The organism is Paenibacillus sp. SSG-1 (assembly GCF_002224835.1).
In the GTDB taxonomy this organism is placed as follows: domain Bacteria; phylum Bacillota; class Bacilli; order Paenibacillales; family Paenibacillaceae; genus Paenibacillus_AQ; species Paenibacillus_AQ favisporus.
Genome location: NZ_MBRK01000001.1, coordinates 7,234,590 through 7,349,131, shown reverse-complemented (window position 1 = coordinate 7,349,131; position 114,542 = coordinate 7,234,590). Strand labels below are relative to the sequence as shown.

Genomic DNA, 114,542 nt, shown 5'->3' with positions numbered 1-114,542 from the left:
ACGTTCTCTCATCATCGTCGTCATTAAAACATTCATTCGTCATCATGTGATTGGTCACAGACTTGTCCGAGTCGAAAAATCGGGTTGGTCTGGTTTATAAACGCCTGCTGCCGCAAACCGTCGTACCGAAAATTTCATATCAGCAGGGCGGCTTCCTGCGGCGTTATAGGTATCAGTGTCAGCTTGCCTGGCGGCCAGTCCGATTAACGGGCGGACAGCCTCTATGGAAAACTGTGAGATCAAACCAAAACTTTAGGCAAATCTACAAAGTTTTCATATCTTATTATCACAAACTTTTAACCATTTTTCCAGCGGTCATGTTTGGCAGGAGAAAGCTTCCATACCACGGTAGATTTCCCCTGAAAAAGCAAAAAGAACCTTACCCCATAAACAGGGCAAGGTTCATCATACTGCTGCGGCTTCCATCTGTATAGACCTTTACGCAGGCCGGAGGCCGGTTAATTCTGGAAGGGGCCGGGGCTTATACGCGCCGGAAGCGGAAAAACTCGCTGTGGTAATCCCCGCGCTCAGCGCCTACCGCGATGCCCGCATACATCAGGGCGTCGCCAGTGTACACCTCGCTTGTGCCCACCAGCGCATAATCTGCGGCCGGATCGAGCCCCTTCAGCTTGAGGCGGTTCAGCGGCGCGTTGGATTCGGCCAGCACCCGGAAATAGAAGACCGCGGCCTCGCTGCCGTCTTCCGCCACGAACATCCAGGCGGTCTCATTGCCTTCAAACGGGCTGAGGAGCCGGTACATCTCGCCGGTCTGGACGAGCCCGCGGATTTCCTTATACAGCGCTACCTGCCGCTTGACGACTTCCTTCTCTTCTTCGGTGAACTTCGTCAAGTCGAGCTCGTAGCCAAAGTTGCCTGACATGGCGACGTAGCCGCGCATGTCGAGCGGCGTAGACCGTCCCACCTGGTGGTTCGGAACGGCGGAAATATGCGAGCCCATGGCGCTTACCGGGTAAACGATGCTCGTGCCGTACTGGATGCGCAGGCGGGACACCGCATCGGTGTTATCGCTCGTCCACGTCTGCGGCATGTAATAGAGCAGGCCGGGATCGAAGCGACCGCCTCCGCCGGAGCAGCTCTCGAACAGGATGTGCGGGAACGCCGACGTGATCCGTTCCATCACTTCGTAGAGGCCGAGCATGTAGCGGTGCGCCGTCTCCCGCTGACGCTCCGGCGGCAGCAGCGCCGAACCGATTTCCGTCATGTTGCGGTTCATGTCCCACTTCACGTACGTAATCGACGCGCTGCTCAGCACCTCCGTCAGCATCCGTACAATCTCCTCGCGCACATCCTGCCGCGAGAAGTCGAGGATCAGCTGCTGGCGGCCTTCCGTACGGCGCCGGTCCGGTACATGCAGGCACCAGTCCGGGTGCTTGCGGTACAGGTCGCTGTCCGGTGAAATCATCTCCGGCTCGAACCAGAGGCCAAACTGCATTCCCATGCCCGTCACGCGGTTCACCAGGTCTTCCAGTCCTCCCGGCAGCTTGTTCTTATCTACCACCCAGTCGCCAAGCGAGGAATTGTCGCTGTCGCGATGGCCGAACCAACCGTCGTCCAGGACGAACAGCTCGATCCCAAGCTCTTTGCCGGCCTTGGCGATGTCGACGATTTTATCCGCATTGAACTGGAAGTAAGTCGCCTCCCAGTTGTTGACGAGGATCGGGCGCTCCTTGTCCCGGAACTGGCCGCGGGCCAGGCGCTCGCGGTACAGCCGGTGATAGGTCCGCGACATGCCTCCCAGGCCTTCGGAGGAATAGACCATGACGGCCTCCGGCGTCTGGAATGCGGCTCCCGGCTCCAGCAGCCAGGTGAAATCGAACGGATTGATTCCGATCGACAGACGGGTCGTCCGGAACTGGTCCACCTCGGCTTGGGCGATAAAGCTTCCGCTGTATACCAAGCTGAAGCCGTAGACCTCGCCGTGGTCTTCATCCGCCCCCGGAGACAGCAGCGCCGCAAACGGGTTCTGCTGGTGGCTGCTGGCCCCGCGGCGGCTCTCCACCGCCTGCATGCCATAGGCGACCGGACGGCGAACAACGTCGCGTTCCCGGGTCCAGGCGCCGGACAGCTGCAGCCACTCGTAGTCGGCGCGCGGGAAGTCCACGCTTGCGCTGAGGGCTCTCAGCAGTTCCACCGGTTCGGTGCTGTCGTTCACGATTTTTAACGAGCGGGTCAGCGCGTCATAAGCTTCCATCACCGTGTACTGCAGCTCCACATGCAGCCCCGACACGGGATCCTGCATATTCACAAACAGCGTTTCGGCTTCGGACTCGCTCTCCACATATGTCGAAGGAAGTCCCTCCATCCGAGGCTTCCCCTGCTCTACCCGATGCGACACGTACTTGAATTCGGTGACGGTTGAGCCGTCAGGCAGCCGGAACTGTACCAGCGGGTGACGGAAATCGCTCGTTCCGTACACCGGAAGCTCCTGCGGCAGCGTGTCCAGGGAGATCGTACGATCCTCCGGCACCGGATTCGGGCTGAAGGAAGCCCGCTCGGTCGTCACGAGCAGCCAGCTCAGGTCAGCGTCGCGCAGCCTTTTCCCGTAATAGAGATGGGCGGCATAGCCGGACGGAAGAATCTGAAATACGTAGCTTGAACTGCGGGTCTGAAGATGAAATAATTGCTGCTTGGTATCGATATGAATCGCCATAATTCCCTCCCTGATATCACAAGCGGATAGACGCAGATGCAGTACTCACCTGCCCGCTCATACGTTGGATACAATTCATTATAGCGGATGCGTAACCCCTTACAATGGACTTATGTGACTTAAAAACAAGTTCAAAAACAAGAAAAAGGCGCCCCTTCCGGGTACGCCTTATCCTTCACAACCATATCATCAACCTTATGGTTCAACGCTTAAAAATCGATCAGGCTGAGACTGATTTGCAGCGAATCATCCACCTTTTTCATCGTTTCTTCATCCAGGTGGGTAATTTTGTCCGTCAGCCTCTGCTTATCAATGGTTCGGATTTGCTCCAGCAAAATGACCGAATCCCTGTCAAAACCATGCGAAACCGCATCGATTTCCACATGGGTCGGCAGCTTTGCCTTTTGAATCTGGGCGGTAATGGCCGCCACGATGACCGTAGGACTAAAACGGTTGCCGATATCGTTCTGAATAATCAGAACGGGCCTGACTCCACCTTGCTCAGAACCGACTACGGGTGAAAGATCCGCAAAAAAAACGTCGCCGCGTTTTACGATCAATGTCTACACCCCGCTCACTAAGCGGCCTAGAGTGCTGTCTGCATCTTCTTCCGCGTGAAAGGCCTCCGATGCCATCGTCAAATTGATCTTGGCCATTTCCATATAGCCGCGCTGCATTGACTCCCGTATATAACGTTTCTTCCGCTCCGTTAAATACAGTTTCATGGCTTGCCTGATGAGTTCACTGCGGTTCGAATTCTCCATCGCAACGATGCCATCCACTTCCTGCAAAAGATGATCCGGCAAGCTGATCATAATTCGTTTGGTATTCTGCATATTAGCCACCTTCTGTTCCACCCCCACAATACCTTCTCACCCTTGTGCCCAGTATAACTTGAATCAAGGAAATTTATACAAAGGAATATATATGCCGAAGATATACCAGGTATGCTGCATACATTATAAACTAGACTCGGCATTTACGTACAGTCATTCCGTCATTACCTTTATTCGGGATGCTTGTGCCGTATTCCTTCATTTCCAGCAAAAAGGCTGAAATTCCGCCTTTCTTCGCATTAGGTGAGCAGTGGGTTGACCCGGTTGTACAGCGCCCCGTGCTTCGTGTAAACACGAGGTACCCGGTGGGAAATCATACAGATGACCTCATAGTGGATGGTACCCAGCTGAGAAGCCAGCTCATCTGCCGTAATACACTGGCCAGACTGCTGACCGATGAGCACAACCTCCTCGCCCGCATGAATTTCTTCTGCCTCTTCGACAAAAGATTGAAGTGTTACCATACACTGGTCCATACAGATCGTTCCGACAACGGGAACGCGGCGGCCGCGGATCAGGACTTCCGCTTTACCGCTCAGCATCCGCGAGTACCCGTCGGCATAGCCGATCGGCAGCGTTCCAATGACTTCATCTTGATCCGTCACATATTTGGCGCCGTAGCTGACGCCCCAATGCGGCGGAAGGGTTTTGACATATACAAGCTCTGTCTTCAGCGTCAATACCGGGGAAAGTGCGACAGTCTGATGATTCACCTCATCCGATGGATACAATCCGTACAGGCTGATGCCGACGCGGACCATATTGTAGGATAGCTGAGGGGTATCAATCGCTGTGGCGCTGTTGCCCGTATGTATAAGAGGAGGGCTGAATCCTTTCTCCCCGAGCGAGGCCACCACGCTCTCGAAACGCCGGTACTGCTCCAGTGTATAGCTTTTATCTTCTTCGTCCGCTTTGGAAAAATGGGTAAACAAGCCTTCAACCTCAGCCTGCGAAAGGGCATAGAGCGACTCGATAAACGAAATGGCGTCCGGGCCGGGAAGAAGTCCCAGTCTGCCCATTCCGCTGTCGATCTTAATGTGCACCTTCAGCGGTCTGGACTCGGCGTCCGCCGGGAGCTGCCGGATCGCTTCCCGTACCTCCGGGCTGAACACCGTCACTGTTATGTTATTCTCCCACGCCGTTCTTATGCCTTCCGGAGGCGTGTAGCCAAGCACCAGGATGGGCAGCGTCAAGCCGGCATGCCGCAGTTCGATCGCTTCATCCAGGAAAGCGACGCTTAAATAGTCCACCCCGATGCTCGCAAGCTCCCGCGCCACCTGCACGGCACCATGACCGTACGCATCCGCCTTGACGCAGGCCAGAAATTTCATGCCTTCGGGCAGAGCCCGGCGAAATGCCGTAACGTTCGCTTGAAGATGGTCCAGATTGATTTCCGCTCTAGTTGCTCTATATTGTTGCTGCATTCATTCGTCACCTTCTCTAAGAATTAACACACTCATTACATACAGTCATTGAAAGGAGAGTTGTCATTTTCGTTCGATCAGTCTATGGACATAGATAGATCGGATCGAAAATCAGTTGTTATTTACCTTTCGTTTATCCTATGTAATCGTAATGTTCAGGAAGGTGACTGTCAATGAACCACGCCCCGGCTGAATCCGGCTGGTTTACCGTACCACAGCGGTTTTCGAAGATGGATAGGCGAAAGCCCCTTCGTTGCGCCGGTGGAATCATGCCCCGCCGGCCCGAAGGGTCCGCCTGTCTGCGTATTATTTACCCGATTGTTCCTGTAAAGACGCTGCAATCTGTATCATTTCGTCCACCGGCAGGTTTGCGCTTGTAATCCGGAATTCCACGCCGTCCCCATTCATCCAGGTCAGCGTCTGCTGCTCATCGCCAGCCAGGAGGCCCGCCGTAAATCCAAGGTCCACCACTTCACCCGACATCAGGGACACGGCACGGTCCTGCGGACGGGATTCCATGATCGTGAACTGGTATGTACCGTCATACCGAAGCAGCAGCGCATGGTTGTCACTGTTGTCCAACTTGTTGCTGTCCTTGAGCGTAACGCCTTCAGGCAGGTAATCCGGAATAATCATGCCAAAGTCGCCAAGTTCCTTGGTGACTTCCTGCGCCGCTTCCCCGTTATCGCCCTGCGGCTGGTCCTGGGATGCGACCGGATTGCCGTTCTCGTCGACTTCGGCCACCGTTCCGACAGACGGATCGCTTTGCACGGTCATGTTGCGCTTCATGTCAAAAGAGTCCTTGTCGAATTTCGCATCGAACTGGAACTGATCGAACTTGACCTCAACGACGACATGGGCGTCAGAGTCGGAGACTTGTACTTGTTTTGGCGCGTAATTGTCCTTGCTGAGCCAAATTTTCTGGCGGACGAGAGACTGGCTGTGATAGTTGGCCGCAACATCGAAGACATAGCTGTCCTTGTCTGCGGCAAACTGCCGGGTGTTATCGCTTAAGATGCCCCGGACGAGCGTTTGGTATAAATAGACTTGCCCCTGGTTGTCCGGCCAGTCGCTTTTAAACCGGAAGCTTTTGTTCAGGCTTGGCGTCAGCACGAATACCCCGTCGTCGTTGCGGAGAACGATTTGCGTAACGTCCTTCTGGGCGTTCGTCAGGCTGATGCGGTAGTAGTTTGGATTCTGGTACCACACCTCCACCTGGTATTCCTGCGGCTTTTCCCCGGTATACAGCGTCATTTTTCCCGTTCCTTTGTAAGAGCCATCCTTGCTTTGCAGTGTATCGACCACGTTGTTCAAGTCTTTGACAACGGAAGCGGCATCCTTTTTGCCACCACAGCCTGCCAACACAACCGTAACGCACAAGATCATGGCGAGCATCCATGAAATCCGGCGCATGACATCATCCCCCTTAGCACTTGGTTTGAACTGATTGATACATGTCTATGAGGGACTTGGTCACATTATGCAGACTAGCATGACAAGCCTGATACCGAATCCGTGTTGCTGAATTTAATGTTAATAGTTCGTTGTTATACGACGTTATATAAAGGTGACTCGCGGCGGTACCGCTCCATGAACGCTTGCCTTGTCATGAGCAGCATCTGCGGAACCAGCTTGGGAGCGCTGTGCTTCACGCGTTTTTGCCCGGCGGGATGAAGCATTCGCAGCAGAAACCTTAAATAGATCGTCGTCAGCAGCCGGAACCACCCGGCCTTCAGCTGGTGCTGTTCGAAGCCCAGCCCGTGGGTCAGCCCCCGGTGAAGCAGCGTAATTCCGGTCAGCGCTTTGACCTCGGCCAGTTCGGGAACCTGGTCCATCGCTTCACGGATCTGTCTGAGCGATTGCTTCAGGAGCCTGGCGGTTTTCAGCGCCGCCCTGTCCGGCCCAAGGCTCCGCGACAGCTCCAGCACCTGCCCGTTATCCAAATGAAGCTCCCCGATCCAGTCGCCGGCATGAAGCCACTGCCCGCTGTCACTGCGGATGCTTTGCCCGTGAAAAGGCCGAACCACCAGCTTGCAAATTCCGTAACTCAGCACCCGCTTGCTCCGCAGCCGCGTGATCCGGTCGATCAAGCCCTCCCATTTCATCCATGCCGTCTGGACTCCCGTCTTCAAAGCCGTCGTTTTGATCAATATCATCACATCTCTTCTCTATTAAGTTCGTTCTATTCAGTTTGACGGTTCAAATGAGGGAATCCATGCAAATCATCCAAAAAAAGATATTTGCATGATTGGCACTGACCACGAAACGTTCCTCGTGGAACAAGACGTTTCCGCGGTGCCGCCTGGCAACATGCCCGGATTCCGTTATCGGGGGAAGGCCGCTTATGTTCCAGTCATTCGGCAAAAAGAAACAGCAGGCCGGAGGCTGGGCCGGGATACCGCCCCTGCGGTACCGCTTCCGACCCATCCCTCCTGACCTGCCTGTCTTAAAAAATGCTGCTGCTCTATTGATCCGCCAAAATGCGGTCGATCGATACCAGCTGCACGCATACGCACAAAATATCGATGGCCTGCGCAAGCTCTTCGAGCGATGGATAGGTTGGCGCAATACGGATATTGCGGTCCCGCGGATCGCGCCCGTACGGATAAGTGGCTCCGGCAGGCGTTAGTGTCACCCCGGCCTCGGCTGCACGCTGCACGACTTCCCGTGCGCAGCCGTCCATCGTATCCAGGCTGATAAAATAACCGCCGCTGGGCTTACTCCATGAAGCGATATCTTTAGAGCCGAGCCCGGATTCCAGCTTGCTCAGTACCAAGTCGAATTTCGGCTTGATGATCGCGGCATGCTTTTCCATGTGGCGGCCCAGGTGCTCCATATCCTTCAGAAAGCGGATGTGCCGCAGCTGGTTCACTTTATCCGGGCCGATCGTCTGCACGGACAGCTGTTTTTTCAAATGGCTGAGGTTGTCCCTGCTCGCCGCCAAGGCCGCTACGCCGGAACCCGGAAAAGTCACCTTGGAAGTGGATGCAAAGATGAATACACGGTCAGGATGGCCGGCGTTCGAGCAGGCTTCCAGCATATTTTTCAGCTCGTCATGCCTTGAAGTCAGATGATGAACCGTATAAGCGTCATCCCAGAAAATGCGGAAATCGCCCGCCTTCGTCTTCATCCGGGCCAGCCGTTCCACCGTTTCGTCGGAATAGGTGATACCGCCGGGGTTGCTGTACTTCGGCACACACCAAATCCCCTTGATGGAGTCATCTTCGGCGACAAGCCTCTCAACTGCGTCCATATCCGGCCCTTCCGGCGTCATATCTACGGTGATCATTTCGATATTCAGCTGCTCACAGATCGCAAAATGGCGGTCATACCCAGGGCTTGGACACAGGAATTGGACGGACGGGAGCCTGCTCCACGGCTGCTCACTGCCAAGCACCCCGAACAGCATCGCCCGTGCCAGCGCATCATACATCAAGTTTAGGCTGGAGTTGCCTTGAACAATCACTTCGGAAGACTGAACCCCAAGCATCTCGGCAAAAAAACGCTTCGCCTCCGGGAGCCCGTCAAGGCCGCCGTAATTGCGGCAGTCCGTCCCATCCTCCGCCCGAAGTTCTTCCCCGGACGGCAGAATGTCCAGCATTTCGTTCGAAAGCTGCAGCTGCTCCGGGCACGGCTTGCCCCGGGACATATCCAGCTTCAAATTAAGACTCCGGTATGCCTCGTATTCAGCTTGCAGCCGGGCTTGCTCCTGCCTTAACTCATCTTCCTGCCATCCGGCATAACCCGTAACCATCTTCATCTCTCCTCGCTCAGCTCTTCGTCTAACTTTTACTAAATTACACCATATGACCGAAAGCAGGCAGATGTCAACTACAAAAATCACCACACCTGGCGTCATGAAAATCCAAAAAAACCGGACTGCTGTAACGCAGCCCGGTTCCGGTGCTTTTTATGTTTAGCTGTGTGGGGTTGGAGGCTCCTTCGGGACCAGCTTGAAGATCTCTCCGCTCTCAAACGTATCGATGAGCCGGTCCAGCCAGCCGTAATAGGCAACCGCCTCATGCAGCTTGGCGATATCCTTGCGCAGCAGCTCGGTGAACTCGGGATCATGCTCGTACGCCGCCAGCAGCCTGCCCATCTCGTCGATGGACTTGCTCAGAATCTGGATATTGCTCTCTACCGATTTTCTCCACTTGATATCGAAAAAGTCGGTAAATGTCTGATACCAGTCGTATTCCACTTCATATAAGTCCTTGCGGGAGCCCTTCTCCCATACTTTATTGACCATCTTCAAGTCCAGCAGGGTCCGGACGCCCGTGCTCATGCTGGTCTTGCTCATTTTCATTTCCCGTCCCATTTCATCCAGGGTCATCGGCTTGTCTGCAAAAAAAAGCAGCCCGTATAAATGTCCGGTGGACTGGGAGATTCCATATAAGTCCATGTTTCTTCCGATCGTTTCAATGACGCGCTTGCGTACCTTGTGGATTGCTGCGTCGCGTTCATCTTCGAATTGGTCCAAGCTCATGCTTGCAACCTCCTTATTTGTTCAACCATTCTCCGCAGAATCCCCGGCCCATAAGCCTGAACAAGGTCCGGAATCCGCTTGTGTTGCCCGTGTTTGTAAGTGAAAAAGTATGGAGAAGACCAAACCTTCATCGTCTATTGTATGTAAACGTATTTTAATTGTAAAGAAACCGATCCGTCAGGAAAACGGCGGATATGGGAGCATTCGGCAGTAAATTTCGTACAGTTTTTTCTGTACGTTCTTTACGTACGGTTAAAACGTTTGATACTATATATATTAATTGTTACACTGTTACCCGTTGGTTATTTACGCAGCATCGTGTTCGCACTTATCAACGATAGAGAAGCAATAAGGGGGTATCACAGTTGTCTATTTTGCAGCTTAAACAAGTCAGCAAATTGTTCGGAGCCCAGGCGGAGCAGAGCGTCGGGCTGCTCGAACAAGGCTGGAACAAGGAGAAGCTGGCGAAGGAAAAATCCGTGACCGTCGGGGTGAACCGGGTCAACCTCAGTATTGAAGCTGGCGAAATTTTCGTCATTATGGGGCTGTCCGGCAGCGGCAAATCCACCCTCGTCCGGATGCTGAACCGGCTGATTGAGCCTACGGCGGGGGGAATCCTCGTTCACGGGCAGGATTTAAGAAAAATGAATAAGGAGCAGCTCCGTAAGGTACGGCGCCAGACGATCAGTATGGTCTTTCAGAAGTTCGCGCTGTTTCCGCACCGGACCGTACTGGAAAACGTGGAATACGGGCTTGAGATTCAAAAGGTCAAAAAGCCGGAGCGCACGGAGAAAGCGATGAAGTCGCTCGAGCTGGTCGGCCTCAAGGGCTGGGAAAACAAATCTCCCGACGAGCTGAGCGGCGGCATGCAGCAGCGCGTCGGTCTGGCGCGGGCGCTGGCGAATGACCCGGAAATTCTGCTGATGGACGAAGCCTTCAGCGCGCTTGATCCGCTGATCCGCCGTGACATGCAGGATGAGCTGCTCGAACTGCAAGAGACGATGAAGAAAACAATTATCTTCATCACGCACGATCTGGACGAAGCGCTGCGGATCGGCGACCGGATTGCGCTCATGAAGGATGGCGCCGTCGTGCAGGTGGGCACGCCGGAAGAAATTCTGACGCAGCCGGCCAACGCCTATGTGGAGCGGTTCGTCGAGGACGTCGACCTGTCCAAGGTGCTGACCGCCGCCCATGTCATGCGCCGTCCGGAGACGATTATGCCGGACCGGGGGCCGCGTGTGGCGCTCGAGCTGATGCGCGAGCGCGGCATCTCCAACCTGTTCGTCATCGACCGCGGCAAGCGGCTGCTCGGCGTCATCACGGCGGAGGATGCCTCGGAAGCGATGCGCAGCGGTAAAACGCTCGCGGACATTCTGATCACGGATGGTCCAAGAGTGCATCCGGACGTCCTGATCAACGAGCTGTTTGAAATCACCAGCATGTCCAAGGTGCCGCTGGCCGTTGTCGACGACAACGACCGTCTTGCTGGCGTGATCGTACGGGGTGCCCTGCTTGGGGCGCTCGCCGGGGAGAACAGTTCGAAGGAGGTGAGACCAAATGCCGAAAATACCGCTGGATGAGTGGATTGAAGCGTTGGTCGGCTGGATGGGAGACCATCTGACGGTCCTGTTTGACTTCATTTCGAGCGTCATCGAAGGCATCGTTAACGGATTTACCTGGCTGTTCATGCTGCCGCATCCGTTCCTGTTTATCGTCATACTCGGTATTCTTGCCTTCCTGGTCGGGCGGATATCCCTGACGCTGTTCTCGGTGATCGGATTTCTGCTGATCTATAACCTGGGGTACTGGCCGCAGACGATGGACACTCTCAGTCTCGTCATTACCTCCGCCCTGATCTCGGTCGTCTTAGGCGTTCCGATCGGCATCTGGTGTGCTTACAGCAGAGGAGCTTCCCGTATCATTACGCCGATACTCGATTTCATGCAGACGATGCCGGCCTTCGTCTATCTGCTGCCGGCCGTTACCTTCTTCAGCCTGGGCGTCGTGCCGGGGGTCATCGCTTCGGTTATCTTCGCGATTCCGCCGACGATCCGCCTGACCCTGCTCGGCATTCAGCAGGTATCGGGCGAGCTCACGGAAGCAGCCGATGCCTTCGGGTCCACCGGACCGCAGAAGCTCTTCAAGGTGCAGCTGCCGTTGGCCATGCCGACGCTGATGGCCGGCATCAACCAGACCATCATGCTGTCGCTGTCCATGGTCGTCATCGCTTCGATGATCGGCGCCCAGGGCATCGGAGCCGAGGTATACCGCGCGGTAACCCAGCTCCAAATCGGGAAAGGCTTCGAAGCCGGTCTTGCGGTGGTTATTCTCGCCATCGTGCTCGACCGCTTTACGCAAAACCTATTTAAATCCAAAAAAAGGGGTGCATAACATGAAAAAACAGAAAAAATGGACGATCCTGGCCAGCCTCGGTCTGGCCGGCGCACTGATGCTGTCCGCCTGCGGCCAAAACGGCTCTGGCGGGTCGGCAAGCGGAGAAGGCAGCGCTGATTCCTTCGGTAAACAGGTCAACTACGAAATTATCGGTATCGACCCCGGTGCCGGAATCATGAAGGCGACCAACAAAGCCATCGAAGAATACGGCCTGTCCGACTGGAAACTGATTGAAGGCTCCGGCGCGGCGATGACGGCGACGCTGGCCAAAGACATTAAGGCCAAAAAGCCGATCGTCATTACCGGATGGACACCACACTGGATGTTCTCCAAATATGACCTGAAGTATCTGGATGATCCGAAGAAAGTATACGGCGAAGCCGAGGAAATCCATACGATTGCCCGCAAAGGTCTGGAGCAGGATGAGCCGACCGCTTACGCATTCCTGGACCGGTTTGAATGGTCCTCCGATGAAATGGGCGAGATCATGACGGCGATCCAGGATGGCAAGAAGCCGGAAGAGGCCGCCAAGGCATGGGCTGACAGCCACGCCGACCGGGTCAATGAATGGATCAAGGACCTGAAGCCTGTTAACGGCAACCCGCTGAAGCTGAGCTATGTTGCCTGGGATTCGGAAATCGCCAGCACCAACCTGCTGCAGTACATCCTTCAGGAGAAACTGGGCTACAAGGTAACCGCCCTGCAGGTTGAGGCAGGACCGATGTGGACCGGCGTCGCCAACGGGGACGTGGACGCATCGGCCGCAGCCTGGCTGCCGCTGACCCACGCCGATTACCTCGCCAAATTCAAGGATCAGATCGATGATCTGGGCGCTAATATGACCGGCGTCAAAACCGGCCTGGTCGTGCCGTCCTACGTTGACGTTAAGTCCATCGAAGACCTGAAGAAATAATTCAATTCATTCTCTATAGGTTCATATGAAAAGGAAAAAGGGCTGGGCCCCGGTAGATTGTTCTACCTGGGGACCCAGCCCTTTTTTTGCTGGAAGAGGAATCGGGTCCGTCATCCAGACACCGAACCGGTGCAGCCATTCTATAGAATGGCTCTGTTGCGCGCCTCTTCACTTTGACGTTTACTCTTCTTCAACAGCCCGCTTATTCTCCGAACGATCGTCGATCGTCACGGTCACCGGCGAATACTCGGCCGTCACAACCTGCCCATGAACGGACACGCTGCCTTCCGGCGAGATGTCCTTCTCAGTCATGATGCCGAGCGCGATCGTAAACTCGTTGAACTTGATCGGGATGTTCTTCTCCCGGCGGATTTCCGTGCCGTTCAAATAGAACACTGCTTCGTCATTTCCGCGGTCATACGTAATTTTGTAGGTGTTGAATTCACGTGGCTTAAAGTTGGTGTCTTCTTTAAAGATGCAGAAGTACCGGGTCTTGTCCGATGGCGGAACCTCTACCCCCGGGAAAGGAAGAACAGCGTACACGCTGGCATATTTGTCGTTGCCGGCAAAGAAATCCAGCGCCGCTCCGGTCGTGAAATCCAGCAGGTTAAGCGATACGTAACCGTCGTACAGATCGTTCGGCACGGTATTGGCCGAGCGGGCGCGGATCTGCAGTTCGAAGTCGACCACTCCGTGCTCCGGTACTTTGACTGTTTCCACTGAATAATACATATGCTTCGCGTTGTCCAAAATTTGAATTTGGTCGTTTTGCCGGCTCAATGGAGCACGGACGTACAGAATGCCGTTGCGGACAATGACTACTGCATCAGGCTCCCGGTATTCCCAGAACGTACCGTCCGGCAGCGGAAAGCCGCCGATTTTCCAAACCTCGCCCTCCGACAGAATCGTATGAAAATCCCCAAAAACGCGTTGTTGTACCATATAGCATCGAACTTCCTTTCTCGCTTAACTCAATATGGCCGTAAGGTCAGATCAAACCTTGTATCAGCAAACATATAATCATAATGATCCCGCTCCGCTGGGTCGATTTCACCGAAGCTCCCATCAGCGGAATATAGGCATGGCTGTTATTATGAGACTTCAGCTTGCCGTACACCTGGTACAGCGGAATCATGCCCGGCAGGGCCAGCAGTCCGTACACCGGAAGCGCCCCGGCAATGACGCTGACCACGAGCATCAGCGCGGACAGAAACAGCAGGAACCGGGAGAAGCCAAGCGCTCTTTGCTCGCCCCACACGACGACCAGCGTGCGTTTGCCGGCCTGGCGGTCCGCCTGCCAGTGTAAAAAGTGATGGTTGAACAGAATCAGCGTAGTTAACAGGCCGATCGGCAGGGACAGGAGCAGCGCCCGCAGATCCAAATGCGAGGTTTGCACATAATAGGCCCCCATGACCGGGAGAACGCCGAACGAGAGCAGGATTGCGACTTCCGAGTAGCCTTTGCCCCGGTATCCGAACTTCAGTGGCGGCGCCACATAGAAGTATGCGATCAAGCCGCCGAGTGCGCCGAAAATGAAAGCCCACAGCCCTGAGAATACGGCCAATATAATTCCGCAAGCCGCGGCAACGCCAAACAGCGCCCAAGTGACCGCCGCAAACTTGCGAAAGCTCCATACGCCGCCCGTCAAAAAGCCCGAGTTCGTGGAGACCGCATCCACGGCCTCTTTGGCAGCCGTATCGGTCCCGCTCTTGTAATCCCACAGGTCGTTCACCATGTTGGAGAACAGGTGGGCCGACGCCGCACCGACGAGCGTAATCAGAAACAGCCAGACGTTAAAAACGCCGTTCCATACAAAAGCCCCCAACGCTCCCAGCGCGACCGGAATCAGCATGACCGGTACAACTCCGAAGCGTGAGGCTTTCATGAACTGTTTGAGCATGCACCATGCTCCCTTCCTTATAATGTGCCCATGAAAAATGGGTTCGTATAATTTTCGGGCGAAAACGCCGTATTGCCAAACAAATGATATTTTTCACAAACTTTCCCATGATGGATATCGTTAACGACATACAGGAAAGCAGGTTTGTATCATCCTTCACAAGGATATCACACTTTCGCGGATGTTGTCATCGGAATGTATAAATCAGGAAGATTCCACGCGATGTCAGGTTTCAGACCAAGCCAAAAAAGCCACGGCTCGCCCTCTTTCCCGCTGCCCTTCGAATGAAGAAGGGAGCGTTCCGGTTGTGCCGTGGCTTGTTTCTGATTGACGAGAATCAACTGGTAGATTGTCTTAGTAGCGCCAGCCTGGATCCGCAGTCCGTACCGACCTGCCTGACCTAATTCCTATTGCTCTGTGCTGACTTGCCACGTAATGCCGAACTTGTCCCGGACCATGCCGAAGGCCGGGCTCCAGAACGTCTTCTGCAGTTCCATCAGCACCTGTCCCCCATCCGACAATCCGGCGAAGACCGATTGGAGACGCTCGCTGTCATTTGATGTAATGGCGATGCTCAACTGATCCCCAAGCTGATAAGGATTTCCCGGAAACGTATCGGAGAAGAGCAGCGTGTTGCCGTCAAATTCAAGTGCGGCGTGCAGTACGCGATCTTTGGCTTCATCCGGCAGCGGATGATCCGGATCCGGCATATCGCTGAAGCGGGACAATCCCAGGTTTTTGGCCTGCAGCACTTTTTCATAAAACGCAACGGCCTCGGCACAATTGCCATTCATTACAATGTAAGGCGATATCTTTACACTCATTTGGGTAGTCCTCCTTTATCATATGGGACATGCACAATCCATTATATCCCACGCCTCTGCGATTGATAAGGACATGCCGAAAAATGATGCTCTAACACCGCCTACGAGCAGCCATCCTCTTCAATCACCCGGCGGCCCTTAATATACAGCCGATTCCAATACGGATCCGAAAGCTCCGTGACCACGACGCCGCCCGCTTTGCAGGAATGAAGGAACCGGCCGCCGCCAAGATAAATGCCGACATGGCCGATTCGTTCCAGCCCTTTTTTATGCGTCCGGGAGTGGACGGAAAAGAACAGCAGATCGCCCCGCTGCAGGTTCTTTCTGGCCACGTCATATCCCAGAAGGCTTTGTTGTCTGGACGTACGCGGCAGCAGCAGACCGTTTCTGGCAAAAATAAATTGCATGAACGAGCTGCAATCGAACGCGTCGATGGACCAGGGCACCGCTCCGAACCGGTATGGAGTCCGGTAGAATGCCATGCCGTCTTGGATGATCTGTTCGATGAGCTCCGCTCTGGAGCATCCGGACGTATCCCGCGACCATGGAGGTGCCGCCGGAATAACCGCAGCTTGCGTATGAGCCAGATAAGCTGCGTATTGGAACGGCACCCGGATGCTTTTCAAATAGAGTTCGAGGTCACGCCCCGTTCGCATGAACGGCTTGCCCGGCTTATGGTTCACTTCCAGAATATAGAGGGACCGATCTTCGCCTATGGCCAAGTCGACGCCCAATTCGGCAAAGCTCCGGTTGTAGTATAGCTCCAGCTGCTCCGCTACCCGCCGTGACAGGTCCCTTATCTGTTCGTACAGCCTCTTCGCTTCCTCCTCCCCAAATCTTTTGGCTAAAAAGGGATGCCCCTCCAACGTTTGCCCGCCGTGCTCCGGATGCGTCGTCAGACGGCTTGTCTGTCCTACATGGACGACGAGCCCGGTAAAGCTCCAGCTGCCCAGCCCATCTTTCTGAATCAGCGCACGACAGTCCCAGGGGCTTCGGCTGTTCACGCGCAAATCGAGCGCCGGCTGCATCATATAACCTTTGGCGGCCAGCTGATCTAAATATCTCCCTGCCGATTCCACCTTGATGCCGCGGCATACGCCCCCGTCTTCCTCAATAATCAGCATGTCCTTGCGAAGACTGATCCGTTTGATCCCGGTACCCGATTCTCCGCTGACCGGTTTCAGCATGAGTGCTTTGTGCTGCTCCAGCATGGAAATCCCGTCGGCCGCCCGAATCAGCAGCTCCGTCTCCACCAAATGCTCCGCGATTTCCGGAGACGCCTTCAGTCCCTGATAGACAACCCACTTATTGCCAAGCCAGTCCCCAAGAAAGGGCAGCCGGCTGAAGGATTTGATTTCTTCCGCTTGCTGGTAACCGCGGATCGTCCTGTAATGGCCTATATCATAAATGAGATCCGGAAATCCCTGTACCGTACGCACCCATTTATGCTTTTGATAAGTGTAACCGGTAATTTTTCGCCGGGCCAGGTTCACATCTTCAGGCGCAAAAAGAATCAACCGTTTGAAACCTGCCTCATTCGCTGCCTCAACGTAAGGAAGAAAATGGGACCTTCCGGCCGTCTTGGCAGACATTAGGCCGAGCGTGGTGTTCATACCCATCCCCTGCCTGAGTTTCCGATGCCAAAAGTACGGGTCATCACTTCTGTATCATCCTCCTGGGGGTTTTCAATTCAACTCGTTCGTAACCAGCGTATGCCTTGGAGGGGATGGAAGTGCTTATCCCCTCCTTAACGGCAAGAAGGGACGTCCGCTCCATAAGCGTCGTCCCTTTCTTTCAGGTGATAGCATTATTGTATGAATTGCCGTTCTCTCAGCCAGGTCGCGCACAGGTCCGGCCATGCCTTGACGGCCTCTTCTTCCTCCGCGAGCCCAAGTCCGTGGCGTCCGGCCTCGAACACGTGCAGCGCATAAGGAATCTTCTCGCGGCTTAAAGCAAGGGCGAAGAGCAGGCTGTTCTCCGCAGGAACGGCCCCGTCATCAGCCGTATGCCAAATAAAGGCCGGCGGCGTATCCGGCGTGACCCGCGTCTCATTGGACAAATACTGGACCAGTTCCGCGTCCGGCTCTTCCCCGAGCAGCGAATACTTGCTGCCTTCGTGGGTATATGGCCCGAAGCTGATGACCGGATAACACAGCACCTGCAGGTCGGGACGGCTGCTCTCGCGCTCGACCGGATCTTCCGCATCCGCCTGGCCTGCATCAAAATGGGTACCAGCGGTGGACGCCAAGTGCCCACCGGCGGAAAAGCCCAAAATGCCTACCCGCGCCGGATGGATGTTCCAATCCCCCGCGAGGCTTCGCACGGTGCGGATCGCCCGCTGGGCGTCTCCCAGCGGAACCGGGTGGCGGTTCGGCGACACGCGGTAGTTCAGGACCACCGCCGACACCCCAATGCTGTTCAGCCACAAGGCGATCGGTTCGCCTTCATGGTCTGCGCGCATGACATATCCGCCTCCCGGGCATACCACCATCATCGGGAAAGGGCCCTCTCCTTCAAGCAGGTAAGGCGTAATGCTGGGGCAGCCCTCGTTCTCCGGCCCGCTTTGTCCCAGCGGAACATCCTCCCATAGTGGTATGCGCTGCTTGCTGTCAGGCAGTCTGCTTGCTGCTGTGCTCATACGATCGTCCCCTTGTCATATGGTTTTGTCCACCATTTTACAATGGGAGCACACATAATTAAAGGGCTTACACTCAATTTGGCCGAAAAGTTAGCGCGAACCCCCCTGATCCTTCAGCTGCTTGATATACAATCTGCCAACGACGCTCCGTGCTGAAAACTCATCTGCCGGTCGGTTCGGTATCGTGCCAGTCGGTCATCGGAACGCGGTCCGGCAACTCGTGATATGCAATCTATAGCGGAGCTGCAAGCTTCGGCTGCGTACATGAAACCGAAGGGAATTGCTCATAATGTAACGGTACTGCCCTACCTAAAACTAAGGAGAGAATGAAATCGATGGGTATTCTCGACGGAAATCCGAAACACCAGCCGATGCATTATGGCGAAGTCTTCAATTTATGGGAAGTTTCCATGATGGCCAAAGGACTCGTTTCCTGCTATCAGGTATATCTGAACCATGCCGGAGACAAAGACCTCAAACAAATTCTTGAGGACCTGATCGACCAAGCCAAGACCGAAATCAAGGAATGCGACAAGCTGCTGACCGACAACGGCGTCGTCCCGGCGCCGATTATGGCCGACAGACCGGCCGTCAATCTGGAAGACATACCGCCAGGGGCCCGCTTTATGGACCAGGAAATCGGCGCCAAGCTGGCAGCCGACACCGCTGCGGGACTGGCTGCCTGCAGCGCGATTATGGGCATGTCCATCCGCGAGGATATCGGCGCATTATTCGCCAAATACCATACGACTAAGACCGCCCTCGGCGTGCGGATTTTGCGCATGAACAAGGAAAAGGGCTGGCTCGTTCCTCCACCGCTTCACGTTGAGCGTCCGGTTGAGGAAAAAGCATAACCCAGCCCCTCTGCCGCTTACGGCGACTCCCGTTCACGTAGTTCGGAATGTACGGCAAAAAGGCTTTCCCTTCGTCCCCATGGACGGCAGGAAAGCCTTTTTTGTGATAGATCCCGTTTGACGTTCTAATACAGTTCTGACTCCGACAAAAGCGTCCGGAGACTAGGACAGCTTCACGAGATGGTATTTTTTCTTGCCTTTGCGGATGATGATGAACCGGCCTTCGATGGCATGGTCGGCGCTTACTTCAAGTTCTGTGTCGGTGACGCGCTCACCGTTCATGGAGATGGCTCCCGAATTCAGATCCTCGCGCGCTTGGCGCTTGGACGGCTCGATGCCGATCTCGACGAGCCAGTCGATGATGTTCTTGGACTCCTTCGAAGCTTCAAACGTTGGCATTTCCTTGAAGCCCTGCTCGATTTCGTCCGCGGTGAGCGACTTGATGTCGCCGCTGAAGAGCGCAGCGGTGATCTTTTTAGCTTGGGCCAGCATTTCTTCGCCATGGACGAACCGGGTCATTTCCTCGGCCAGCGTAATCTGTGCTTCGCGTTTGTGCGGCTCGGTCTGCACCTTTTCCGCCAAAGCGTCGATCGCTTCTTTGTCCAGGAAGGTGAAGTACTTCAGGTACTTGACGACGTCGCGGTCGTCGGTGTTCGCCCAGAACTGGTAGAACTCGTACGGCGTCGTTTTCTTCGGATCGAGCCAAATCGCGCCGCCGGCGGTTTTACCGAATTTCGTACCGTCCGCTTTCAGCATGAGCGGAATGGTCAGGCCGAATGCTTTCGCTTCCGGGCCTTCCTTTTTCCGGATCAGATCCAGGCCGCTCGTAATGTTGCCCCATTGGTCGGAGCCGCCGATCTGCAGCTGGACGTCCTCTTCCCGGTACAGGTGCAGGAAGTCCATCGACTGCAGAATTTGGTAGGAAAATTCCGTGTACGAAATACCGGTTTCGAGCCGGTTGGCGACGATATCCTTGGCCAGCATCGTGTTAATGCTGAAATTTTTCCCGTAATCGCGGAGAAAATCAATGACGTTCAGCTGATGCGTCCAGTCGTAGTTATTCACCATGCGCAGCTGGTTGTCGCCTTCGGTCAGGAACAGCTTCTTCATTTGGGCGGTCAGGGCGTCCACGTTCGCCTGCACCTGTTCCATCGTCTGCAGCGTGCGTTCGGACTGGCGTCCGCTCGGATCACCGATGGTTCCGGTGGCGCCGCCGATCAGAATGACCGGCCGGTGTCCGGCCAGCTGGAACCGTTTCAGCATCATGAACGGGATCAGGTGCCCGATGTGCATGCTGTCCCCGGTCGGGTCGACGCCGCAGTACAGGGAGATCGATTTCTCCTCCGTCAATTGGCGGAGTCCCTTCGCGTCCGTCTGTTGGTTAATGGCCTCGCGCCATTCCAGTTCGTCAATAATGTTCATTTCCTTGTCCAGCTCCTTTGCTTGTTCATGATATATGGGGCTAAAAATCGGTTATACATGGATCGAGGCGGGCTTGTTTCTCCCGGATGCAAGAATTCCTCATGAAGCCGGAAAACGCAAAAAATCGCCCCCCGGCCTGAAACAGACCTAAGGGACGATTGTAATAACCGTGTTACCACCCACATTGCGCAGGGCCGCCTCATTCAAGGCATGCTGCACCACTCGACGGCGCAAATAACGTTGGCCATTCCGCTTGGCATTACCCAAGATACTCCAGAGTGTAATTCGTCAGGACCGTGTGCTGCCGGGTCGCATCGACCCCCGGCTTTCTGAGAACAGGGACTTCCCGCTACTTCGCTCTTTCCGCGTATATTCCGAATATTCAAATGGATAAGCAAAGTATATTGATTTCCTCCGGGGTTGTCAAATGCCAGGGTTTACCGGCTTTTCACCAGCAGCTCCACGGCTTCCTTCACCATTTTTCCGGTGTCCATATTCCCGGCCGCCTGCTCCGCCAAAATGCACTGCTGCAGATTCTCTGCAACGATCTGGGCGATCGCTTTATCCGAGGCGTTGCGCACAGCGGACAATTGGGAGACGACCTCCTTGCATGATTTTCCTTCATCCATGAGGCGCAGAACGCCCCGGATCTGCCCTTCGATGCGGCGCAGACGTGTTTTCATTTCATCCGTGTAATTGTAATCCATGTCAGGATCCCACCTTTTCTAACGATATACCGGTATGGGTATATTATAGAGCAAAAAAAACAAAACTACACGGGTACGGATCCCGCTGCCGCACTGAAATTTATTCCACCCGATCTTTCTCACAGCAGGGACGCCCATATTTTCACAGCTGTGAAGGCGATTAACACTACCAGCGCATACCGTAAAAATGTCACGTTCATCCTGGAGCTGATTCTCGATCCGAGCGGAGCCCCGATCAGGCTGCCAAGGACGGTAAAGACGGTCGGTCCGAGCGGAATGCCCCCGCCAGCGATTTTGCCGATGACCCCGCCGACCGCCGAAATCAGCACGATGGCCAGCGAGGAAGCGATCGTCGTCCGGGTTGGAATGCGCAGCACCGTCAGCATGATCGGAATCAGAATAAACGATCCGCCCGCACCCACGATGCCGGAAACAGCACCGACCAGAAAAGCCGCAATGACGGCTACGGTTTTGTTAAACGTCAGCGGTTCAGACCGGCTCTCCGTTCCCCGGTTCGGAATGAGCATGAGGACGACGGCAAGTACCGCCAAAATGCCGTAAATCACGTTGATAACCGTCCCATCCATCGTTCCGGAGGCCAATCCGCCGATCAGGCTGCCGGCCAGAATGCCTCCCCCCATATACATGACGAGGCCTTTGTGCACCGCCCCTCCTTTCGGATCAGGCTTCGACCGGTATGCCAGCACGCCGGCCAGTGAAGAGAAGAAAACCTGGAACATGCTGATCGCGGAAACCTCGTGCGCGGAGAACGACGGCAATCCCAGCATAGGCGGAACATACAGCAGCAAGGGAAAATTGATGATCGCCCCGCCGATGCCGAGCAGTCCGGAGAAGAACGATCCGACGAGACCCAGCAGCAGCATGACAGCGTAGAGCATCATATCCGCCATGGCGTCCTCCCTCCTTTCTCCTCCCTAAGCATCCTTAGTGAAAACAGGCTGTAGCGCATTTCATACGCTGGTTACTTGTCATGAACCGCACAGCGGTTCGGCCCGATCTCCATCTCACGCTGCTCCTCCTCGGTCGGATGGATTTTGCCCATGTTTGCCTGCCGGATCTCCTGGTATGCATGAGGCTGCGGCGGGAGATTTTCCGTAACGGTGCGCCGGAACGATTCCTCGTCCTGTATGTTCAGCCCCGGATTGTGACGGAACAGGTCCGCCAGCCGGGCCATGACCTTCCCGTCTTCTCCAAGCTCGGAGATTTTGCCGAAATGCGCCGGCAGGACGATCAAGTCCTCGGACAGCCCTTTGTACCGGCTATACAGCGTGCTCCGCAGGTCGTCCACCCAATCCTCCGCCTGGCCCGCTAGGTCTGGTCGGCCGATGGATTCGACGAATAAAATATCGCCGGTCAGCAGATACTTCCCATCGATAATCAGCGACGTGCTTCCAATCGTGTGCCCCGGGGAATACACCGGCTCGATTGCGATAGTGGTGCTTCCTACGTTAATTTCCCGGCCTTCCTCCAGACGCTCATAGGAGAAGGTAACTTCCTCCGCATCTTTCGGCGGGAGCCAGTAGGCCGCTCCGGTGCGTTCCGCTAACGCTTTTCCGCCGGAAATGTGGTCGGCATGCAGATGCGTATCCAGCGTATGCTTGATCACCGCACCCTGTTCGCCTGCAAAGCTTTCCAGAATGCCCGTCATGCGCGGCGTATCGATAACGGCAGCTTCGCCGCCGGAGACCACCATATAAGACAGGCAGCCTTTTCCGGTCCGCACGAACTGATACAGCGCACCCCCGCCGTTCAATTCGGCGATCTGGACTGGTTCCAAATGCTCGCTCCAGGATTTCATGCCGCCTTCCAGGTAGGACACGCCGGTTCTGCCCGCTTCAGCCAGCTGTTCAGCGACGAATTGGGAGGATCCCTCCTTGGCGCACACGACGAGAACCTCTTTGCCTTCAGGCAGCCGGGCAAGGGCTTCATCAACACCGTCCAGCAGATCGAAGTACGGGATGTTGACGATTTCTACCCGCTCCCCTTCGATCTTCCAGTCGTTAAAGTCACTCTCATTGCGCACGTCCAAAATCAACAGTTCTTCCTTGGCCAAAATCCGCCGTGTCAGCTCCTTGGCCGTCATGACGCCCGGATTCGTATTCACTGAAGCTGTCATATCAAAGATTCCTCCTTGTCAGAAAGATAAGGTGACGTTGGCATCCTTGGCAAAGTCGAGAAAGGTCACCGCTCCCCCGACTTCAATCCCGTCGATAAAATCATCCTTCGTCAAATTCATGACGTCCATCGTCATTTGGCAGCCGATCATCCGGACGCCAAGCTCCTGCGCCATCGCGACCAGTTCCGGAATGCCCGGAACGTTAGCCTTCTGGAATCCTTCGGCGAAATGCTCGCGCCCGGCCGGCAGCGGCAGCTGTTGGTGGGCCTGCTTGTGAATCAGATTCAAGCCTTCGAAAGTAAAGAAGATGGCTACCTCCGCCTCGGTGGCTGCAGCCGCCGTGGCAATGTTAAACACTTTATAGGCATCGAACAGTCCGCCGTTGCTGGCGATAATCGCTACTTTTGTACTCATGGATCATACCTCCGTAAAATATTGAATTTGGTTTTTGGTTTTGGTTCTATTGATTTTCAATCGGTCCCGTCCATGCGGACATGCCGGGCACGACGTTGCTTACATGCTGAAATCCATGTTCGGCGAGAAGATGACATGCCAGATCGCTGCGCGATCCTGTGCGGCATACCACATGAATGCTGTCTTCAGGATCCAACTCCGAAAGGCGCGCCTCCAGGTCTCCCAGCGGAATGGATACCGCCCCGGGTATGTGGCCGAACGCGTATTCAGCCGGCTCCCGCACGTCGAGAATGACTAAGTCCTCACTCGCTGCGAGCTTGCTTTGAAGCTCTTCATTGGTAGCGGTGTGCGGGTAATTCGCCGCTTCCTTCAACTCTTCCGGCCGGGATTTGCGCAGGTAATGCTTCAGCACATCCCCGTCTTCGAGCGTCCCCAGGTACTGGTGGCCCGTATTTTTGGCCCAGCCATGCATGTCCGCCAAAGACCCCCGGTCCGTGGCCAACACCTCGATGACCTGCCCCGCTTCAAGCTGGTCCATTGCTTTTTTGGTTCGGACGATAGGCATCGGGCAGGACAAACCTTTGCAGTCCAAAGTGACATTTACCGATATATCCGCCATGCTTGTAAACCTCCCTTATAAAGTAAGATCCGGATGTGTGGTGCTCATTGATCGAGGTATTATACGTATACCCCTATGGGTATAATTCTAGGATGGAAGCAGCGAATTGTCAAACCGCCAAATCATGGAATATTAAAACAAGCCTCCTGCAGGACGCGCCTGCTGGAAGCTTGTTTATCTTTTCATTGTTGTCCTTAGACAGCAGCTTATGAATCGCCAAAGGAACTGGAGATTCGGGTATCCGTGTTAAACAGGGGACTTCGGTTCCTCTGGTTATTCCGGTTTTGGTTCTTTTGGTTCTTTTGGTTCTTTCGGTTCTTCTGGTTCTTCTCGATTTTCCGCCGATCGCCCGGCTGAGCCCTCCTCCCGGTACCGTTTTGGCGTCACGCCGGTCATTTTTTTAAACACCCTGTTGAAGTAACTCTGATCGTTAAAGTTCAACCATGAGCAGATGTCCGAAACCTTGTATTTCGTCAGCATCAGCAGCTTTTTCGCCTCGTCAATTCTTTCGCGCTGGATATATTCGCTGATGGAGACACCTACTTTTTTCTTGAACAGGCTGGATAAGTAGTTGGGACTCAAATAGGTCAGCTTCGCCAGCTGCTCGAGTGTAATGTCGTCGTAGAGGTGGTCGGAAATATAGTGCTGGCAGGCCGTAATCGTCGACGAATACTGCTGCTCCTTAACCTTGGACACCCGTTCCGTAAACGCGAAAACCGCCTCGGTCATCACCTTGGATATCGCCTGCAGGCTTTCCTGCTCCTCCAGCTGCTGAATATAGTAATCGCTCAGCGTAAAGGCCGTCTCCTCGTTCAGCCCGCCTTCAATCGCCGCCCGGCAAATCAGGGCCACGCCAGTGATCATCAGGTTTTTCTCGCTGCGGATCCGGCTGCGCCTGGACAGCTTGCCCAGCTCGTCTTCGCCGATCAGCGAATAACGGACGACGTCCTGGACCTTCTCGATGCGTCCCTTGCGGACATAATCCAGCAGCACCCGCTCATGCGAAAGGTTGGTATGGGAAATCAGGTTCATCCGTTCCCGCGAAATTTCCAGATCCGGCGTATGCGGCTGCTGATTCTTCGGTAGCTGCTCACCGCTGGTCTCAACGATCTGTGCCGGGTCCAACCGTTCCTGGTAGAGCAGGCTGTAAACCAACAGGCTCATGGAACGAAAACGCTCCGGACTAATAACGGGCAGGGATTGGTAAAACTCAATCAGCACCCGGACATTGGAAAATTCGTGCATCAGCTCCGTGATGTAATCGATTTGCGTTTCGTCCAGCCCGGCGTCGAGACAGGGCCCAATCACCATTTGCCCCAAGGCTGCTTCTTCATGCTGCAGGCCGATTCGAAAAAAATGCAGCCTGTTGATGGAAAAAAAGGTCGGCATCTTCTTCTGCCCGCCGTTTACCGCATGTTCCCTGATCTGCTCCTGAAGCGGAACATAATACGGGCTCTGGCGGATGCTCGCAGCGGGACTTTCATATGCAAATTGCCCGCGGGTATTGACGTAAAAAACAGACACGCCATGGGCCTCATGCAGATGGTGGCACACGTATTTCATTTCTTCCAATGCGAACCGCATGACGCTCCCCCCCTTTTGCCGGCATAAATGATAACGGTTTCTTTACATTAAAATAATACAATTAAGCGTAGAAAAGTACAATAATTGCCGATCAAACCCTCGTACAATGGTCAATAAACAGATCAAGATCAACGATTAGGGGGAATGTACGATGGAATTGGAAAATAAATTCGTGCTGGTCACCGGCGCCGGAAGCGGCATCGGCAGAGCCAGCAGTTTAAAAATGGCCGCCAATGGGGCCAAAGTTGTGCTGGTCGATTTTAACCGCGAAACCGGCGAAGAAACGCTGCGGATGGTCCAGGACCAGGGCGGCGAAGGCATTTTCGTTCAGGCGGACGTATCCAAGAGCGAAGATGTGCAGCGTTACGTCAATGCCGCCGTGGACACCTACGGCCGGATCGACGCCTTTTTCAACAATGCCGGCATCATCCAGAAATTTTCACTGCTGGCCGACGTGGAAGAAGCGGAGTTCGACCGCCTCGTTGCCGTTAACATGAAGGGTGCCTTCCTGGGGCTGAAATATGTGCTTAAAGTGATGGAGAAGCAAGGCAGCGGCTCGATTATCAATACGGCGTCGACAGCCGGCATCCGCAGCGAGCACAGCGTGTCCGTGTACTCGGCAACCAAGCATGCCGTGATCGGATTGACAAAGTCGGCAGCCATGGAATACGTGAAAAAGGGCATCCGGGTCAACGCCATCTGCCCTGGCGGCGTGCAGACCTCGCTGACCCAAAGCGTGGAAGAACAGTTCAAAGCGGGCGGCTATATGCCCGAAGAAGTCAGCAACATGCGGATCGGACGCTACGCGCAGCCGGAGGAATTGGCCGAAATGGTCTCCTTCCTCGCCTCCGACCGGTCAAGCTATATGGTTGGCTCCATAGTCCTTGTGGATGGCGGCCTGACACTGTAAGCGGCTTAGCTTACGAGGAAAACCCTCTCTGGAATCAGAGAGGGTTTTTGTCATTCTCAAATACTGAACACACCTGCCAAACACAGCAGTCCACCGAAGATCATAAGAATCATGCCGGCAAAGCTCAGGTACCACCGCCGATCCTCGCTAAGCTCCGCATCCCAATCCTCGCTGAATCTTCAAAAGCCACCACAACTCCGGCTTTTTTCTGGCAAACCAGCCCATCGCAGTAAGCACGATTCCCATGATCAGCACCGGCATATGTATCGACTCCTTTATGGATTGAACGGGATCACGCAGCCGCCGCTACGAGATAAGCAAGTCAGCTGAGCAATTTGATAAGTAACCGAGGGAAATACAGCCGCACATCCAAAAACCAGGCGGATCTATCCGCATAACGTTCGATTGGATTGTACCTCAAATTTTTCATAGGGCCACTCCCTTTAAATCAATGGCTGCCTGCTTACGGAGCAAACGACACATGCCGGATGATGTAACGCACCACAAAGAAACTGATGATAAACAGCGCCGCCAACCCGAGCAGGAAAAAAATGAGGATCTTATCCCCTAAGGAAAAAAGCTTCATGGGTTCCACCTCGCAATTTTCCCTTAATTATACAGGAAAGTGAGCTGTATGTTAATTTTTGTTGCAATCAAAAACGCCTCAGTGAAGATAACATAGTTGAATCCTATATAAAGGAAAAGGCCCCCACCTTTGGGAACCTTTAATTGATATCAGACGCCAGTTCTATATTATATGAATGACCCTCGTTTTACCGATGCTGCTCCCGAATCGCCCGTACGATCCGATCCGCCCGTTGATCTTCTTTGTATGAATGAACCACAAGCATCGCATGAATGACGCCCGGAATGTAGCCGATACATGTAAGGATGATGCTTAAGATGAACTGTCCCAATTTACCGCAGCTCAGAACGGCCAGCGGCGGAAGAAAGCATAATAAATAACGCATTGGCGTTAACCTCGTTTCTGTTTGAATGATCTATAATACGCGAACGCTGTATCTTCGTTTCATTTTGCTCCGTACTCATTTTTGGGTAATAAAAAGAAACGCTTGAGATGATATAAGGAGGACATGACATGTGCGGACGGTATACATTGGCGGTTGAAGAAGAGGATCTCGTCCAGCCATTTGGCATCGATGATGTCCAGTATGAGATGACTCCTCGGTATAATATAGCCCCGACCCAAACGGTTGCTGGCGTTCGAAGCGATCACGGAAAGCGGATCTTGCAGGGGTTTCACTGGGGGCTGCTTCCGTTCTGGGCCAAGACGAAAAAGATGGCCTACCGTACGTTTAATGCCCGTGCGGAGTCGATTGACAGCAAGCCGGCATTTCGGTCAGCTTTTCCTGAGAAACGAATGGTTGTGTTGGCAGACGGATTCTACGAGTGGACTCATGAAGGCGAGCATAAGCAGCCCTACCGGTTCCGGGTGAAATCGAGAGACGTGTTTGCTTTTGCCGGCCTGTACGATGATTGGAAAAGCCCTGAGGGCGAGCTGATCACGAGCTGCACCATCATAACGACAAAACCGATTTCCCTTACGAAGAAGGTGCACGACCGTATGCCCGTTATTCTTGGTGAGGAAGAGCTGAACATCTGGCTGGATCCCAGCGTGTCCGATAAGGACTTGCTGCAGGGGCTGCTGCGGCCTTACGAGGCAGAGGACATGTACTCCTATCCCGTGTCGAGGTCGGTCGGAAATGTACGGAACGAAGGTGAAAAATTGATTGAGAAAATCGCCCTGAATTCCAAATGAAAATGCAAAAGAGGACCTCCGGGTCATCCGTTAGTCCTCGTCTGATCAAGAAACAACAAACTGAACGACAACCGGGGTACCGGGGTCCAACACATCGCCTCCAGGAATGGTAAGCGTCGTTGTTGTCACTGACGAAACGTCGGCCGTCTGCATCAAACCATTCAAATAAAGGTTGTAGTAGTTGAACGTCCCCGGAAATGCCGTAGCAGCCACTCCAGCGTCATTGGTGAAGGCCGTTGCGGCTATAGCGAAGGTCGCTCCGGTTCCTGTACCTGCACCAATGGTCGAAGTGAATCTCACGCTGTTCTGATATGGGGTAACGATGGGCATATTCTCCCCTCCCTTCTTGGTTGAGGATCATATAGGTTTTCACACCAAAATCTTTGAAAACCATCGGATCCTCTACCCTATTAAATGCAAGAAGGATAGGATTGGCTTGGGAGAAAATACGAAAAGGTGCTAGACTGTAATATTCGCCGTTAACTGCACCGTTTCCAAAACAATGGGAGTCCCCGCATATATCGTCGTGCTTTGCGGTGGAAAATATAGTTCCAACGGATTGATGCTGTACGAATTCCCCGGCTGGATGATCCCATTGATATAGAGGTTGCTGAAACTATTGGGACCAAGCGTCGAAAAATCGGCAACCGCATCGCCTTCATCATTCGTGAATTGGCTCGCCGCAACCGCGGCTGACGCGGTTAAATCCAGATCGGTCTCCGGCTCATAAAAATAACGGGCAGCCGTCGGCAGCACAGTTACTCCTGGTATAACGACGGGTCCAGGCGGGCCCTGCGGACCTTCGGGTCCTTCCGGTCCAGCCGGCCCTTGAATGCCCGGTGCGCCTGGTGCCCCTTGCATCCCTGGTACCCCTTGAGGGCCAGGGCCACCCGGTTGTCCGGGGAGACCCTGTACACCTTGCGGCCCCTCCGGCACGCGCAGACCTGACGTCCCGGGAGGGCCCTGCACCCCCTGTAGGCCTTGCGGTACGGGAATCCCGGGCAGTCCTGCCGTACCATCCGTTCCCCGTTCCCCCTGAAGCCCATGATCGCCCTGCATTCCGGTCAACAGCGCCAGCTCTGCTTTGATTTGTGCCTTGGCTTCCTCGATTGCCGCTTGTAAGGCATGCTGATCCATCAAATGTCGGATCTTCCGTTTTCTTTTAGGGTTTACCTTTTTGCAAACGACGGCCCTTTTGGTTCTTTTCGCGCCGATGCATTTTATTTTCTTCTTTACATATGTGCGCTTCGTTTTTCCTCCTTTTCCCATTGGCAGCACCCTTCCCTTAAAAATATTAGGAATATGTGTATATGACATAAGTATATGTCCAATGCACATCATGGGAGTGGACTATTCGCCTTCTTCAGTATTACCTCTCTCTCATTCCCTGCCACCTTTTCCCTTGCGGTAAAGATAGGCCCAGCTGGTCCACCGTCCGGACCACGATATGCATGATCAGGTCCTCAATGGCCGCCGGATGGTTATAAAAGGCTGGCACGGGAGGCATAATCGTCGTGCCCATGCGGGACAGCGCCAGCATATGCTCCAGATGGATATCGTTCAGCGGCGTTTCGCGCGTAAGCAGGATCAATTTTTTTCGTTCCTTCAAAATGACGTCGGCTGCCCGGGTGAGCAAGTTGTCGCTTAATCCCATGCGGATGGAGGCGAGCGTCTTCATGCTGCAGGGCGCTACGATCATGCCGTCCATCTGGAATGATCCGCTTGAAATAGCTGCTCCCAAATCTTTGTAACCGTACACTTGATCTGCAAGTTTCTCGACTTCTTTGACCGTGTAGGGGGTTTCATACCGGATATTTGCAGCTGCCCATGGAGAGACTACGGCATGCGTTTCGACGCCCGCCTCCTTTAACGCTTGAAGCAGCCTGATGCCGAATATCGCGCCCGTCGCTCCGGACATGCCCACGATGATTTTCATAAGCCCTCTCTCCTTCGCATCCGCAAATGCAAGTTTCACTTATTTCTTTTGATGAGTCATGGTGCTGAAGTTCCATCGGCGGCAGCAAACAAACGAATGGCGAGCTTGCGTATTTCCTCCGGATAACCGGCGAAGGAGGCTTGAAGCGGTGCATAGCCATCCGGCCATTCATTCGGAGAAAGGCAATTGTATACGATCTTTGTCGTCGCAGCCTTTCGTTTTTCCTCCTGATCCAGGTAAGCGACAAGCGGCAGGACCGGCTGATCAGCAAAATGCAGGATTCTGTCCGGATGGCAGCGGGTGGCCGCCGCCCAGACGACCTGATCAATCCGGCTGGGATCGATATCATCGTTCACGACGATGATTTTCGGAATGTAGGAGCCGCCGCGGCAGGCGAACACTACCTCTCCGATTCGGCGGGCGAGTTCCTTCGAATCGGCATATGCCCCCGAGGAATCTACCGTCACGACAAGCCAATGGACCGCGGATTCGAACGGGATGAAGCAGCTGCGGACAGGCAAGCGATGGCGCCGCAGTTCATGCTGAATGCTTGCGGCGATTGCGACGCCCCAGTTGGTATGATTCTCTTCGGGCGGCAACCCTGCAGCCACCGCCGGCATGATCGGGTCAAGACGGTGAGTCATCGCCGTAACGCGGAAACACGGCACTTCTTTCTCGTGCCCTACCCACGTATATCCCGCATACTCCCCCATCGGACCTTCAGGTACGGTCTCATTCAAGGATACAAAGCCTTCAATGACGATTTCGCTGCTTGCCGGTACCTTAAGATCATGGCTTTCGCAGCCGACGACTTGAAGCGGTTTGCCGTACCATCCGCCCAGCAAATCGGCTTCGTTCGCGCCGTCAGGCAGAGGATATCCGGCGATCATGGCGATGCCCGGATCCACGCCAAGACAAAGCGCATACGGCATGTCCTGGCCGATCTCCTTCCACTGCTCGTATATTTTGCCGATATGCTGGGTTGGCACGATAACGCCGGCCATCGTCCTTTTGCCATGCAGCATGACCCGCGTAATCGACCAGTTCACCCAGGATCCGTCAGGCGAGCGTACGATCAAAATGCCGTATGTGTTGATGTAGCGGCCGCCGTCGCCGACATGCAGGTACGGAATCGGAAGGCTCGTCAGATCGATGTCCTCCCCGAACAGTTTCTTCTCCTTGCACGGCCCGTCCGGCACTTCCTGCGGCGGCAGCGGTTTGGCTTCGGGGAGATGGGACCAAGCCTCAACCAGCTCCGCAATACCCGTCTCGGCGGGGAGCCCCAGCGAAAGCGCGATCCGCAAAAAAGGATGACGTTCATTCGGACTGAGACCGACTGGTGCACCCAGCACGCGAAATCCAGGGGCGCTGTCCTTGATCTTGCAAAACAGCGGCGCCGGGGCCGGCCGTTCATAGGCGTAACGGATCATCGCTCCCATTTCCAGATTCCAATCCACCTCCTGTTCGATCTTGATCATATCGCCGTATTGCTCCAAGGCCTCGATATATTCCCGAAAATCGATGCCGGCTGCATGAAATGTTTTCATTGCCTAACCTCCCGAGTACTTAAAAATGTCTGCATACAAAGCTTACATCCGAGCTTCTTTATATGTAAAATATATATTAAAGTGGTTTACAATATAAAAAATATATGCCAGTGAAGAGGGACGAGAATATGGATTTAAAAAAATTGGCCTATTTCGTGACGATCGTCGAAGAAGGACAAATTACCCGCGCCGCGCAGCGGCTGCACATCGCCCAGCCTCCATTGAGCCTTCAGCTCAAATCCCTGGAGGAAGATCTGGGTGTGACCCTGATCGAACGTGAAAACAAAAAATTTGAGATTACCCCGGCCGGATGGACGCTGTATAAACGAGCTAAAGAGGTGCTCCACTCGATTGACGGGATGGTGGCGGAAATTCATGATCAGGAACAAGGTATGCGCGGCACGCTATCCATCGGTACGGTCATGTCCTGCGTTCCCTACCTGCCTTCCGTCGTCAAACAGTTCCAGCAAACTTATCCCCGGGTGACCTTCCGATTATGGGAGGATGATTCCTATCGGGTGGAAGAGCTGCTTCAGCAAAAAAGAATCGAACTGGGGCTCGTCAGGCTTCCCCTGCAGTCCGATTTAGGCGCCTATACGCCGGAGGTATCGATTGACCGGCTGCATACCGAACCCTTGGTAGCGATTCCGCCGGTCTCCATAGCGCTGGATGGACCGACCCTCGCGGTCGAGGAGTTATGCTGCCATCCACTGCTGATTTTGCGCGGACAGGGGGACTACGGAGTTTACCACCGGTTTATGGACATTTGCAAAATCAGGGGGCTGAAACCAAACATAGTATGCGAGAGCCCCGACGTATCAACGCTAATGCTCCTCGCCGAATCCGGCATCGGGATTGCCGTCGTTCCCCGCTCGGCTCTGCTGCTCCGCCTGGATCAAATAAGGCATGCCGAAATTGATCCGCCCATTGAATCCGATACCGCCATCGTCACGCTGAAGGGGCAATATCTCTCGGCAGCGGCCCGGAATTTCAAACAGCTGCTGCTCGGATCGATGGGAAATGGCCGAAGCTAAAAAACCTTCCGTTTCCATCATTTGCGAAAGGTCTTATATTTTATGGCACAACGATGGCTGCATCATAGAAAAATGCAAATCGCTTTCCATTCGGGTACAATAAAAACAAACGACCTATGGAGGCTGCAACGATGAATATGGAAGAAGAACCAAAGCAACAGGCGATTCCCGCCGAAGACGACCAAGGTAATTTCAAGCTGCTCGACACCCAGCGTATACTTTCGATCACGTCCGAAATCGAAGGCGACGAGGACAGTGCGGCGATTTTCCATTACGACGACGGCAAAAAGTACAAATACGTGCACAGTGAGAAAGCCATGAAACAGTTCGGGGAGTGGATTCAAAAAGGGGAAGGTTAAACGCTATGTTGAGGATCGAAGGGCTGCCGCTAGGCAGCTTTTTTAATAGGCTTGCTGCTATAAAAGAGAACGTGTCCACTCTTCATGGTTAAATAAAAATGCCTCCTTGCAGTACCATTAGTGGTACAACAAGGAAGCAAACAACACCTAGCTATTATTATTGGGCTTAGAAATTTCTTTACGTATCTCTAAAAACATCAGATATAATCTAAGGAAGAAACCAATGAACAGTCCCACCCCTATGATAAATCCTACTTGCCCCAACCATACTAAAATGCAAGAAATTGCACAACCTAATAATATCAACCCTATGAGTTTCATTTTCAGGTCTCCTATGATGTTAATTTGCTGGTTTAAATACGAGCAGAACGATTCCATCCTTTACATATAATCCAATAAATGCTATTACAGACCATTTTATAAGATGAGCAGGTGTATCGCTAGGTCAAAAAATATTAGAATTGTTCGTAAGTCAATGTAAAAATAAGCCTACAGGTGTTTGTGACTCTGTGGTTTTACTTTTATGATATAGTATGTAAAAAATCCGCTCTTTTACTTTTGTTGCTACACATAAGGAGTGTTTTGATTTGATGAGAAGATTTGCTACGTTCTTACTTAGCGTAATAATTAGCGTAATTGTTTGCTATACCCTGGCAGCAGTAAGCGGTGCAGGTGATACTGGCCTTATTGTTTCATTATTAATTACGATCTCGCTTCAAATCTCATTCTTAACGGTGGTCTGCATTTTTAAAAAATCATAGCAACAAACGCATGAAAAAGGATTCGTTATTCGGATGCTTTTTTCAATTTCAAAATTATTAATAATTAACACAGATAGTTGAACGGCTAAATAACGGAGAATGCAATGAACGCAACTTCTAGAAACAAAAAAGGGTAAATTCAACCTCATTGCGGACGTATTTATTACCACCACGAATCCAGTAAGATTCAAATATCAAATGGGTCATACACGGTTAGGGTTACTCCCTCAGCGCTGTGGATACTGTTTTTAAGAGCAAACTGATCCGCTCATCCATGCCCTTCTCCCTTGGGCTCTTGATTCGAAAAATAAAGCCCCAAACACTCACGAGGGCATTAAAATAGCGTTCCTTACCATTTCGGTAACGTGTACACACGTCACAGAGAAGATGAAAAAGGATGCCAACGAGAAGATAAGGGTCCATTTCGGTGACATCCTGAATTTCAAGTTTGATCGCGACAAGAACCCAACGCCGTGATTTTTGCAAGAAATGTGATTTTTTTCGTGATTTTACGAGAAAAGGCTCCCTCGCGGGAGCCTTTCTCTTTACTAATATATTCAGGCTTTGGGAGCCTTATATTACATCATGCCGCCCATTCCGCCCATGCCGCCCATGTCTGGAGCAGCAGCCTTCTCAGGTTCAGGCTTGTCGGCGATTACGGCTTCTGTTGTCAGGAACATAGCCGCAACGGAAGCTGCGTTTTGCAGCGCGGAACGCGTTACTTTGGCAGGGTCAACGATACCTGCTTCGAACATGTTCACCCACTCGTCCGTAGCTGCGTTGTAGCCGATGCCCACTTTTTCTTTCTTCAAGCGGTCCACGATCACGGAACCTTCTTGACCAGCGTTGGCAGCGATCGTGCGGATTGGCTCTTCGAGAGCGCGCAGAACGATGTTCACGCCTGTCTTCTCGTCGCCAGCCACGTCTACGGCAGCTACTGCATGGTATACGTTCACGAGAGCTGTACCGCCACCGGATACGATACCTTCTTCAACCGCAGCGCGGGTTGCGTTCAGGGCGTCTTCGATGCGCAGTTTGCGCTCTTTCAGTTCGGTTTCGGTTGCAGCACCGACTTTGATAACGGCTACGCCGCCGGCCAGTTTAGCCAGACGCTCTTGCAGTTTCTCTTTGTCGAACTCGGAAGTGGTTTCTTCCAGCTGCGAACGGATTTGGGAGATACGAGCGTTGATGTCGCTCTTCTCGCCGCTTCCGTCAACGATGGTTGTGTTTTCTTTCGTTACGCGCACTTGACGGGCGTTACCCAGTTGCTCGATGGATGTGCTCTTCAGATCCAGGCCGAGCTTCTCGGTGATCACTTGGCCGCCAGTCAGGGCAGCGATATCCTGCAGCATCGCTTCGCGACGATCGCCGAAGCCAGGAGCTTTAACAGCTACCGCGTTGAACGTGCCGCGCAGTTTGTTCACGATCAGCATCGCTTGAGCTTCGCCTTCGATGTCTTCGGCGATGATCACAAGCGGTCTTGCTTGTTGAACGATTTTTTCAAGCAGCGGCAGGATTTCCTGCGTGTTGCTGATTTTCTTGTCAGTGATCAGGATGTATGGATTTTCAAGCACAGCTTCCATTTTATCCGTATCAGTGATCATGTATGGGGAAATGTAGCCGCGGTCGAACTGCATACCTTCCACGACTTCAAGCTCTGTAGCGAATCCGCGGGATTCTTCAACGGTGATTACGCCGTCCTTGCCCACTTTTTCCATCGCTTCGGCGATCAGTTGGCCCACTTCTTCGTCAGCTGCGGAAATGGAAGCAACTTGAGCGATTTCTTGTTTCCCTTTAACTTCGTTTGCGATGTTCTTCAGCTCGGCAACTGCCGCTTTAACCGCTTTGTCGATCCCTTTGCGGACAACCATTGGGTTAGCGCCTGCAGTTACGTTCTTCAGACCCTCGCGGATCATGGCTTGAGCCAGAACCGTAGCGGTCGTCGTACCGTCACCGGCTACATCGTTGGTTTTGGTTGCTACTTCTTTAACGAGCTGAGCGCCCATGTTTTCAAAAGCGTCTTCCAGTTCGATTTCTTTAGCGATCGTCACACCGTCATTGGTAATGAGCGGGCTGCCGAATTTTTTCTCCAGAACGACGTTGCGGCCTTTAGGTCCGAGCGTCACTTTTACAGCGTTAGCCAAAGCGTCTACACCACGCAGCATGGAGCGGCGTGCGTCTTCACTGAAACGGATATCTTTTGCCATGTTGATAAAAACCTCCCATAAATGATATAGATGTTGCTCATATGTTCAGGCTCTTCGCCGAAAATTCAATCCTCGCCGGATCAAAAAGTCGCTTAGCCTACGATTGCATGTATGTCGCTTTCTTTCATAATCAAATATTCTTTACCTTCATATTTGATTTCTGTTCCGGCATATTTGGAGAACAACACACGGTCGCCTTCTTTGACTTCCAAAGGAACGCGTGCCCCATCTTTAACGGCTCCGCTGCCAACAGCGATAATTTTGCCTTCTTGCGGCTTTTCCTTGGCGGAGTCCGGAAGGACAATCCCGAACGAAGTTGTTTCCTCTTGTTGGATTGGTTCTACCAAAACGCGGTCACCCAAAGGTTTGATCATGAAAAATAGCCTCCTTATTTAGTATGTTGTGCTGCGGTTAAAGTCTGGTTGACGATTCTTGTTAGCACTCGACAACGTTCAGTGCTAACAACCACTTTTATGATACTCAACTTGGGAACAGATTTCAAGTCCTCTTTGAAGCATTTTTCTAAGAACTTTACACTTTTCATAGCACGTCCGCCGAACCCGTCCCATCCTGCACCGGACAAGCCTGTCACAGGCCTCCGCAGCGAATAAGACACCCTCCATCATTGTATCCACCGGAATCCGAAATATGCCGTCTTCCGTGATTTCTGAAAAAGAAATGCCGTTTTCGAAGAAAAGAAAAAAGCATCCTTTTTCCGTCCAGAAAAAGAATGCCTGTGTCCTCTTATTGCGGTTCGGCCGGGAACCGGTATCTGGCCTCCACCGCCGCATCCGCGGCCAGCTGCTTGCGGTACACGACGGAGGATAAAAACACGCTGAACTCATACAGCACGAGCAGCGGAATCGTCACGAGAAAATCCGAGATGAAATCCGGCGGCGTAATGACGATCGCGATAAATACGAGGGCGAAATAGGCGACCTTCCGCATTTTCCGCAGCCGCAGCGGGTTCAGGATCCGCAGCTTGGTCAGAAACATGACGATGATCGGCAGCTCGAACAGCAGCGCCACCGGTACGACCAGCGTAAACAAAAAGCTGAAGTATTGGGAGATGCCGTACGTCTCCTTCAGTCCCATCGACTCGGTCACCTGGGTCGTAAAGCCCAGCGCCATCGGGAATACAACGTAATAGCCGAAGGCAAGTCCGGCCAGAAACAGCAGAAATACGTAAGGCACATAGCGCAGCGCGGCCTTGCGTTCCACTTCGCGGAGCCCCGGGCTGACGAAGGCCCACAGCTGGTACGCCGTAAACGGAATCGTCGCCACAAGCGATACGATCATGGCGATCTTCATGTACATGCCGATCCCGTCCCAGAAGGAAAATGCGTGCAGCTCGAAATCCTTGGCCGAGTCGACGCTGATCAGGTACTGGTAGATGGGATTGGCGCAGACCAGGCCGACCACAAGCCCGAGCACGAGCACAACGAGGACGTAAATGATCCGTTTGCGCAGCTCGCCCAAATGCTCGACGATCGACATTTCTTCCTGTTTTTCCACGATGAGGTCACCTTCCTTCGCTTTAAGCCTTCCGGACAAAACAAAATCCCTCCCCGCAAGGAAGGGATGGATATGGACTGCCTGGACTTCTCCCTGAAGTCACTCCGGCAGGCGCTTATCTTGGGCAGCGCTGCTCTGCACAGGTGCAGGCTGCGTTTCGCTTGCGGCCAGCGGCTTAGGCTCGCTCTTGCGCGGCGCCTGATCGTCTTCGCCGATGATATCGCGGGCACCGTCCTTGAACTCGCGGAATGTGCGGCCGACGGCCCGTCCGAGTTCAGGGAGCTTGTTGGGTCCAAACAGCAGCAATGCCAAAATGACCAGCAAAATAATGCCTGGCACACCGATTCCACTCAGCATATGGTATTCTCCTCTCTGTACTTTACTCTTAACCAAAATCCGGATATGTAACACACCGTGTCCGAGTAAAGCAGATCATTGATGGATGTTTGCATGTCGATTGGGCTTGTTCACAGCTATGACATAAAATTGCCACATCGCCATCATACCATATCACGGATCATTACAATATCAAATAAGTGTGACAATTTTGAAAAAAGTCAGGTAAATGCTGGATTATTGGCGGTATTGCCCGGTCACCATCAGCAGCGCTTCCGGCAGCTGGTCCATAATGGCCGCCAAGTGCTCGTGCACGCCCTTGGGCGAGCCCGGCAGGTTGACGATCAGCGTCCGTCCGCGGATGCCGACAATGCCGCGGAACAGCATCGCCGCGCGGTTCTTCTGCATGACGGTTGCCCTCATCGCCTCCGCGATGCCCGGCACCTCCCGCTCGATGACCCGGCGGGTGGCCTCCGGCGTTACGTCCCGGATCGCCAGCTCCGTACCTCCGGTCGTGAGCACCAGGTCCGCCTGGAAATAATCGGTTAACTCAATGAGCGACGCGATAATATCATCCTGCTCGTCGGGAACGATGCGGTATTCCACGATCTCCCCGCCCAATTCCTCCTCCACCAGCTCCCGGATGACCTGTGCGCTCGTATCTTCACGTTCACCTCGGGCTCCCTTATCGCTTGCCGTCAGGATCGCTGTTCTCCACACCATAAGATCACCCCTCCTCCTTTAACCCTAAGTTCTTATCCTTGTGAACCGTCTGATCCGAGCAGGTCCTTCTTCGACTATACTCAAGCTTCGCGGCTGTAGTCGCCGCTCTTGCCCCCGGTCTTGGATTCCAGCCGGGTCGGACCGATGACCATATCCTTCTGCAGCGCCTTGCACATGTCGTAGACCGTCAGAGCGGCAGCCGATACGGCGGTCAGCGCCTCCATTTCGACACCGGTCTTGCCCGTAGTCTTCACAGTTCCTTCTATATAAAGTTCATCATTTCCGTTATCGCTGAAATGAATATCAATGCCTGTCAGCGGCAGTGGGTGGCACATCGGAATGATATCCGACGTTTTCTTCGCCGCCATGACGCCGGCAACGGAAGCGACGGCGAGTACGTCTCCTTTGCCGATCCGCCCTTCCTTGATGCGCGCCAGCGTTTCCGGCGCCATCGTGACCGTCGTGCGGGCCACCGCCGTACGCGAGGTGACGTCCTTCTCCGAGACGTCTACCATTTTGGCCCGGCCTTGTTCGTTAAAATGCGTCAGATCCATCGTCAGCCCCCTTGTTCATCGTGTATATCCCTTGGTCGGTTATGAGGACCTGAAGACGGGCGTCGTTCTCGTCCATGGGGACGCGGTCCACGACCTGCGGCGCAAAACCGATCCCGGCCCACAGAGGCATGGCACCGTCCCCGGCCGCAACGCTCCATCGTTCGTAAAGCCTGTCGTAGTAACCCGCACCGTACCCGAGTCTTCCACCTTCGAGATCGAAAGCGAGACCGGGCACCAGCACCGCATCCGGCAGCATCCCGTCCTGCTCGGCCTGCACCCGCTCGGGGTCCGGCTCCAGGATGCCGTATGCGCCGGCCTGAAGCTCGTCCCACCGCCGCAGCCGGTGAATCGTCATGGAACGATCCCCTGGATGGCAGCGCGGGACATACACATCCACGCCCCGAAGCCAGGCCCGCTCGATCAGCGGCCGCGTGTCCAGCTCGCTGCGGAACGGAACGTACACCATCACGCTCCGGCATCCAGCCGCTTCCATCCACGCCGATGCATGACGGCAGGCCTGATCGGAAGCGCGTCTCCGCTCCTCTTCCGGCAGACCATCCCGCACCTGCCGCATGGCAAAGCGAAGACGCGCCTTCTCTTCTTTCATCCAAGCCGCCCCCTGTGGCATCCAACGACGCTTTCGATTTTCAGTCCTGCATCCGTAGATTTGCTCTTATCTTACCACTGTTGCTTCTCTTTCGCCAAGATTGTCCCGAAGTCCTGCACTGCAAGTCGCGCATTCTCAGTATTTCATGTAAACTGATCTTATTAAGATGATAGATGGAGGTTGCAACGTCACATGCTTCTTCAAGCGAGCGGAATCAAAAAATTATTCGGTATCACTCCCGTGCTGGAAGGCATCAACCTGCAGGTTCATGAGAGGGAACGTATCGGCCTCGTCGGCGTCAACGGCGCGGGCAAGTCGACCCTTCTGCAAATTTTGGCAGGGGAAATGTCCTATGACGGCGGGCAAATTTATAAATCGAAGGAAACGACAATCGGGTATCTCGCCCAGAACAGCGGGCTGCAATCCGACCGTACCATTTGGGAAGAAATGCTGGATGTGTTCACCACTTTAATTGAGACGGAAAAAGAGCTCCGGGTGATGGAGCAGCAGATTGCCGATCCGGCGGTCATGGATAATCCGAAGAAATACCAGGATCTGCTGGACCGTTATGCTTCCCGTTCGGATTGGTTCAAGGACCACGGAGGCTACGAAATGGAAACGCGGATCCGCAGCGTGCTGCACGGCATGGGCTTTGGCAGCTTTGCACCGGAGACACCGATCGCCACGCTCAGCGGCGGGCAGAAGACGCGGCTTGCGCTGGCGCGCATCCTGCTGCAGGCCCCGGATCTGCTCATGCTCGACGAGCCGACCAACCACCTGGACATCGCGACGCTGACCTGGCTCGAGGATTATTTGCGCGCGTATTCCGGATCGCTGCTGGTCGTATCCCATGACCGGTATTTTCTGGACCGCCTCGTGACGACCATCGTCGAGATCGAGCGGCATCAATCCAAGCGATATACGGGCAATTACAGCCGGTATATGGAGCTCAAGGCGGCCGAGTACGAATCCCAGATGAAGCAGTATGAGAAACAGCAGGACGAGATCGCCAAAATGGAAGCTTTTATCCAGCGCAACATCGTCCGCGCATCGACCACCAAACGGGCCCAGAGCCGGCGCAAAGCCCTCGAGAAAATGGACCGGATGGACAAGCCGCTCGGCGATTTGAAGAAAGCCCACTTCTCCTTCGAGGTCGAGTACATGTCCGGCAAGGAAGTGCTGCAGGTGCGGGACTTGTCCGTGTCGTTCCAGCCGCCGAAGGCGCTGTTTAAGGACGTATCCTTCGACCTGCGGCGCGGGGAAACGGTCGCGCTCATCGGGCCAAACGGGATCGGCAAATCGACCCTGCTCAAGTGCCTGATCGGAACCAGCCAGCCGCAGACCGGAGCGATCCACTGGGGGACCAAGGTCAAAATCGGGTATTACGACCAGGAGCAGACCAACCTTAATCCTTCCAATACCGTGCTTGAGGAGCTTTGGAGCGCCTACCCGCACATGGAGGAGGCCCGGATTCGCACCGTACTCGGCAACTTCCTGTTCAGCGGCGAGGACGTGCTCAAGAAAATCGCTGCGCTCAGCGGCGGCGAGAAGGCTAGAGTATCGCTGGCCAAGCTGATGCTGCTGGAAGCCAATATGCTTATACTGGACGAGCCGACCAACCATTTGGATCTCTTCAGCAAGGAAGTGCTGGAGTCGGCTCTGATCGATTACGAAGGCACCCTGCTGTTTATTTCGCACGACCGGTACTTCTTGAACAAAATGGCCGAACGCATTATTGAGCTTCATCCCGAAGGGACCGAGCATTACCTCGGCAACTATGACGACTATGTGGCGAAAAAGCAGGAGCTGGAGGAACTCAGCCAAGAAGCGCTTGAACAGGTAGGTGGAGCCGGAGCGAAGAACAGCCCCTCCAAACCGGAGGCAGCAAACGATAACGGCGATAAATCCGGCGTATCTTCGTTCGAGGCCGACAAGCAGGCCAAACGCGAGGAGCGAAATCGTCAGCGCAGGCTTGCCGCACTGGAGGAGCAGATCCAGAGCCTGGAAGAGGAAATTTCGGAACTTGAGGCGGAAATGGCCAAGCCGGAGGTTTACCAGGACTACGTCGCCCTGCAGGAGCATCAGCAGCAGCAGGAGGAAAAGAAAAACCAGCTGGAAACGATTTATGCCGAATGGGAAACATTGGCCGCGGAGTAAGCCGATTTTCCGCAAATGGAGCCGGCGGAAGCTCCAATGTTCGAACTTTTGTCAAATTTACAAAAAAAGTTTTGACGTTAAGATTCCACTTATTCACAGCCTTATCCCCAAAAAAAGTGCATAACTTCCAACAAAGGATGGCCTTAAGGGCCATTTTTTGTTGAGCAAATGCGCCTCTTTGTAAAATATCCATCTTTATCCACCAAATTATCCACATTATCCACAGTTCCCACAGGAAACCTGTGAAAAACCTATCCCCTATTTTCACCCCCCTATAAACCAGCGATTTCATTAAGAAACAGGTGGTTGTGCACAATTTCGGTGGAATATGTGGATAACCTTGTCCACATCTTGACAAGGACCAGGTCCTAAGATATAGCTCCAAAGTAGGTCCTATCCAAGCCGATTTTCCGTTTCTTCCGACAGAATGACAAGAAACTTCGACGGCATAACGGCTTTTTCGTCCCCTATCGTTGGACAACAACCGTCATAACCGTCAAAGATGCAAAACAGCCTGCCGTCTCATCAACGAGACAACAGGCTGTTCATAATTCACAAGGTTTATGTTACTGATTTCCCTCCGGCTCAGGCCGGAACTCATGATCGGGAAAACGTACGGCCGGCTCGGCTTTCAAGCGCGGACGGACCATTCCTCCAGCGAAAATTGCGGCATCGCCCGCAGGTCCAAACCGGCGAACTGCTGCTCCTTCCATTTCAAATAAGCAGCAGCACCGATCATGGCCGCATTATCCGTGCAGTATTTGAACGGCGGGATAATCAGCTCGATGCCTTCCTGCTCGCACTGGCGGGACAGCTCCGCCCGTAGGCCCTTGTTCGCCGCCACGCCCCCGCACAGCAGCAGCTGCTTCGCATGATAAGACTTCACCGCGCGGATCGACTTCGTGACGAGCACTTCCACGACGGATTCCTGGAAGCCGCGCGCAATCGCACCCTCCGCGGCCGGCTCCCCGCGCATCTTGCGCTGGTTCACCACGTTCAGCACCGCCGACTTCAAGCCGCTGAAGCTGAAATCGTAGCTGTCCGGCTCAAGCCAGACCCGCGGAAGCGGAATGGCTTCTTCGGACTCCAGCGCCAGACGGTCCACGTGTGGGCCGCCCGGATACGGGAAGCCGAGCGCCCGCGCCACTTTGTCGTACGCCTCGCCGACCGCGTCATCCCTCGTGCGCCCGATGACTTCGAAGTGGCCCTCCTTTTCCAGGTAGACCAGCTCCGTATGCCCGCCGGAAGTCACCAGCGCCATACACGGGTACTTCAGGTCGGCCACTAGGTTGTTGGCGTAAATATGGCCGGCAATATGATGCGTGCCGATGAGCGGCTTCGAGAGTGCAAACGCCAGACTGGTCGCCGCGACGACGCCCACAAGCAAAGCCCCGACGAGGCCGGGGCCCTGGGTGACGGCAATGGCCGACAAGTCCTGCGGGGTGATGCCCGCGGCCTGCACCGCTTCCTGAAGCATCAGCGTAATATTCTCGACATGCTTGCGGGAAGCGACCTCCGGCACGACCCCGCCGAACGCCTTGTGGGTTTCGATCTGGCTGGCGATCAGGTTGCTGAGCACCTCTTTGCCGTCTTTGACCACCGCGGCGGACGTTTCGTCACAGCTCGTTTCCACCGCCAGAATATAGCATGGTTGTGATTGTATGTTGGCTTGATTCATTTGTGTACTTTCCTTCCTAGCCGCGGGCGTTCTGACTGCGGTCCGGAAACAGCTCGGCCCACATGATCATCGCGTCCTCCTGGTTGTCCGAATAATACCCTTTTCGGAGTCCGGCCGGCTCGAATCCCATTTTCATATATAAATTTTGCGCCACCCGGTTAGAGACCCGGACTTCGAGTGTCATCCGTTTCATGCCAAGCTGCGAGGCTGTCTTCATCAGTTCAAGCAGCAGGCGCTCTCCCCATTTGCGGCCGCGGTACGGGGACAGAACAGCAATATTCGTCACATGCGCTTCGTCAATGACCGTCCACATCCCCGCATATCCGACAGGTTCCCCGTTCCATTCCATCATCATATAACGCGCAAAATGATTATGCGTCAGCTCGTTCCGGAACGCTTCCTCCGTCCAGGGAAGAGTGAATGCGTCATGCTCGATCACCATCACGGCGGGTATATCCTCTAATGTCATCGGACGGAAAGTTAATCCTTCCGCGTCCTGTTTGATCTCCTGCTCCATGATTGTCAAAAGACTCCCTTCACGGCTTGCGCAGGAGCTTTTCAGCTTCGGCAAGCTGCGTATAGTTTGGCACCAGGGCGTGCAGCTCATCCCGCTCTCCCTGGAGGAGGCGGTCCGCACCAAGCTTTCCTACCGGCTCCCCTTTCATATCGCAGGAAGTCAGATGAAGCCGGTCTCCCAGCATGGAATGCAGCCGCAGCGCCGACTCCTGGTGATTGCCGATCTCGCCGACAAAATGGACGGCAGCCGGCCATTCTTCCTCCGGCATCGACAAGAGGAGCTGCTCCAGCTCCTCCACCCACGGCTGCATCAGCCGGATGGCATCGTCCTTCTTCCGCTGCGGGATGCCCGCCTGCCCGGCCGCAAACAAGGCCGTATACGCCTGGCCTCTTCTGGCGTCCACGAGCGGAATGACCCAGCTCGTTCCGCCTGGGGCCCGTGAGTCCGGGCCGGCCATCAGTCCGCTCCAGGCCAGCGCATGCAGGCTGGAAATGCCGGCGACCGGCACGTTCCAGGCCCAGGCCAGCGTCTTGGCGGCCGTGACGGCAATCCGGGTTCCGGTATAAGAACCCGGGCCAACGCCCACAGCGACGCCGTCGACTTGGGATGCTTCCACGCCGGCTTCCCGGAGGCCTTTCTGGATCAAAGGCAGCAGATGGACCGAATGATTCCGCTCGCCTGAAGCCTCGATCGTATGGAGCACGCGGTCGTTCTCCATGACCGCCAGCGCCAGGCAGGCCGTCGAGGTGTCCAGCGCCAAAAACCGCCGCAGCGGCTGTGAATTCTCGTTATTCATGTTGATACGACTCCATTTCTGTTCAAACTGCCGACCCATTCTTCATAAGGCTGTCCATATCCCCGGACCGTAATGCTTCGCTCCGTGAGGCCGACAGTCTCGATGTAGATATGCAAATGCCGGTCCGGCAGCAGTTCTTCGATGATTTGCGACCATTCGACCAGGCTGACGCCGTTTCCGAAGAAGTACTCGTCCAGTCCCAGATCCTCGGCCTCCTCCAGAGACACCCGGTAGACATCCATATGGTAAAAGGGCAGCCGCCCTTCGTATTCCTTAATAATGGTGAATGTGGGGCTGTTTACAACGTCCTGCACCCCAAAATGCCTGGCGAACGCCTGCGAAAAGGCGGTCTTTCCCGCCCCAAGATCGCCGTCCAGGCCGATCACGGTCCCCGGCTCCGCTACGCCTGCCAGCCATGCGGCCAGCGCCTCCGTATCCTCGGGGCTGCGGGAGGAATAGATGAACGGTTTCCCGTTATGATTGCTTTTCACGATGGGATTCCACCTTCTCCTTCCAAATCCTTGAATGCAACTTGCCCTTAATTATATCGGTCAACCCTGACACCCGCAAGGACTGGGGGCCGTGTGTTCCGGGCAGCCTTATCCCTAATCCTCGAGGATGGTCAGCTGCGGCCACTGCCGCTTCCAGTTTTTCGACCGTACCCGGCTGATATAGTAGGCTTTATCTTCAAACCGGGGACTTCTGCGTACGACGAGGCCGAACAGATCGTCCAGCCCGTAAGGGGCCAAGATCTCCAGCCTGTTCCCGGAATCCAGGCGTGCGCCGACTGCGGTCGCTGTCTCCGGCCACCAGCTGACCGCGTCCTCCGAGGAAACGTAAGGCGGATTGCCGTTGCGGATATGCATGCGCGCCTGATTTTTAACAGACCATTTATCATTCCCGGTTTGTTCGATCAGCCTCTGCTCCAGCAGCCATTCGCGTTCCTCCGACAGATCTCCCGGATCATAGAAAATAACGTCAATATCGGTATGGGCCGCCTGGTTCGTAAATCCGTGCAGCCGGTCCCACACCGTCCCCCTGACGTACCCGGCCGCGATGTAGCACTGCGGAAGCCCCAACTCCCGTACCCGTTCCAGATCTTTCATTAAAAGATCATTTTCCAGGATATACTGCCGTAAACGTTCTTCGTAGGACATACGCATCCTCCAATCCCTTTGGCGGCTCATCCGCCGTGTTCCTTCATTATATCACGGAATCACAGAAGTACTGTTGGGGGAGAAAAGCGACAGCGGACTCCCTGGGCTTCCTGCCAACGAGCAAAGCCCCTGTGCTTGAAGGGACAGGGGTTATATTTCGCGCGTAAGGCGTGAATGATCGTATCGAACACTATTTTCGTTTCTTTTTCCACGGCTTGATGACCGAAATGACGAATATGACCAGCGTCAGAACGATCTGAATGAAGACGAACGTATTTCTGAGACCGTGGTTACGGAGAAATCCAGGGTCTTCAAGCGCCTCCGGCCCCATCGTCTCCAGCAAATAGAGATTGGCAAGCATCAGCTTATCCACGACGAAAATGCCGATGAACGTCTGCAGCAGAAACAAAATCCATTTCACGGCCAGCCAGCGGTGCCTGAAGAAGCCCCATGGCGTAAAAAAGCCGTACACGAAGGCGACCGCCAGCGTCCCCACGGCCCCCGTCCGGATCACACCGTCGCTGATGAGCACGATGACTTTATAAGATTTCAGCGTATCTTCATAGCTGTTTAACCCCAGCGCAAAGTTGACGGTCACCGAGCTCAGAATGCCGCCAAAAAACAAGGACACCAATACGATATGCATGATCTTCAGCCATTTCATGGCGGGTGCGCTCATTTTCTTCACATTTGTCCTCCTCCCTTTCCCCAAGCCCGCAACTTTCGGAGTCAGGCCATAAGTCCTATCCTACCGGCCGGAGATTGCAAACCTGTGACAACGATGTACGCAATCCGTGAAATTTGGCGGCAAGCCCCAGCAGCCGCGGAACATGACGAATCAGGGAAGCCGCAGAATCGACAATCATTTTAGGAAAACGGCCATTCGACAAATCTCCACTGACCGGAGTTGTCAGTGAAGTGGGGGTATGATGGGGTTGAAGGGCAAACAGCCCGCAAATTTGCCAATGCGCTGACAGCATCGTCTGCCGGCTTTACATTAAAAAATGAACATGGAGGAGATTCAAATGGAAAAATCTCTCAAGGATCGCAAACCAATCGGATATGTATTCATTCCCGGGGCGGGACTGGACGCCCAAATATGGGACAGGGTGGCAGGGGAGCTGCCGGCGCCTTGCCTGACGGTGGACTATCCGGGCAGAGGAACGAATAACGGAGGAACAAGCAGGCTGTCCTTAAAGGATTATTGTGCACATGTAAAGGAGCAGATCCGCAGCTGGGATGTGGAAAAATTCATTCTGGTCACTCATTCTCTCGGCGGTGTACTCGGTCTGAGCATCGCCGACGAAATGGCGGACCGGGTCGCCGGTTTTGCCGCCATCGGAGCGGTGATCCCGGCAAGCGGGGGATCGTTCACGTCCGCCTTCCCTTCAGGGCAGCGGCTCCTGCTGCCCCTGATGATGCGCTTGTTCGGGACCAAGCCTCCGGAACAAGCCATCCGCCGCGGGCTCTGCAGCGATCTCACCGAGGAGCAGGCCGACGAAATCGTCCGCCGATTTACCCCCGAATCGATCCGGGTCTACACGGACCGGGTAGAGGCTGCTTCCCGGCTTCAGGTCCCTTCGCTGTACATCAAGCTTGGACAGGATCAGGAGCTGAAGCCAGGTCTGCAGGACAAGATGGCCGGAAATTTGGGCGCCCGCGTCGAACGACTTGAGTCCGGCCATATGCCCATGCTGAGCCACCCGGATGAGCTGCGTCAGCTGATCCAAAAGTTTGGTACCTCGGTGTCCGCGGCAGGGTAACGGGCAGCCTGCCGGGTACCCCTGTATGAATTATTGAAAGAGGAGTGCCCTCTTTCTTTTTTTTTACTTGTTACCCGGAGACCTCCAGCCATTTGCGGATGACGGCCTGAAGCACATCCCGCTTGGACTCGACGTCATTCATACCGGTAAATCGGATCGTTGCCCGGTCAGGCGCAGACCATTCCAGCAGCTCCTGCGCATGTTCGAAAAACGGCCTAAGGTCGACAGGATCTTTTGACTTCGCCCCGCGATGCAGCACCAGCCTGAAAAATCCTTTTCCATGCAGATTAAAGGTCACCCTGTCGTCATTTTGGAAGAGAAAGCTTGGGGCGTTCCACTTGATATGCTCGGAGAGCCCTTTATCCGTATTCAATATGATTTTCCGAACTTCCTCCATTTCAGGCTTAAGCGGATGATCCAGCTGTTTCAGAAAATTCTCCACATGCTCGCTGGACGGCTTTGGCACGGTTATCACTCCTGACTTCCGATGATTTTGGTGCACTACATTCGCTGCGACATACCGTATGTCCTGCCTCCGTCCGATCTTTGTGATGACCAACTGAATATCAAAATAAAAAAAGTGCGTAATCACCTCACGCACTTTTTTCTATCTCTTTTCCCGGGGTCTATGGACTGCCGATCAACCCGCTCAAGATTCGGACAAAACCGCTGTCTCTTCCCCGGCCAGCACCGGTCCGCTCTCCCATACCCGACTCGGAATTTCGCGCCTGAGTACCGGCAGCACTTCCTCCGCGAACCGCTGCAGCTGCTCTTGCTGCTCCGACTCGGTCAACCCATCCACGCCGATGCTCAGCACCGTATGGCCAAACGCCTCATGGTAATTCATTATTTTCTCGATGACCTTTTCAGGGCTGCCGATCAGCGCCGGGCCGTTCTCGATCTGATCCTCCAGGCTGTGAAAAGGCGATTGGTTATGCTTTGCCGATTCCGTTGCGCTGAAGGCCGTATAATACGGCCGGTACCGCCGGATCGCTTCCTCGGTCGTATTTCCCAAGTACAGGCTCCCGGAGCCCGCGCCGACGACCGCTTTGGCGGGATCATGGCCGTAATAGGCAAGACGTTCGCGGTAATGATCGATCAGCGCTTTATACTTGGCCTGCGGATGGAAGGCGTTGGAGGAAAAAATCGGCTCCCCGAACTTGGCCGCCAGCTCGGTCGAGCGCGTACTTGAGGCGCTGCCGTGCCAAACCGGAATGGAGGCCTGATATGGACGGGGGAACGTCGTCACTTCCCGCAGCGGCGGCCGGTACTTTCCTTCCCAAGTGACGTTTTCTTCAGTCCACAATTGTTTCAGCAGCCTGTACCGCTCTTCCATCGAATCCCACTGCTCTTCCTCCGTAATGCCGAACAGCGGATAATGCCGGGGGTCGTTTCCTTTGCCGATGATCATCTCCAGCCGGCCGCCGGACAAATGGTCCAGTGTGGCATAATCCTCAGCCACCCGCACCGGATCCAGCACGCTCAGCACGGTCACCGTCGTCAGCAGGCGGATGCGGGTCGTGCGGGATGCGATGGCGGTCAGCACCACGGGCGGCGCCGAGGACAGGAAGGGAGCTCCGTGCCGTTCTCCCACACCGTAAGCGTCAAAGCCGAGCGTCTCGGCGAGGACCGCCTGCGAGATGACGTTGTGGAACTTTTGCTGCGCGGTCAAGGACTCCCCTGTTACTGCATTGGGAAGATTCATCATAAGGCTAAATACAGCCACTTTCATATGGAATCTGGCCTCCTATCCATTCAAAATCAGTTAAGTTCGGTCGGCTGCTCCAGGCGTGGTCCGGCACCTGCCGCTTCCTTCCGTTTGCGCAGAAGGAGCGCCAGCGGAATGGCCAGCGCCACCAGCGCGCTCGCGAACAAAAACGCATCGTCGATGCTCCGCGTATATGCCTCGCGGCGTATCCACTCCGTGCCCTGCGCCGCATAGTTAGCGTGCAGATGGGACTCGTGCACGCTCATCCGCGCATAAAACACCGACGTAAACATGCCGAGCGCTCCCGCGCTGAATAGCTGCCGCAGCCAGTTGATCAGGGCCGACGCATGGCCCGATTCGGACTGCGGAACCGCCGCCATCGCCGCGCTGGTCGCCGGTGTCAGTGACAGCCCCGTACCGACGTTGCGGATCGCCAGCCAGATCATGACGGAGACGAGCGTCGTTTCCGTGCCGAGCCGGCTGAAACGAAAAGTCGTCACCAGCAGGATCAGGCTGCCCAGGGCAATCAGCGCTGCCGGCCCAAATGTGCGGTATCCTTTACCTGACAGGAACGTGGCCAAGGTCAGACACGCGGCCGCGGGAAGAAAGAGCAGCCCGACTTGAAAAGACGACAGCCCTTGAACTTCTTCCAGGAACAGCGGGACAAAGTATACGCCGGAGTAGAGGGCAAAGGACAGGATCAGCGATACACCGAGGCTCGCGGCGAACGTGAAATTGCCGAACAGCCTGAGGTTCAGCAGCGGCTCCTTCGCGCGCAGCTCGAGCCGGATGAAAAGAGCGGTGCAAGCGCCGCCGATCAGGAGGCAGCCCCACGTCCAGGCCGACGTCATGCCCCAGGCGTGCAGATTGCCGAACAGCAGCAGAATGGCAAGGCTGCCCACAGTGGCCAGCAGGAGTCCGGCGGCATCCAGACGCTTTTGCGGACCCCGAACGTCCTTCGGGAGCAGGATACGGCCCGCCAACCAGGCCAGAATGCCGGCCGGCAGCGTCACGAGAAAAATCAGGTGCCAGTCGTGCTGCTGAAGCCACCCGCTAACCGAGGGGCCCACCGCCGTGCCAAGCACCGTCGAAAACGACCAGACGCTGACCGCTAGAGGCTGTCTTCCTCGCGGCAGCGTCTGATAAATCATGGCCAGGGACACGGGCTGAATCAGTCCGCACCATAAGCCCTGCAAGATGCGGAAGAAAATCAGCGCATGAATATTCCAGGACAGGGAACACATCACGGAACTGACGGTGATTCCGGCCAGCGACAGCAGAAACATCCGCCTGCCGCCGAAACGGCTGGAGAGATAGCCGCTGACGGGAGCAATCATGCCGAAGGCCAGCGTAAAGCCCGTAATGATCCACTGCACCGTCCCGAGGCCGGTGTGAAAGATGCCGATAAAGCCGGGCAGCGAAACGTTTAAGGAAACCATGGGGTACATGCCCACAAAGGAACCGCAGAACAGGGTGAGCAGAACCGGCCAAAACGGCAGACTGCCCTGCCCTTCTTCGGCCTTTGCCGCGGCAGCATTCATCGTGACTGACAATTCATAACCTCCCGTTCAGGTGGCGGCCATCCCGTCACAGCGCATAATGGCAGGCCGCGTGGTGACCGCTGTCCAGTTGGCGCAGCGCCGGCTCCTCCTGCCGGCAGCGGTCTGTCGCAAACGGACACCGGGTATGAAACCGGCAGCCCGAGGGCGGATTGGCCGGTGAGGGAATTTCCCCTTCCAGGCTTCCGGTCGGCTGGCCTTGGCGGGGCGTGGTCTGCGGTATGGCCTCGATCAGAGCCTGGGTATACGGGTGGGCCGGGGCGAGAAACAGCGACTCGCTCGGTGCGATCTCCACGAGCTTCCCGAGGTACATCACGCCGATCCGGTCCGACAGATGCCGGACGACCTGCAGGCCATGGGCGATGAACAGGTAGGTCAGCCCCAGCTTTTGCTGTAGGTCCTGCAGCAAATTGATGATCTGGGCCTGAACCGATACGTCCAGCGCAGATACGGCTTCGTCGGCAAGAATGAACCGCGGGTTCAAGGCGATCGCCCGGGCGATGCCGATCCGCTGCCGCTGCCCGCCGGAGAACTCGTGCGGATACCGCTGCGCCCACGATGGGTCGAGCCCCACCAGCTCCAGCAGCTCGCTGACGCGGCGGCTGATGTCAGCGGGGGAGCGCTGCCCCTGACCGTGCACCTTAAGCGGCTCGGCGATGCTGTCGCCGATCTTCCAGCGCGGATCCAGCGATCCGTACGGATCCTGGAAGATCGTCTGCATATGCTGGCGGGCGGCGCGCAGTTCACGCCCTCCCAGGTTCGTCAGGTCCTTGCCGTCAAAAAGAACCGTCCCTGACGTGGCACGCTCCATCTGAAGCAGCACCCGGCCCAGCGTCGACTTTCCGCTGCCGGACTCGCCGACCAGGCCGAAGGTTTCGCGCTTGCGGATCGTAAAGCTGACGTCGTCCACGGCGCGGATCAGCTTCTTCGCTTTGCCGATGCCTCCGCCATGCACCGGGTAATACTTTTTCAGGTGATCTACGGTAAACAAAGCGTCCGCCGCTTCTTCCGCTGCCCCGGCGGAGCCGGCTTCGCCGCGTCCTTCAATGTTCTCTTTTGCGCCGCCTTCCCGTGTAACGCGTAAAGCAGCCGTCACGCTGGAAGCCGCCGGGTCGCCAGAACCTGCAGCTGCACCCGGAACAGCCATCGCATTGGATGCTGCCACCGCACCGAAACCTTCAGCTGTACCGGAACCCTCAGCTGCACCGGAGCCCGCCGGCTCGGCGGGGGCCATCCAGCCCTCCGACTGAACCAGCTCCTCCGCATGCCAGCAGGCGCTCCGGCGCTCGCCGGATCCGGTTAGGACCGGCGCTTCCTGCATGCAGCGCTCCGTGGCAAAGGGGCAGCGCGGGTGAAAGCGGCAGCCCTGCGGAAGTGCGGCCAGGCTCGGGATCGAACCTTCGATGGAGTGCAGCTTCGTGCCGCGGACCGTGTCCAGCGTCGCGACGGAACGGAGCAGGCCCCGCGTATACGGGTGGCGCGGAAGGCGAAACAGCTCGGAAGCCGGCGCCTCCTCGACGATTTCGCCGGCATACATGACAACCACCCGGTCGGCAATTTCGGCGGCGATCCCGAGATCATGGGTGATCAGCAGGATCGACATGCCGAGCTCGGCCTGCAGCTCTTTCAGCAGGCGCAAAATTTGCGCCTGGATCGTGACGTCCAGCGCGGTGGTCGGCTCATCCGCGATGAGCAGGTCCGGCCCGCAGGACAGCGCCATGGCGATCATGGCCCGCTGCAGCATCCCGCCGGACAGCTCGCCCGGATACTGCTTCAGCCGCAGCTCCGGCTCCGGAATACCGACCCGCTTCAGCAGCCGGACGGCGCGCTCTCCGGCCTCCCGCTTGGAAACTTTCTCATGCTGCAAGATGGTCTCCTGAATTTGCTGCCCGATCGTAAAGACCGGGTCGAAGGCCGCCATCGGCTCCTGGAACACCATCGCCATCCGTTTGCCGCGGATCCGGCGCAGTTCGGCCTCCGGCAGGCCTGCCAGGTCCGTCCCGTCCAGAAGAAGGCTTCCTCCGCTGATGCGCCCGTTCTCATGGTCGATCAGACGCATGATCGCTTTGGAGGCCACCGTCTTGCCGCTTCCCGACTCCCCGACGAGGCAGACGGTTTCCCCGGCTTCGATCGACAGCGTCACGTCCCGGATCGCCTGCAGCGTTCCTTTTCGGGTCGTAAAATCGACGGACAGCTCCCGGATATCAAGCAATGTGCTCATTGATGCTTCCCTCCTTTAGCGCTGGGTGACTTTCTTCGGATCGAAATGGTCTCGGAGCCGGTCGCCGATAATGTTGACGGACAACACGAATGCGGTGATGGCCAATCCCGGGAAGGTGCAGATCCACCAGGCCGCGGTCAAATAGCCTCTGCCTTGGGAGAGCAGCGTCCCCCAGTCCGGAACCTCGCGCAGAACCCCGAGGCCCAGAAAGCTCAGGCCCGATCCCGTCAGAATGGACGTACCGATACCGATAGCCGCCATAACCAGCAGCGGAGACAGGCTGTTTGGCAGCACATGCTTCCAGAACACGCGCAGCGGCGAAGCGCCGATGGATACCGACGCTTTGACGAACGTCCGGCTCTTTATGCTCAGCACCTGCGCCCGCATAACCCGGGCATAACCCGGCACAGAGGATACGGCTACCGCCAGCACGATGTTAAACAGGCTCGGGCCGAGCGCACCGGCGATGGCCAGCGCCAGCAGGATGCCCGGGATCGTCATCAGCACGTCATTGAGACGCATGATCGCCGTGTCGATCCAGCCGCCCGCATAACCGGACAGCGCCCCGATCGTTCCCCCAAGCAGGCCGCCGACGAGAACGGAAGCAAAGCCGATAAAGAGCGAGTCCCGGCTCCCGTACACGACCACGCTGAAAATATCCCGGCCGAAATAGTCGGTGCCGAACAGATGCGCCCCGCTTGGCGCCTGCATGATGCTGTCCGTCCGCATCTCCGTCGGGGCGTAGGGCGCAATCCACTGCGGCACGATGGCACAGGCCGCCACAAACAGAATGATTAATCCGGCCGCCACCAGGAACAGGTCGCTTGCCGTAAACTTACGGATTTTCGGTGCGGCCGCGGCCGCGAGCTTCCGCTCGCGCCAGACCGTCTTGGCGGATACCGCCTCCCTCATAACTGCTCCCTCCCAAGGTTTAAGTTGAACGTCTCACGCGCGGATCGATCAGCGTATAGGACAGATCCACCAGCAGGTTAACCAGCGTATAGATGATGGCTGAGAACAAAATGACGCCCTGGACCACCGGGAGATCCTTGGCCATGATCGCATCCGAAATGATCCGGCCGATGCCCTGGCGGGAAAACACCGTCTCGACGACAACCGTGCCGGCCAGCATGTCACCGATTAGCATGCCCGTCATCGTGACGGCCGGTATCAGCGCATTGCGCAGCGCGTGACGGTACATGACCGCCCGCTCCGCCAAGCCCTTGGAACGAAGCGTCACGATGAACTGTTCGCTGATGACCTCCAGCATGCTGTTGCGGACCATCCGGATAATAAAGCCGCTCCCGACCGTGCCGAGCGCCAGTGCGGGCAGAACCAGCGTCCGCCACCCGTCCGATCCCATCGCCGGAAACCAGCCCAGCGTAATGGAGAAAATCAGGATGAGCAGGATGCCCGACCAGAAGGTTGGCATGGAGATGCCGAACAGCCCGATGACGCGGGCGATGATGTCAATCGCCCCGTTCCGGTGAATGGCAGACAGGACACCCAGCAGCAGACCCACGGTCACGGACACCAGCACGCTGGCTCCGGTCAGGGCCAGGGTGGCGGGGAAGCTTTCGGCGATTTTGGGCAGCACCGGATCGGAATTCAGCAGGGATTTGCCGAAATCCCCCTGCAGGATGCTCCCGAAATAATGGAGCAGCTGGATGTGAAACGGCTGGTCCACACCCAGCTGATGCCTTAAGTTCGCAATGACCTCCGGCGTCGCCATTGAGGGGTCAACCATGTTGTCGGTCGGATCCCCGGGAAGAACGTAGAGGATCGTGAACACCAAAACGAGCGAGCCGATAATGACGAGGAGCGACGTTAAAAGGCGCCGGGTTACCATCCACAGCATGCCGCCTCAAGCCTCCTTTCTATTTTTGCAAAGATACGTCGTTGAACAGCGGATACCCGAGGGAATCGAAGGTAAGTCCCTGTACCGATTTGGAAGCGGCCACCGTATACGGGAAGACGTAAATCGGCAGAATGACCGCATTGTCGATGATATAATGCTGAATTTTTTGGTACAGCTCCTCGCGCTTGGCATCGTCCTTCTCGACCCGTCCCTCTTCCAGCCACTTGTCGACTTCCGGACTGGCGAGTCTCGGCAGTGTCGGCCGGCTCTTTGGATCATAGGAATGGTAGAAAGAGTACAGCGCGTTCGGATCGGAGTTGACCTGGCTGTTGCCGTACAAATCATATTTTCCGTTGGTGTAGACCACGGTGCGGACATCCTTCGTAATCTCGACCTCAACGTCCACGCCGATCTGCTTCAGCTGCTGCTGCACCATGACCGCGATGTCGTTGCGTTTCTCCCGGTTTGGCGTGCCGTCGACGTAGTGCAGAGTCAGTTTCTTCCCGTCCTTGGTCCGGACGCCGTCCGCTCCCTTGACCCATCCCAGCTCGTCAAGCAGCTGATTGGCTTTGGTGATATCCGGTTTGACCGAGTTTTCCAGCGACGGGTCATAACCGAAGGTGCCCGGGGTCAGCGGAGACCAAGCCCGCTCGTACGTGCCCAGGTACAGCGTTTTGACGATGGCGTCCACGTCCACGGCCAGCTGCACCGCCTGCCTTGCCTTCAGCTCGTTCCACGGCGCGCGCTCCTGGTTGAAGAACAGCGTGTACGGCAGGCCGAGCGTATTTGCCTGCAGCAGCTGGAAATTCGGATCCTTTTTCAAGGTCAGGATGTTCTGAGGCGGCACCGTCTCGGCGGCCAGCACCTGCTTGCTCTGCACGCTGCCGATCCGGGTGGCCTCTTCGGGTACGATTTTAAAATCGATACCGTCCAGGTAAGGCGCCCCCGTATTGGTCACGATCTCCGGCGCCCAAGCGTAGTCGGGATTGCGCTCGACCTTGATGTCGGCATTCTCATCCCACTTGACGAATTTGAACGGCCCCGTGCCGACCGGATGCTGCCCCAGCTGATCCCCGTATTGCTTGGCTGCAGTCGGCGACACAATGCCAAGCAGCGCCTGGCTCAGGTTGCCCAGAAAAGCCCGTGAGGGCGTCGACAAATTCAGCTTGATCGTGTACTCGTCGATGACCTCGGAAGACTTGTAGGGCTGAAGCAGGGCGGCCGCATTCGCCGCCTTGGTGGCGGGGTCCAGAATCCGATCGAAGTTGAACTTGACCGCCTCGGCGTTAAACGGCGTTCCGTCCTGGAACTTGACGTCCTTCCGCAGCTTAAACGTGTAGCTAAGCCCATCGTCTGAAATGGTCCATTCCGTCGCCAGCCACGGCTTGATCGTATTGTCCGGCAGCTGAACGACCAGACTGTCGTAGATGGTGCGGATGACGCGGACCGCGACGGCCAGGCCGCTGCGATGCGGGTCCAGCGTATCCGGCGACGTCGCCAGAGCGTATGTGAGCTCCCCGCCCTTGGCGGATGCTCCCTGTACGGCCGGTGCCGCCCCGCTATCCGTCTGCCCTTGGGAGGCCGTCTGCTTGCCTCCGCAAGCGGACAGCAGCATAACGATGACCAGCAGAGCGGCAGCTGCCGATTTACGCCTGTTTTTCGAATAAAACTTCATCTCTCTCAGACTCCCTTCGATCCAAATATCGTTTGCATGCAGGGTGCAGGGACTTCGCTGGCAGAGACCCCGTCCCGTTTAGGACAGCGCTTTTTGCTTTGTATAGCGGTTCTCCGGCACCGGCAGACCCAGATTTCCCCGCAGCGTATCGCCCTCGTATTCCGTGCGGAACAACCCCCGCTCGCGCAGAATCGGCACCACCAGCTCGACAAAATCGTCCAATCCGCCCGGCACGCCCGATCCGATAATGAAGCCGTCGGCAGCCTCTTCCTCAAACCACTTCTGCACCACATCCGCCACCTTCTCCGGCGTCCCGATAAACACCGTCCGCGGCGTCGCTTCCTGCAGCGCTATTTCGCGCAGCGTCAAGTTCTCCTCTTTGGCGCGTCTCTTGATACGGTCGGTCGTGCTGCGGAAGCTGTTCGAGCCAAAGTCACCCAGGTCGGGAAACGGCTCATCCAGCGGGTATTGGGAAAAGTCGTGATGCTCGAAGTAGCGTCCAAGGTATTCCAAAGCCTTCTCAATCGTCACCAGCCCGGCGATTTCCTGGTATTTGCGCTCGGCTTCCTCCTCTGTGCGGCCCACGATCGGCCCGATTCCCGGAAAGATCAGAATTTCCTCCGGAGCGCGCCCGAGTGCGGCTGCCCGCTGCTTCACGTCCCGGTAAAAGGCCTTGGCCTCCTCGATCGTCTCCGGGCCGGTGAACACGGCGTCCGCCGTTTTCGCCGCCAGGCTGCGGCCGCTGTCCGAGGAGCCCGCCTGGAACACGACCGGCTGCCCCTGCCGGGAGCGCGCAATGTTCAGCGGCCCCTGCACAGAGAAGAACTCCCCTTCATGGTTCAGCCGGTGCAATTTGTCCGGATCGAAGAACACCCCGCTCTCCTTATCCCGCACAAAGGCATCGTCTTCCCAAGAGTCCCACAGCCCTTTGACCACCTCAAGATACTCTTCCGCGATCCGGTACCGCTCGGAATGGGCCGGATGCGGCCGGCCGCCGAAATTCAGCGCGGTCCCCTCCAGTGGTGAAGTCACCACGTTCCATCCTGCGCGCCCGCCGCTGATGTGGTCGATGGAGGCGAACTGCCTGGCGACCGTAAACGGTTCACTGTAAGAGGTCGACAGTGTGCCGACAAGCCCGATCCGGGAAGTGGCTGCTCCGAGTGCGGATAAGATCGTAATCGGCTCAAACCGGTTCAAAAAGTGCGGGATCGACTTTTCGTTGATATACAGGCCGTCGGCAATGAAAACAAAATCGAACTTGCCCTCTTCCGCCTTCTGTGCCTGCCGTGTATAGAACGAAATGTTTACGCTCGCATCCGAAGGAATTTGCGGATGTCTCCAGGCGGTGTGGCTGCTGCCCACGCCGTGTATGGTGGCCCCCAGTCGAAGCTGTCTGTTTTTGCCCATAGTTCACTCACTCCATCTTTTTTTAATTTGGGTTGATGCTTGAAATGACTCCAAAGATGACCCTCGACGGTTTCAATATTATTTTTCCAATGAGTATAGTCGGGATTATTGCTGATACTGTACCATCTATGCCTTTCGGGCTACAATACCGTATTAAAATCTTCTATTCAGGCTTTTCCATTCTCTATAAGGCTTTAACTGCGGGCTTTTCCGGGTATGTGAAAAACCCCGATCCGTGCTTGGCGGACCGCGGTTCTCAGGGTTGTTTCGGACAGCTCTGTATTATATGTGGAGTACAGGGGGTATGAAATAGAGGTCAGACTGCCTGCTCTTCAGCCGGCGTTAATACGGCGTAACGGGTAAGCTCGCTGCGAAGCTCGGCTAAAGCGGATTCCAGGCGATCTCTCAGCTCTTCCTTGATCTCGAAACCACCGTTCTCCAGGCGCGTGATCCATCCGTCTACGGCGAATACCCCGCCAAGAATATGCGTGCCTCCCAGTGCGGCTACCACCGGCTTCAGGGCATAATCCACGGCCAGAAGATGGGCGATCGTGCCCCCGATAAACAGCGGCAGCACCAGTTTGCCCTGCAGGCCTTTCTGCGGGATGACGTCCAGAATCGTCTTCAGCGCCCCCGAGTAGGAAGCTTTAAATACCGGGCTTGCGATAATGACTGCGTCCGCTTCTTCCACGGCCGCAATCACCTGCCGGATCACCGGACTGTTGAAATCTGCGCGGAGCAAATCCTCTGCCGGCAAATCCGCCGCCGAGATGAAATCGATCCCGTATCCGGCCAGCGCCAGCCGATCCTCGAAAAACTGGGTTAAAGCGAACAGGCGGGACCCATGCGTCGGGCTCCCCACAATAAATGCTATTTTCGTCATCATCATTCCTCCTCATGAGATGGGGTTGAGACTGCCAACTTCACAAATATCCGGACCCCGTGCACCAGGACATCCTCGTCGAGGTCAAACCGGGGCTGGTGGATCGCATGCACAATTCCCGCTTCCTTGTTCCCGCAGCCGATAAAGGCGAAAGCGCCGGGAACGCGGTCCAGGTACCAGCCGAAATCTTCGCCGGCCAGGCTGGGCGGATCGAGGTAGCTCACCCGCCCCTCGCCGAGCACCTGCCGCGCCGCAGCCATGATCCGCCGGACGGCGGCCTCGTCATTCACGACGGCGATGCCCTCGCGCAGCTCCATGGCGTAACTTCCGCCAGCCGCTTCCGCGATGGTGGCGGCCAGACGCCGAAGCCCTTCCGTGATCGCCGCAACGGTTTCCTTCCGGAAGGCCCGGAAGGTCCCTCTCAGCTCGCTGTCGGCTGCAATGACGTTCACGGCCGACCCGGCATGCAGCGTACCGAAGGCGAGAACGGCCGCTTCCGCGGGATTGACCCGGTTCGCCATCAGGCCGTTCACCTCGGTAACGAACCGCGCCGCCATCTGCAGCGCGTCCACCGCCTGGTGCGGGGCGCTGTGATGCCCGGACGCGCCCTGAAACCGGACGGTAAAATGGCTGGAAGCCGCCATTGCTTCGCGCGGATGCACGCCCAGCGTGCCGACGGGCAGCTCCGGCATGACATGCAGCGCAAAGCATTGGTCGACGCCGTCCAGCACACCGTCCTCGATCATGTCGCGGCCGCCCGACAGCAGCCGCCCGTCCAGCGGGCTTCGCAGCGCTCCTTCCTCCGCCGGCTGAAACACGAACCGGATCGTGCCCCGGATCCGGTGTCGGTGCGCCGCCAGTGTCCGTGCCGCGCCGAGCAGCATCGCCGTGTGGGCGTCATGGCCGCAGGCATGCATGAAGCCTTCATGGATCGAGCGGTACTCGGCGTCATTCTCCTCTTGGATCGGAAGGGCATCCATGTCGGCGCGAAGCAGCAGGGTCGGGCCGCTGCCGCCGGTACCGTGCAGCGTCCCGACGACCCCCATGCCAAAGTGCTTGCCGACGCCGCGCCTGACCTCGATCCCCCAGGATTCCAGCAGGCCGGCCACGATGCCCGAGGTGCGGGCCACATCGTACAGCAGCTCAGGATGGCGGTGCAGGTCCCGGCGAATCCGGACGAGCTCCTCGCGGAGCCCTCCGGCAAATTCCATCAGTTCATCCGCCTGTGTCAGCCCGATCATCGTCCGCTCCTTTAAGAACGTCCGGCTGCGGCCTTGGCTCCGGCATACCGGTTCTCCGGCACCGCCAGCCCGAGATTGCCGCGCAGCGTGTCGCTCTCGTATTCGGTCCGGTAAATACCGCGTTCCTGCAGAATCGGTACCACCTGGTCCACGAATTCCTCCAGCCCTTTCGGCACCGCGGCCGTAATCATGAAGCCGTCGGCCCCGCCTTCCTCGTACCACTCCTGAATTCGGTCCGCAACCTGCTCCGCGGTTCCGATAAAATTGCCGCGCGGTGTGGCCGACTGCAGCGCCACCTGCCGGAGCGTCAGGCCTTTTTCCTTGGCATCCTTTTTGATTTTGTCCGTACCGCTCTGGAAGCTGTTCTTGCCGAGATCACCGAGATCCGGGAACGGCTCGTCAAGCGGATACTGGGAAAAGTCGTGATGCTCGAAAAACCGGCCGAGGTAGTTCAGCGCATTTTCGATCGTCACCAGGCTGGCAACCTCCTGATATTTCCGCTCGGCTTCCTCCGGTGTGCTGCCGATAATCGGGCTGATGCCCGGGAAGATCAGCACGTCGTCCGGATTGCGTCCAAAAGAGGCGGCTCGGGTTTTGACATCCTGATAAAAGGCTTTTGCATCCGCCAGCGTTTCGTGCCCCGTAAAGACGGCGTCCGCTTCCTTCGATGCGTAGTTTTTGCCGACCTCGGACGACCCTGCCTGAAAGATAACCGGCTGCCCCTGCTTGGAGCGGGCGATGTTCAGCGGTCCTTTGACCGAGAAAAACTCGCCTTCATGGTTCAAGGTGTGCATTTTCTCCGGATCGAAAAATACCCCGGTTTCCTTGTTCCGCACAAACGCGTCGTCCTCCCACGAATCCCACAGCCCCCGGGCCACTTCCAGAAATTCGGTCGCGATCCGGTAACGCTTATCGTGTTCGGGATGCTCCTTCTTGCTGTAGTTCAGTGCCGACCCTTCCAGCGGGGACGTCACGATGTTCCAGCCGGCGCGCCCGCCGCTGATCATATCGAGCGAAGCGAACTGGCGGGATACGGTAAAGGGCTCGCTGTAGGAGGTGGATAACGTGCCGACAAGCCCGATGTTCTTGCTGACGGACGCGAGCGCGCTCAGAATCGTGATCGGCTCAAAACGGTTCAGAAAATGCGGGATCGATTTTTCGTTAATATACAAGCCGTCCGCGATAAAGATGAGGTCCATCTTCCCTTCCTCGGCTTTTTGGATCCACCGTTTGTAAATCTCAAAATTGACGCTGGCGTCGGGCTGGGCATCCGGATGGCGCCACATGGAGGTTCCTCCTCCGACACCGTGCAGCAGCGCGCCGAGTTTCAACTGTCTTTTCTTGGCCATCTCTTCCATCCTCCTTATTTAAAAAGCGATTCTATTATGGATAAAAATTCAGTTCTCCCCGCCTGAAAAGGGCTTAGACCAATGCTGCCGCCTGCTTAATGCGCTCGATTTGCCCAAGGTGATTCTCCACGTGCCGGATAAATCCGTTGACCAGATCGGCGACGCTGACGGTTTGACCTCTAGGGTTCACGCCGGTTTTCGCCAGGTCTTCGGGCGTAAGCCGCTGGAGCAGCAGCGTATTGTACGTGAGCAGCGCGTGGAAAGCATCGAGGATGTCCGGCGTGCCGCCTTGATTGGCATGCTGGCCGCTGACCCAGGCGTCCTGTTCGAACGCTGGCAGCTGTGCCGTCGTGCCCGCAAGAATGTCGCGGATGCGAAACGAGGTCACGATGCTGTGATCGGTCAGGTGCGAGAGGACCTCCTGCACGCTCCATACTTCCGGCGCCCGCTTCCAGGTCAGCTGCTCCTCGCTCAGACCTTCAATGGCTGCGAGCAGTTGACGGTGTGTGCCGCTGAATTTGTCAATTTGAACCTCGCTCATATGAACGCTCCTTCCAACTGATTAGGATACGGGTGATGTTGGCGTGTCGGCGGGCGATGGATGAAACCGGGACAGGGAGAACGGCGCGATATTGTGCGGACTGTGGCCGTCCAAGATCAGGTCTGCCAGAAGGCTGCCGACCGCGCTCGAAAATTTAAAGCCATGCCCCGAAAATCCGCCCGCTGCCCACACTTGCGGGTGCTCTGGATGCCGGTCAATGATAAAGCCCTCGTCGGGCGACATTTCGTATTTACATACCACTCCCCGCTTCAACCGGCCCGAAGCTCCCGGCATGTAGGCATCCAAGGCGCGTCTCAAGTCGCCTTCGTCCTCGGGGAGCGAGCCAAAGGGTGCCAGCTCCTCGCCCGGCTGCCAGGCATGCCCGGTGTCGTGCCGGCCGATTTTGAGTCCGGCCCCGCCAATGCTCGGAAAGCCGTAATAAGAGCCCTCCGGCGCATTCAGCGTAAACCCGGGGAACCGTCCGTTATCGAAGGCAGGGGTGTTCGTCTCGAACCAGCCCACCGTTTTGCGGACGGCTCGAACCGGAAGGTTCACGAACGGGGACAGCGTGCCGAACCAGGCGCCGGCGCTCAGAACCGCGAACGAAGCATGGTAAGTGCCTTCCTTTGTCGACACCGTGACCCCGTCCTGATGCGCTTCGATGCCCCGGACCTTCGCGTAAGTCAGCAGCTCCGCCCCTTTGGAGAGAGCCAGCTTGCGGTAAGCTCCGACGCAGCGCTCGCTGTGCAGATATCCGGCGGCCGGCTCATACATCGCCTCGAACGAATCCGGTACGCGCAGCTCGGGCCAGCGTCTGCGGATCTCCGCCGCATCCAGCCACTCGGGATGAATCCCGTGCCGCTTGGCCAGCTCGATCCGCTCCCTGTAAGAATACAGGCCGCTGTCGGCGAGGTTCAGCACGCCGGACTGGACGAGCAGCTTCGTCTCGGTCAGGTCCTCGACTTCGTTCCAGAGTCGGTGCGCGCGGATCGCCATTTCCGTATAAACCGGATCGCCGCTGTAAGCGTGCCGGATCAGGCGCGGTTCTCCGTGGTGGCTCCCCTCCTGATGCGGCGGGTCAAACGCATCGATCAGCAGCGTCTTCACTCCGCGGCGGGCCAGGTAATACCCAGCGCTCATGCCGACCGAGCCCGCCCCTACGACAATGACGTCATACCATTTTCCCATGGCTACTTCGACGCACCCCCGTGGCCGAAATGCGCCAGGGCGTCTTCGGCTAACTGCGTAAAAAAGGCGACGCTGACCGGGAGCGCATTCTCATCCAGGTCAAAGGCGGGGTGATGCCATTCCTGCTTGCCGTTCGTCCCCATGAAGACGAACAACCCGGGAACGGCTTGCTGGTAGACGGCAAAATCTTCCCCGGCGGGCGAAGGAACCGGCACGATCGCCCGATATCCCGCCGCCTCGGCTGCGGCTGTGCCAAGCTCGGCCAGAGCAGGGTCGTTGTCCACCGGCGGCGGCCCTTCGATCCAGCGGACCGCGGCCGTGGTGCCGAAAGCTTCTGCCACGCCCCGGACGACCTGCTCGAACCGCGCCAGCACCTGCTCGCGCACCTGCTGGTCAAACGTGCGGATCGTGCCTTCCAGGAGCGCCTGCTCCGGAATAACGTTCCACGCCGTTCCGCTGTGCAGCTTCGTGACGCTGATCACCGCGCTGCTCAGGGAGCTGATGTTTCGGCTCACCACCGACTGCAGCGCCGTAATGATATGCGAAGCCGTCACGATCGGGTCCAGCCCGGCCTCCGGAACGGCCGCATGCGAGCCCTTCCCGGCGACTTCGACGACGAAGCCGTCGGCCGCCGCCATCAGCGGCCCTTCCTTGATACCGATCGTCCCAACAGGAAGATCGGGCTTGTTGTGCATGCCGAAGATGGCCTGCACTCCTTCCAGCGCGCCGCTCCCGATGACCTGCTTCGCGCCCTTCGCCTTCTCTTCGGCCGGCTGGAAGATCAGCCGGATCGTGCCGCGAAGCCTGTCTTCACGGGCTTTCAGCGCGTACGCCGTCCCGATCAGGGCGGCGGTATGAAAATCATGCCCGCAGGCATGCATTCTGCCTTCAATCTCGGACGCGAACGGCAGTCCCGTCTCTTCCTGAATCGGAAGCGCGTCGATGTCCGCGCGAATCGCGATGACCGGACCGGGCTGCAGGCCGCCGACCTCGGCCACCACGCCGGTGGCCAGCGGAAGGTCCAGGATCTGGATGCCTGCTTCGCTCAGCCAGCCCCGGATCCGGCGCGTCGTTTCATGCTCCTCGCCGGACAGCTCCGGGAAGCGGTGCAGCTCCCGGCGGATTTCGATCAAGCGGTCCACCCCCGCGGCTGAGGGGATCCGTACAGCATCGCTTGGCATGTCGCCATCCTCCTTTTACTTGTGTCTATGGGTACTTAGGCGGATTCAACTCGCACCCTTCCCCGCTCATGGCCTCAAGCCTCCGCCGGCACCTCGGCCAGCGCTTCCGCCAACAGTTCAAACGAACGGAGCCGCTTGTCGAAAGGCTGGATGTTGGTCGTGACGACGAACTCATCGATCCCCGACGCCTGTTGAAGCTCAAGCAGCTTCTCGCGGACGGTTTCCTTCGTGCCCTTCAGCACCGAAGGCTCTTGCTCCTCGACCGTATACGGCTCATTGGCCTGGCGGCCGAATTCCTCGGCCTGCTCCAGCGTACCGACCGTCAGCGTACGGCCGCTGGCGAGGTGAATCTTCACCAGCTTGTGGGATCCGGCCAGCTCGGCAGCTTCTTCCACGCTGTCCGCCACGACGACGGACAACGCTACGATGACCTGCGGCCGGGTTCCGTGCGAATCGTCAAATGCGTCCCGGTAGGCGCGGATGGCCGCCAGCGCGGTCGCTTCATCCCCGTTGATGAACAGGGAGAATACATAAGGCAGCCCCAAGCCGGCTGCGATCTCTGCGCTGCCTACGCTGGCGCCCAGCACGTACAGTTCGGGAGCCGTCTCCGGCAGCGGCGTGGCGCGCAGCCCGTGCAGCGGATGGTCCGCTTCCAGCCGGTTGTGGATGTACTTGCCCAGCTCCACGATTTTATCCGTCAGGGAAGCGGAATCCCCGGCTCCGCGCTGCAGCGCCTGTGTGCTCCGCGGCAGCCCTCCAGGCGCGCGGCCGATGCCGAGATCGACCCGACCCGGCGCCAGGGACGCCAGCACGTTGAAGTTCTCCGCCACCTTATACGGGCTGTAATGCTGCAGCATCACGCCGCCCGATCCGATGCGGATCGTTTCGGTTTTGGCCAGCAGGTAAGAAATCAGCACCTCCGGCGAAGAGCCGGCCACATGATCGGAGTCGTGATGCTCCGACACCCAGAACCGCCGGAACCCGAGCGCCTCGGATTTCTGGGCCAGCCGTATCGTATGCTCGAACGCCTCCGCTGAAGTCTCTCCGGGATAAACCGGGCTTTGATCCAGAACGCTAATCTTAATGCTCATATGGCTCTCCTCCTAAATGCTGTAGTTCAGTTCCGGCGTAATCCGCTTCAGAAACTGCTTGGTCCGTTCCTCGCGGGGATGGTTGAACAGCTCGGCCGGCGGCCCTTCCTCCACGATGACTCCCCCGTCCATGAACACGACGTGGTTCGCCACATCCCGGGCGAAGCCCATTTCATGCGTCACGACGATCATGGTGATGCCTTCCTTGGCAATTTTGCGGATGACCTCCAGCACTTCGCCGACGAGCTCGGGATCCAGCGCCGATGTCGGCTCGTCGAACAGAATGACCTCCGGTTCCAACGCCAGCGCCCGGGCGATGCCGACGCGCTGCTGCTGCCCGCCCGACAGCTGGCTCGGATAGGCGTCCAGCTTGCCCGCCAGCCCGACCTTCTCCAGAAGTGCCGCACTGCGTTTGCGCGCTTCGTCCTTCGGTATTTTTTTGACGATGACGAGTCCCTCCATCACGTTCTCGATCGCCGTCTTATGCTTGAACAGATTGTACTGCTGGAATACCATCGCCGTTTTTTGCCGGAGCGCGTGAATGTCCTTCTTTGCCGCATGCTCCGCGTTCATCCGGAAGTCGCCGATGGCAATCTCTCCGCCGCTCGGCTTCTCCAGGTAGTTCACGCACCGCAGCAGCGTCGTTTTGCCGGAGCCGCTCGGCCCCAGAATGACGACGACTTCCCCTTTGTTCACGGTCAAATCAATCGATTTCAGCACCGGGTTTCGGCCGAAAGACTTCGATATATTCGTCAGCTTGATCATGCCACTCCCCCCCGATTGTACAGATTGATGCGTTTCTCCAGCAGCGCCGTCAGCCTTTCGATCAGAAGCGTCAGCCCCCAGAAAATAGCCGCAGCCGCCAGGTACGCCTCAAAGAACTTCCAGTTGGTCGACGCCACAATTTGCGCTTTGGCGTTAATGTCCACGACGGATACGGTAAAAGCGAGCGTCGAGCCATGCAGCATTCCGATCACCGAGTTCGACAGGTTCGGCAGGCTGACGGCCAGCGCTTGAGGCAGCACGATGCGGCGCAGCGCCTGCGGCGTCGTCATGCCGATGGAATAGGCGGCCTCCAGCTGGCCGCGGTTTACGGCGAGCAGGCCGGAGCGAATCACCTCGGACATATAGGCCCCCGCCGTGATGGAGAATGAGATGAAGGCAAAGCCGATCATCGGAATGGATGAGGACTTGAAACCCAGGCCAAGAGCGGCGGATACCGCGTCAACGATGACCGGCAGCCCGAAATAGATGAGCAGCAGGTGCGTGAGCATCGGCGTACCGCGGATGAAGGTCACATAAGCCGTGGCAATCTGGCTGAGCACCGGGACTTTGTAGATGCGCACCACGGCTCCGATCAGCCCGATGATAAAACCGGCCGTCACAGAGACGGCGGTAATGAGAAGGGTGGTTGGTATGGCGGACAGCAGGTGGACAAAGGCGGTCCAAATAAACGTAACGTCGATTTTCACAGCTCAGCGCCTCCTTTTTCCGTTCCGATCCCTGCGACTACGCGCCGGTAGGACCCTTTCTTTTGGATCCGGAAGCCGGTGCGTGCCGGCGTATCCGGAAGCTCATGCCGCAAGAGGCGGACCTCCGCGGCTTTGAGCACCTTCTCCAGCGTAAAGCTCACAACCAGGTAGATGAGCGCCAAAGCGATGTAGGACTCGATAAAATGCTGGGTGACCGAACCGAGCGTCTGCGCTTTTCCCGTCATCTCCATCACACCGAGCGTGAAGGCCAGCGACGTATCTTTCAGCAGAGCAATCACCAGGTTCGAGAATACCGGGACGGCGATCGCCAGCGCCTGGGGCAGAACGATCCGGGTAAACGCCTGACGGCCTGTCATCCCCACGGCATAAGCCGCCTCAAGCTGCCCCCGGTCCACCGCCATGACCGACGCCCGGATCATCTCCGACATGAAGGCCCCGGTGTGAAGACCGTACGTCAGGATGACAAACACGAGCACAGGCGCTTTTGACATGTCGATTCCGATGAGCTTCAGGATCTCCGGCAGTCCGTAGTAGAACAGGAACAGCTGGATCAGAATCGGCGTACCCCGAAAGAACGAGACGTACACCTGGGAGAACGTGCGCAGCGCCGGTATCCGGTACAGCCGGGGAAGGGCGATCAGAAAACCGACAATCATTCCCACCACCAGCGAGCCTGCGACGATCAGCAAGGTGATGCCCAGCGTCGATGCCAGCTTCGGAAAAAAGCTGAACACAAATGAGAAATCGAACGGTGCACCCATATTACAACCTGCCCCCTTCCTGGTTTAATCCGGACTATTTATCCGCTGTAAAGTCACTGCCGAGCCATTCTTTGCTCAGCTTGCCAAGCGTTCCGTCCTGCTTCAGCTCCTTGATCGCCCCGTCGACCGCATCGGCCAGCTTCTGCTCTTCCGGATCGTCCTTGCGGAAGACGAACAGAATGTCATGCTCGGACAGATCGTCACCAGTGACTTTGAGCTTGCCCTGCGGGTCGATCAGCGGCAGCGAGAAGTCCGCTCCGATCGTCGCGTCCACCCGTCCGGTCGTAATCTGATTCACGGTATCGTTGGCGGCGCCGTTTTGATAGACGATTTGGATTGCATTATCATGTTCCTTATTGTAGTTCTCGAGAATTTGGGCTTCCGCGCTTGTCGCGCCGGTTAACACCTTCTTGCCCTTCAAGTCGTCCAGCGAGTGGATCGAATCGTTGTCCTTGGCGACGATGATCTTGTTTCTCCAGTGGGCGTACGGCTCTTTGTTAAAAAGATATTTTTCCGTCCGCTCCGGGTTTTTCTCCATTTCATGCGCTACAAAATCGATCTTCTTCGTCTCCAGGCTGAGCAGCAGATTGGAAAATTCCTGCGTCTGGATATCGAACTCGTAGTCCGGCAGGCGCTTGTCGATCTCGCGCACCAGCTCTACGTCGAAGCCGGTCAGCTTTCCGTTCTCATCGATAAAGCAAATTTTCGGAAAGGCCGTGCCTGTGCCTACGACGATTTTTTTGACAGCTCCTCCTGCGGCGTTCGCCGCCGTATCCGCGGACGTTTCCCCGCCCTTCGATCCGGATCCGCACCCGGCAATCACCCCTGCCAGCATGATCCCTGCAACGACTGCTAATGTTTTTCTCACGACCTCATCCCCTTTCATATGGCTCCCATTTTTCCTTGATTGATAATTCCTATAGATTTAGTAAGGATTATGTTGTCACTAACTTTACCGCGATTTGCACAACGCGTCTAATAGAGTTTTTCTATCCGATCATGTAATTCATTAATGGGACGGATGACTGCTTCAAATCCAGCAAAAATTCAAGGATATCCGTGTTCTCGCCGGTGAGCGAAATCAGGTTAGTCTGCAGGGAAACGCCTGCCGTTTCGGTGATGTCCACGGGAACGAGGCTGCCCATCTCCTCCTCCTGCCTTGTGCAGAGGCCGGGAAGAAAGCAGATGCCCGCCCGCTCCAGAACGAGCTTCTTCGCCGTCTCGGAGTTGTCGACCTGATAGACGATGTTCGGCGGCTGATCCAGGCTTTCGAACACCCGGTGAATCCGCAGCCAGTCCAGGGAACCGCACTCGAAAAACACCAGCGTTTCGTGACGGATTTCCCGGATCGACGCCCTGCCGGCCGAGGCGAGACGGTGATCGGGGTAGACATACAGGCGAATGGGGTCTTCGTAAAAAGGATAGGACTGGAATGCCGGATTCATCATTTTGCGAACGAAGGCCAGGTCGAGCTCCCCCGCAGACAGCTTGGCGGCCAGCTCGTCGGTCGGCGCCGTGGTCAGCTTGAATTTGATTTCGGGAAAACGACGGGTCAGTCCCATCAGCAGATGGGGCATCAAATAATTGGATACAGAGACGGTGCTGCCGATCCGCAGTTCGTTGGGCATGGCCCGTTTGGATTGGAGGTGATGCTTGCCCTTCTGGTAGGTCTGGAGAATTTGCTGGGCATAGGGGAGAAACTGCTTGCCTTTTTCCGTCAGATGGATCTGTTTGCCCAGACGGTCGAACAGTCGGCAGTCGAGCTCGCGTTCGAGCGATTGAATGCGCGCGGTGACTGTGGGCTGCGACAGGAACAGGACATCCGCCGCCTTGTTGAAGCTGCCGTAATGGTTGATGTACACAAAAGCCTCAATGTTTTCGATGTTCAAGGTAACACCCCCGAAGTTTTATCACTCACTATTCCAATGAATTTAGGTGGTTTTAAAGCTGAAAAAGGGTATAAATTATCCTTATCTTAGGCAGTTGGCAAATTATTGTCAATAAGTTTATTTTCGTAACAGGCTGTTCCTCCAGGTTGAAAAAAGGCCGAAATGACGCCCATTTTCGGGCACGAAGGGAAGTACTCGGGTCTGCTCTAGCGGCCATGGTGACGCCTGAAAGCTTATAGATTTTTTTAATATCCGAATTAATTATTTTATTTTCCGATGCGAATAGTAGGTATTACCTGCTATACTTAGCTCACACCAAATTACCTGAATCCCTTCCAAAAGGAGTGAAAGCGATGAATCCAGAAGAATTGATCCTCCGGGACGCCAAGGATTCCGAACGCGAATTGATTGCCGAAGTGATGCTGGAATCCTATCAGCAGTATGCCTTTGATATGCCCCAGGAACGGTGGGAGCAGTACCGGGACTCCATCCGGAATTCCGTGTATGGAAATGCCCCCTATGCCCGAATCGTTGCCGAAATCGACGGCCGGATCGTCGGAAGCGTCCAGATGTTCCTCTCCTCGGAAGCCGCTTACGGCAATCCGGAGATGGGGATTCACTCGCCGATCATCCGCCTCCTGGCCGTTCATCCTTCCGCGAGAGGACGCGGGGTGGCCACCGCGCTCATCCGGGAAGCGGCACGCCGTGCGCTGGAGCTTGGAGCCACGACGCTGAATCTCCACACTTCCGACATGATGGCCTCGGCCGTGAAGCTGTATGAGAAGCTCGGGTTCCAGCGGCATTACGAGACCGATACGACTAATGGAGAGACGCTGGTCAAAGGATACCGGATCGACGTTCCCGGTTCCCTGCTCCTTCAGAACGTGGTATAGCCCGCATCGCTTCCATACTTCCATAGAAAATACGAAAGGCGGTCCGGCTGAAGCCGGAACCGCCCTTGCTGCTGTATGCCACTTTTGTCCAACTGAATTTATGTCACAGATCCGTCCAATGCCTCGCGCACCAAAGCGAGCAGATTGGCCTTCTCGGCTTCGGGAATCCATTCTGTCAGCCGGGCCGCCGCTACCGGCAGCCGCCAGGCATCCACATCCGTTTGGCTGAGGCTCCCGCCTCCGAAGTACTGCCGGGTATACTCCTTCACGAGCTCCTCCCTCATCCGGGCAAACTTCTTCACAGCCTCATCCGGCGTGCCGTCGGGCATGGTGCCCATTTGGAGCAGCACCAAAGTTCGGGCGACGTCTCCGGCCGGATTGCCGCGCATGCCCGTCATCCAGTCAATGACCCATTCCTTCTCTCCGAGAATGATGTTGTCCGGATGAAAATCCCCATGACACAGCTTCGATCCTTCCGGAAGCTGCATCAGATAGTCAACAATCCGCTCCTTCTCCTCTTCCCCCAAGGAAGGCGCATGCTGAATACGGTTTTTCAGAACCGTCTTCTGCTCCGGCAGACCTTGAATGTCCCGGGCATGCAGCTCCAGATGAAGCCTGGCCATCCGGGCAGCTTCTTCGTGCAGAATGTCCGGATTAACGGAAATGGACTGGAGCATGGTGATGCCGGATGCCAGCTCGTAGACCACCCCGAAGCGGGAGCCGTGCTCCGCAAGCCGAACCGGCTGGGGTGTCGTCACTCCCGTGTTATACACCTTCAAACTGATTTGATATTCCTCTTCCGCCATGCCGCGCGGCATGCCTTCCCGGTACAGCTTCAGTACCTGGCCTGGCTGATAGGACAGAATCTCCGCCGTTCTGCCGGCAGCGACCACCGGACTTCCCCCCATATGTACACAGCTCCTCTCTGCCGCCCTGCTCCCTTTCCCAAAAACTGATGAACATGGGCCGCTTGCAGGTCCATTGTACCTTATCCCCTATAGAGATGGATACGGGGATTTTGCACTTCGCCGTATTCGTGCTCCCATCAGCAGCAGACGTAAGAAAAACGTCTATCGACGTACTTTCAAAGAAGACAGACCGCGTATAGAGGAAGTTTCTCTTGCGAGATCAGGAAGCAGAAGCTCCGAAACTTATACTTTCTGATCTTTTCAAAAAAGCCGCCAGGGCGGCAGTATACTCTCCGCAGCCCGAGCAGCTTGCTTATCTCCTTCATCCCGTGAGGATGAAGGAAATCAGGTCAGGTTTATCCTTCCTGTAGACGTTCCACATTCACCGTCTGGGTGTCGGTAGGCCGGGTGCCGACCTGAACCGTGGCCACCCCGTTGTCCACGTCCACCTTTTCGATCCATACCGGTACCCCTTCCAGGTTTACGGGAATGGTGTCCTTTGCCTGATAAATATCCAGCGCGCGCTGAGCATCCATGTTGGTTTCAGCCTCCTGTGTAATAGAATCATAAGCTATCATTGTGCGCAGAACCTAGCATTCTTCGCTAGAGGCCTGCCGCTCTTCTGCGTTTACTTTGAAAATTTTAATTGCTTGTACATTTCAGCATTCCCGGGCTATCAGCCTTCCTCGGGATCTCCCTCTTGCGCGGGACCGATCATGCCCGGCTCAACGACGATCGTGTCGGTCGTGCTCGCCCCGATGTAGCCGTTGTCTGCCGTAATGTTGCCGCCGCCTAGTCCCTCATTGACCATCCGGTCGATATCGAGCATATGGGTATCCAACGATATATCCTCATCCGGCGAGGTTACGTTATGCCAGTTGACGTTGTCCGCATCGATATAATCCGAAGATTCGATCGTATCTCTGGCCGCCTCGTAATTTTCGAGCGCTTCCAGCGTCAGCTCCTTGTCGTCGTCCGGGTCCTGTCTTCTGTCCTTCAACCTTGCTCCCTCCTCGCTGCAGCATGCATGTAGTCATGGGTTCAATATGCCCTGCAGGCGGCCAAACCATTCATTTTTTCCTGGGCCAAATCGGCGGCGGGCCTTATAGAAACGGGATATTTTCCCCATACTAGTAGGAAAAAAGCGTTAAAGGAGCGATAACTATGCATACCGTCTGGAAGGGAGCGATCAGCTTCGGCCTGGTCCACGTCCCGGTGAAAATGTTCTCCGCTACGGAGGACAAAGATATTTCCATGAGGTACGTCCATAAAGAGTGCGGCAGCCCCCTCTCCTACGTCCGCAAATGCCCGGTCTGTGACGAGGAAGTGGGCTGGGAAGAAATCGCAAAGGGCTATGAATACGAGAAAGGAAAGTTCGTTTTGTTTGAAAAAGAGGAGCTCGAGCAGATTACCGAGCAGGCCAACAAGGCGATTGCCATCCTCGACTTTGTCGATCTGTCCGAAATCGATCCGATCTACTTCCAGAAGACGTATTACCTCGCTCCGGATCAGGCCGGGGGCAACGCTTACCAGCTGCTGAAAGAGGCGATGCAGCAGAGCGGCAAGATCGGGATCGCCAAAATCTCCATCCGCTCCAAGAGCAGCCTCGCGGCGATCCGCGTGCTGGATGAGTGCCTTGCGATCGAAACGATGTTCTACCCGGACGAAATCCGCCCGGTCTCCCAAGTGCCGAACCTTCCGGAAAATATCCAGGTCAACGATAAGGAGCTTGGCATGGCGCAAATGCTGATTGAGCAGCTCTCCACGCCGTTTGAGCCGAAAAAATACGGGGACGACTACCGCGAACGCCTGCTCGATCTGATCGAGCACAAGGTGGCCGGCGAAGAGATCAAGATCGCTCCGGCGAAGCAGGAGACGAATGTCATCGACTTGATGGCCGCCCTGCAGGCCAGCATCGAAGCGGCCAAGCCGGTGGCGACCGACCCGGGTCCGGCCAAGAAGACCGCCAAGGGCAAAGCCAAAGCCAAGCCGGCGGAACCTGCCGCCGCTGCCGGCGAAGGGCCCAAGCCGAAACGCCGCAAGACGGCCAAGAAAAACGAAACCGTCTCGTAACGGTTAGATCGGAGGATCATCGATGCCGCTTACCCCGATCGTCCCTTTCGAACCCATCATGACAGACCTCCTCCCTTCCGGAGAGCAGTGGATCGCCCAGATCAAATGGGACGGTGTCCGGATGATCACCTATTACGACGGCGGGGAGGTCCAGCTTGTGAACCGCAAGGGGAACAACCGGACGCGTCAGTATCCAGAGCTGCTGGATATCGCTTCTTACTGCCGTGCCGATTCGGTCATTCTGGACGGCGAAATCATCGCGCTGGTAGACGGGGTGCCTTCCTTTCATCAGGTCATGAAACGGGACAGCCTCCGCGTAGAGCAGCAAATCAAAGCCCGCGTCCAGCAGGTTCCGATCGTCTATATGATCTTCGACATCCTGTATTATAACGGCGAATGGGTAACGGGACGGCCGCTGCGCGAGCGGCAGCAGCTCCTGACGGAAACTGTGATCCCCAGCGGGCACGTCCAGCTTGTGCCGAGCTATACGGACATCCCGCTGCTGCATGACGTGTCGGTCCAGCACCGGCTTGAAGGCATCGTTGTCAAAGACGTTAACAGCGTCTATGCCCTGGGCGGCAAGGACAAGCGGTGGCAGAAGCGGAAGAACATCCAGGACGTGAACGCTGTAGTCGGCGGGGTGACGTTCCGGGACGGCATCGTGAATGCGCTGCTGCTCGGCCTGTACGCCGAGGACGGGAGGCTGGTCTATATCGGCCATGCCGGAACGGGCAAGCTGAAGGTGGCCGACTGGCGCAGCATCACCGAGCGGGTCGCGGACATGGCGGTGAAGGACCGTCCCTTCGTCAACCAGCCGGAGCGGCACAAAGGGGCGGTATGGATCCGTCCCGAGTGGGTGGTCAAGGTGAATTTCCTGGAATGGACGCCCGGCGGCACCCTGCGCCAGCCCAGTATTCAGGCGTTTGTCGATGTTTCTCCCGCGGACTGCCGGTTGGATCCGTAGCTTCCAAAGGATCACGGCGAGGATCTATGGCCGTGACGTTCCATCATGCAGCTCAGAAATGGCATCCCGCCTAAAATGATTGGAGGTATCCGTATGCCGCGAACCGTGAAAGGCACGATTTCGATCGAGGGACAAGACATTCCCATTACCAATCCCGATAAGCCACTGTGGCCGGAAATGGGCATTACCAAGGCCATTTATTTGCAAAAGCTCGCGGCGCTCGCTCCTTATTTGCTGAAGTACTGCCGGAACCGGCTGCTCACGACGATCCGCTATCCGCATGGGGTGCCTGGCGAATTTTTTTATCAAAAAAATGCGCCGGAGCCGCTCCCTCCCTACGTCCAGACGGCCGAGAAAGACGGGATCAATTACATCCTGCTGAACGGCCTGCCCGAGCTGCTGTGGCTGGGCAACCTGGCCGCGCTGGAGTTTCACCCGTCCCTCCATTACGCAGGGAGCACGCTGCCCTGTGAATGGATGATTGACCTCGACCCGTCGCGGGAGGTCGAACCGCGGATCATGGAGGCCGCGTCCATCGTCGGCAAGGTGCTGCGCTCGCTCGGACTGCAGTCGGTGCCGAAGACGTCCGGGGCGACGGGTATTCAGATCATCGTGCCGATCAATGAAGGGATCACGTTCGACGAGCTGCGCACCGTGGGGCATTTCGTCGGCATGTTTGTGACGGAGAAGCACCCGGAACTGTTCACCCTGGAGCGGCTCAAGAAAAACCGCGGCGATAAAATCTACTTCGATTACCTCCAGCACTATCAAGGGAAAACACTCGCCGCTCCTTACACCCCCCGGGCACGTCCAGGCGCGACGGTGTCAACCCCGCTGCACTGGGAGGAAGTGGACAGCAACGTTGCCCCGACCGATTTTCACCTGCTTAACATCGAGGAGCGGCTTGCCCGCCACGGCGACCTGATCGCCGCGCTCGCCCCGCAGCCAATCGAGCAGGTGATCCGCCATTTAAGCGCAGCAAAGCCCGGAAGGTAACCTTCCGGGCTTTGAAGCATTTCACGGGTCAGTCCAGCTTCGCTGCCCCGCTAATGGATATCTTTTTTCTTGAAACGGCCGCCCTTAACGTCATGGATATTACCAACCGCAAGGAAGGCATCCGGATCCCAATCACCGACGATGGCCTTCAGCTTGGCCTCTTCCAGACGGGTGATGACCACGAAAATCACTTTCTTGCTGTCTCCGGAGTAGGCTCCTTCCCCTTCCAAATACGTGACGCCGCGTCCCAGGCGCTGGGTGAGGGCATCGCCGATGTCCTTGTATTTCTCACTGATGATCCATACCGATTTGGACTGGTCGATCCCTTCGTTGGTGATATCAATCACTTTAAAGGCGATAAAGTAGGCGATCAGCGAATACATCGCGTTATTCCAACCGAATACGAAGCCCGCGCTCGTCAGGATAAAGAAGTTGATGAACATGATGATCTCCCCGACAGAGAACGGTGTCTTTTTGTTGATGAGAATCGCGACGATTTCGCTGCCGTCCGTGGAACCCCCTGCCCGGATGACCAGGCCGACGCCCGCACCGAGAATCACGCCTCCGAAGATGGCTGCCAGCAGCGGATCGAACGTAATGGGTTTAACGGGTTCCAGCAGCGCGGTGCCAATCGACATCACCAGGACGGCTGCCAGTGTGGAGAAGGCAAACGTCTTGCCGATTTGCTTGTAACCCAGAAACAAGAAAGGAATATTGAGAACCGTAAGAAAAATGCCGAGCGGCAGATGAAAAAGGTGGGACAGCATAATGGAAATGCCGGTAATCCCGCCGTCAATGATGTTATTGTTTACGAGGAATACTTCCAGTGCAACAGAGACCAATCCGGCTCCGATCAGCATGACCAGGATGCGCATGAACACTCTGGCTTTCGAGGTCGGCGCCTTGAGCGGCTGCAAATCCTGCGGCAGGTTTGGCCTATCCGTGGATTGCGGGTTTGAAGGTACAGCCATCGAATCCCCCCGATTCTATAGATTGTTGTAGCATAAAGGGACATGAAACGCCCGGGTAGCATCGTGTACAGCCTAAGAAATCTGGACTTCCGTGATTATTCCCTTACTTTATTATATCATAGTTTTTAGCTGTATATTATCAGGATGGGAGTTTTTCTGTCATGAAATCCTTATTATTATTTATAGCGGCCGGGCTGGCCGAGATCGGCGGCGGTTACCTGGTATGGCTGTGGATCAAGGACGCGAAGCCCTGGTGGTTCGGCGCGGCGGGCAGCCTGCTCCTGATCCTGTACGGGATCATTCCCACCCTGCAGAATTATCCTTCCTTCGGCCGGGTTTATGCCGCATACGGGGGCATTTTTATCGTCCTTGCCCTGCTGTGGGGCTGGTGGATCGACAAAAACACGCCCGACGTCTACGACTGGATCGGAGCGGCTCTGTGCATGGCCGGCGTATCCGTCATTCTTTGGGCTCCACGGCACTAGGCTTGGCAGCAGCAGATTCCGGGCCACGCAGTCATAACAGCGGGGACAGCATCCGGCACAGCACTTCCGCCAGCTTATGCAGAAACGGCCGGGCCTGAAACTCCTCGGTTACGATTTGATGACTCTGGCTCATATCTTCCTTGAAATCTTTCACCAGCCGGTCGATCGAGGACTGCTCGAACAGCGCTGCCGTCAGCTCGAAATTGCAGAAAAAGCTCCTCATGTCCATATTAGCGGTACCTACCGAGGCCATCAGATCGTCGACGATCATGACCTTGGCATGAATAAAGCCTTTCTGATATTCATAGAACTTCACTCCGGCCAGCAGGAGGTCTTCAACATAAGAGAGCGAAGCCAGGTGCACCAGTCTGGAATCGGCTTTCAACGGAATGATGATCCGCACGTCCACTCCGCTGACCGCAGCGGTTTTGAGTCCTTCATAGATGCCCTGATCGGGAATAAAGTAGGGCGAGGTGATCCAAATCCTTTTTTTCGCGACCGTAATCGCGCCAAAGCACATCTCCTGGATGGCATTCCAATCCTGATCGGGTCCGCTGCTGACGATTTGAACCTGTTCATCGGCTTCGCATTGATGCTTGGGAAACAGCGCAGGGTCCGACAGCCGCTCGCCTGAAGCGAGCTTCCAGTCGCTCAAAAACACATTTTGCAAAAAATAAACGGCATCTCCCTCGATCTCCAGGTGCGTGTCGCGCCAATACCCCATTTTCTGATATTTCCCCAAATAGTCATCGCCGACATTCAGCCCGCCGACAAAGCCTTTGGTTCCATCGACGACAATAATTTTGCGGTGGTTGCGGTAGTTGATCCTGCGGTCGATCATGGCCAGAAGCGGCGGCAGGAAGAAGTGGAACTCCACGCCCGCTTCCTTCAGTTCCTGGATGAACCCGTGCCTGCGGCCAAGCCTGTAGCTTCCAAATCCGTCGCAGAGCAGCCTCACCTTGACCCCGGCTTTCGCCTTCCGGACCATGATGTCCTTGAACCGGTTCCCGATATCGTCGTCCCGGAAAATATAAAATTGAATATGTAAGTGATCTTCTGCTTTGTCCATGGCGGCGAGCATCGCGCCAAAGGTTTCCTCCCCGTCGGTCAGCACCCTGCTCTTGTTGCAGCCGGTAATCGGGCTCTCGGACAGATGGGACAGCAAATTAAACAAGCGCTCCTGATGCTGAAAATCCTTGCTGTGCATATCCCCGGCACGCTTTACCAAGGACGCCTGACTCCATATCAAGGGACGGATCTCTTGAAACAGGCGCGAACCCTGCGTACGGACCATCTTCCTCGCTTTATAGTCCTGGGCCACAAAATAATAGACCACAAAGCCGATCAACGGGCAGCAAAACAATATAAACAGCCAGGCGACCGTCTTGTAAGGATTGCGGAATTCCAGAAGCAGAATCGTTGCCGTTTGAAAAATAAAAACGAGTAGTGCGATAAGCAGCCACAGCATACGTCAGCCTCCTTGCGGGTCAAAAGCAATCTGTATGTTCAGGATTGACCACTTTCAACCTGCTTTATTCAGTATTTACCCGGATCGGCCTCATGCAGACGCAGCGGCGGCAAAGATCACATTTTTGACATGTTTTAAGAGATCAGAGAATACATAGAAGATAAGACAAGTACAATTAAGCCGAGGAAAGGAGCCGCCATGAAAAATGCCAAAGGCAATGGGCGGGTGACGCTCCTGGTCATGCGGGACGCCCAGCATTCCGTCAAACAGCTGCATCTCTCCAAGCCCTTGATGATGGCCGTCCCCGCCGTGGCCGTTCTGTCGCTGTCCGGACTCGTTCTTGCGCTGCAGGCCCACTCGTCCCAGGTGATCTCCCAGCTGGAGCAAAAGGTCACCGCCGAAAGCCTGAAGAACGTCCAGATGCAGCGGACGGTGAACAGCCGGGAGCAGTCCATCGAGCGCCTGCAGAACGAAATCGTCAACCTGTCGAGCCAAGCCAAAGATATGAAGCAGAGGATGGACCGCGTGGATGAACTGGAGAACCAGCTGCAGCAGTTCATTGACAAGCACGGGACCACCAGTATGGCCGAGCCTGCTTCCGGGGCCAAAGCGTCTTCCCTGTCCTGGGATGCCTCGCAGCATGTCGGTGGCGAATATATCGCTGTGCATGAGAACGATATGCTGGACCTGGCCCAGGAGACGAAAGATGACTTTCAGGAGATGCAGACACTGCTGCGGTCCATGGAGAACCAAATCCCTTCGACCTTGAAAAAAGCCGAGGAAACGCAGGATCGGATCTCCGGGCAGCCCGACCTGTGGCCGACCGAGTCCCGGGTGACGACCTCAAGCTTCGGCTACCGGACGGACCCTTTTACCGGAAGAGCGTCCTTCCATGCGGGGATCGATATTGCCGGGGATAACGGAAGCCCCGTATATGCGGCGGGAGCGGGTACGATCGTGACGGCTGAGAACAGCGGCGGTGCGCGGGGACGGTATATCGTCATTGAGCATCCGAACGGCCTGCAAACCTGGTATATGCACCTCAGCAAAATCCAGGCCCATGTCGGCCAAACCGTCGACAAAGGCGAACAGATCGCCGAGCTCGGCTCGACCGGGCGAAGCACTGGCCCCCATCTTCATTTTCAGGTCGTGAAGAAGGATAAGCCTGTTAACCCGCTGCCTTATATTCAGTAGTAGGGTTTGATCGTAAGAAAAACGTCTATCGACGTACCTTCAAAGAAGACAGACCGCGTTTAGCTGAAGTTTTTCTTGCGATTATAGAATGGTTCAGCTTCGCTGAATTTTATAAATTCTATAATCTTAAAAAGGAGGGATTTCAAACATGAGCAGATCCAAAGCGAGCCGGCACCAGAGCGCAACGGACACTTTGATCGGCAAAGGGACAGAAATCGAAGGGACGCTGGCCTGTGAGGCCAACCTGCGCATCGAAGGCAAATTTAACGGTGTTATTGAGAGCAAAGGCAGCGTCATTGTCGGGGAGCATGCGGTGGCCAGATCACACATTCATGCCAAAGAGGTCATCATTGCCGGAAAAGTGTACGGCGATGTGACAACGCTCGGCCGGCTGACCATCACGGCGACCGGGCAGATGTTCGGGGACGTGCTGGGGGCAACGTCGCTGGTCATTACCGAGGGCGGCATCCTCCACGGATCCAGCAAAATGGAGCTGAAGGACGCCCCGGAGGAAATGGCGCAGGAGACCGCCTCCACCCCGCGGTATTTGGAATCGGAAGCCGGCTGATGCGGCCCGAAGCTTCTGCTTTCTTATCTTTGCAAAAAACGCAGTCGCAAGTGAACGGATCACGTCCACATGCACTGCGTTTTTTGGCTTTTAAAATCGTGACAGGTCAGGCCGCGACGTCCCGTTTGCCGAACACGGTCCAGGCGATGACCAGAAACAAGACGTAGTAGATGGCCAGAATCAGAATCGAGAACCCAAGCGTCACACCCCCAGGTCCCACCGAAGAGGCCAGATACTGCGACAGATCCATGTGCATAAACGGCAAAAACTTCGCCCAGCTGTAGCGCTCAGGATTGAACAGCATATTAAAGATGCCCTTCGCGAACATGATGAACAGGGACAGCCCGATGGCGAGCCCGCTTGCCCGGAACACGGCCGAGAGCATGAAGGCCAGCGCCACGGTCATGAATAGGTCTACATAATCGCAAAGCATAATCAGAAAGTAATGACGCGGCCCGATGCGCTCGCCCATAAGGGACCCGCCCGCTCCTCCCGAGAAGAAGATCGCGGAGACTCCGTATGACACGGCCATCAGCAGAACCGTGCACAGCAGGCTGAACAACACAACGGCAATATATTTGGAGAGCAGAATCTTCGATCGGCTCCATGGGCGGATCAGCAGCAGCTTGATGGTCCCCCAGGAGAATTCACCTGCAACGGAGTCCGACGCGACCACAACCGAAAATATGGTGCACAGAAAAAACGTAAACGCCCCGGTCTGAAGCACGCTTTCCCATAAGCTGATATTGCCCCCGCCATCCGCCAAATGAAACAGGAGCGGCATCAGAATGTTGACGATGGCCAGGATCGACAGCATGATCCACGTCCGGGCTCTCCGGTATATCTTCATATTCTCGTTCTGCACGAGATGGATAAAGCTACCCAATCTGATCACTTCCCGTCATTTCCAAGAATTGGTCCTCCAGCGACCGGGTTACCTTCTGAATCCCGTACACCTTGAATCCGCTCTGGACGAGCCGGGCATTCGTGTCGGCAATGCCATTTCGGTCGAGCCGGACGATCAGCAGTCCATCGCGTACCGTACCTCCCCCAAGCAGCTCCTGCGCCTGCTCCGGACGGTCCAGCGCAAATGCCGTTTCCACGGTCGTCTCCTGCGCTCCCTCAACACCGGCCAGTGTGCGTACATCAATCAACCGTCCGTTCTGGATGATCGCCACGGCGTCGCACATCAGCTCCATCTCGGACAGCAGATGGCTGGAGACGAATACCGTCGTCCCCTCTTCCCTGCACAGCCGGCGCAGGTAGTCCCTCAGTTCGCGGATTCCCTGCGGGTCCAGCCCGTTGGTGGGCTCGTCCAGGATCAGCAGCTTCGGACGGTGCAAAATCGCCTGAGCTACGCCCAGGCGCTGCCGCATGCCCAGTGAATACGTCCGCACCGGATCCTGAATCCGGTTGCTCAGCCCTACGAGCTGAACCACTTCCCGAATGCGCTCCTCGGTAATCCCTGACATCATCCGGGCAAAGTGCCGGAGGTTTTCATACCCCGTCAAAAACTTATACATTTCCGGGTTTTCCACGATCGCCCCCACGTGGACGATGGCCTGCTCAAAATGATCCTTGATGCTGTAACCGCAAATTTTAATATCTCCCTTGGTGATCTTGGTCAGCCCGACCATCATGCGGATAGTCGTCGTTTTTCCGGCCCCGTTCGGACCGAGAAAACCAAAGACCTGCCCGGGAGGGATGTCCAGCGTAACATCCTCAACCAATGTTTTGGATGAGACTTTCTTCGTGACACCTTCCAGCCGAACCACCGGTTCCTGCTGCATTTCTATCACCCCTTCTGCCCAAGTCTGGCCCCATTGTAGCATATTCGCCTTGCAGATGCCCATCATATGGGAAATCTGCCTCTGATTGTGTCTGCGAATAACATAGGGTACAGCAGCCCAGGGGAATCACTGTGCGGTAAAATCCCGTCCGGAACACAAGTGCCGTGTCCGACATAGGGATGACCTGCTCACATCGCAAGCAGAATACGGATAGCTGACTGTTCAAGAGAATCGACTTCCCTTCCATGAAGTGTGTCTTTGCGCTTAAAATTATGACCAACGACTTATTATAGATACATTCTGTAACATGCACACCAAGAAATCTACATGAATCTGCATCCTTTGTCAAGGAAACTGACGGTTTTCGTCGAAAAATAACCCCACAACGTGGGGCTTATGAATCAATCCGGGTTCAGAGATGCTGCAAAAGACGCCGGAAATGAAAAAGCAAGCGTGACATCAAGCCACGCCTGCCTCTTATTGTAAATGCTCTTTAATGACATTATGGATGCGCTGCCGCTCCTCATCGCTGACCATGTAATACCAAATTCCGTTGATCTTCTTGCCCTGGCCCTTGATCTCTACCTGCTCGATGGTCTTCAGGTCGGACCGGTAATCGGTCACGAAGGTCTTCATATTGTCGAAAGTGATGTCCGTCCTGACACTGTCGCCTACCTGGTTCAGTAGGGATTCGATTTTTACGACATTCGATATTTTGAGCGCATTATTGATCACCTGCTCCAAAATTTCCCGCTGCCGTGCATTACGCCCCAAATCTCCACGCGGATCGTCATACCGCATCCGAGAGAAGGCCAGCGCCTCAGAGCCGTCCAGCTTCAAGTCGCCCTGTTTGAAATCGTATCCTTCATATTGAAAGGCAAACGGATTATTCACTTCCACCCCGCCGAGCAAATCAATGATTTTGGCGAAGCCCTCCATATTGACCTTGATGTAATAGTTGACCGGATAACCGAGGAAGTGCTCTACCGTCGCGACCGACATGTTTACGCCGCCAAAGGCGTAAGCATGGTTGATCTTGTCCGTCGTCCCGTGGCCGACGATTTCGGTTCTCGTGTCACGCGGGATGTTGAACATCAGGATACTCTGCTTGGCCGGATTTACCGTCAGCAGGATCATCGAGTCGGAGCGGCCCGGGTCGTCCTCGCGCTGATCCACACCCATGACCAGAACGGTAAACGGCTCCCTTTCATTCAGATGAACCGCCGGCGGGTTTTCGGCACTCTTGGACGTATCCGCCTGGCCGCCTGTCTTGCCATCCGAGCTGACGGTTACCGGTACAACCGACGGTTCCCGCTTTTCATATATTTCGTTAGCCGTCGCTTTGACCGAATTGTAAATATACAATCCGTATCCCGCGACACCGACCACCAGCACCGATACGACGGCGATGGTCGAAACGACCCATTTTTTCATGATGCCTCTGCCACCTTCCTAATGGACACAGCTGCGTCCTGCGCACTTGGACACGCAGCGATTAGTACGCATTATCCGCGCCGAACAGCACTTTGACCGTTTTACAAATGATGATCATATCCATCCATATCGACTGTTCGTTTATGTATTTGAGGTCCAGCTCGACCATTTCCTGAAATCCCACATGGTTCCTTCCGCTGACCTGCCACAAACCTGTGCACCCCGGGACAACGAGCAGCCTCTGCATATCGTAAGAAGTATAGTCGCTTACCTCCCGCGGCAAAGGCGGTCTTGGCCCGACCAGGCTCATATTCCCTTTCAGCACATTCATAAGCTGGGGCAGCTCATCAATGCTCGTTTTGCGGATGAACCGGCCGACCCGGGTGACCCGCGGATCGTTTTTCATTTTGAACATCGCGCCGGTCACATCGCTTTGCTGGATCAAATTGCCGAGCATCAGCTCGGCTCCGCTGACCATCGACCGGAATTTGTACATCTTAAATGGTGCCCCTCCACGTCCGACGCGGACCTGGGAGAAAAACACCGAGCCTTTTGGATCCTCCAGCTTGATAAGCAAGGCAACAGCTAGGAATACCGGACATAAAAAAATCAGCCCTATCAGCGATAAGCTAATATCCAGGGTTCGCTTGGCCCAAAGGTACAACATCCTGTCTTTCCGGGGAGTGATCGGAAGGGGCTTGCCGACGTCCACCGTTTTGTTCAGCGGATTCATGCTGCTCATAATTGAACATCCTCGTCCCTTTGAAGCATCTGCATCAGGAAATCCAAGGTCAACGTACGTCCCATGACTGATCCATCCCCCGCTCTCAATATAAGTCCAACCGGACGATCATATGACAGGCTTATACTTCAGCCTTTTTAAAGCAAAGCACTATGCAGCCCTTTGATAAATAGTGTAAAATGTCTGTATCCCATTACGAAAAAACGTAAGATTTTTATGCTTTGATATCAAAATGGTGTCCTGGGCCGGGGAAAGAATCGTGGTCACAGGGACTTTCATACGGTGTGGAGGCCGCTCGGCCGCCTCGTTGCGGGCGGTTGTGGTGTTTTGTCATGCGCTCCGGCTCCTGCTGCGGGGATTCAATACGAATGCCGTATTGGTGGGCCTTAAAGGAGATGCTGCTTTCTTTCCAAGCCACGGTGCCGTACACCTGACGGGCAGGGGCATTTGGAACGTGGATTATGAACCCCAGCCTGAGCTCGGGCACAACGGGGAGATCCAAGTCGCTGATGATTACCATTCGGCTTGGCTCGTATTCCCATAAGATGACAGGACGGGTCCGATGCAGAAAAACCGTCTGGTTCCCGACCTGATGGATATACATATACGTTTGAAGATGTATGCCATGTGCTGTTAACATATTCATCGGATTATTCCTGCCTCATGGTATGAAAATCGGGATAACGCCTTATACTGGCTAAAGGATACGATTCGTCTCAACAATTGATACAAATGGTATCATTTCCAATTTTCACTTTACGATACATTTTGTAACTAGTCAATACTTATTTCCTATATGAATCTATTTTTGCGACAATTTGTTTCTAATTTTATGTATTTTTTCAGGTATTCGGAGGAGGTTAATTCATGAATCATGGTAATCGCATCGCAGAATTGCGGGACCAACGCGGCTGGACCCAGGAGGAATTGGCCCAATCCATAGGCATTACGCGAGCCGCACTATCCCACTATGAAAAGAACCGCCGTAAACCTGATTTTGAGATTCTGACCAAACTGGCTGACAAATTTGACGTTTCCATCGATTATCTGATCGGCCGTACGAACCAGCCGAAGATTGTCATGGATCCGGAGGTCCGGGATTTTGTCGATCAACTGGAGCTTTCGGACGAGGACTTGCTGGAAAAGTTCAATTTGACGATTGACGGCCGCCGCTTGTCTGAGGAAGAAGCCAAACGTTTTATCGCTTTTGTACGGATGGAACGGTCCATGAAATAATGAAAAACCTCAGCTTTCCTTGAACTTAGGAGGGCTGAGGTTTTTATAGGTTCGGTTACCGTAATTCGACGGGGTCCCCTTTTGGAGTATATGGAAGACAACTGCTGCAGGGTGTCCTCCCTGTCTAAAATCGGAATGATAAAACGTTTTCTGTCCCTCCTTGTCGTTTTATGTGAACCCCCCGGACACGATCTGCGAAATTTCCGCTAATCCGTCCCCTTCTCCATCTTTTGAACAAAGCGCTTCCAGTTATCAGGATGAATCCCGCATTGCTCCAACACTTTCATGATGTCTAATTGGGTTTGCTCCGGAAGTTCTTGGTTGGACCGGGCCTCGGCACCGAACTTTCTCTCATCTCTCATCGAAGATACCCTCGCTCCACTCAACATATTATCCAAAATGATTTCCACGGCTACTCTTTTGTTGACAAATACAACGTCTGTTCCAAGTATGAATGTCAAGAATCAGCCAAGTGACTAGGTCTTTTTTATTATATCCCAAGCCTCTTCTGGATGTTGTCGTCTAATGGGACAATTGCTTTTTGAAGCAGGTTCTATTTTTGTCGAAAAAAATGGGCATACGATTTATGTCTCCAATTGAAAACATTTCGTATGCCCTTTCCAGCAATTATTGCGCAAATATGAAAATTTCAACCTTGTTGATAGGAATTCTTTCTTTATAACATCCGGTTTGGAAGAATTAGTTGTTTCCCGCTCTCGCGAGCTCGCGCATGTTGGCTTCGAAGGCGGCCAGCAGGGCAGCTTCGCCGCTCAGTCCATTCTCCTGAACCTTGCGGATTTGCTGTGTCATCCGTTTGTAATCCTTCGGAATGACGCGGACAAACTGGCCGAGGCTGTTCTCCCAGTCTTCCAGCACACGCTCGCCGACAGCACTCTCCGTGTAGTTGACATGCTTCTCGATCATGCTCTTCAGTTCCTGGGCTTCCTCTGCATCTTCAACGCGCTCCAGAAGAATCATCTCCAGGTTGCAGCGGTCGATAAACGAACCCTGCGGATCATAGACGTAGGCAATGCCGCCCGACATACCGGCGCCAAAGTTACGTCCCGTCTCCCCAAGGATGACGACGCGGCCGCCTGTCATATATTCGCATCCGTGATCGCCAACGCCTTCAACGACGACATTCACGCCGGAGTTGCGGACCGCAAAGCGTTCGCCGGCGATGCCGCGGATGTACGCCTCGCCGCTTGTCGCGCCATAGAAAGCCGTGTTGCCGATAATGATGTTCTCTTCGGCCTTGAACGTCGATTTCGGCGACGGCTTCACGATCAGCTTCCCGCCGGACAACCCTTTGCCGGTGTAGTCATTCGCGTCGCCAACCACGGTCAGTGTGATGCCCTTCGGAACGAAGGCGCCCAAGCTCTGGCCGGCCGTTCCTGTAAAGGTCAGCGAAATCGTATCTTCCGGCAGGCCGGCTGCCCCGTACTTCCGCGTGACTTCGCTGCCGAGAATCGTGCCGACGGCGCGGTCTACGTTCGTGATCGAAAGCTCGCCGGTAACCGGCGTTCCATCTTCCAGCGCCGGTGCTGCCAGCTTCAACAGCTCGCGCATATCCAGCGTCTCTTCGAGACCGTGGTTCTGGGTCTTCGTGCGGTAGCGCGTGCTTCCTTCCGGAAGCTCCGGTGTGTGCAGCAGAACGGACAGATCGATGCCTTGCTTCTTCCAATGTCCGTTCGCCTCTTCGGCATCCAGGCAGTCCGTGCGTCCGATCATCTCTTGGATCGTACGGAAGCCGAGCTCCGCCATAATTTCACGCATATCTTCAGCCACGAATCTCATGAAGTTAACGACATGCGCCGGATCGCCCATGAAGTTCTTGCGCAGTTCCGGATTCTGGGTAGCTACCCCCACCGGACAGGTGTCCATCTGGCAGACGCGCATCATGATACAGCCAAGTGCCACGAGCGGAGCCGTAGAGAAGCCATACTCTTCGGCACCCAGCAGCGCTGCGACGGCCAGATCGCGTCCGTTCAGCATTTTGCCGTCCGTTTCCAGGACGACGCGGTCGCGCAGGTTATTCAGGATGAGCGTCTGGTGCGTTTCCGCAACCCCAAGCTCCCAAGGAAGACCCGCATGGCGGATGGAGCCCTGCGGCGATGCGCCGGTACCACCGTCATATCCGCTGACGAGGATAATGTCGGCACGGCCTTTGGCCACCCCGGCCGCGATCGTTCCGACGCCAACCTCGGACACGAGCTTCACGTTGATGTTCGCGCGCGGATTGGAGTTCTTCAGATCATAAATCAGCTCCGCCAAATCTTCGATCGAGTAAATGTCATGATGCGGCGGCGGAGAAATCAAGCCCACGCCCGGCGTAGAACCGCGCACTTCGGCAACCCAAGGATATACTTTACGGCCCGGAAGCTGTCCGCCTTCACCCGGCTTCGCTCCCTGCGCCATCTTGATTTGAATTTCGTCCGCGTTCACCAGGTAGTTCGACGTCACGCCGAACCGGCCGGACGCCACCTGCTTGATTGCGCTGCGGCGGGAATCGCCGTTTGCATCCGGAATATAGCGCGCCGGATCTTCGCCGCCCTCACCGGTGTTGCTCTTGCCGCCGATGCGGTTCATTGCAATTGCGAGGCTTTCATGCGCTTCCTTACTGATGGAGCCGAAGGACATGGCACCGGTCTTGAAGCGTCTCATAATGGACTCGATCGGCTCGACTTCCTCAATCGGAACCGGAGCTCCTACCGGTTTCAGCTTCAGCAGCGAGCGGATCGTCAGATGCTTCTCGTTTTCACCCTGAACCAGCTTCGCGTACTTTTTGTACACCTGGTAATCGCCGGTGCGTACGGCCTGCTGAAGCAGGTGGATCGTCTGCGGGTTGAACAGATGCTCCTCCCCGTCTTTGCGCCATTGGTAGTCACCGCCGGAATCGAGCACCTTGTCGCTTCCGTCCTTGTCGGTAAAGGCGCGGTTGTGGTGGGCCAGCGCTTCGGCCGCCACTTCTTCCAGGCCGATGCCGCCGATGCGGGACGGCGTACGGGTAAAGTACTTCTCGACAAAATCCTCTTTCAGGCCGACGGCTTCAAAGATTTGCGCGCCGCGGTAGGACTGGATTGTCGAGATGCCCATTTTGGACAAAATTTTCACCACGCTCTTCGTCGCGGCTTTGATATAGTTTTTAACGGCTTTCTCGTGCGTCACGCCGCGCAGCAGCCCCTGCTGGATCATGTCGTCCAGCGTTTCGAACGCCAGGTAAGGGTTGACGGCACTCACGCCGTAACCGAGCAGCAGCGCGTAATGATGCACTTCACGAGGTTCGCCGGATTCGAGCAAAATGCTGACTTTCGTCCGCGTTCCTTGGCGGATCAAATGATGATGCAGGCAGGATACGGCAAGAAGCGCCGGAATCGCCGCATTTTCTTTGTCCACGCCGCGGTCGGACAGGATCAGGATGTTGTGGCCTTTCTTGATTACGCGGTCGGCCGCTTCGCACAATCCGTCAAGCGCCTTACGCAGGCCTTCCGCCCCCTCCTCAGCCGGGAAGAAGATCGGAATCGTCATCGACTTGAAGCCGGGACGGTGCACGTGGCGGATCTTCGCGAAGTCCTCATTCGAGAGAACCGGCGTGTCCAGACGGATCTGGCGGCAGCTCTCAGGCTCCGGATGCAGCAGGTTGCGCTCCGGTCCGATCGTCGTTCCGGTCGCGGTGATAATCTCTTCGCGGATCGCGTCGATCGGCGGGTTGGTCACCTGCGCGAACATTTGCTTAAAGTAGTTGTACAGGCGCTGCGGCTTGTCGGACAGCACCGCCAGCGGCGCGTCGTAGCCCATCGAGGCTACCGCTTCCTGGCCGGTCGAAGCCATCGGTTCCAGCACTTTGCGCAGATCTTCGAACGTATAGCCGAAGGAGAGCTGCAGCTGCTGCACGTTGTCATGCTTCGGATTCGGCAGTTCCGGCGCGTCCGGAAGCTCATCCAGATTGACCAGATGCTCGTCGAGCCACTCGCGGTACGGCTGCTCGGCAGCGATCTGGGCTTTCACTTCCTCGTCGGAGATGATCCGTCCTTCCTTCGTATCTACGAGCAGCATTCTGCCCGGACGGAGACGGTCCTTGTACAGGACATCCTCAGCTGGAATGTCGAGCACGCCGGCTTCCGAAGAAAGAATAATCAGGTCGTCCTTCGTCACGTAATAACGGGACGGACGGAGTCCGTTCCGGTCAAGGATGGCGCCGATCTGCACGCCGTCGGTGAACGCCATAGCCGCTGGTCCGTCCCACGGTTCCATCAGCGTGCTGTGGTATTCGTAGAACGCTTTTTTCGTTTCGTCCATGCTTTCATGGTTGTTCCAAGGCTCTGGCACCATCATCATGGCGACGTGTGGCAGGGAACGTCCACTCAGGTACAGGAACTCAAACGTGTTATCGAACATGGCGGTATCCGAACCGTCCGGATTGATGACCGGCTTGACCTTCTCCAGGTCATCGCCAAAAATATCGCTCTTAAACAGCGACTGGCGCGCATGCATCCAGTTCACGTTGCCGCGGAGCGTGTTGATCTCCCCGTTGTGAATCATGAAGCGGTACGGGTGCGCCCGTTCCCAGCTCGGGAAGGTGTTCGTGCTGAAACGCGAGTGAACGAGGGCGATCGCTGTCTCTACCAGCTCGTTTCTCAGGTCCAGATAGAACTGCCCCACCTGATTGGTGGTCAGCATCCCTTTGTATACGATTTTCCGGCACGAAAGGCTGGAAATATAGAAGGAGTCCGCCTGCGGAGCGTCGCCATAACGGATGGCCAGCTCGGCGCGTCTGCGGATGATGTACAGCTTGCGCTCGAAGTCCATTTCGTCCTTCACATCGATGCTGCGTCCGATGAAAATCTGCCGCACGTACGGCTTGGCTTCCTTCGCGGATTTGCCCAGCATCTCGTCATAGGTCGGAACGTCGCGGAAGCCCAGGAACTGCTGTCCTTCTTCCCGGATGATTTCGACGAGCCGGCTCTCATGAGCCTCCCGAACGGCTTCGTCGTGGGAAAGGAACAGCATGCCTACGCCGTATTGCCCCGGTTCAGGCAGCTCAAAGCCGATCCGGGCCGCTTCTTCCGCAAAGAAGCGGTGAGGAATTTGCAGCATGATCCCGGCGCCGTCACCGGAATTGGGCTCGCTGCCCTGTCCGCCGCGGTGCTCCATATTCTCGAGCATCGTCAGAGCCTGGCCTACGATCTCATGGGAAGCCCGGCCTTTGATATGAGCGACGAAGCCCATGCCGCAGGCGTCTTTTTCAAACTGCGGATCATAAAGTCCCTGCTTAGGGGGAAGTACCGTATGTCTCATGGAAAGCAACCTTTCTATCTTCAGAATAAATAAATGCAAGTAAATCCAGATACATCAAAATAAACCAGTACGAAGACGACATTGGCTACAAGAATAATACTTCATGCTCACTAGGGGAATGGGGTATGCGACAACGGCGGAAATCCTCGTTGCATGGGGGAATGGTTTTCTTTTTGTTATAAAACGTCGATAATTATTCAAAATGAATTGGTTATATTATTTTAACACCCACTAAACCTCTGCGCAATTTAAACTTTTTATGAATGTGATAAGAAATGTTTTGCATTGAAGCATTAAAGCGGCATGTTGTAATTAACCTGAAAAGCGTATGATTATTCATTTCAACCAGGTTTTTTCCAATATACAGAAAAACAGCCTCCCCCAACTTAAGAGGGAAGCTGTTTGTCGGCGATGCCAATGGTGCCCTTGTGCTTCATGTCGCCGTTTTCGTGGAAATAATTGCTGTACAAAAACTGCAGCCGGCTGACCCAGCGCATTTCGCTGTTCATCGCGCGCAGCATCAGCTTCTGGACCTTCGGGTCCGTCGCCGTCAGCATCAGGTCCGAATAATTCCACGCGGCTTCGAGTGCGTCATCGACGGTCGTTTTCAGTCCGGTTACATACGCCCTCGGCGTTTCAACCTTGCTGAAGACCGGGTAGCAGCCGGTATGCTCATAATAGATACGGGTCAGCTCGGCGAGACGGCCCTGCCGCTCCTCTTCGACCACGCGGCTGAAATAGATCCGGTGGTCCGGGGGAGCCAGCTCCTGAAGCCTTCGTCCCTTACGGATCGCTTCGTACTCGCCCTGTATGGCTTTCTGCAGCTCGCCGGCCGGCAAATACCCGTTATGTTCACTAGTTCGGTAAAACAATCAACCCCCGCCTTTCCGATAGGCTAATGTTACGATACTGTATGCCCGGATACGGCGGGGGGTGCCATTTGTCAAAGCCACCGCTTCATCAGCGGTCAGATCTCAATGCTCTCTCCCGGCTTGAGCGCGTGTCCTTCAATGCCTTCCTGATGAAGACGGTCGCAAAAGAGCGTACTGTTCTGGTTAATGGCAGGGAAAGTGTTGTAATGCACCGGAATGACGCGGTCCGCCCGCAGCCATTTGGCCGCCAGCAGCGCATCGTCCGGTCCCATCGTCAGCACGTCGCCAATCGGCAGCGCGGCAGCAACGATCTGATTCATTTCACCGATAAGCCGCATGTCGCCGAACAGCGCCGTATCTCCCGCATGGAAGAACGTTTTGCCGCCCATGGTCAGCAGGATGCCCGCCGGTTCTCCGGCATAGATCAGCGCGTCGCCGTCCTGAACCGCAGAGCTGTGGAAAGCCAGCGTATATTTGACCTTGAATCCGTCAAACTGCTGCTGCCCCCCGATGTTCATGGCAAAGGTTTTCGCACCCTTCTTGCGGCAGAACTCCGCCAGCTCGAACACGGCGACAATCGGACAATCATTCGCTTTGGCAATCTCCAGCGCATCGCCAAAGTGGTCGGAGTGCCCATGGGTGAGCAGCACCGCATCCACACGGATATCCGCAGGCGCAATACCCGATGCCGGATTGCCCGAGAGAAACGGATCGATGATCACGCTCCGGCCGCTTTCCTCCACCACCACACAGGAATGACCATAATACGTAATTTTCATATGAACGCCACCTCCTCATTATCCTTTACCCATAAACATTTTAAACTTACGGGATTTATTTGTAAAAGGAGTGGTTGCCGATCGTCTTGGCCAAGGTCCGCGTATGGTGAACCGTCAGGTCGTCGGCCAGCTTCAGCGACAGAAAATAATACGTATCATCCGAGACTTCCTTGCGTCCGTTAAGCGCCTCATTGACGGCATGAATCGAATCCTCGTTCGGCTTCACACGGTCAAAACGGCCGTTCGCCACAGGACTGAACTGATATCTCTGGTAAATGACTTTTCTAATCGTATCGGGAAAATTGGCTGACCGCAGCCGGTTCAAGACAACATTGGCCACAGCCACTTTGCCTTTGTACGGTTCGCCTTCGGCTTCTGCCATCACGATTCTACGGAGCAGAAGCACGTCCTCAGCGGTTACCTTGTACTGTTTGGTCGCTTCCGACTTCTGGGAAGGACTGAGCAGTTTGGTCCGGCTGAAGAATAACGTGGTGGGGGGATTCAGTTTTGGATCCAGCTTCGGCTTTGCTGCAACAGCTACAGCTTTCTTCGCCTTAGGCTTCGCTTGCACAGCTTGGGCCTTTTTGGCGGGCGCCGGTGTTTGTGCTGAAATCCCTTCGACAAAAAGGGGATGATGCTTAACATTCCATTTTTTCAATAATTTTACATTCAAAAGCTGCACGGAGTTTTCCGCGGTTAACGGGTGTTTTGCCCCCTGTATAGATAAATGCTGCGGGCTTGCGCCTGCTTTATCGTTCTTGCTGTATGTTACGGCCCCCAGTTGATTCGTGCTGTCGTTATACTGCATTTTATGCATCTGCTCGTTTTGCAGCAGCATGCAAATTGCAGAGAAACACACCAGAAGCACACCGATCAGCAGTGCCATCCAGCGGTTTTGACGTAATGTGTACATGTTTCTCCTCCTATATTTCCGGCACATTCCCTCTTTAAGTAACCAAAAATACAGGTTTTGAATAACCTTTGGAAACATTTTCAGTCAATTGCTGTATCCGAGATCGTACAATAACTGACAAACAGGACAGTCTTTACAACACATGTTGCTTAGGAACGGCACAAATTTACTTCACAGGATACGGCAACAAAGGGAACTCGATATTCGATCATGTGCGGAAAAATATATTCGATTTCTATTGCTATTTATTTCCAATCTACGAATCTTTCATTTGAACGGCCTCTAGTATCTCATACATTGGCTTTTCGTGCAAATGCGTGGAAAAAAGTACAAATTCATCGACCTCCCAAATCAGAGGCTGATTTTTTCCTTCAGGACCGGATTTTTCCACTGCCAAAGACGGTAAATTGGAGCCTGCAAAAGGCGATTTTCCCCCGTATTTACGGGCAATCGTGACATGGGGACGGTAAGGTCTCGCCTCTTTTGCGAACCCCAGTTCCCCCATCTCGGAAGTGACCGCTTCATAGAGCTTGTCCAGGCCGCCGGATTGGTCAATTACTCCAGCCCATAACACCCGGGGAGACTCCGCTGACCCGAAGGTGCCGAACGCTCCAAATTCCAGTTGAAATGGGTTGATTTTCAAGGAAGCCCTTTTTAAGGCAGCCGTGATTTCCGGCACTCTTCCAGCCTCAGCGTCTCCCAGAAATTGGACGGTAATATGGTAATCCTCCCGGTGCGTCCATTTTTTAAAAGCGAGCTCCTTCTCGTTCCGGTGCCTCCATTCTTCCAGTAATGATCGGATCGATTCCGGTATCCGGACCGCAACGAATAGCCTTAAAGGCTTATCTTGAACTTGTTTCTCTTTCATTTCCATGCAAGTACTTCTCCTTTCTTCCCCTTTGCGCCGCATAAAATGATCCTGTAAAAATTGGTACCGAAGGTATAATTCGCATGAATTCCTTCATTAATATAGTTTCACCTTTCGGGCCCATTGTCATGCAGCAGAGTTACGCAAAAGCATACTCTTAGGAGGGCGTTTACTTGACCGCTGCTCCCTTTCATTCACTTGGCCTCGGGGGACCCTGTTGTATATCGTTTCAAATCTGTTATCCTGAATATATTCATAATATATAGACTGAACTAATGATTTGCATTAAGCTTCCTGTTATAGCAGCCCCATACGGCCTGTAACATTTCATTAGTTCATTCTATTTAGAGTAGCAGAAACGCCACATCAAGGGTACATACATGAAGGAGGCTGAAACGGTATGAAGCAAATTGTTTGTCTGCATTCCCTGACTCCGGAGCAGACCCGATTGATTGAACAAGCCGCCCCCGGCTATAAGCTGACCGTCGTCAAAAGCACCGATGCGGATCCCGCACTCGTGAACGAAGCGGAAATATTGGTCGGCTGGTCCAGGCAGATTGCCGATCAGGTGCTGAATCAAGACAGCCGGCTGAAATGGCTGCAGACCTGGTCGGCCGGCGTGGACACGCTTCCGCTGGACAAGCTCGAACAGAAAGGCGTGCTGCTGACGAATTCCAGCGGCGTCCATGCGATTCCGATCTCGGAGACGATCCTTGGTATGATGCTCTCCTTCTCACGTCAGCTGCACGTCTCGGTCCGCAATCAGCTCAAGCACAGCTGGGAGACGAAACTGGCCGCGCCGGGACGGGACACCTTGTCCGAGCTGCATGGCCGAACGGCCGTCATCGTCGGCGTCGGCGAGATCGGCAGCGAGACAGCTCGCCTGGCCAAGGCATTCGGGATGCGCACCGTCGGCGTCCGCCGTTCCGGCAAAGCCGATCCTCACGTGGACGAGATGTTCACCATGGACGGGCTCCACAAGGCGCTGAGCCAAGGCGATTACATCATCAGCGTGCTGCCGCTTACCGATGAGACGCATCACCTGCTGAATGCGGATGCCTGGGCGGCGGCCAAGCCGGGCGCCTGCTTCATCAATGCGGGCCGCGGGCCGACGGTGGATACGGCATCCCTGCTGGGCGCGCTCCGCAGCGGGCAGATCAGCTGCGCCGGGCTCGACGTGTTTGAGAAGGAGCCGCTCCCTGAGGACCACCCGTTGTGGGACATGGAGCAGGTCATCATTACACCGCATGTTTCCGGAAGCACTGACCGGTATACCGAACGGGTCATCGATATTTTTGTCGAAAACCTGAAGGCCTACGTGCAGGGAAAAGAGCTTCCGCGTAATCTCGTCAATTATGAGCGTGCTTATTAATACGGACATCTCTCAGCAGCTGTCCCCGCAAGGTGGAGTTTTGCCTCGGAAATTTTCCGGATGCTATGAGAGCGTCCTGATATATTCGGAGCATGAAAAAAGGCTGTCCCGCGTAACCGGTCGATTCAGACCGGATCGTGAGGCAGCCTTTTTTTCGCTTGATACTCGTGATGAGCACTGAGATGATTGACTTGACTTCAACTCATGTTGGTAATCTTCTTCTATTATAATGAGAAACTTCTACTACTAATAGGATGAGAAACTTCTACTACTAATAGGATGAGAAACTTTCTTCTATTATATAGTAGAAAGTAATCGCATGCCGGATGGCTTACCGCCTCCGTCACCCGCAAAGCCAGACGTTCCGGACAAAGCCGCCCTTCCATACCCGGGCGCTGTCCAGAATGGCAAAGCCCGCCTGCTGAATCGATTCCGCCGCTTCCTCCGTCGATACAATGACAGCCCGTTTCGCCATACGGCGCAGGCTCTGCAGCATAACGAGCCGCTGATCCGTGCTGAGCACCGAGCACAGGTTGTACGGCATGTCCAGGACAGCCGCATCGAAGCGATCCGTCACCTGCGTCATATCTCCGAGCGTCACCACCTCCGGATAGCCGAAGTGCTTCAGGTTGGCCCCGGCCCCCCGGATGGCCAGCGGATTGATGTCCCAGCCCCGAATGTCGATGCCCATCGACAGGGCTTCGATCAGCACGTTCCCCATGCCGCAGCAGGGATCGGCTGCCCGGACACCCGCGGGCTCCGGCACAAGGATGTTCACGAGCGAACGGGCGGTCGTGACGCTGAGCCCGGTGGAATAATTGTGCGGCTTGTCCTTGTGCAGCCGCCAAGCGCGTTCGGGATACCGGCACCATCCGAGCATCCACTGTCCCTCGGCGGACAGAAGGCCGAACTGCACGTCCGGATGCTTCATCTCCGCCTTTCCCCGTATGCTGCTGCCGACGCGGCGTTCTAGCATCCGCTGGTCCTCGTAGGAGCAGGGATCGCCGGATTTGACGTACGTTACTTTGAATGTGGCGTCCCCAAGCTCTAACTCCGAAGCCTGCCGAGCAATTTCTTCGACCGAGTAGCCATGCATCAGCACGTCCAGACGCATCGACACATACGGACTGCGGTCCGGGTCAAGCAACCGGGAGCTGCGCAGCATTGGGCCTCTCCCTTTCAAGGGTTTCGCCTGCCCGAGCAGAGCATTCAGCTCCATCCGGCACAGCTCCGTTTCCGACTCGTGGCTGGCGTACATATAAATAAACTCCGATGGTTCGGATGTCAATTCCATCGTTCCTCCGTTCGTTCTTCCTATCTTCCGGCTCCATTGCGGTCTAACCGTTCAGCACCGCCCTTATTCTACATTACCGAATTCCCATTCCCAATCAAGATCCGCGTCTGCAGAATGACAGGCGAGCTTGTCTGGCTCCCTTTTATAAGCACACCGACGCCAGCAGCCGGTAAGATTCCAGCCGCTCGGCATAACTCATCACCGGCGTGGTGACCAGGAACTCGTCGCACCCGAAGGAATCCGCCAGCTCCAGCAGCTTCGACTTCACCTGCTTCGGCGACCCGGTGATCAGCCGGGTCGCCTGCGGCTGCGGCTCGCTGGCCTCAGCTCCCGGCCGCTCGACTTCCGGCAGGGCTGACCGGCGGGACAGCGCCAGTGCCTCCTGCTCGGTCGCGGCGCAAATGACGCCGATGGCCGCGATGCTTCTCGGCCGCTCCAGCAGCGCCGACGGCTTGAAGCCCTCCCGGTAGGCCGCCAGCACCTCGGCGCCGTCGCGGTCGCTCATGAACTGGCCGAACACGTAGCCCGTCCCGTTCTCCGCCGCGAAGCCGGCGCTTTTGTTGTTCGTCCCGAGCATCCACAGCTCCGGCTGGATCCGCGGGACAGGCTTGGCCGCGACCGGCACGTCTTCGTACGCATAGCGGTCCTCCAGCAGCTCGATCAGCGAGCGGACCCGCGCCGGCATCTCGGCCACATGCTGCAAATAATTGCCGCTCAGCGCCATCGAGGCATGCGCCGAGCCGCCGGGCGCCCGGCCGATGCCAAGATCGACGCGGCCGGGGTAGAGCGCAGCCAGCATGCGGAAGTTCTCCGCGACCTTCAGCGGGCTGTAATGCGGCAGCAGGACCGCCCCCGACCCGATGCGGATCCGCTCGGTCCGGGCTCCGATATGCGCCAGCAGCACTTCCGGCGCGGCGCAGGACAGGTTCACCAGGTCGTGGTGCTCCGCCGCCCAATACCGGGTGTAACCCCATTGTTCTGCATGGCGGGCCAGGCTGGCCGCTTCCTGCAGTGCTTCCTCAAAGGACGCCTCTCCTATTTTTGGTACAAGATCCAGCACGCTAAGTTTAAGAGCGCCCATCCGGTCTTTCCTTCCCTTCTATGGCTGCCTAATCCAGGTCGTAAATGGAACCTACCTTCAATCCGTACAGCTCATTGTAAATTTTTTCAGCAAACGCATCCGTCATGCCCGCAATATAGTCGATCACCATGTGCTCCCACGTCCAGATCGGATTCGGTCCGGCCTGATCCTTCTCGAACCGCTGCAGCCAGTCGGAGGGGATAATCGATTTGGAGGCGACCGGATCGAGAAAAGCGTCCCACAGCCGCTGGATCATCCACTCGCTGCGCTTCTGCAGCCGCTGCACCCGCAGGTCACGGATCATCGTGACCCAAGCGAAGCTTTTCAGCACGCTGACGGTTCGGAGCATATCCTGATCCTCCTGGCCTTCCTTGACGAAGGTCACCTTCTTCCAGTCCCCGTCGTCAATGACGCCGAGGCTGCTGACGAACAGGCTTACCCAGTAAGCCTTGACCTCGCGGCGGGTACGGGAGTAGTCAAACTCGCAGTACGGTAGCTTCTCATTCCACACTTTTAAAAAGGACGTCAGCACTTCCTCCACCTTGTAGCGGATATGCTCTTCCGGGCAGTTATCCCAGAACGCGTCCTCCAGCGTCATGACTTTCTCGACGATCAGGCGCAAAATATGCGGATCTTTCAGAAAATGCTCGTGCACTTCGATTTTCCCGGCCTTGATGCCGTCTTCGAGGTCATGGGCCGAATAGGCGATATCGTCGCATAAGTCCATCAGCTGGGCTTCGAGCGTCTTTTTGCCTGCAGGAATGCCCCAGTCCTGGCGGATCTGCGAAATATAGCCCCATTCGTGCTGGTACAGCCCCTTTTTGAGCAGGGTGCCGGGATACGGATATTTATTGATGCCAAGCAGAATCGCGTCAGACAGGTTCAGACCGTCCACATTTTCCCGCTTCTCCAAAAACATGATCAGCCGGAAGTTGTGCGCGTTGCCTTCGAAATGCTCGTATTTTTTCCGCAGCCTAGCGCGGACGTCGTTCACTTCATCCGGGGACAGATGCAGCCCCTTCACGGCTTCTTTCGTCCGGTCCCGGATCAGCTGATCCAGAATGCCGTCCAGCACCTCTTCCCCTTTATGTCCAAAAGGAGGATGGCCGAAGTCATGCGCGATCGCCGCGCATTCCACCACCTCCGGATCGATCACGAGCCCCGGATTGTCCGCCTGCTCGTCGCTGACCTCGGGATGCGCCCGCAGCAGGCTGCGCGCTGCTTCCCGGGCGATTTGCGCCACCTCAAGCGAGTGGGTCAGCCGCGTCCGGTAATAGTCCCCCGTACCCGCGCCGAACACTTGGGATTTGCCCTGCAGCCTCCGGAACGTCGGCGAATGGATCAGCCGCGAATAATCCCGCTCATATGGCGCGCGGGACGCGTCGGATTTCACTTGTTCGGGGTACTGCCGATGCTCTCTTTTTTCTTTAATGTTCATGTACAGCACTCCTCTCTCGGGCAGTATGGTTTTTTTATTATAAGCGATTTTGCCGGAGGTGTACTAACATGGGACGCGGGTGAGTGTCTATTTTCCATAAAAATGAAAAGCTTATCGCAAATATCCGAACAGTTGGTGTCAACATCACTGACAGTGGATTGACAGGAAGGCATCGTTTGCTCATTGATTCACCATTGTCGAGACTGGGAGCCTGCGGGTTTTGGTGGGTATCATCCCAAGCCAAAAAGGAACCCTTCATCCTGGGGATGAAAGGTTCCTGATAGAAATACTTCATTCGATTGCATTATAATGCTCAATCGGATTCCGCCGGCTCCACGGCCTCCAGCAGCGCGCGATCGAGATCGGCCGCGTACGCGTCCTTCGCCGCCGGGCTCCAGTTCAGCACGCTGCCCATATATTCGATGACCGGCGCCTTCCAGGTGCGCACGAGCTGAATATCGAACAGCGTCGCGCCGAGCCGGCGGGTAAAAAAGTCCACCGGCGTCGCCGCCATCTCCGCTTCCAGCGCATAGGCCAGCTGGCCGAACAGCATCAGCGGCAGCCCGTGCGCTTCCGCCTCCGCCCGGTGGCTCTGGATCAGCCGGAAGACGCCGGATGCATTCGTGCCGTATTTGCCGGCGATCGCGAGGGCTTCATCCGGGGCCAGACCCGCCTCGATTCCGGTCTGGGCGGTCTTCCGCACGAAAGGTTCATACTGCGCCGATCCGCCGAAGTCCCCGCCCGAAATCGGCAGATGCTTCGTCTGGCATGCTTTAAACGGGCGCCCTGTTTGTTCAGTCAGCTCCCGGGACAGCACGTCCACAATCGTCTCGGCCATCTTCCGGTAGCCCGTCAGCTTGCCCCCGGCGATCGTCAGCAGCCCCGAGCCGGACTCCCAGATCTCGTCCTTGCGGGATATTTCCGACGGATCCTTGCCCTGTTCAAGAATGAGCGGCCGGACCCCGGCCCAGCTGGACTCCACATCCTCCGCCGTAATTTGCAGCTCGGGAAACATATAATTGATCGCGTTAATAATATAGTCGCGGTCTTGGTACGTCATCCGGGGATGCGCCGTATCCCGGTCGAAGAAAGTATCCGTCGTTCCCACATACGCCTTGCCGTCGCGGGGAATGGCGAACACCATTCTTTTATCCGGCGTGTCGAAGTACACCGCCTGCTCCAGCGGAAACCGGGATTGGTCGATGACCAGGTGGACGCCTTTGGTGAGGCGCAGCGTTTTGCCCTCCTTCGACGCATCCTTCTCGCGGATGCGGTCAACCCACGGCCCTGCGGCGTTAATGACCTTGGCGGCGTGGATTTCATAGGTGTCCCCGGTCAGCTGGTCGTGGACCACCGCGCCGCGCACGTTATTCCGGGCGTCATACAGCAGCTCCTCGACCTTGCTGTAATTGAGCGCCGCAGCCCCGTGCGCCACGGCCGCTTTCATCACTTCGATCGTCAGGCGGGCGTCATCGGTGCGATACTCCACGTAGTACCCGCCGCCCTTCAGCCCCTCCTTCTTGATGAGCGGCTCCTTCGCCAGCGTCTGCTGCGGGGAGAGCATCATGCGGCGCTCCGCTTTTTTGACGCCGGCCAAATAGTCGTACACCCTTAGTCCGAAGGACGTGCTGAACTTGCCGAACGTGCCGCCCTTGTGGATCGGCAGCAGCATCCACTCCGGCGTGGTGACATGCGGACCGTTCTCGTACACGACCGCCCGCTCCTTGCCGACCTCGGCGACCATTTTGACCTCAAACTGCTTCAGGTAGCGGAGCCCGCCGTGCACCAGCTTCGTCGAGCGGCTGGATGTGCCTGCGGCAAAATCCTGCATTTCCACCAGCGCCGTCTTCATCCCGCGGGTCGTCGCGTCCAGCGCGATGCCTGCCCCGGTAATACCGCCGCCGATGATCAGGACGTCAAACTTTTCCTGCTTCAAGCTCTCCTTAATTTGTTCGCGATTCGTATTGGACCATATCATCTGTGCTTATCTCCCTCCAGATCGAAAAAGAGACCCCCCAAGATATGTTTCTGTGTTTATTTAAAAGCCATGGCTGCATGTACGGCCTTCTTCCAGCCTTCGTACAGCCCGGTTCGCTCCTTCTCTTCCATCACCGGCTGGAACTCGCGCTCGATCGCCCACTGTCCGGAGATGTCGTCCTGGCTCTTCCAGTAGCCAACGGCAAGCCCCGCCAAATATGCAGCGCCTAACGCCGTCGTCTCATTAATGACAGGCCGTTCGACCGAGACGCCGAGCACGTCGCTCTGGAACTGCATCAGAAAATCGTTGTGCACGGCACCGCCGTCGACGCGCAGCGTGGTCAGCTCGATGCCCGAGTCGGCCTCCATCGCGGACAGCACATCCTTCGTCTGGTAGGCCAGCGATTCCAGCGTCGCCCGGATAAAATGCTCCTTGGACGTGCCGCGCGTCAGGCCGAACACCGCTCCGCGCACATCGCTGTCCCAGTACGGGGTGCCGAGCCCCACGAAGGCGGGAACGACGTACACGCCGTCCGTTGAAGCCACGCGTGAGGCGTACGTTTCGCTCTCCTTCGACTCCTTCAGCATCCGCAGCCCGTCGCGCAACCACTGGATGGCCGAGCCCGCCACGAAAATGCTGCCTTCCAGCGCATATTCCACTTTGCCGTTGATGCCCCATGCGAGCGTCGTCAGCAGGCCGTGCTCCGAGCGGACCGCCGTTTCGCCCGTATTCATCAGCATAAAACAGCCGGTGCCGTAGGTGTTCTTGGCCATGCCTTTGCTGTAGCACGCCTGCCCGAACAGAGCCGCCTGCTGGTCGCCCGCAACGCCGGCGATCGGCACCTCTGTGCCGAAGAAATGGTACGGCACCGTCAGGCCGTATACCTCGGAGGACGGGCGCACCTGCGGCAGCATGGAGGCCGGAACCCCCAAAATCTCCAGCAGCTCGTCGTCCCATTTTAACTCGTAAATGTTATACATCAGCGTGCGCGATGCGTTTGAATAATCGGTCACATGCGCGCGGCCGCCGGTAAATTTCCAAATGAGCCACGTATCGATCGTGCCGAACAGCAGCTTGCCCTGCTCCGCCTTCTCCCGGGCGCCTTCGACTTCGTCCAGAATCCACTTGACCTTCGTACCGGAAAAGTACGGATCGATCAGAAGCCCTGTTTTGGCGCGGATGGTGTCGTCTAGCCCTTGGGCCTTGAGTTCTTCGCAAATGCCGCTCGTCTGCCGCGACTGCCACACAATCGCATGGTACACGGGATCGCCCGTTTCCTTATCCCACACCACCGCGGTCTCCCGCTGGTTCGTGATGCCGATCGCCGCGATCTGCTCGGGCTTCACGCCCGATTCCGACAGCACGGACGCGATCACTGACAGGACCGAACCCCAAATCTCGTTGGCGTTATGCTCCACCCAGCCCGGATGGGGAAAATGCTGCGTTATCTCCCGCTGGGCCGTATGTACGGCTTCTCCTTTTTCATTAAATAAGATAGCCCGGGAACTCGTCGTCCCCTGGTCCAGTGATAAAATGTATTTTTCCATAAAACCCTCCCTGCTCCGTCAGCGAACGATGCGCTCGTTGTGGTTGTGCACATTCGGGATGTTGCTGGATGTATATCCGCTAAGAAAAACGTCTATCGACGTCCCTTCAAAGGAGACAGACCGCGTTTAGCGGAAGTTTTTCTTGCGAGATCAGGAAGCGGAGGCTCCGAAACTTATACTTTCTGATCTCTTAAGAAAGACAAACCATGTCGCTTGGTGACGTTTACATGGTTTTCCTTAGTGACATCATACTATATTTGGAGCGGGTTCGGGTTAACAAAATCGAAGATTGGCGAAGGAAATGGCGGAGTACAGATGATGGGACTGATGAGGTGCTTGGGGAGAATTGAAGGGCGCAAAAGGGAGCGGTAAAGGAGGAATTTAGGACAGGATGAGGACGTGGTAGCGACCTAGTGGGGACATTGTGAGGGATTGGCGATGACGTAGTGAGGCATTCTGAAGACATTGTGAGGACTTTACGCAGCGGAGACATTGTGGGGACATTGTGAGGACGAAGCGGAGAACATTGTGAAGACGAAACGGAGAACATCGTGGGGACGTGGCGAGGACTTGACGATGACGAAGTTGAGACATTGTGAGACGTGGCGAAGACTCGACGATGACGATGTGGAGACATTGTGAGACGTGGCGAAGACTCGACGATGACGATGTGGAGACATTGTGAGACGTGGCGAGGACCTGACGATGACGAATGGAGACATTGTGGGATATGACGATGACATAATAAGGACATTGTGAGGATCCATTACAGAGGAGTGGAAGATATATCAAACGGATAAAATTATTATATTGTAATGCGTATCGATACACTATATAATAAACAACAAATATCCAAGGAGGGTCTTTTGCATGAACTATTCGATTAACCTGTTCGGCTACCACGTGGACTGCAAGCTGAACGTCGAAGAAGACCGGCTGCAGCTGGACATCGCTGAGGAAGACCAGAAGTCGCTGAAGCAGTATTTGATCCGGGTGCTGCCAAAATACGGCCGCGAAGCATCTCAGGCTTCGACGTTGGACGAGCTGGTGAAGCTCGCAATTGATGCTGAAAAAACGATGGAAGGCCACATGTCCGAACCGAAGCTCAAGCTGCCTTACGAATTCCAGCCGGAAATCAAAGAGAAGCTGATCGAAGCGGCGGCGCTGCAGGACATGTCCGCAACCCAGCTGCTGATTCGGATTATCGAGCGTAAATACCAGGAAGTTATGGGGTAAAGGGGGTTTTGGTTATGCCATACGGCAACAAAGTTAAATTTCATTACGACGTGCCTGCTTACATCAAAAAGCAGCTTGCCGAAGCGGCCAAGAAGCTGAACATGACCGCCACGGAGCTGCTGTCCAAAACGATCGAGGAAGAATACGAGCGGGTCAAACGCGAGCAAACTTCCGCTAACTCCGGGAAATAGCGGGGATCTGGGCTGCGAACCTTTCCACGGAACGGGCCTGTTCCACGGAAAGACTCAGGTATTCATAGTCCTGACCGATCCGGTCGCATGACAGCAGATGGCACTCTGTATAGTCGTCCGCCGGATCGTGTTCCAGGAGATACACGCGGATGCTCGGGTTCAGGTCCTCGATTTTGCAAAAAAACACTGCTTCCGGGGCGGCGTCCATAATCGTCTTGATGCGTTCCCGCACGCATCCCGGCAGCAGCGGCTCAAGCAGCGAAAACGTCTGGATAGTCGGTTGGTATTCATAAATCAGCATACGCGGATGCCTCCCTTTTAGTATGAAAAAAATTATGATTTCCCTCCTGCCTGACTTGTCTCTATCTATGGTAGGTACTCGCGTTTTCGTTAGAGCACCTTTAGCCGCTGTAAAATCGTCAGCACCCTGTACAGATCGTAGCTTCCATTCACCGGGTTGCTGATGATCTTCGCCTCAACCGCAGCTTTTACCGCGGATTCCGCCCAAGCCGGAACCTCCATCTGCTGCCGCGCCTCCAGCGCGGAGATCCGCTGCCCCACCTTTTGCAGAAGGATCTCAAGTTGGGTCAGGAGTTCCGCTTTTTTCTTCAAGTCATCCAGCTGCTGTGCCAGCTCAGTAATGTTAACACTCATTTCGGTGTGATCTCCTTTCCATGTGTCATATTGAGGCAGTCCATACTGCTCCATGATCGCGATTAGCTTGGACGGGTATTTCGGATCTGTCGCGTAGCCGCCTTTCCCAACTGCTTCGGCCGCCTGCCGGTAATCTGCGCGCAGCACGCCGTGGTACCGAGTCGGCTTGTCCTTCGTGCCGTTCAGCAAAAGCTTGGAATGATCGGTAATGGACTCCGTCCAGGAGTGATATTTGCGAAAAGATGCCGCCACCTTCACCGCCTTGCCGTTGACATACTCTGTGGTGGGCATTTCTACGCTTCCCGCTGTGCCCTTGCCTTTGATGCCGAACAGGTTGTTTGCCTGCCGGGCGAGCCCGCTTGTCCCCCAGTTGGATTCCAGTATGGCCTGGGCGATGGTTAAGGAAGCTGGAACACCGGTGGCCTGCATGTCAGCGATGGCGCAGGGGGCGAGGGTGGCGATGAATTCGGTTGGATTCAATCCGAGTCCCCTACTTTCTTCGTCTGCTTCACAACCTGGTGGCCGAATACTGCAAAAGCTCCCGCCAAAATCCCCTGGATGAACGTCTCCGCGTTCCAGCCATGCATCCAAACCGTAAGTAACACAGCGGCGATGACCACCATGTACACAATGCTCCAATCCGGCACCGACGGCGTCTGCTTCATGACATATCCCAAAACCCAGCACGCGGCCACCACAATCAACAGCTTCGGGTCGATCAACTGCCAAATCATATCCCAATCCATGTTTCATCCACCTTTCTGGTAATAGTTAATGTCCTGCAAGCTGAATGGCGGCTGCAATGGCACCCATCACGATCGTGATGGCCGCGCCGCTGACCGTCCGCCACAGCCATTTTTGGCCGTCCTCGATCCGGTCCAGCCGTTGATGCGCTGACTTTACCGACTGCATGGCTTCCCGGGCGAGTTCCTTGGTTGTCTCAATCGTGGCGGCCAGCGTCGGCACTTGCTCCAAGGTTTTTTCAATACGTGCGAGTTGAATTTGAATCTCCACCAAAGCTTTGGTCGCATCCTCCACGTCACTCACCCTTTCGTGTGGCACGGCGTTCCCCTCCTTTGAACTGATAAAATGAGATGCCCCCGGACCACCTCCGAGGGCATAAAAAATACGCCTTGCGGCGCTGCTGGTTAATTCCCTTCTGGGATTGTAGTATTTTCCTCTGGTGTTTCTGGTGCGGAATATTTTTTCATGTTGTACAGGTCAATTTTCATTTTTCTTTTATCCCCCTTGGAATCCATGTGTATTTGTTCTAGTGGTCAGGATTGCCCGTTCCCATAAGCCTTCCAGTAGATCGTGCCCCGAGTGTTAGACGTGTACGGCAAGGAAAAGCCAGTACTATTTACATATACATTCGGGTCGTTCGGATCCAGCCGTGCCGTGCCGTCCGTGATGTATAACCACGGGACGTCATTGAATACCGGGTAGCTGTCCCACCGCATCCATATTGTAAACTCTCTATCTACATCTCTCGCGCTGCTGTAATAGAAGAGGATAATAAACGCAGGTGTCCAGCCTAAGTTATGCGTGACGGTGGTCTTATAGGCGGTCTTAGTGCCGCTGTCTTTGTATTTGTACGTCGTGCTGGATATCTCAGGGACTGCCGATCCAAAGCCGTATTTGTATGGCAGCACATTACCTACAACCCCGAAAATAGACTTTCCAGATAGAATGTTCGCGGGGTTTAAGTTAGGGTCGTTGATCCTAATAGACCCCTCCCCTCCGACGTTGACCCCATCGTCGTAGTACCCTGTCTGAGGCTGAATAATAATATCTCCGTTCGAAGTGTTGCCCTTTGAGCCTACCGCTGTAACATAGGTGTTATTGCTGCCCCCTGCTGTCAGCATCGCCCTGGAGTAGTCTTTCAGCGTCCCCGCCTGTCCTGCTACAGTGTTTCCTTCGACCAGTTTGACCGTCGGCACGGTCACCCCTTTAACGATTCCGCTGCCGTTGTGGTAGCCTGCAGGGATCGCCTGGTCTGCAGCTGTTGGGGTGATCGTAACCGCGCCCTTGTTCGGCATGGTTCCGGTGACCTTCTGGCCCTTGACGTAGGCGGTCTTCCCTGGATAGATGTCCGAAGCTGTAGCTGTAGCATCTGCTGTGTACGCAAAGTTGTTGTCCTTCACGATCTGTACCAGGTCGACCATTGTCTCGTTACCCGTAAGCGAGATTTTCTTCGCCTGTAGCGCTTCTTTCAGATCGGGGATTTGGTTAATTCCCGTCAGGGCCTGCAGCTTAGCGATAACTTCACTCAGTTTCGCGTTACTTGGTAATTGCATGTGTTAACCTCCATTTTAACCAAATACCAGCCAATTATAATTCGCATAGTAACCTTCTACAGGAAATAAGAAACCGTTTGAATTAACATATGCTGCTCCATTCACCGCGTTTGGTGACATATTGACGCTGTCATAGGCCAAACTAATAAACCCACCATCTTGTGAACAATATATTGTAGGTTTAAAATCAGTGGAGCCATAAGAAGTCTTATACAGTAATATCAGTTTTGGGCTCCAACCAAAAGCATACGAAACTTGTACATAATAATGATTTACAGTGCCAGCGTCGAGCCTAACAAAGGTTTTAAATTCCGTAGAACTTATCACTGTCCCAGATACAAATTTGTATTTTGCAGCAGTTCCTAACACACCTCCAACTTTTGCACCTTCGATTATATTTGAGGCTATTAAGTCGGCAACTGCTGAAACCTTCCCATTACCGTTATGGTACCCAGCAGGAATAGTCACATCTGAAGATCCCGGGATCAGCGTAACCGCCCCCTTATTCGGCATTGTTCCTGCCTGCCCCGCAATCGTCGTACCCACCAGTACATTCGCTACAGGCACCGGAACCCCAGAAACTTTCCCATTGCCGTTATGATACCCAGTAGGAATTGCTACATCTGAAGATCCTGGATTCAGCGTAATCGCCCCCTTATTCGGCATCGTTCCCTCTTGCCCCGCAATCGTCGTACCTGCCAGTACATTCGCTACTGGTACCGAAACCCCAGAAACCTTCCCACTCCCGTTATGGTACCCCGCAGGAATCACAACATCCGATGCCCCTGGTGTAATCGTCACCGCACCATTATATTGCATCCCCGTAATGGCTTCTCGGATCGAAGTCCACGTCGATGACGTACTTATATTCAGAGTCGGGTTAACTGCCTTAAGTTTGTTTACGACATCTGTTTTGATCGAGTCATTATTGGCTTCTGCAGTGTTTGCAATATCGATCAAACTTTGTAGATCCGTCTGGCTGATTCCAACACCGCCGCCAACGCCTCGCACTTTTAGCGGATCAACGAAACCTCCCAACATTTTAAGACTCCTCTCATTGATTCGTGTATGTTCTGTCGATAACATTTCCGTTGCTGTCATAGGTGAGCGTCCACACGATCTTTCTCGTCATCCCATCTGGCTGATTTTGAAGGACCCAGGTATCCGTCGTGTATCTCCCGTTGGTCTTGTTGGTCAGAGTGCAGTCAATGGCTGTAGCGTTGTCCTCAGGCTTAACGTATAAAACCTTGGTGTATACCTGGGCATCTGCATCCCAGTTTTGCAGTGAGATGCGGTACGGCCTAATCCAAATATCCATAAAAAGCAGATTTTCGTTATAGGCTGCGCGATTGTTAGTGTCAGAACCGTCCGGCAGGTTAACTCCGGTTTGCAACTTTGTAGACATACCATATCCCTCCTTTACGGTCTATATTTCTCCCATTCATCCCAGGTAAGATTGAGCGCACCTGTTTGATCCCAGGACTTCTTCGCTTTGTCCAGCTCATCCCACGTCAAATAAGTAAATTTATACTCCAACGACATATGAGCCGGCTTAACTTCCTCCATGACTGCCTTTAAATCTTCTAAATTCGCTGGAATACCTCGCGTACCAATAAAAGTAACGGTAATTTTATACTCACCCGGCGAGATCAATACACTAACTTCCCCGCCGTCGTAAGCCTGCGCCACGTTTTTGATCATGGAACCCGAAACCTTACCGCTGCCTCTCAGCTTGGATTCAACATAAGAGCGTCTTTGGTCAATTGGCTTAGTTTTATCTGTGGGTATCCCCAGCTCCGCCTCCCACCGATCCAACCCCCACGAAGCCGTCTTCACAAAAAACTGCTCCAGCGTCTCATTCAGCGCAGCATAAAGAGCATCCAACTCCGCGCCCTTGGCATCCACATCAGCTCGAATGACCCGGCTGAATTCGTAGTAAGCTGGCAGATAAGAGAACAGTTCGGCACCACGAGAGCTTGTAAATGCAGCGTCACTCATGGACGTCCACCGCCCCCAATACGGCCACTTCCCCAGGACTGATTTGGATATTCGTATCCGCGGAACCGTTGACCGTCAGATTGGAATAATCGATGATCGGCGGGATATCCAGCAGAATGGCAGCAATTCGGGTAAAGCGGACAAGCGGATCGGCAAAAGCCAGCTGTTTCAAATAGGCGGTAATGCCACCGATCATCTGCTCTTTGACCATGTCTAAAGTTGCACCGTCTGCCAAAGTGAGCTGGACTGAGATATCGATCGGCACCTCTTTTGCGGGCATCACCGTTACAACCGGTCCAGCTGGAGCTTTTCCTTCTCCTTGACCGTCCATCGTCGGATCAATATACTGCTGAACAGCTTCAACGATCGTTGGGCTGGCTGCCCTTTTATCCATATCGACCAAATAAATGCCTACGGTCCCCGGACCTTGCCATAACGGAGCGACCTGCACTCCTCCCACGCCGGGAACCTCATTGGCCCACTGGATATATTGCGCTTTGTTGCCGCTGGTCCCCTGGTTTCGGATTTCCGCATAGTACCGTTCCAACAACGACTCATCCGACTCTTCATCGGCTCCGCCGGTTACTGCTGCCGGATTGCTCACCGAAATGATGCCGCTGGTTGGAACCAACAACACCTCAATGACGCCTGCCGGGACGTTCCCCTGGCTGCCTGCAATCAAGGCCGTGATGGGTGCCACTCCCTCACCGTTGCTATCCAGCGTCACGTCCGCGGTTGTTTGGTACTCAATGCTGGACTCTCCTGTAATCTCGTCAGCCGGCGTGGCAATCAAAGTTCCCTTCGCCAGTTTTTTTCCAGGCTGCCCCACAAACTTCACGGTCCCGGTCGCAGGCACCGCTGCTCTCCGGTTCACCCCGCGCTCCGCCGTTCTTAAGGTCAGGTACTCACCGAAAGCCGTACTCGCAAACCCCCGCCTCAACACCTCCTGCGCCCACAGCGCCGCCTCGGACAGCATGAACGCCACCGGCGCCTGCGCGTCCCAAATAAACGAGCCCTCGGACTTGTCGATATCCGAAGGTACCTTCGCCAGCATGCGGTTCATAATGTTCTCTTCCGTCTGATCCTGCAAAAAAAGCGGCAAGTCCGCCATCAGATCACCACGCTTTCTATGATTTCAACCTCGTCCCGGACGCTCTGGATGCGGCAGCTGAAGCGGCAGGCCTCACCTTCCCACGCAAACACGAACTGATCCACGCTCTCGGTCCGCGCATCCGCCAGGAGCGCCTCGGAAACCATGCGCCGGATTTCGCTCTCGAGCAGAGCGTGATCGTAGCCGCTGCCGACCAGATCCTCCAGCTCGCTGCCGTAGTCCCTGGAATAGATGAGATGGCGGTAGCGCGGGGTACGGATCGCTTTTTCGCACCAGGTTACCCAGGCTTCCCTTTCGTCCGCGACGGCGATTTTACGGGTCGGGGACATGACGAATTCCCCGGCGTCAAAATCGAACCGCCAGCTCCTCCCAAACACCGCCCCGCTCCCCTCTAGTAGTTCCGTCTCCGCATCCTCGGTCCAGACCATGTCTTCCGTCTCTGGAAACAAACTAGCCACGGCCGCTCACCACCCTGCAGACAACGACCACGTCATCCCCGCCATTTACGCGGACGGCCAGCACCCGATCCCCAGGCTTAAGCCCGGCACCCAGCTTCAGCGCAGCATCCGGAACCTCGGTTTCGTCAAAATAAAACGTCTTATCCATCGCCACGCTCCCCCAATTCGGGGTATCCGTTCGCGTCCCGGACGCTCCAACCGCCATATAACGCGGCAGCGCAAGCAGCCCGGGCAGCTCCGCCACCATATAGTCCTGCATTTCGTGCTTGAAATCGTCCAGCTTCAGCCCCGTCGACGTGATCGTCCCCAGCACCGCCCCGACGCCGCCGAGCGCCTGGCGCGTGTGCTTGCCGACCGAAGCGTACAAAGAGGATGCAAACTGTCCATACGGGTCTTTATTCAAGGTAAAACCTCCTTTTGACGTCGTCGTAGGTTCCGAGCTCCAGCGACATGCTTCCCGGGTTGCCCAGTTCGCGGCTGACCGAGATGACGAGCAGCTGCACTTGGCCCAACTTAACCGCATCCCCCGCCCGAATCGTATTGATATCCGGAGCGTTCACAGTGATCGTCTCCTGGATACCGCGCAGCTTGCTGCGGGCGAGCTCGCGGGCGGCTGCTCCATTTTTCACCTCGTCGTCCTGGATAATCGCCTGGAGCTGCCCGTACTTGGCTACGTCCTTTTCTTCAATGGCGAGGACTTTGGAGGGAACCTCTTTGCCTGTCTCGCTCGCCGCGGTCGCCAGCACCTTCACCTTCGTCGCCGCCCCTTCCAGCGTGCGCGTCTGCATCGTATCCGTTACTGCCTCAAGAACGTAGACGTCCGGGTTCGTACCCAGCTCGTACAGCTCCAAGCCGGAGGCGATCATCCGGGGATGATACAGCTTGCCGCCAGCTTTGGCGGTCGCCCGCAAATCAGCAAACATGCTCGCATACAGCGACTGCGTCCGGTACACGGCCCGGCCCAGCTCCTTGCCGGTATCCGGCAGCTTGGCGATTTTCAAATTCCAGTCGGAGGCATATTTTTTAAAACGCTGCGTCGCCGTCTGCTTCGCCGGGAACAAATACTCGTCCTCCGATTTGTCCAAGTAGACTGTGCGGTCGTACAGTGTTATAGTCATCCGCTTCATGCCGTTGTTCGTCGTCTCGACCTCCCACACGACCGCAGGATGCAGCAGGGTGACGTAATCCTTTTTCCCGTAAGGAATACCGCTGATGCGGATCGCCATGCCCGGCGAGATCGGGGGCAAATCCGGCGTCACCACCAAGTTGACCGTGCCCTGGTAAGCGATCTGCTCCAGCGAATCGCGCAGGTTGATTGCCTCCACCAAGGGGGTCAAATCGTATTTGTCCTGCAAAATCACCTTGTAACTCATGACAGCACCAGCTTCTGCCCCGGCTTAATGGCGTTCGGATCCTTGCCGATTACCTTCTGGTTCAGCTTGTAGATCTGGTTCCATTTTGAGCTGTCACCGAGCTCCAGTTTGGCGATTTTGGAAAGGGAGTCCCCCGCCTTGACCGTGTAGGTTTTGTTGTTCTCCTTCATGTCGGTGCGCTGCTTTTTGTTGACTGCCGTCCCGCCGCCAGTGCCGCTGCCAGCCGTTTTCGCCACCTTAAGCTCTCTCCACGTGCGGAGCGTGATGTCGAAATACACGTCCCCCGGCTCCCCGCCCCGGAACGTCGTTTGATGGGAGGCCACAAACACGGGCACATTGATCCCGGCTTCGCTGATGACAAACCGGAGCGGGGTTTTCATGACCAAAAAATCGTTCAGTTTGTTCATCGCCACCTGCGGATCAGGCAGCTCGCCTTTTCCCCCTTTGCAGAAGGACTCATCGTACACTTTCGGAAAAAAGGAGGAAAACGAGATTTCCTTAATCCGGTCCCCCTGCGGAAAATCGAACTCCCCGGACGAGAGAATGTTGGCGGTATCGTAGCCCTTTTGCCTGGAAATGATCACTTCCTCCGGATTGACCGGAAACGTGAATCGTTCACCCTTCCCGGTCATTAACACCAAATCCACAGCAGTTCCTCCTCTCTGGAAACGTCGTTACACATATGCTTTCGCCCCCGGCTTGCGGTTCTGCGCAGCTTTGGCAAACTCCGAACGTAGGCGCTGCCCGATCTGCAGGATCAGGCCCTCCACATCTATCGGCGTCTCTTCATGCACAGTCACCTGCACTGCACCCGCCGGGAGATTGTAGTTGGTTTCCGTTTTAAAATCCTTCAGAAACCCCGACAGCGCCGACATCTGCTCCGGACTGATCTGCACGAGCTGCGGCGTCGTTTTGCCGCCCCCGTTGCCCCCGATTCCCGGCTTCCCGCCTCCGGTTGCGGCCTGCAGCCGTGGGCCTGTTCCCATCGGACCGGCCGGACCTTGGGCTCCGGGCAGGGAGGGGCCGTAAGCTTTGCTGGTTAGTGGGAGGGGGGAGAGTGGGGGCACATACCTATTCGGGTAGATCATTCCCGGTAACCCTTTTTGGGCTGTCCATGCAGGTGAAGCATATTGTCCGTACGGCAATCCTGTAGAAACAGCTGGTGCAGATCCTATGCTGGATTCAGGTTTTACGGGAGCCGGCTTGTCCTTTTTCTTCTTTTTCGAGAACAGACCCGAGACCCAGCCGCCGACCTTCTCTCCTATATAACCTCCGGCTGCACCACCCAGCATTGCTCCGACCGCCGTTCCTCCACCAGGAATAACCGATCCTAAAAAGCCTCCCAAAACCGTTCCGACGCCGCTCCCGACGGAGGACCCGATGGCTTGAGCCCGCTCATTCCCGGTCTTTGCGGTCATAATGGATATGGCATCGGCTGCGAATCCAAGGACCCCTGGCAGATTTTTGCCTATACCCTTAGCGGCTGAAGTCATCATTCCACTGCTTCCGATGGATTTTACGGTAGGAGCAGCGATCCCGCTGCTCTGGGCAGCTTTTGTGGCTGAATTGGCGATCGCGCTGCTTTTACCGCCACCGAAGAAATCCTTTCCACTTTTCCACAACCCCTGTATTCCGCCGATAACGCCTTCACCAGCAGAACCAATGGTACCGATGAAATCACCCGCTGCGCCCATCGTTTTCCACGCTCGGCCCAAGGTCTTTTTCCGTTTATAAGTTTCAGTCCTTAGAGGAGTTTCCCTTTTGGCAGCGTCAGGATCGGCCGCCAGGTCCTTTTTTTCCTTATCCTTGTCCTCGCCTTTCCATGCCTTTTTGATGGCTTTGCCTTTATCCGGG

Annotated in this window: 116 protein-coding genes (1 of these 116 only partly in view); 22 read left to right on the top strand and 94 right to left on the bottom strand. The window is 55.6% G+C overall.

All coding sequences use genetic code 11. The annotated features are described in order from the left end of the window. Window positions 1-481: 481 nt before the first annotated feature. From BCV73_RS33665 to BCV73_RS33640, 6 genes are all read right to left on the bottom strand, one after another. A complete protein-coding gene (locus BCV73_RS33665; RefSeq protein WP_089549974.1) occupies window positions 482-2,671 on the bottom strand; it encodes an alpha-galactosidase in 2,190 nt (729 codons plus the stop codon). Window positions 2,672-2,880: 209 nt separating this feature from the next. Continuing rightward, window positions 2,881-3,231: a type II toxin-antitoxin system PemK/MazF family toxin gene (locus BCV73_RS33660; protein ID WP_076174838.1), complete on the bottom strand. Its 351-nt coding sequence runs from the start codon at window positions 3,229-3,231 to the stop codon at window positions 2,881-2,883. A 3-nt stretch (window positions 3,232-3,234) separates the two neighbouring features. Continuing rightward, complete coding sequence (locus tag BCV73_RS33655) at window positions 3,235-3,516, bottom strand: CopG family ribbon-helix-helix protein (RefSeq protein ID WP_036648438.1); 282 nt, start codon at window positions 3,514-3,516, stop codon at window positions 3,235-3,237. 230 nt (window positions 3,517-3,746) lie between these two features. Further along, window positions 3,747-4,931 (bottom strand): alanine racemase, encoded by a 1,185-nt coding sequence (alr, locus tag BCV73_RS33650; protein ID WP_089549973.1) that lies wholly within the window; start codon window positions 4,929-4,931, stop codon window positions 3,747-3,749. A 306-nt stretch (window positions 4,932-5,237) separates the two neighbouring features. Beyond that, on the bottom strand, window positions 5,238-6,344 hold the full coding sequence (locus BCV73_RS33645) for an outer membrane lipoprotein-sorting protein (protein ID WP_076174843.1): 1,107 nt from the start codon (window positions 6,342-6,344) through the stop codon (window positions 5,238-5,240). Window positions 6,345-6,478: 134 nt separating this feature from the next. Then, a complete protein-coding gene (locus BCV73_RS33640) occupies window positions 6,479-7,087 on the bottom strand; it encodes a YkoP family protein (protein ID WP_089549972.1) in 609 nt (202 codons plus the stop codon). Window positions 7,088-7,175: 88 nt separating this feature from the next. On the opposite strand from BCV73_RS33640, the gene BCV73_RS35535 reads away from it, so the two are divergent. Further along, window positions 7,176-7,367, top strand: coding sequence for a hypothetical protein (locus BCV73_RS35535; RefSeq protein WP_218828218.1), 192 nt, complete (start codon window positions 7,176-7,178; stop codon window positions 7,365-7,367). Window positions 7,368-7,395: 28 nt separating this feature from the next. On the opposite strand, the gene BCV73_RS33630 is transcribed toward BCV73_RS35535, so the two are convergent. Further along, the gene (locus tag BCV73_RS33630; RefSeq protein WP_089549971.1) at window positions 7,396-8,691 is read right to left on the bottom strand and encodes an aspartate aminotransferase type Ic; all 1,296 of its coding nucleotides are present in this window, start codon (window positions 8,689-8,691) and stop codon (window positions 7,396-7,398) included. 156 nt (window positions 8,692-8,847) lie between these two features. Continuing rightward, on the bottom strand, window positions 8,848-9,417 hold the full coding sequence (locus BCV73_RS33625) for a GbsR/MarR family transcriptional regulator (protein ID WP_089549970.1): 570 nt from the start codon (window positions 9,415-9,417) through the stop codon (window positions 8,848-8,850). A gap of 365 nt (window positions 9,418-9,782) precedes the next feature. Between BCV73_RS33625 and BCV73_RS33620 the strand changes: the two genes are divergently transcribed. From BCV73_RS33620 to BCV73_RS33610, 3 genes are read left to right on the top strand one after another with little or no spacing between them, the layout of a single operon-like run. Further along, complete coding sequence (locus tag BCV73_RS33620; protein ID WP_089549969.1) at window positions 9,783-11,000, top strand: quaternary amine ABC transporter ATP-binding protein; 1,218 nt, start codon at window positions 9,783-9,785, stop codon at window positions 10,998-11,000. Then, complete coding sequence (locus tag BCV73_RS33615) at window positions 10,978-11,811, top strand: ABC transporter permease (RefSeq protein ID WP_076174858.1); 834 nt, start codon at window positions 10,978-10,980, stop codon at window positions 11,809-11,811. The genes BCV73_RS33620 and BCV73_RS33615 overlap by 23 nt, the downstream gene beginning before the upstream one ends. A 1-nt stretch (window position 11,812) precedes the next feature. Next, window positions 11,813-12,727, top strand: a complete 915-nt coding sequence (locus BCV73_RS33610; protein WP_089549968.1) for a glycine betaine ABC transporter substrate-binding protein — start codon at window positions 11,813-11,815, stop codon at window positions 12,725-12,727. A gap of 180 nt (window positions 12,728-12,907) precedes the next feature. Here BCV73_RS33610 and BCV73_RS33605 read toward each other — a convergent pair whose 3' ends face one another. The 5 genes from BCV73_RS33605 to BCV73_RS33585 form a co-directional block, all read right to left on the bottom strand. Next, the gene (locus BCV73_RS33605) at window positions 12,908-13,669 is read right to left on the bottom strand and encodes a DUF6081 family protein (RefSeq protein WP_089549967.1); all 762 of its coding nucleotides are present in this window, start codon (window positions 13,667-13,669) and stop codon (window positions 12,908-12,910) included. 46 nt (window positions 13,670-13,715) lie between these two features. Beyond that, entirely contained in the window at window positions 13,716-14,627 is a 912-nt protein-coding gene (locus BCV73_RS33600) for a prenyltransferase (protein WP_089549966.1), read from the bottom strand. 407 nt (window positions 14,628-15,034) lie between these two features. Continuing rightward, entirely contained in the window at window positions 15,035-15,451 is a 417-nt protein-coding gene (locus tag BCV73_RS33595) for a VOC family protein (RefSeq protein WP_089549965.1), read from the bottom strand. 101 nt (window positions 15,452-15,552) lie between these two features. Next, the gene (locus tag BCV73_RS33590) at window positions 15,553-17,043 is read right to left on the bottom strand and encodes a YheC/YheD family protein (RefSeq protein ID WP_218828217.1); all 1,491 of its coding nucleotides are present in this window, start codon (window positions 17,041-17,043) and stop codon (window positions 15,553-15,555) included. A gap of 215 nt (window positions 17,044-17,258) precedes the next feature. Next, the gene (locus BCV73_RS33585; protein WP_089549963.1) at window positions 17,259-18,089 is read right to left on the bottom strand and encodes an alpha/beta hydrolase; all 831 of its coding nucleotides are present in this window, start codon (window positions 18,087-18,089) and stop codon (window positions 17,259-17,261) included. 335 nt (window positions 18,090-18,424) lie between these two features. Here BCV73_RS33585 and BCV73_RS33580 point away from each other — a divergent pair, with 335 nt between their 5' ends. Next, complete coding sequence (locus BCV73_RS33580; protein ID WP_076174875.1) at window positions 18,425-18,943, top strand: DUF3231 family protein; 519 nt, start codon at window positions 18,425-18,427, stop codon at window positions 18,941-18,943. A gap of 162 nt (window positions 18,944-19,105) precedes the next feature. Here BCV73_RS33580 and tyrS read toward each other — a convergent pair whose 3' ends face one another. The 7 genes from tyrS to BCV73_RS33545 all read right to left on the bottom strand — a co-directional run bounded on the left by tyrS (window position 19,106) and on the right by BCV73_RS33545 (window position 25,826). Continuing rightward, window positions 19,106-20,365 carry a tyrosine--tRNA ligase gene (gene tyrS, locus BCV73_RS33575; protein WP_089549962.1) on the bottom strand — a complete coding sequence of 420 codons (1,260 nt, stop codon included), beginning with the start codon at window positions 20,363-20,365 and terminating at the stop codon, window positions 19,106-19,108. Window positions 20,366-20,802: 437 nt separating this feature from the next. Next, window positions 20,803-21,072, bottom strand: a complete 270-nt coding sequence (locus BCV73_RS33570) for a metal-sensitive transcriptional regulator (RefSeq protein ID WP_076174880.1) — start codon at window positions 21,070-21,072, stop codon at window positions 20,803-20,805. 119 nt (window positions 21,073-21,191) lie between these two features. Further along, a complete protein-coding gene (locus BCV73_RS33565) occupies window positions 21,192-21,983 on the bottom strand; it encodes a sulfite exporter TauE/SafE family protein (RefSeq protein ID WP_089549961.1) in 792 nt (263 codons plus the stop codon). Between the two features lie 71 nt (window positions 21,984-22,054). Continuing rightward, on the bottom strand, window positions 22,055-23,209 hold the full coding sequence (locus BCV73_RS33560; protein WP_089549960.1) for an MBL fold metallo-hydrolase: 1,155 nt from the start codon (window positions 23,207-23,209) through the stop codon (window positions 22,055-22,057). An 18-nt stretch (window positions 23,210-23,227) separates the two neighbouring features. Next, window positions 23,228-23,623 (bottom strand): DsrE/DsrF/DrsH-like family protein, encoded by a 396-nt coding sequence (locus BCV73_RS33555; protein ID WP_089549959.1) that lies wholly within the window; start codon window positions 23,621-23,623, stop codon window positions 23,228-23,230. Between the two features lie 46 nt (window positions 23,624-23,669). Continuing rightward, complete coding sequence (locus BCV73_RS33550; protein WP_089549958.1) at window positions 23,670-24,242, bottom strand: sulfurtransferase TusA family protein; 573 nt, start codon at window positions 24,240-24,242, stop codon at window positions 23,670-23,672. A 273-nt stretch (window positions 24,243-24,515) separates the two neighbouring features. Continuing rightward, window positions 24,516-25,826 carry a helix-turn-helix domain-containing protein gene (locus BCV73_RS33545; protein ID WP_089549957.1) on the bottom strand — a complete coding sequence of 437 codons (1,311 nt, stop codon included), beginning with the start codon at window positions 25,824-25,826 and terminating at the stop codon, window positions 24,516-24,518. Window positions 25,827-25,977: 151 nt separating this feature from the next. Here BCV73_RS33545 and BCV73_RS33540 point away from each other — a divergent pair, with 151 nt between their 5' ends. After that, window positions 25,978-26,736 carry an SDR family NAD(P)-dependent oxidoreductase gene (locus BCV73_RS33540; protein WP_089549956.1) on the top strand — a complete coding sequence of 253 codons (759 nt, stop codon included), beginning with the start codon at window positions 25,978-25,980 and terminating at the stop codon, window positions 26,734-26,736. 463 nt (window positions 26,737-27,199) lie between these two features. Here the strand turns inward: BCV73_RS33540 and BCV73_RS36035 are convergent, their stop codons facing one another. Together BCV73_RS36035 and BCV73_RS33535 are read right to left on the bottom strand one after the other, a co-directional pair. Beyond that, window positions 27,200-27,322, bottom strand: a complete 123-nt coding sequence (locus tag BCV73_RS36035; protein WP_256993088.1) for a hypothetical protein — start codon at window positions 27,320-27,322, stop codon at window positions 27,200-27,202. A gap of 187 nt (window positions 27,323-27,509) precedes the next feature. Continuing rightward, complete coding sequence (locus tag BCV73_RS33535; protein WP_076174899.1) at window positions 27,510-27,707, bottom strand: YqaE/Pmp3 family membrane protein; 198 nt, start codon at window positions 27,705-27,707, stop codon at window positions 27,510-27,512. A gap of 128 nt (window positions 27,708-27,835) precedes the next feature. Between BCV73_RS33535 and BCV73_RS33530 the strand changes: the two genes are divergently transcribed. Continuing rightward, window positions 27,836-28,516, top strand: coding sequence for an SOS response-associated peptidase (locus tag BCV73_RS33530; RefSeq protein ID WP_089549955.1), 681 nt, complete (start codon window positions 27,836-27,838; stop codon window positions 28,514-28,516). Between the two features lie 45 nt (window positions 28,517-28,561). Here the strand turns inward: BCV73_RS33530 and BCV73_RS33525 are convergent, their stop codons facing one another. From BCV73_RS33525 to BCV73_RS33510, 4 genes are all read right to left on the bottom strand, one after another. Then, on the bottom strand, window positions 28,562-28,846 hold the full coding sequence (locus BCV73_RS33525; protein ID WP_076174904.1) for a DUF4183 domain-containing protein: 285 nt from the start codon (window positions 28,844-28,846) through the stop codon (window positions 28,562-28,564). A 129-nt stretch (window positions 28,847-28,975) separates the two neighbouring features. Further along, entirely contained in the window at window positions 28,976-29,653 is a 678-nt protein-coding gene (locus BCV73_RS33520) for a DUF4183 domain-containing protein (RefSeq protein WP_218828216.1), read from the bottom strand. 232 nt (window positions 29,654-29,885) lie between these two features. Continuing rightward, on the bottom strand, window positions 29,886-30,452 hold the full coding sequence (locus tag BCV73_RS33515; protein WP_089549953.1) for a UbiX family flavin prenyltransferase: 567 nt from the start codon (window positions 30,450-30,452) through the stop codon (window positions 29,886-29,888). Window positions 30,453-30,508: 56 nt separating this feature from the next. Continuing rightward, complete coding sequence (locus BCV73_RS33510; RefSeq protein WP_089549952.1) at window positions 30,509-31,999, bottom strand: UbiD family decarboxylase; 1,491 nt, start codon at window positions 31,997-31,999, stop codon at window positions 30,509-30,511. Between the two features lie 128 nt (window positions 32,000-32,127). Here BCV73_RS33510 and BCV73_RS33505 point away from each other — a divergent pair, with 128 nt between their 5' ends. Further along, window positions 32,128-33,033: a LysR family transcriptional regulator gene (locus tag BCV73_RS33505; RefSeq protein WP_089549951.1), complete on the top strand. Its 906-nt coding sequence runs from the start codon at window positions 32,128-32,130 to the stop codon at window positions 33,031-33,033. Between the two features lie 131 nt (window positions 33,034-33,164). Further along, window positions 33,165-33,392 carry a hypothetical protein gene (locus BCV73_RS33500; RefSeq protein WP_089549950.1) on the top strand — a complete coding sequence of 76 codons (228 nt, stop codon included), beginning with the start codon at window positions 33,165-33,167 and terminating at the stop codon, window positions 33,390-33,392. Between the two features lie 1,339 nt (window positions 33,393-34,731). Here the strand turns inward: BCV73_RS33500 and groL are convergent. From groL to BCV73_RS33460, 7 genes are all read right to left on the bottom strand, one after another. Beyond that, entirely contained in the window at window positions 34,732-36,360 is a 1,629-nt protein-coding gene (groL, locus tag BCV73_RS33490; protein WP_089549948.1) for a chaperonin GroEL, read from the bottom strand. 92 nt (window positions 36,361-36,452) lie between these two features. Continuing rightward, window positions 36,453-36,734: a co-chaperone GroES gene (gene groES, locus BCV73_RS33485; protein ID WP_076174926.1), complete on the bottom strand. Its 282-nt coding sequence runs from the start codon at window positions 36,732-36,734 to the stop codon at window positions 36,453-36,455. A gap of 370 nt (window positions 36,735-37,104) precedes the next feature. After that, window positions 37,105-37,878, bottom strand: a complete 774-nt coding sequence (gene tatC / locus BCV73_RS33480; protein WP_089550500.1) for a twin-arginine translocase subunit TatC — start codon at window positions 37,876-37,878, stop codon at window positions 37,105-37,107. Between the two features lie 96 nt (window positions 37,879-37,974). Next, window positions 37,975-38,229, bottom strand: coding sequence for a twin-arginine translocase TatA/TatE family subunit (gene tatA / locus BCV73_RS33475; RefSeq protein WP_089550499.1), 255 nt, complete (start codon window positions 38,227-38,229; stop codon window positions 37,975-37,977). 219 nt (window positions 38,230-38,448) lie between these two features. Continuing rightward, entirely contained in the window at window positions 38,449-38,934 is a 486-nt protein-coding gene (locus tag BCV73_RS33470; RefSeq protein WP_076174928.1) for a MogA/MoaB family molybdenum cofactor biosynthesis protein, read from the bottom strand. 80 nt (window positions 38,935-39,014) lie between these two features. Beyond that, window positions 39,015-39,488, bottom strand: a complete 474-nt coding sequence (moaC, locus tag BCV73_RS33465; RefSeq protein WP_076174931.1) for a cyclic pyranopterin monophosphate synthase MoaC — start codon at window positions 39,486-39,488, stop codon at window positions 39,015-39,017. Then, window positions 39,469-40,095, bottom strand: a complete 627-nt coding sequence (locus BCV73_RS33460) for a 5-formyltetrahydrofolate cyclo-ligase (protein ID WP_256993086.1) — start codon at window positions 40,093-40,095, stop codon at window positions 39,469-39,471. The genes moaC and BCV73_RS33460 overlap by 20 nt, the downstream gene beginning before the upstream one ends. Window positions 40,096-40,287: 192 nt before the next feature. Between BCV73_RS33460 and BCV73_RS33455 the strand changes: the two genes are divergently transcribed. Continuing rightward, window positions 40,288-42,252: an ABC-F family ATP-binding cassette domain-containing protein gene (locus BCV73_RS33455; protein WP_089549946.1), complete on the top strand. Its 1,965-nt coding sequence runs from the start codon at window positions 40,288-40,290 to the stop codon at window positions 42,250-42,252. 631 nt (window positions 42,253-42,883) lie between these two features. Here the strand turns inward: BCV73_RS33455 and tsaD are convergent. From tsaD to BCV73_RS33425, 6 genes are all read right to left on the bottom strand, one after another. Continuing rightward, window positions 42,884-43,930 (bottom strand): tRNA (adenosine(37)-N6)-threonylcarbamoyltransferase complex transferase subunit TsaD, encoded by a 1,047-nt coding sequence (gene tsaD / locus BCV73_RS33450; RefSeq protein WP_089549945.1) that lies wholly within the window; start codon window positions 43,928-43,930, stop codon window positions 42,884-42,886. A 16-nt stretch (window positions 43,931-43,946) separates the two neighbouring features. Next, window positions 43,947-44,447, bottom strand: a complete 501-nt coding sequence (rimI, locus tag BCV73_RS33445) for a ribosomal protein S18-alanine N-acetyltransferase (RefSeq protein WP_089549944.1) — start codon at window positions 44,445-44,447, stop codon at window positions 43,947-43,949. Window positions 44,448-44,466: 19 nt separating this feature from the next. Then, a complete protein-coding gene (tsaB, locus tag BCV73_RS33440; RefSeq protein ID WP_089549943.1) occupies window positions 44,467-45,243 on the bottom strand; it encodes a tRNA (adenosine(37)-N6)-threonylcarbamoyltransferase complex dimerization subunit type 1 TsaB in 777 nt (258 codons plus the stop codon). Then, entirely contained in the window at window positions 45,240-45,734 is a 495-nt protein-coding gene (gene tsaE, locus BCV73_RS33435) for a tRNA (adenosine(37)-N6)-threonylcarbamoyltransferase complex ATPase subunit type 1 TsaE (RefSeq protein WP_481855826.1), read from the bottom strand. Before tsaE ends, tsaB begins: the two co-directional genes overlap by 4 nt. A gap of 114 nt (window positions 45,735-45,848) precedes the next feature. Next, window positions 45,849-46,400, bottom strand: a complete 552-nt coding sequence (locus tag BCV73_RS33430; protein ID WP_076174951.1) for a nucleotidyltransferase family protein — start codon at window positions 46,398-46,400, stop codon at window positions 45,849-45,851. Window positions 46,401-46,590: 190 nt separating this feature from the next. Continuing rightward, on the bottom strand, window positions 46,591-47,079 hold the full coding sequence (locus BCV73_RS33425; RefSeq protein ID WP_256993190.1) for a DUF2269 domain-containing protein: 489 nt from the start codon (window positions 47,077-47,079) through the stop codon (window positions 46,591-46,593). 346 nt (window positions 47,080-47,425) lie between these two features. Here BCV73_RS33425 and BCV73_RS33420 point away from each other — a divergent pair, with 346 nt between their 5' ends. After that, a complete protein-coding gene (locus tag BCV73_RS33420) occupies window positions 47,426-48,163 on the top strand; it encodes an alpha/beta fold hydrolase (protein WP_089549941.1) in 738 nt (245 codons plus the stop codon). 70 nt (window positions 48,164-48,233) lie between these two features. On the opposite strand, the gene BCV73_RS33415 is transcribed toward BCV73_RS33420, so the two are convergent. From BCV73_RS33415 to BCV73_RS33320, 20 genes are all read right to left on the bottom strand, one after another. Further along, window positions 48,234-48,629, bottom strand: coding sequence for a DUF1801 domain-containing protein (locus BCV73_RS33415; RefSeq protein ID WP_256993084.1), 396 nt, complete (start codon window positions 48,627-48,629; stop codon window positions 48,234-48,236). Between the two features lie 183 nt (window positions 48,630-48,812). After that, complete coding sequence (locus BCV73_RS33410) at window positions 48,813-49,895, bottom strand: LLM class flavin-dependent oxidoreductase (RefSeq protein ID WP_076174959.1); 1,083 nt, start codon at window positions 49,893-49,895, stop codon at window positions 48,813-48,815. Window positions 49,896-49,924: 29 nt separating this feature from the next. Continuing rightward, complete coding sequence (locus BCV73_RS33405; protein WP_256993083.1) at window positions 49,925-51,424, bottom strand: DHA2 family efflux MFS transporter permease subunit; 1,500 nt, start codon at window positions 51,422-51,424, stop codon at window positions 49,925-49,927. A gap of 34 nt (window positions 51,425-51,458) precedes the next feature. Continuing rightward, complete coding sequence (locus BCV73_RS33400) at window positions 51,459-53,651, bottom strand: ABC transporter ATP-binding protein (RefSeq protein WP_089549940.1); 2,193 nt, start codon at window positions 53,649-53,651, stop codon at window positions 51,459-51,461. Window positions 53,652-53,666: 15 nt separating this feature from the next. Then, on the bottom strand, window positions 53,667-54,563 hold the full coding sequence (locus tag BCV73_RS33395; protein WP_089549939.1) for an ABC transporter permease: 897 nt from the start codon (window positions 54,561-54,563) through the stop codon (window positions 53,667-53,669). 19 nt (window positions 54,564-54,582) lie between these two features. Further along, complete coding sequence (locus BCV73_RS33390) at window positions 54,583-55,509, bottom strand: ABC transporter permease (RefSeq protein WP_076174964.1); 927 nt, start codon at window positions 55,507-55,509, stop codon at window positions 54,583-54,585. 19 nt (window positions 55,510-55,528) lie between these two features. Further along, a complete protein-coding gene (locus tag BCV73_RS33385) occupies window positions 55,529-57,184 on the bottom strand; it encodes an ABC transporter substrate-binding protein (protein ID WP_089549938.1) in 1,656 nt (551 codons plus the stop codon). Between the two features lie 78 nt (window positions 57,185-57,262). After that, window positions 57,263-58,591, bottom strand: coding sequence for an LLM class flavin-dependent oxidoreductase (locus BCV73_RS33380; RefSeq protein WP_089549937.1), 1,329 nt, complete (start codon window positions 58,589-58,591; stop codon window positions 57,263-57,265). Window positions 58,592-58,907: 316 nt separating this feature from the next. Continuing rightward, window positions 58,908-59,474 carry an NADPH-dependent FMN reductase gene (gene ssuE / locus BCV73_RS33375; protein WP_089549936.1) on the bottom strand — a complete coding sequence of 189 codons (567 nt, stop codon included), beginning with the start codon at window positions 59,472-59,474 and terminating at the stop codon, window positions 58,908-58,910. 2 nt (window positions 59,475-59,476) lie between these two features. Continuing rightward, complete coding sequence (locus BCV73_RS33370) at window positions 59,477-60,715, bottom strand: M20 metallopeptidase family protein (protein ID WP_089549935.1); 1,239 nt, start codon at window positions 60,713-60,715, stop codon at window positions 59,477-59,479. Between the two features lie 11 nt (window positions 60,716-60,726). Then, the gene (locus BCV73_RS33365) at window positions 60,727-62,064 is read right to left on the bottom strand and encodes an LLM class flavin-dependent oxidoreductase (RefSeq protein WP_089549934.1); all 1,338 of its coding nucleotides are present in this window, start codon (window positions 62,062-62,064) and stop codon (window positions 60,727-60,729) included. A gap of 73 nt (window positions 62,065-62,137) precedes the next feature. Continuing rightward, window positions 62,138-62,605, bottom strand: coding sequence for a DinB family protein (locus BCV73_RS33360; RefSeq protein WP_089549933.1), 468 nt, complete (start codon window positions 62,603-62,605; stop codon window positions 62,138-62,140). 21 nt (window positions 62,606-62,626) lie between these two features. Then, the gene (gene solA / locus BCV73_RS33355; RefSeq protein WP_089549932.1) at window positions 62,627-63,793 is read right to left on the bottom strand and encodes an N-methyl-L-tryptophan oxidase; all 1,167 of its coding nucleotides are present in this window, start codon (window positions 63,791-63,793) and stop codon (window positions 62,627-62,629) included. A gap of 2 nt (window positions 63,794-63,795) precedes the next feature. After that, window positions 63,796-64,974: a M20 peptidase aminoacylase family protein gene (locus BCV73_RS33350; RefSeq protein WP_089549931.1), complete on the bottom strand. Its 1,179-nt coding sequence runs from the start codon at window positions 64,972-64,974 to the stop codon at window positions 63,796-63,798. Window positions 64,975-65,048: 74 nt separating this feature from the next. Next, window positions 65,049-66,065 carry an LLM class flavin-dependent oxidoreductase gene (locus BCV73_RS33345; RefSeq protein WP_089549930.1) on the bottom strand — a complete coding sequence of 339 codons (1,017 nt, stop codon included), beginning with the start codon at window positions 66,063-66,065 and terminating at the stop codon, window positions 65,049-65,051. 12 nt (window positions 66,066-66,077) lie between these two features. Beyond that, the gene (locus tag BCV73_RS33340) at window positions 66,078-66,830 is read right to left on the bottom strand and encodes an amino acid ABC transporter ATP-binding protein (RefSeq protein WP_076174987.1); all 753 of its coding nucleotides are present in this window, start codon (window positions 66,828-66,830) and stop codon (window positions 66,078-66,080) included. Then, window positions 66,827-67,537, bottom strand: coding sequence for an amino acid ABC transporter permease (locus tag BCV73_RS33335; RefSeq protein ID WP_076174989.1), 711 nt, complete (start codon window positions 67,535-67,537; stop codon window positions 66,827-66,829). The genes BCV73_RS33340 and BCV73_RS33335 overlap by 4 nt, the downstream gene beginning before the upstream one ends. Further along, complete coding sequence (locus tag BCV73_RS33330; RefSeq protein WP_076174992.1) at window positions 67,534-68,319, bottom strand: amino acid ABC transporter permease; 786 nt, start codon at window positions 68,317-68,319, stop codon at window positions 67,534-67,536. The genes BCV73_RS33335 and BCV73_RS33330 overlap by 4 nt, the downstream gene beginning before the upstream one ends. A 34-nt stretch (window positions 68,320-68,353) precedes the next feature. After that, window positions 68,354-69,205 carry a transporter substrate-binding domain-containing protein gene (locus BCV73_RS33325; RefSeq protein ID WP_076174995.1) on the bottom strand — a complete coding sequence of 284 codons (852 nt, stop codon included), beginning with the start codon at window positions 69,203-69,205 and terminating at the stop codon, window positions 68,354-68,356. Window positions 69,206-69,308: 103 nt separating this feature from the next. Continuing rightward, entirely contained in the window at window positions 69,309-70,208 is a 900-nt protein-coding gene (locus BCV73_RS33320) for a LysR family transcriptional regulator (protein WP_089549929.1), read from the bottom strand. A gap of 353 nt (window positions 70,209-70,561) precedes the next feature. Between BCV73_RS33320 and BCV73_RS33315 the strand changes: the two genes are divergently transcribed. Next, window positions 70,562-71,101 (top strand): GNAT family N-acetyltransferase, encoded by a 540-nt coding sequence (locus BCV73_RS33315; protein WP_076175000.1) that lies wholly within the window; start codon window positions 70,562-70,564, stop codon window positions 71,099-71,101. A gap of 98 nt (window positions 71,102-71,199) precedes the next feature. Here the strand turns inward: BCV73_RS33315 and BCV73_RS33310 are convergent, their stop codons facing one another. The 3 genes from BCV73_RS33310 to BCV73_RS33300 all read right to left on the bottom strand — a co-directional run bounded on the left by BCV73_RS33310 (window position 71,200) and on the right by BCV73_RS33300 (window position 73,009). Continuing rightward, on the bottom strand, window positions 71,200-72,009 hold the full coding sequence (locus tag BCV73_RS33310; protein ID WP_089549928.1) for a phosphotransferase family protein: 810 nt from the start codon (window positions 72,007-72,009) through the stop codon (window positions 71,200-71,202). Between the two features lie 356 nt (window positions 72,010-72,365). Continuing rightward, complete coding sequence (locus BCV73_RS33305; RefSeq protein ID WP_076175007.1) at window positions 72,366-72,545, bottom strand: H-type small acid-soluble spore protein; 180 nt, start codon at window positions 72,543-72,545, stop codon at window positions 72,366-72,368. A 140-nt stretch (window positions 72,546-72,685) separates the two neighbouring features. Then, window positions 72,686-73,009, bottom strand: coding sequence for a hypothetical protein (locus tag BCV73_RS33300; protein ID WP_076175009.1), 324 nt, complete (start codon window positions 73,007-73,009; stop codon window positions 72,686-72,688). A gap of 164 nt (window positions 73,010-73,173) precedes the next feature. Between BCV73_RS33300 and ku the strand changes: the two genes are divergently transcribed. The 3 genes from ku (at window position 73,174) to ligD (ending at window position 76,042) form a co-directional block, all read left to right on the top strand. Beyond that, the gene (gene ku / locus BCV73_RS33295; RefSeq protein WP_076175011.1) at window positions 73,174-74,082 is read left to right on the top strand and encodes a non-homologous end joining protein Ku; all 909 of its coding nucleotides are present in this window, start codon (window positions 73,174-73,176) and stop codon (window positions 74,080-74,082) included. 22 nt (window positions 74,083-74,104) lie between these two features. Further along, a complete protein-coding gene (locus BCV73_RS33290; RefSeq protein WP_089549927.1) occupies window positions 74,105-75,046 on the top strand; it encodes an ATP-dependent DNA ligase in 942 nt (313 codons plus the stop codon). A 93-nt stretch (window positions 75,047-75,139) separates the two neighbouring features. After that, window positions 75,140-76,042: a non-homologous end-joining DNA ligase gene (gene ligD, locus BCV73_RS33285; protein WP_089549926.1), complete on the top strand. Its 903-nt coding sequence runs from the start codon at window positions 75,140-75,142 to the stop codon at window positions 76,040-76,042. A 50-nt stretch (window positions 76,043-76,092) separates the two neighbouring features. On the opposite strand, the gene BCV73_RS33280 is transcribed toward ligD, so the two are convergent. Beyond that, a complete protein-coding gene (locus BCV73_RS33280) occupies window positions 76,093-76,917 on the bottom strand; it encodes a YitT family protein (protein ID WP_240913448.1) in 825 nt (274 codons plus the stop codon). A 257-nt stretch (window positions 76,918-77,174) separates the two neighbouring features. Here BCV73_RS33280 and BCV73_RS33275 point away from each other — a divergent pair, with 257 nt between their 5' ends. Then, the gene (locus BCV73_RS33275) at window positions 77,175-77,498 is read left to right on the top strand and encodes a YnfA family protein (protein WP_076175017.1); all 324 of its coding nucleotides are present in this window, start codon (window positions 77,175-77,177) and stop codon (window positions 77,496-77,498) included. A gap of 31 nt (window positions 77,499-77,529) precedes the next feature. On the opposite strand, the gene cls is transcribed toward BCV73_RS33275, so the two are convergent. Further along, complete coding sequence (gene cls / locus BCV73_RS33270) at window positions 77,530-78,966, bottom strand: cardiolipin synthase (protein ID WP_089549925.1); 1,437 nt, start codon at window positions 78,964-78,966, stop codon at window positions 77,530-77,532. 198 nt (window positions 78,967-79,164) lie between these two features. On the opposite strand from cls, the gene BCV73_RS33265 reads away from it, so the two are divergent. After that, complete coding sequence (locus BCV73_RS33265) at window positions 79,165-80,160, top strand: M23 family metallopeptidase (RefSeq protein ID WP_076175021.1); 996 nt, start codon at window positions 79,165-79,167, stop codon at window positions 80,158-80,160. A gap of 148 nt (window positions 80,161-80,308) precedes the next feature. Next, complete coding sequence (locus tag BCV73_RS33260) at window positions 80,309-80,728, top strand: bactofilin family protein (protein WP_089549924.1); 420 nt, start codon at window positions 80,309-80,311, stop codon at window positions 80,726-80,728. A gap of 106 nt (window positions 80,729-80,834) precedes the next feature. Here the strand turns inward: BCV73_RS33260 and BCV73_RS33255 are convergent, their stop codons facing one another. The 5 genes from BCV73_RS33255 to BCV73_RS33235 all read right to left on the bottom strand — a co-directional run bounded on the left by BCV73_RS33255 (window position 80,835) and on the right by BCV73_RS33235 (window position 85,340). Continuing rightward, entirely contained in the window at window positions 80,835-81,614 is a 780-nt protein-coding gene (locus tag BCV73_RS33255; protein ID WP_076175025.1) for an ABC transporter permease, read from the bottom strand. Further along, complete coding sequence (locus BCV73_RS33250) at window positions 81,607-82,518, bottom strand: ABC transporter ATP-binding protein (RefSeq protein WP_076175027.1); 912 nt, start codon at window positions 82,516-82,518, stop codon at window positions 81,607-81,609. Before BCV73_RS33250 ends, BCV73_RS33255 begins: the two co-directional genes overlap by 8 nt. Before the next feature lie 477 nt (window positions 82,519-82,995). After that, the gene (locus BCV73_RS33245) at window positions 82,996-83,952 is read right to left on the bottom strand and encodes an LCP family glycopolymer transferase (RefSeq protein ID WP_076175029.1); all 957 of its coding nucleotides are present in this window, start codon (window positions 83,950-83,952) and stop codon (window positions 82,996-82,998) included. 61 nt (window positions 83,953-84,013) lie between these two features. Then, window positions 84,014-84,685, bottom strand: a complete 672-nt coding sequence (locus BCV73_RS33240; RefSeq protein ID WP_076175222.1) for a sugar transferase — start codon at window positions 84,683-84,685, stop codon at window positions 84,014-84,016. A 223-nt stretch (window positions 84,686-84,908) separates the two neighbouring features. Further along, window positions 84,909-85,340, bottom strand: coding sequence for a hypothetical protein (locus tag BCV73_RS33235; RefSeq protein ID WP_076175032.1), 432 nt, complete (start codon window positions 85,338-85,340; stop codon window positions 84,909-84,911). A gap of 221 nt (window positions 85,341-85,561) precedes the next feature. Between BCV73_RS33235 and BCV73_RS33230 the strand changes: the two genes are divergently transcribed. Further along, the gene (locus BCV73_RS33230) at window positions 85,562-85,930 is read left to right on the top strand and encodes a helix-turn-helix domain-containing protein (protein ID WP_076175034.1); all 369 of its coding nucleotides are present in this window, start codon (window positions 85,562-85,564) and stop codon (window positions 85,928-85,930) included. A gap of 206 nt (window positions 85,931-86,136) precedes the next feature. Here the strand turns inward: BCV73_RS33230 and BCV73_RS35290 are convergent, their stop codons facing one another. The 6 genes from BCV73_RS35290 to thpR all read right to left on the bottom strand — a co-directional run bounded on the left by BCV73_RS35290 (window position 86,137) and on the right by thpR (window position 94,660). Further along, entirely contained in the window at window positions 86,137-86,340 is a 204-nt protein-coding gene (locus tag BCV73_RS35290; RefSeq protein ID WP_218828215.1) for a hypothetical protein, read from the bottom strand. Window positions 86,341-86,629: 289 nt separating this feature from the next. Beyond that, complete coding sequence (gene gltB / locus BCV73_RS33225) at window positions 86,630-91,228, bottom strand: glutamate synthase large subunit (protein WP_089549923.1); 4,599 nt, start codon at window positions 91,226-91,228, stop codon at window positions 86,630-86,632. 386 nt (window positions 91,229-91,614) lie between these two features. Further along, the gene (locus BCV73_RS33220) at window positions 91,615-92,100 is read right to left on the bottom strand and encodes a ferritin-like domain-containing protein (protein WP_076175038.1); all 486 of its coding nucleotides are present in this window, start codon (window positions 92,098-92,100) and stop codon (window positions 91,615-91,617) included. 95 nt (window positions 92,101-92,195) lie between these two features. Continuing rightward, window positions 92,196-92,879: a metal-dependent hydrolase gene (locus tag BCV73_RS33215; protein WP_089549922.1), complete on the bottom strand. Its 684-nt coding sequence runs from the start codon at window positions 92,877-92,879 to the stop codon at window positions 92,196-92,198. Window positions 92,880-92,934: 55 nt separating this feature from the next. Continuing rightward, window positions 92,935-93,792 carry a cell wall hydrolase gene (locus tag BCV73_RS33210; protein ID WP_089549921.1) on the bottom strand — a complete coding sequence of 286 codons (858 nt, stop codon included), beginning with the start codon at window positions 93,790-93,792 and terminating at the stop codon, window positions 92,935-92,937. A 256-nt stretch (window positions 93,793-94,048) separates the two neighbouring features. Continuing rightward, window positions 94,049-94,660 carry an RNA 2',3'-cyclic phosphodiesterase gene (gene thpR, locus BCV73_RS33205; protein ID WP_218828214.1) on the bottom strand — a complete coding sequence of 204 codons (612 nt, stop codon included), beginning with the start codon at window positions 94,658-94,660 and terminating at the stop codon, window positions 94,049-94,051. 400 nt (window positions 94,661-95,060) lie between these two features. On the opposite strand from thpR, the gene BCV73_RS33200 reads away from it, so the two are divergent. Then, entirely contained in the window at window positions 95,061-96,032 is a 972-nt protein-coding gene (locus BCV73_RS33200) for a D-2-hydroxyacid dehydrogenase (protein ID WP_089549919.1), read from the top strand. A 343-nt stretch (window positions 96,033-96,375) separates the two neighbouring features. Here the strand turns inward: BCV73_RS33200 and BCV73_RS33195 are convergent, their stop codons facing one another. The 5 genes from BCV73_RS33195 to glpK all read right to left on the bottom strand — a co-directional run bounded on the left by BCV73_RS33195 (window position 96,376) and on the right by glpK (window position 103,370). After that, window positions 96,376-97,326 (bottom strand): TRM11 family SAM-dependent methyltransferase, encoded by a 951-nt coding sequence (locus tag BCV73_RS33195; protein WP_089549918.1) that lies wholly within the window; start codon window positions 97,324-97,326, stop codon window positions 96,376-96,378. A gap of 142 nt (window positions 97,327-97,468) precedes the next feature. Beyond that, window positions 97,469-98,407 carry an LLM class flavin-dependent oxidoreductase gene (locus BCV73_RS33190; protein WP_089549917.1) on the bottom strand — a complete coding sequence of 313 codons (939 nt, stop codon included), beginning with the start codon at window positions 98,405-98,407 and terminating at the stop codon, window positions 97,469-97,471. A gap of 28 nt (window positions 98,408-98,435) precedes the next feature. Continuing rightward, window positions 98,436-99,845: a deoxyguanosinetriphosphate triphosphohydrolase family protein gene (locus BCV73_RS33185; RefSeq protein WP_089549916.1), complete on the bottom strand. Its 1,410-nt coding sequence runs from the start codon at window positions 99,843-99,845 to the stop codon at window positions 98,436-98,438. Between the two features lie 313 nt (window positions 99,846-100,158). Next, window positions 100,159-101,823: a glycerol-3-phosphate dehydrogenase/oxidase gene (locus BCV73_RS33180; protein ID WP_089549915.1), complete on the bottom strand. Its 1,665-nt coding sequence runs from the start codon at window positions 101,821-101,823 to the stop codon at window positions 100,159-100,161. 56 nt (window positions 101,824-101,879) lie between these two features. After that, a complete protein-coding gene (glpK, locus tag BCV73_RS33175) occupies window positions 101,880-103,370 on the bottom strand; it encodes a glycerol kinase GlpK (protein WP_089549914.1) in 1,491 nt (496 codons plus the stop codon). A gap of 870 nt (window positions 103,371-104,240) precedes the next feature. On the opposite strand from glpK, the gene BCV73_RS33170 reads away from it, so the two are divergent. Continuing rightward, on the top strand, window positions 104,241-104,606 hold the full coding sequence (locus BCV73_RS33170) for a hypothetical protein (protein WP_089549913.1): 366 nt from the start codon (window positions 104,241-104,243) through the stop codon (window positions 104,604-104,606). 14 nt (window positions 104,607-104,620) lie between these two features. After that, entirely contained in the window at window positions 104,621-104,797 is a 177-nt protein-coding gene (locus BCV73_RS35285) for a hypothetical protein (RefSeq protein WP_179232110.1), read from the top strand. Here BCV73_RS35285 and BCV73_RS33165 read toward each other — a convergent pair. The 14 genes from BCV73_RS33165 to BCV73_RS33100 all read right to left on the bottom strand — a co-directional run. Then, window positions 104,781-105,098: a hypothetical protein gene (locus BCV73_RS33165; protein ID WP_089549912.1), complete on the bottom strand. Its 318-nt coding sequence runs from the start codon at window positions 105,096-105,098 to the stop codon at window positions 104,781-104,783. The two genes, BCV73_RS35285 and BCV73_RS33165, sit on opposite strands and share 17 nt — an antisense overlap. Before the next feature lie 89 nt (window positions 105,099-105,187). Then, window positions 105,188-105,931, bottom strand: coding sequence for a glycoside hydrolase family 73 protein (locus BCV73_RS33160; RefSeq protein ID WP_089549911.1), 744 nt, complete (start codon window positions 105,929-105,931; stop codon window positions 105,188-105,190). Then, window positions 105,928-106,197: a phage holin family protein gene (locus BCV73_RS33155; RefSeq protein ID WP_089549910.1), complete on the bottom strand. Its 270-nt coding sequence runs from the start codon at window positions 106,195-106,197 to the stop codon at window positions 105,928-105,930. Before BCV73_RS33155 ends, BCV73_RS33160 begins: the two co-directional genes overlap by 4 nt. Before the next feature lie 25 nt (window positions 106,198-106,222). Continuing rightward, window positions 106,223-106,513, bottom strand: a complete 291-nt coding sequence (locus BCV73_RS33150) for a hemolysin XhlA family protein (protein WP_244169417.1) — start codon at window positions 106,511-106,513, stop codon at window positions 106,223-106,225. A gap of 215 nt (window positions 106,514-106,728) precedes the next feature. Continuing rightward, complete coding sequence (locus BCV73_RS33145; RefSeq protein WP_089549909.1) at window positions 106,729-107,748, bottom strand: hypothetical protein; 1,020 nt, start codon at window positions 107,746-107,748, stop codon at window positions 106,729-106,731. 15 nt (window positions 107,749-107,763) lie between these two features. Continuing rightward, entirely contained in the window at window positions 107,764-108,849 is a 1,086-nt protein-coding gene (locus tag BCV73_RS35530) for a hypothetical protein (RefSeq protein WP_218828213.1), read from the bottom strand. Continuing rightward, window positions 108,803-109,153, bottom strand: a complete 351-nt coding sequence (locus BCV73_RS33135) for a hypothetical protein (RefSeq protein ID WP_089549908.1) — start codon at window positions 109,151-109,153, stop codon at window positions 108,803-108,805. Before BCV73_RS33135 ends, BCV73_RS35530 begins: the two co-directional genes overlap by 47 nt. Window positions 109,154-109,167: 14 nt before the next feature. Then, window positions 109,168-109,746: a YmfQ family protein gene (locus BCV73_RS33130; protein WP_089549907.1), complete on the bottom strand. Its 579-nt coding sequence runs from the start codon at window positions 109,744-109,746 to the stop codon at window positions 109,168-109,170. Further along, window positions 109,739-110,857 (bottom strand): baseplate J/gp47 family protein, encoded by a 1,119-nt coding sequence (locus BCV73_RS33125; protein ID WP_089549906.1) that lies wholly within the window; start codon window positions 110,855-110,857, stop codon window positions 109,739-109,741. Before BCV73_RS33125 ends, BCV73_RS33130 begins: the two co-directional genes overlap by 8 nt. Beyond that, window positions 110,857-111,315 (bottom strand): DUF2634 domain-containing protein, encoded by a 459-nt coding sequence (locus tag BCV73_RS33120; RefSeq protein ID WP_089549905.1) that lies wholly within the window; start codon window positions 111,313-111,315, stop codon window positions 110,857-110,859. Before BCV73_RS33120 ends, BCV73_RS33125 begins: the two co-directional genes overlap by 1 nt. Continuing rightward, window positions 111,308-111,718 (bottom strand): hypothetical protein, encoded by a 411-nt coding sequence (locus BCV73_RS33115; RefSeq protein WP_089549904.1) that lies wholly within the window; start codon window positions 111,716-111,718, stop codon window positions 111,308-111,310. Before BCV73_RS33115 ends, BCV73_RS33120 begins: the two co-directional genes overlap by 8 nt. Next, window positions 111,711-112,688 carry an XkdQ/YqbQ family protein gene (locus BCV73_RS33110; RefSeq protein ID WP_089549903.1) on the bottom strand — a complete coding sequence of 326 codons (978 nt, stop codon included), beginning with the start codon at window positions 112,686-112,688 and terminating at the stop codon, window positions 111,711-111,713. The genes BCV73_RS33115 and BCV73_RS33110 overlap by 8 nt, the downstream gene beginning before the upstream one ends. Next, entirely contained in the window at window positions 112,685-113,320 is a 636-nt protein-coding gene (locus tag BCV73_RS33105) for a LysM peptidoglycan-binding domain-containing protein (RefSeq protein WP_179232172.1), read from the bottom strand. The genes BCV73_RS33110 and BCV73_RS33105 overlap by 4 nt, the downstream gene beginning before the upstream one ends. A gap of 42 nt (window positions 113,321-113,362) precedes the next feature. Then, window positions 113,363-114,542, bottom strand: partial view of a hypothetical protein gene (locus BCV73_RS33100; protein WP_089549902.1) — the 3' portion only. Its footprint extends 473 nt past the window's final position; only the last 1,180 of its 1,653 coding nucleotides appear in the window; the start codon falls outside the window, past its right edge; the stop codon is at window positions 113,363-113,365.

Coding starts and splice junctions, on each gene's coding strand:
- BCV73_RS33665 (WP_089549974.1), bottom strand. CDS start 2,671: ATGGCGATTCATATCGATACCAAGCAGCAATTATTTCATCTTCAGACC.
- alr (WP_089549973.1), bottom strand. CDS start 4,931: ATGCAGCAACAATATAGAGCAACTAGAGCGGAAATCAATCTGGACCAT.
- BCV73_RS33645 (WP_076174843.1), bottom strand. CDS start 6,344: ATGCGCCGGATTTCATGGATGCTCGCCATGATCTTGTGCGTTACGGTT.
- BCV73_RS33640 (WP_089549972.1), bottom strand. CDS start 7,087: ATGATATTGATCAAAACGACGGCTTTGAAGACGGGAGTCCAGACGGCA.
- BCV73_RS35535 (WP_218828218.1), top strand. CDS start 7,176: ATGATTGGCACTGACCACGAAACGTTCCTCGTGGAACAAGACGTTTCC.
- BCV73_RS33630 (WP_089549971.1), bottom strand. CDS start 8,691: ATGAAGATGGTTACGGGTTATGCCGGATGGCAGGAAGATGAGTTAAGG.
- BCV73_RS33625 (WP_089549970.1), bottom strand. CDS start 9,417: ATGAGCTTGGACCAATTCGAAGATGAACGCGACGCAGCAATCCACAAG.
- BCV73_RS33615 (WP_076174858.1), top strand. CDS start 10,978: ATGCCGAAAATACCGCTGGATGAGTGGATTGAAGCGTTGGTCGGCTGG.
- BCV73_RS33610 (WP_089549968.1), top strand. CDS start 11,813: ATGAAAAAACAGAAAAAATGGACGATCCTGGCCAGCCTCGGTCTGGCC.
- BCV73_RS33605 (WP_089549967.1), bottom strand. CDS start 13,669: ATGGTACAACAACGCGTTTTTGGGGATTTTCATACGATTCTGTCGGAG.
- BCV73_RS33600 (WP_089549966.1), bottom strand. CDS start 14,627: ATGCTCAAACAGTTCATGAAAGCCTCACGCTTCGGAGTTGTACCGGTC.
- BCV73_RS33595 (WP_089549965.1), bottom strand. CDS start 15,451: ATGAGTGTAAAGATATCGCCTTACATTGTAATGAATGGCAATTGTGCC.
- BCV73_RS33590 (WP_218828217.1), bottom strand. CDS start 17,043: ATGTCTGCCAAGACGGCCGGAAGGTCCCATTTTCTTCCTTACGTTGAG.
- BCV73_RS33585 (WP_089549963.1), bottom strand. CDS start 18,089: ATGAGCACAGCAGCAAGCAGACTGCCTGACAGCAAGCAGCGCATACCA.
- BCV73_RS33580 (WP_076174875.1), top strand. CDS start 18,425: ATGGGTATTCTCGACGGAAATCCGAAACACCAGCCGATGCATTATGGC.
- tyrS (WP_089549962.1), bottom strand. CDS start 20,365: ATGAACATTATTGACGAACTGGAATGGCGCGAGGCCATTAACCAACAG.
- BCV73_RS33570 (WP_076174880.1), bottom strand. CDS start 21,072: ATGGATTACAATTACACGGATGAAATGAAAACACGTCTGCGCCGCATC.
- BCV73_RS33565 (WP_089549961.1), bottom strand. CDS start 21,983: ATGGCGGATATGATGCTCTACGCTGTCATGCTGCTGCTGGGTCTCGTC.
- BCV73_RS33560 (WP_089549960.1), bottom strand. CDS start 23,209: ATGACAGCTTCAGTGAATACGAATCCGGGCGTCATGACGGCCAAGGAG.
- BCV73_RS33555 (WP_089549959.1), bottom strand. CDS start 23,623: ATGAGTACAAAAGTAGCGATTATCGCCAGCAACGGCGGACTGTTCGAT.
- BCV73_RS33550 (WP_089549958.1), bottom strand. CDS start 24,242: ATGGCGGATATATCGGTAAATGTCACTTTGGACTGCAAAGGTTTGTCC.
- BCV73_RS33545 (WP_089549957.1), bottom strand. CDS start 25,826: ATGCGGTTCGCATTGGAAGAAATGAAATACGTGTGCCACCATCTGCAT.
- BCV73_RS33540 (WP_089549956.1), top strand. CDS start 25,978: ATGGAATTGGAAAATAAATTCGTGCTGGTCACCGGCGCCGGAAGCGGC.
- BCV73_RS36035 (WP_256993088.1), bottom strand. CDS start 27,322: ATGAAGCTTTTTTCCTTAGGGGATAAGATCCTCATTTTTTTCCTGCTC.
- BCV73_RS33535 (WP_076174899.1), bottom strand. CDS start 27,707: ATGCGTTATTTATTATGCTTTCTTCCGCCGCTGGCCGTTCTGAGCTGC.
- BCV73_RS33530 (WP_089549955.1), top strand. CDS start 27,836: ATGTGCGGACGGTATACATTGGCGGTTGAAGAAGAGGATCTCGTCCAG.
- BCV73_RS33525 (WP_076174904.1), bottom strand. CDS start 28,846: ATGCCCATCGTTACCCCATATCAGAACAGCGTGAGATTCACTTCGACC.
- BCV73_RS33520 (WP_218828216.1), bottom strand. CDS start 29,653: ATGGATCAGCATGCCTTACAAGCGGCAATCGAGGAAGCCAAGGCACAA.
- BCV73_RS33515 (WP_089549953.1), bottom strand. CDS start 30,452: ATGAAAATCATCGTGGGCATGTCCGGAGCGACGGGCGCGATATTCGGC.
- BCV73_RS33510 (WP_089549952.1), bottom strand. CDS start 31,999: ATGAAAACATTTCATGCAGCCGGCATCGATTTTCGGGAATATATCGAG.
- BCV73_RS33505 (WP_089549951.1), top strand. CDS start 32,128: ATGGATTTAAAAAAATTGGCCTATTTCGTGACGATCGTCGAAGAAGGA.
- BCV73_RS33500 (WP_089549950.1), top strand. CDS start 33,165: ATGAATATGGAAGAAGAACCAAAGCAACAGGCGATTCCCGCCGAAGAC.
- groL (WP_089549948.1), bottom strand. CDS start 36,360: ATGGCAAAAGATATCCGTTTCAGTGAAGACGCACGCCGCTCCATGCTG.
- groES (WP_076174926.1), bottom strand. CDS start 36,734: ATGATCAAACCTTTGGGTGACCGCGTTTTGGTAGAACCAATCCAACAA.
- BCV73_RS33470 (WP_076174928.1), bottom strand. CDS start 38,934: ATGGTGTGGAGAACAGCGATCCTGACGGCAAGCGATAAGGGAGCCCGA.
- moaC (WP_076174931.1), bottom strand. CDS start 39,488: ATGGATCTGACGCATTTTAACGAACAAGGCCGGGCCAAAATGGTAGAC.
- BCV73_RS33460 (WP_256993086.1), bottom strand. CDS start 40,095: ATGAAAGAAGAGAAGGCGCGTCTTCGCTTTGCCATGCGGCAGGTGCGG.
- BCV73_RS33455 (WP_089549946.1), top strand. CDS start 40,288: ATGCTTCTTCAAGCGAGCGGAATCAAAAAATTATTCGGTATCACTCCC.
- tsaD (WP_089549945.1), bottom strand. CDS start 43,930: ATGAATCAAGCCAACATACAATCACAACCATGCTATATTCTGGCGGTG.
- rimI (WP_089549944.1), bottom strand. CDS start 44,447: ATGGAGCAGGAGATCAAACAGGACGCGGAAGGATTAACTTTCCGTCCG.
- tsaB (WP_089549943.1), bottom strand. CDS start 45,243: ATGAATAACGAGAATTCACAGCCGCTGCGGCGGTTTTTGGCGCTGGAC.
- BCV73_RS33430 (WP_076174951.1), bottom strand. CDS start 46,400: ATGTCCTACGAAGAACGTTTACGGCAGTATATCCTGGAAAATGATCTT.
- BCV73_RS33425 (WP_256993190.1), bottom strand. CDS start 47,079: ATGAGCGCACCCGCCATGAAATGGCTGAAGATCATGCATATCGTATTG.
- BCV73_RS33420 (WP_089549941.1), top strand. CDS start 47,426: ATGGAAAAATCTCTCAAGGATCGCAAACCAATCGGATATGTATTCATT.
- BCV73_RS33410 (WP_076174959.1), bottom strand. CDS start 49,895: ATGAAAGTGGCTGTATTTAGCCTTATGATGAATCTTCCCAATGCAGTA.
- BCV73_RS33400 (WP_089549940.1), bottom strand. CDS start 53,651: ATGAGCACATTGCTTGATATCCGGGAGCTGTCCGTCGATTTTACGACC.
- BCV73_RS33395 (WP_089549939.1), bottom strand. CDS start 54,563: ATGAGGGAGGCGGTATCCGCCAAGACGGTCTGGCGCGAGCGGAAGCTC.
- BCV73_RS33390 (WP_076174964.1), bottom strand. CDS start 55,509: ATGCTGTGGATGGTAACCCGGCGCCTTTTAACGTCGCTCCTCGTCATT.
- BCV73_RS33385 (WP_089549938.1), bottom strand. CDS start 57,184: ATGAAGTTTTATTCGAAAAACAGGCGTAAATCGGCAGCTGCCGCTCTG.
- BCV73_RS33380 (WP_089549937.1), bottom strand. CDS start 58,591: ATGGGCAAAAACAGACAGCTTCGACTGGGGGCCACCATACACGGCGTG.
- ssuE (WP_089549936.1), bottom strand. CDS start 59,474: ATGACGAAAATAGCATTTATTGTGGGGAGCCCGACGCATGGGTCCCGC.
- BCV73_RS33370 (WP_089549935.1), bottom strand. CDS start 60,715: ATGATCGGGCTGACACAGGCGGATGAACTGATGGAATTTGCCGGAGGG.
- BCV73_RS33365 (WP_089549934.1), bottom strand. CDS start 62,064: ATGGCCAAGAAAAGACAGTTGAAACTCGGCGCGCTGCTGCACGGTGTC.
- BCV73_RS33360 (WP_089549933.1), bottom strand. CDS start 62,605: ATGAGCGAGGTTCAAATTGACAAATTCAGCGGCACACACCGTCAACTG.
- solA (WP_089549932.1), bottom strand. CDS start 63,793: ATGGGAAAATGGTATGACGTCATTGTCGTAGGGGCGGGCTCGGTCGGC.
- BCV73_RS33350 (WP_089549931.1), bottom strand. CDS start 64,974: ATGCCAAGCGATGCTGTACGGATCCCCTCAGCCGCGGGGGTGGACCGC.
- BCV73_RS33345 (WP_089549930.1), bottom strand. CDS start 66,065: ATGAGCATTAAGATTAGCGTTCTGGATCAAAGCCCGGTTTATCCCGGA.
- BCV73_RS33340 (WP_076174987.1), bottom strand. CDS start 66,830: ATGATCAAGCTGACGAATATATCGAAGTCTTTCGGCCGAAACCCGGTG.
- BCV73_RS33330 (WP_076174992.1), bottom strand. CDS start 68,319: ATGGGTGCACCGTTCGATTTCTCATTTGTGTTCAGCTTTTTTCCGAAG.
- BCV73_RS33325 (WP_076174995.1), bottom strand. CDS start 69,205: ATGAAAGGGGATGAGGTCGTGAGAAAAACATTAGCAGTCGTTGCAGGG.
- BCV73_RS33315 (WP_076175000.1), top strand. CDS start 70,562: ATGAATCCAGAAGAATTGATCCTCCGGGACGCCAAGGATTCCGAACGC.
- BCV73_RS33310 (WP_089549928.1), bottom strand. CDS start 72,009: ATGGGGGGAAGTCCGGTGGTCGCTGCCGGCAGAACGGCGGAGATTCTG.
- BCV73_RS33305 (WP_076175007.1), bottom strand. CDS start 72,545: ATGGATGCTCAGCGCGCGCTGGATATTTATCAGGCAAAGGACACCATT.
- ku (WP_076175011.1), top strand. CDS start 73,174: ATGCATACCGTCTGGAAGGGAGCGATCAGCTTCGGCCTGGTCCACGTC.
- BCV73_RS33290 (WP_089549927.1), top strand. CDS start 74,105: ATGCCGCTTACCCCGATCGTCCCTTTCGAACCCATCATGACAGACCTC.
- ligD (WP_089549926.1), top strand. CDS start 75,140: ATGCCGCGAACCGTGAAAGGCACGATTTCGATCGAGGGACAAGACATT.
- BCV73_RS33280 (WP_240913448.1), bottom strand. CDS start 76,917: ATGCGCATCCTGGTCATGCTGATCGGAGCCGGATTGGTCTCTGTTGCA.
- BCV73_RS33275 (WP_076175017.1), top strand. CDS start 77,175: ATGAAATCCTTATTATTATTTATAGCGGCCGGGCTGGCCGAGATCGGC.
- cls (WP_089549925.1), bottom strand. CDS start 78,966: ATGCTGTGGCTGCTTATCGCACTACTCGTTTTTATTTTTCAAACGGCA.
- BCV73_RS33265 (WP_076175021.1), top strand. CDS start 79,165: ATGAAAAATGCCAAAGGCAATGGGCGGGTGACGCTCCTGGTCATGCGG.
- BCV73_RS33260 (WP_089549924.1), top strand. CDS start 80,309: ATGAGCAGATCCAAAGCGAGCCGGCACCAGAGCGCAACGGACACTTTG.
- BCV73_RS33250 (WP_076175027.1), bottom strand. CDS start 82,518: ATGCAGCAGGAACCGGTGGTTCGGCTGGAAGGTGTCACGAAGAAAGTC.
- BCV73_RS33245 (WP_076175029.1), bottom strand. CDS start 83,952: ATGAAAAAATGGGTCGTTTCGACCATCGCCGTCGTATCGGTGCTGGTG.
- BCV73_RS33240 (WP_076175222.1), bottom strand. CDS start 84,685: ATGAATCCGCTGAACAAAACGGTGGACGTCGGCAAGCCCCTTCCGATC.
- BCV73_RS33235 (WP_076175032.1), bottom strand. CDS start 85,340: ATGAATATGTTAACAGCACATGGCATACATCTTCAAACGTATATGTAT.
- BCV73_RS33230 (WP_076175034.1), top strand. CDS start 85,562: ATGAATCATGGTAATCGCATCGCAGAATTGCGGGACCAACGCGGCTGG.
- gltB (WP_089549923.1), bottom strand. CDS start 91,228: ATGAGACATACGGTACTTCCCCCTAAGCAGGGACTTTATGATCCGCAG.
- BCV73_RS33215 (WP_089549922.1), bottom strand. CDS start 92,879: ATGAAAATTACGTATTATGGTCATTCCTGTGTGGTGGTGGAGGAAAGC.
- BCV73_RS33210 (WP_089549921.1), bottom strand. CDS start 93,792: ATGTACACATTACGTCAAAACCGCTGGATGGCACTGCTGATCGGTGTG.
- thpR (WP_218828214.1), bottom strand. CDS start 94,660: ATGAAAGAGAAACAAGTTCAAGATAAGCCTTTAAGGCTATTCGTTGCG.
- BCV73_RS33200 (WP_089549919.1), top strand. CDS start 95,061: ATGAAGCAAATTGTTTGTCTGCATTCCCTGACTCCGGAGCAGACCCGA.
- BCV73_RS33195 (WP_089549918.1), bottom strand. CDS start 97,326: ATGGAATTGACATCCGAACCATCGGAGTTTATTTATATGTACGCCAGC.
- BCV73_RS33190 (WP_089549917.1), bottom strand. CDS start 98,407: ATGGGCGCTCTTAAACTTAGCGTGCTGGATCTTGTACCAAAAATAGGA.
- BCV73_RS33185 (WP_089549916.1), bottom strand. CDS start 99,845: ATGAACATTAAAGAAAAAAGAGAGCATCGGCAGTACCCCGAACAAGTG.
- BCV73_RS33180 (WP_089549915.1), bottom strand. CDS start 101,823: ATGATATGGTCCAATACGAATCGCGAACAAATTAAGGAGAGCTTGAAG.
- glpK (WP_089549914.1), bottom strand. CDS start 103,370: ATGGAAAAATACATTTTATCACTGGACCAGGGGACGACGAGTTCCCGG.
- BCV73_RS33170 (WP_089549913.1), top strand. CDS start 104,241: ATGAACTATTCGATTAACCTGTTCGGCTACCACGTGGACTGCAAGCTG.
- BCV73_RS35285 (WP_179232110.1), top strand. CDS start 104,621: ATGCCATACGGCAACAAAGTTAAATTTCATTACGACGTGCCTGCTTAC.
- BCV73_RS33165 (WP_089549912.1), bottom strand. CDS start 105,098: ATGCTGATTTATGAATACCAACCGACTATCCAGACGTTTTCGCTGCTT.
- BCV73_RS33155 (WP_089549910.1), bottom strand. CDS start 106,197: ATGGATTGGGATATGATTTGGCAGTTGATCGACCCGAAGCTGTTGATT.
- BCV73_RS33145 (WP_089549909.1), bottom strand. CDS start 107,748: ATGCAATTACCAAGTAACGCGAAACTGAGTGAAGTTATCGCTAAGCTG.
- BCV73_RS35530 (WP_218828213.1), bottom strand. CDS start 108,849: ATGACAGCAACGGAAATGTTATCGACAGAACATACACGAATCAATGAG.
- BCV73_RS33135 (WP_089549908.1), bottom strand. CDS start 109,153: ATGTCTACAAAGTTGCAAACCGGAGTTAACCTGCCGGACGGTTCTGAC.
- BCV73_RS33130 (WP_089549907.1), bottom strand. CDS start 109,746: ATGAGTGACGCTGCATTTACAAGCTCTCGTGGTGCCGAACTGTTCTCT.
- BCV73_RS33125 (WP_089549906.1), bottom strand. CDS start 110,857: ATGGCGGACTTGCCGCTTTTTTTGCAGGATCAGACGGAAGAGAACATT.
- BCV73_RS33110 (WP_089549903.1), bottom strand. CDS start 112,688: ATGAGTTACAAGGTGATTTTGCAGGACAAATACGATTTGACCCCCTTG.
- BCV73_RS33105 (WP_179232172.1), bottom strand. CDS start 113,320: ATGACCGGGAAGGGTGAACGATTCACGTTTCCGGTCAATCCGGAGGAA.